Here is a 111,486-nt window from a genome sequence, read left to right as displayed (position 1 = left end):
AAGGGATGTGGGGAGAGCTTAGACAGGAGATGAGGTCTGCAGCGCACGAATACGTAATTGAGAAGTACGATCAAATCCTCGAAAGGCTGATACAGGTAAGAGACAGACTTGAGGCTGCTGGAGTAGACGTAAGTGAACTGGATGCGAAAATAAGCGAAATTGAGGAAGCTGTGGACGAGCTAGAGAGCTACGTGGGTACACCAGAGTTTGCGGAGAAGGTGAGGGAAGTAAACCAGCTCTTCAGGGAGGCCTTTGAAATCGTAAAGGAGCTGGCGAGGGAGGCAAGACCGGAGTACCACACCGGATTCGTCTACGCACACGTAAATGGCTCCTTTGAGCTGAGCGGCAACTTCAGCATGGTGCAGATCAAGGGCGAAGGAAACGTCACGATTCCGGAAGAGGTTATAGTTACAAAGGTTGACACTCCCGGAGTTAAGATGATAGTGGCAAAGGGCAACTTCACTGCGAGCGGCCAGGGAGAGTTCAGAATCCTTGCTCATGGCAGCGGTGAGCTTGTGCTGAATGGAGAGGGATACTACAGGGTTAAGCAGACACCAACAGGGCCGGTGACTGACGAAATTGAATTCGAGGGCAGTGAAACTGTCACATTCGGGTGATGAGCCATGAGGTCAAGAATTGCATTTGTTGCACTGCTCCTCGCGGCTTTACTCTTTGCAGGCTGCCAGGGAAAGCAAGTGGAACATCAACCCGCACCTCAAACAACCCCTCAAGTTACTCCAACAGAGCAGCAAACGGAACAAATAATAGAAGACGTCAACATAACAAAGGACCTACAGGAGCTTGAGCAGCTTCTCCAGGAGCTTGAGAGCTTGGACAATGTTGAGTTTAATGTTTGATTTTTATTTTTAATATAGTTTTTAATTCAGCATCTTTTAAAAAAGTGCTATGCGCCGACCGGGATTTGAACCCGGGGCAGGGGCTCGGCAAGCCCCTGTGTTACCAGGCTACACCATCGGCGCTTGATAGCCTTTTCGTCCCTTGTTTAATAAGCCTTTCGTTGTTGCTTTTTTGTGTAGTATCCCTAAATTATTTCACTACTAAACACCCACTTCATGTGAGAAAACTAACGAACAAAAAGATCAGGTGGATAATCAGACAGCTTGACAAGGGAGCTCCAGTAAAGGAAATAGCCGCTGTGATGAGAGTTACACCAAGAAGAATCTACCAGCTTAAAAAACAATATGAGGAAACTGGCCAGATTCCAGAACTGAAACAACCGGGAAGAAAGCCCAAGGAAATAGACGAGGAAACAGAAAAAATAATCCTGCAAGCTTACAAAAAATACAGACTCAGCCCAGTACCTCTTGAAAAGCTGATAGAAAGGGATTACGGCATCCACATCTCCCATAATACAATCTACAAAGTTTTACTCAAACACGGTTTGGTGGAGGAGAACATGAGCAAGAAGAAACGAAGGAAATGGGTTAGATACGAAAGAACCCACTCAATGTCTTTATGGCAGGGAGACTGGAAGAGGCTTGGAGAGAAATGGATTATAGCCTTCATGGATGATGCTTCCCGCTTTATTACTTGTTACGGAGTCTTCGATTCAGCTACGACTGAGAACACGATTAGAGTCCTGAAAGTGGGATTCAGGGAGTATGGCATTCCGGATGAGATCCTCACAGATCACGGAACTCAGTTTGTTGCAGCTAAAAGCAGAGAGAAGGCCAAGCATAGATTCAGGGAGTTTTTGGCCGAGAATGGAGTAAGGCATGTTCTTGCCAGAATAAACCATCCACAAACGAATGGAAAGATAGAGAGGTTCTTTGGTTTGATGGAGCAGAAGATCCATCTGTTTGATTCTTTGGATGAGTTCATTTATTGGTACAATTACGTTAAGCCTCACATGAGCCTGAATTTCGACGAATTGGAGACTCCCTATCAGGCCTTTTTGAGGAAGCTACCTGCTGAAAGGGTGTTTGAGTACGGGAGGTGGTTGTTTGAGGAGTGAAATTAATTCGGGATATCACATCTCGAACACGAAACCGATACGCTCAAAAATGAATGGGTGGTAGGATAATAAGACTAAAGACTAAGGGATGGGTAGTATGGAGGGCAAAAGCGACCTGAAAGAGAAATTGAAGGCAAATTTAAGAGAAATGTTTCAATTCGAGAATGCTGATCTGGACTTTGGCATCTACAGGATAATGAACTACAGGCGGGAGGAGATTGAAAGGTTCATCGAGAAGGATTTAATTGAGGAAATTGAAAATCAGCTGAAATTGGCTGAAGAGCTGGAGAAGGAGGTTTACAATCATCTGATAACGTTCTTCTCAAGGTACTATGACAAAGGCGACTTCATAAGCAAAAGGAGATACGGAAGGAATGAAAAGTACGTCGTTCCCTACAACGGTGAGGAGGTTTTGCTTTACTGGGCAAACAAGGATCAATATTACGTAAAAACCACCGAATGCTTCGGGAGGTACACGTTTAGGGTTAAGGAGTTGACCGTTAACTTTAGAGTTGTGGAGGCAGAGGAGGAGAAGGGCAACATAAAGTCACCGGAGAGGAAGTTTTTCGTTTTAAGTGAAAAAATAGCGGACTTCGACGAGGAGAGGAGGGAGCTGAACATATACTTTGAATACAGAGGTCTTACTGAGGAGGAAGAGAAAAGGTTCAAGCGAATAACGCAGGATAGAATCAACGAGGAAACGGTTAGGATTTTGCAGAGAAAGATTCCGGAAAAAAGTTTGGCAAGACTAATCTTCGAAAAAGACCCGAACTCCCAGAAGGGCAGGAGTTACATTGAAAGGCATCTCTACAATTACACCAGAAGAAACACGACAGACTATTTCATTCACAGGGATTTGAGGGGATTTCTGGAGCGTGAATTGGACTTTTACATTAAAAACGAGTTTTTGCAGCTGGAGGACCTGCAGGTTTTGGAGGAGAGCAAATATTTTGAGAGGCTGAGACTTTACCTTGCTGGAATGAGGGTTTTCAGAAGAATCGCTCTGAAGATAATCGATTTTCTGGCGCAGATTGAAAACTTTCAGAAGAGGCTCTGGGAAAAGAAGAAGTTCGTTGTTGATACGCATTACGTAATCACACTGGACAGGATTAAGGAGTATGCTGGAGAAGAGTTCCTAGAAAGCATTCTTGACGAGATTTTGAGCAACGAAAGGCAGAGAGAGGAGTGGAGGGAGCTTTTCGGCATCGAAGTTAAGGGAAAAGGCGACCTCCTTTCCGGCCACACTCTGGAGGGAAAGGAGTGGAAAAAGCTGCCGATTGACACGAGACATTTCAGCGAGAGCTTTAAGTGGAAATTGGTGGACGCTTTAACCAGGGAAAATGATTTGGATGAGATTTTGGATGGTGTTTTGATAAAAAGCGAGAACTTTCACGCCTTAAATCTGCTGCTGAGCAAGTACTACGAAAAGGTTCAGACGATCTACATCGACCCTCCCTTCAACAAAGAGCAGGAAGCTGACTTTCTCTATAAGGTTGGTTACAAGGATGCAACGTGGATAACGATGCTTGAAAACAGAATCAGGCTTGGGAGGGAGTTGCTGAACGAAAGGGGTAGTATTTTCGTCAGGTGTGATTACAACGGCAACGCCTACTTAAAGCTTTTGTTGAATGAGATATTCGGCAAGGACAACTACAGAAACGAAATCATAGTGAACAGAAAGAGGCAGAGCATAGGCACACCCAACAAGTTTGAAGTTGAGAGCGAGTATCTGCTCTTTTATTCAAAATCGGACAATTATTTGAGAAGGGACCTGTACAGGAAGAGAAGTCTCGTGGACTTCAAATGGACGGGCTTTTTAAACCAGGGGGAGAGGAATCCGCCGGAAAGGACGTTCTTCGGGAAAGTTCTGTATCCACCGAAGGGGCAGCATTTTTCATTGGTGCAGGAGAAGGTGGACAAACTCCTGAAAGAACACTTTTTGAGACTGAAGTGCAAAAAATGCGGGGCCGTTTATTACTGGGACGAAGAGGAGTCGAAAGAAAAGTTCAGAAATAAGATTTTGGCAAGTAAAACTGAGGCGTTCAAGTACTTTGACATAAAACCAGAGACAGCCGTTTTCGGTGTCACAAAAATTGACAGGTGCTTAAACTGCGGCGGAGATGACTGGAAGGTTGAGTATCTAACCTCCGATGAGGTTAAGATAACCGACAACTGGAAGGACATCCCATCCTATTCCGACGGCTTCAAGTTCTCCACTGAAAACTCCGAAATTCTACTGAAGCGCGTCATAGAATCGACATCCAACGAGGGTGATCTGGTTCTGGACTTCTTTCTCGGCTCGGGAACGACAACGGCGGTTGCCCAGAAACTCAGAAGAAAGTGGATTGGCGTTGAGATGGGAGAACACTTTTGGTCAGTGGTTTTGCCGAGAATGAAAAAGGTTCTGTTCTACGACAAGTCCGGCATAAGCAAGGAGAAGGACGTCAGGGAAAAATACAACGAAAAAACGGCGGGAGGGTTTTTCAAATACCACACGCTGGAGCAGTACGAGGATGCGCTGGAAAACGTTGAGTTTGGGGAGGTGCAGAGAGTACTGTACGATTTCACAGATTATTTTGTCAGATACATGCTCGAATGGGAAACCAAGCACAGCAAGACGTTCCTCGACATTGATGAGCTGGTAGACCCCTTTAGCTACAGGCTGAGAATCATGGAGAACTACCGGCAAAAGGTGGTTAATGCCGACTTGGTTGAGACCTTCAATTATTTACTTGGCTTGAATGTGGCCAAGTACAGGTTTTTGGAAGAGAACGGAAGAAAATACGTTTTTGTTTTTGGAGAAAAAGATGGAAAAAGGATTTCTATTGTTTGGAGAAGCGTTGTGGGCATAGATTGGAAGAAAGACAGAGAGGTTATCGAGAGCAACGTAAATGGGTTTGAACCCGACGAGATTTACATTAATGGGGATGCAGCGGTAAAGGGCTTCAGGCCAATAGAGTCGTTGTTTAAATCGTTGATGTTTACACCACAAAATTGATATAATAGATGGTAGCATGTTGCCCGGGTTGGCAATGAGCTTGTCAATGGACAGCTTCTCAGTTTGGATGAGGAAAAATTTGAAATCTGCATACGAGGGATTGGTCACTCAGGATATCGATTTTGTATTTCTCAGCAAGAAAAAGAAAGTGTTCTTTTTCGTAGAAGAAAAAAATAGCCTGAATGCTAAACTTCGCCTTCCACAGAGGGTGATATTTATGTTGTTCAACGAGTTTTTGATAAACGATCTAAGTGAATGGAAGTTTTTGGGCACTGACGTGCTTTATGTTCTGGAGGATGGAACAGTATATTTTCTAAATGACAAAAATGAAAAGGTGAGAGTAAACATTGAGGATTACATAGTTTATAAACTAGAGAATTATAAAATTTTTAAAGATTTTCAAATAGAGGAATATATGTTGAAAATGCTATGGGACTGCAGAAAAAATTAAACTACAAAAAAACAGAAAGTGAAAGGTCCTTTTATCGTGGGTCTAACTTGAAACAAGTCATGGGAGAGGATATAGTGTCTAAATTTGATTATATAGGGCCAATCCGCTGGATATTTCTTAACTATTGCACAGGATATTTTATTTTCGTAGAAGAATTAACTAACAATTCGGAAATACGGTCGGATAGGCTTGAGTTTATTGATACAATGAACAAAATTTTTTCAGAGGCAGAGCAATATTTTAATTCGGCTCCAAAGGAGAGGCCGAAAAATCCCAAATCCTTAGCAGAGTACAAATATTTGGGTTATTATCGTTTGTCATTTTCTAACACGAATCCCGATAACTCCGCAATTATCAGGTTGAATGATGTGGAAGTGGAAAAAAGTGAATTACCCCCATTATTGAACCTGGATACTGATGAAATACTTGATTACGCGGTCTGACGCCTCGACTCTCCTTGTCTGTTTTCACAATTTTTGGGGAAAAATTTAAGAGAAAGCTCAAGCTCCTGAGATATAGTACTGGAGGGTATGAAATGAGGCTTGAGCAGTATTTGATTCTGAACAAATACTTTCTCAACCTTTTCGGTATTAATCATTTCAACGAGCTGAGAGAGAAGCTGAAAGACGCGCTGGAGGGCTACGATGCTTCCGGTAGAAGCTATTTTGCTGACCTCCTAATCCGATTAAGGCCGGATTGGGAAAGGGACTTAATAAAATACGATGAGGCAATAAGGGAGTATGTTGAGAGATTAAGGCGAAATAGAAGACAGCAGAGCTTCAACCTCAAATACTTCCAGTATCTAGCTGTTTTGTTCACAGAAATCTTTCTGGATGCGTATTACAACGACAGAAGTCGATTTCTAAGCGACCTCAACACGTTTCTGGATAACTACAGCAAAAAAAGCAAAAAGAAAGTAGCCCCTTTCACAGAAGAGGACCTCAGGAAGCTTGCCTTCTGGATGGCGACGGGAAGCGGAAAGACCCTTGTAATGCACATAAACTACTGGCAAATGTTAAAATATTCGAAGAACCGCTGGGACAACGTAATTCTGATAACACCCAACGAAGGACTGTCCAGGCAGCATTACGAGGAATTGAGGCTGAGCGGCATTCCATGCAAGCTGTACGATGGGAATGTTGACAACCTGAAAACGAAAGACGGAGAGATTCTGGTAATAGACATCCACAAGCTGACTGAAGAGAAGAGGGGGAGAGGTGTGACTGTTGACGTTTCTTATTTTGACGGTAAAAACCTGGTGTTTATCGACGAGGGACATAAGGGGCAGAAGTCGGAGGAGCAGAAGTGGAAAAAGCTGAGGGAGGAGATAGGAAAGAACGGGTTTATATTTGAGTACTCCGCAACTTTCGGGCAGGTTGTGGGTAAGAACAGGGATTTGCTTGAGGAATACGCGAAGGCAATCATTTTCGATTACTCCTACAAGTACTTCTACGCAGACGGATACGGAAAGGACTTCTACGTTTACAACATAAGAGAAGACGCCTACACAGAAACGCAGAGAGATTTGCTACTTACTGCAGCATTGCTGTCTTTTTACGAGCAACTGGAAGTTTTTGAAAGATACAGGGATGAGCTGAGAGCTTACAGCATAGAGAAACCCCTGTGGGTTTTTGTTGGTAGCAGGGTCGCTGGAAAGGGAATAAATTCAGATGTAGTTAGGGTAATTCAGTATCTGGAAAGAATAGCAAGGGATGAAAGGTATCTGAAAGAGAACGCTGCGAAAATCCTGAAAGGCGAGTCTGGACTTTTGGACACCAACGGGAACGATATTTTTGAGGGAAAGTTCGAGTTCATAAGAAATCTCGACGTCGATTCTCTTGTGGAAAACGTTTATCGGAAAGTATTTGGCGGTAAGGGGAGGCTGGAGGTTTACGAAATAAATAATGCCGATGGGGAGTTGGGGCTCAAGATTTCCACGGCTGAAAGCTATTTCGGCGTCGTTAATGTTGGTGATGTAGGCACACTGAAAAAGTTGATTTCAGAGATGGATGTCAAAGAGGACCATTTCAGCCATTCCTTGTTTTTCGAAGTTAACGAAAACAATTCTTCGATAAATATACTAATTGGTTCGAAAAAATTTGTGGAGGGCTGGAACTCATGGAGAGTTTCTAACATGGTTTTAATCAACATGGGGAAGGGGGAGGGGCCTCAGATCATCCAGCTCTTTGGAAGGGGTGTAAGGCTGAAGGGGAAGAACTTCTCTTTGAAAAGGGAGGAAAATCCGGACTACAAACTCAAGGTTCTGCAGACGCTTTTCATTTTTGGGCTAAACGCCGACTACATTAACGCATTCCTGAGGGCGATATCAAATGAGGAAGTGGATTACGAGGAGTTAGCAATTAGGCTCAACCGTCCCGAAAAACGGGAAGATGGAATTTACACAACAAAGGATGGTTTTGATTATCCCGTGAAGCTCAGATTTGAGGAAGATATTCTGGAGACGATTAAGATTGATTTGAGGCCTAAAATTACTGTAGCGCACGGATTGAAGGTTGGAGCTGCTGAAACGGTAACGGACAATCCAGTAGAGGTTCCTGAAGAGTATTTCGAGCTAATCGATTGGCAATACGTGCGCTCGGAAATCATAAACTTCAAAATCACAAGAGGATTCTACAACCTCATTGTGGATGCTGACACATTAAGGCGAATAGCCAAATCAAACAAGTACCGGTTGTTTTTGAGCGAGATGGATGGGATAGGCATTGAGAATAACAACGGAAAACTAAAGATAAAGTCGTTTGATGGGCTGAGAAAGTTCCAAGAAATTGTTTTGGCAGTCTTAAAGGATTACGTTCAGAAATTTTACGTAAGTATGGCTGAATCCGTGGGGAGTGGTAACTGATAAATATTTTTAAAGTCTCGCCTAAATCCGCTATGCGACGCAGGAGGCTCAGGAAGAAGGAGGCAAAGAAGGTTAGTGCTGAGGTGGAGGAAAACGCCGGGGCCAGGGTTGAGGGCGAGATGGACGAAGTTGACTTTGGCAGCATAAAGGTAATCTTGGTTGATAACGAACCTCTGGTCATCAACTACGACGGAAGATACTACCTCTCCGTTTACGGGGCCATAAAGCTCAAGCCGGAAAAGTACAGGGTGACAGTTGATGAGGGGGCGCTGAAGTTCGTGATGAACGGTGCGGACGTTATGAAGCCGGGCATCGTTTATGCGGACGAGAGGATAAAGGAAGGTGACTTTGTATTTGTGACAGTCGAGGGCAAGGACAGTCCGATTGCCGTTGGGGTGGCGCTCTGCAATGGAGAGGAGATGGTAAGGGGGAAAGGTAAGGCTGTGAAGAACATACACCACATTAAGGACAAAATCTGGAAGCAGTTCTTTGGATAAAGTTAAAATTGTCAGAGGTTACTCAAATCATGGCTCTCGGATTCGTTCTAATAAAGGTCTCTCCCGGAAAGGAGAGGAAAGTTTATGACGCACTTGCAGCACTTGATGAGGTTGAGGAGCTTTATCCCCTTTTCGGGGAGTACGATTTGATTGCCAAAGTTGTTGTGAGGAGCTTTGAGGAGCTCAGCGATGTCGTTGTGAACAAGATAAGGTCCATTGACGGTGTGATTGAAACGAAAACCCTCACAGGGGCGAGGTTCTGATGCTGAGGGGGCTCAGAATAATTGCAGAGAACAAGATTGGGGTGCTGAGGGATCTGACGACAATCATAGCAGAGGAAGGGGGGAACATAACCTTCGCTCAGACCTTCTTAATCAAGCATGGAGAGCACGAGGGAAAAGCTCTGATTTACTTCGAGATTGAGGGTGGGGATTTCGAGAAAATTCTTGAAAGGGTTAAGACCTTCGACTACATAATTGAAATCGAGGAGGAGGAGTCCTTTGAGAGGGTTTTCGGGAAGAGAGTTATAATTCTTGGTGGAGGAGCACTGGTTTCGCAGGTCGCAATAGGAGCTATAAGCGAGGCAGACAGGCACAATTTGAGGGGAGAGAGGATTAGCGTTGACACAATGCCCGTTGTTGGTGAAGAAGAGATTGCGGAGGCAGTTAAGGCGGTTTCAAGGCTCCACAGGGCAGAGGTTCTCGTTCTTGCAGGAGGTATAATGGGTGGAAAGATAACGGAGGAGGTCAAAAAGCTGAGAAAGAGCGGCATTAGGGTCATTTCGCTCAGCATGTTCGGCAGTGTGCCAGATGTTGCTGATGTGGTCATAAGCGACCCCGTTATGGCGGGAACGCTGGCTGTGATGCACATAAGCGAGAAGGCGAAGTTTGACCTTGACAGGGTGAAGGGCAGGAGGATTTAGTTCGGAAAAAGTTTATCTGATGACCAATTCTTTTGACTTCGTGAAGGGTAAAGTTGTAGCAGCCCTGCTCGCACTGAATCTTCTCGCTCTGCTGCTCTCCCTTGGAGTGGGGAGCGGGGGCTATACATACCTCTTTCAGGTTATTACGGGAAATGCCGATGAGACTGCAACAAAAATCGTTCTCAGCTACAGACTGCCGAGGTATCTGATGGCGGTGATAGCCGGAGCGTCTCTCTCTGCATCCGGCTGTGCCATGCAGGCTCTGTTCAGAAATCCACTTGCCGAGCCCTACGTTCTTGGGGTGGCGAGCGGGGCGAGTGTTGGCGCTGCCCTTTCGGTTGCTCTTGGCATTGAGACTATTTACTCAAGAATCGGAATGGCCTTTTTCTCCGCTCTTATTACCGCATACGTCGTTTATCTAATTGGCTCATCCTCAAAATTTCGGGATCAGACGTACGCAATTCTTCTTGCCGGGGTTGCCATAGCAAGCTTCTTCTCCGGTTTAACTTCCGTTCTAATTTACTTCTCCGCTCAAAGCATGCACAAAGTGATTTTCTGGCTCATGGGAAGCTTCTCGAACCCCTTCGTTGAAGAGGTGCTTTTCGCCCTGCCCATTACCATTGCCGGGCTGCTCTACCTCCTGATTACCTCATGGAACCTTAACGCCCTTTTGCTCGGCGATGAGCACGCTGCAGCGGTGGGGATAAACGTCGAAAGCTTCAGGAAGTCCCTGATAGCTGTCGTTGCTCTTCTTACTTCAACAACCGTTGCGATCAGCGGTGTCATAGGCTTTGTTGGCATAATCGTTCCCCACACAATGAGGATACTGGTGGGAGAGGAGCACCAGAAGCTTCTCCCCTCCACAATATTCCTCTCCACGGCTTTCATGCCGCTCATCGACGTCGTTGCCAGAATTTCAACGAGCGGTGAGCTGCCTGTGGGGGCGATAACGGCCATGCTCGGAGGGCCGTTTTTCCTCTACCTGCTGATGAGGAGGTCGGTATGAGGCTCGTGGTGAAGGGAGTCAGCGTAAAGCTGGGGAGCAGAGAGGTGCTGAAGGACGTAACCTTTGAGGTGGGGGAGGGAGAGCTTCTCGCCCTGCTCGGCCCCAACGGGAGCGGCAAGACCACGATGCTGAGAACGATATTCGGAATGCTCAAGCCCCTTAAGGGAGTGGTTTTGCTTGACGGCAGGGAAGTTGGCAGTGCTGAGGAAGCTGCCAGAAAGCTCGGCTTTCTTCCGCAGGACACACCGATGACGAATTTAAAGGTCATTGATGTCGTGATGCTCGGCAGAACTCCCTATCTGAGCGGGTTAAAGAGGCCTAAAGAGGAGGATTACAGAGCAGCGATGGAAGCTCTGAAGGAGGTTGGGATGGAGAAAATGGCCGACAGGCTTTTCTCGGAGCTCAGCGGTGGAGAGAGGCAGAAGGTTATGCTTGCGAGGGTTTTTGCCCAGCAGCCCGAAATAATGCTGCTCGACGAGCCAACAGCCCATTTAGACATAGCGGCGCAGATTGAGATAATGGAGATTGTAAGGAGCAAGGTGGAGCAGGGAAAGGCTGCAATAGTTGCAATACACGACATAAACCTCGCATCCTCCTTTGCAACCAAAATTCTGATGGTAAAGGACGGTGTTGTTGTCTACGCGGGAAGGCCGGAGGATGTCATTACGGAGGAGAGCATAAGGGATGTTTTTGGGGCTGACGTTGTTGTCAGAAAATACGGAAGGGGGGTTTACATCGCCCCGAAGCTGAAGGTTCCGAACGGTTTGAGGAGGGTTCACGTCATATGCGGAGGGGGGAGTGGTGGAGCAATCATGCACATGCTCAGGGAGGTAGGATACAAGGTTTCCGCGGGGGTTGTGAACATCCTTGATTCCGACTGGGAGAACGCGGTTGAGCTGGGAGAGGTTGTTGACGAAGCCCCATTTTCACCGATAAGCGACTCTTCGCATCAGAAAAACATAGAGATGATTGAGAAGAGCGATGCGGTTGTGCTGGCGAACCTGAGCGTTGGAAAGGGGAACTACAGGAATCTTCTTGCAGCATTGCATGCAGCAAACCTCGGCAAGCTCGTTGTGGTTGACAGAACTCCCTTTAAAGAACGAAATTTTGCCGGAAAGGAGGCGGAGGAGCTTTATATTAAAATTCTGGAAAAAGCGGTGGTTGTGAAAAGGGAAGAGGAGGTTCTGGATGCCGTACGAAAATTACTGGGTTGACGAAAGAACTCTGGTGGTTTCGGGAGACTTCTTCGGCGTCAGCACGGGGTTGCTGGGAGGGTGGAAGAGAGTGAGACATGCGTTCAACCACACTGTAAGCGAGGAATTCCACTCGATGGAGCCTGCAGAGTACCTCAGAAAGGTTGCGAGGGGATACGGGCTCAAATCCTACTTTGGCCTGCTCACCTCCGTTCCCATCGAGAAGCTCAGCGTGAAAGGCTGCGGAGAGGTGACGGTGTTCGCCACTGCGGGAGTCATGAATCCAAATGAGAGGGTAGGGACGATAAACATAATAGCGGTTTTCGAGTGCAGGATGAGCAGGGCTGCGATGCTCAACGCCATTATAACTGCAACTGAGGCAAAAACGAAGGCTTTGCTGGAAGAGGGGCACAACTTCACGGGCACGAACACCGACGCGGTTGTGGTGCTATGCACTCAGAAGGGGGGGTATCACAGGTACTGCGGTCCTGCGAGTGAAGTTGGGCAGAAGCTCTGGAGATGTGCTGGGGAGGCGGTGAAGGACAGCCTGGCGAGGTGGTAAGCTCCGTGGTAGCAAATCAAATATGCTTTATTTTGTATCAAGTTATCTGGAAAACTTTATAAATTGAAATCCGAATTTTTGGAGCATGAGGAAATTTGCATTGATTTCACTCACGTTAATAATGCTTACTGCAGCAGCGAGTGCCACCACGTTTCACGGGGACGTGCAGAGGACAGGGAATTTCACGGCGAGTGGGGAGATTATCCCACACCTCGCCTGGAAAACTCAGCTGACCGGGCTTGTGGGAGCGTCACCTGTTTACTACAACGGTCACATTTACGTCACAAACTGGTTCGGCTGGGGTGACTGGCAGCCCGGACTTTACTCTCTCAACGCCACAACCGGCAGCGTGGAGTGGAGAAACGCGACAATCTCCGGCGCATCCAGCGTAGCTGTCTTCGGAAACCTGCTGGTTGTGGGTGACATTACCGGAATGCTGTATTATGTAGATGCGGCAAGTGGCGATATTGTCAAGGCGGTAAAGCTTGAAAGCTCCCCCTTGTGGTGGGGCATTGCATCATCACCGCTCGTTTACAACGGGTCGGTTTACGTTACAACGTTCTCCAACGGAACGCTCTGGAAGATCGATTCTGACGGCAATGTGGTGTGGCGTTACACCACAGGAGGGGAGATTGGTCCCTACACCTCGCCATCAGCATTTAAAGGTCTGGTGTTCTTCGCAGGCAATGAAAGCGGGAACGGCCTTCTGGTTGCCGTGAATGAGAGCGGAGTGGAGCAGTGGAAGTTTCCGGTTGATGGCAAAATCACCAACTCTCCCTCAACAGATGGACAGAGAGTTTACGTTGCCACAGAAACCAAACTTTATGCCGTGAATCTCGACGGAACCGAAGCCTGGAGTGTAGCCTTTAGCGGAACGATGTCAACGGCGGCCGTTGCTTACGGGAATGTTTACATCGGATCAGATGGTAAGCTCTACTGCTTTAACGCCAGCGACGGCACGAAGAAATGGGAGACTGCTGTTAACGGAAAGATTGACTCGTCGCCTGCTGTCGCGGGCGGTGTTGTTTACTTCGCCACAAACACACCTGAGGGAACGCTTTATGCTGTTGATGCGCTCAGCGGTGAAGTGCTGTGGTATTACCGCTTATCTCCCCCTTCGGGGAGCTACTACAACATCATGTCGTCACCGTTCATAGCTGAAAATAAGCTTTTCATCGGGGCCGACAGCGGATACGTTTACTGCTTCGAGACATCTGGAAGCTTCGAGTTTAACGTTACGCTGATTCCCGGAAAGTTCGAGGTTCTCGTCAACGGAAACAGCTATGAAGTTAACAGAACAACGGCTCTCGGAGCGCTTTATGAGTCTGAAAATCATACGGTGAATGGAGCAAAGGTCTGGTTTGAGGTAAGTCTTGATGACAGCTGGTATTCCCAGTACGGTTTCTTCATAAAAACCATCATGGGCCTCGGAACCGATCAAATTGACGGTAACTGGATTTACTGGAGTGTATGGAACGAAACCGGGCAAATATCTGTTGGAGCTGACCGATACAACCTAAACCAGAAGGAAACTGTATATTACTGCTACGGAGACGGAAGCAGCCTCAACAGCTGCCTAATTCTGCTGAAAATTAATGCTGATGTAAAACCAGCAGGTATCTCATCTCTTGAGCTTTCAAACGGGAACAGGGGAGGGAACATAACGGCGTGGGTGAATGTAACCTCTGCCTCTACTGACTGGTATGTCGTCGTTGTGAGCGGTGTGGGTGAGCAGGGGGAGGCGATAGCTGGCATCTCAACCTTCCGCCTCAATGCGGGAGAGGAGCTGAGAGTTCCGGTGCTCATCCACATCCCGCAGCTTGCTGATCAGGGGACTTACAGCCTCTATGCAGGAGTTTACAGGTTCAGCGAGTATCCTGCCAACCTGATTCACCTCTATGGCCCGGCAAGCTGTGAGGTGAGCTGATGCGCCTGCTGGCGGCTTTATTTATTCTTCTCATCCTGACCCCCGCCTCCGCTCTCACTCTCGACGTGAGCGGGGGGTGTGTGGATAAACCGGTTGAAGTTGTAACTGACAAGGAAGCAACAATTGTTTTCAGAATGAATTCAGGCACACCAGTTTTCGCTGAAGTTTCACCATCAAATCCCGCTTACTTCAAGCCGAGAGTTCCTGGAGAGCTTGTTGTAATCGCCATGGCAGGAGATGAGCAGGTCACCAAAACTCTGCAGGTTACAACCTGCAGCAGTGGCAGCAGTGGTGGAGGAGGCACTACTTCTAAGCAGTACCTTCCCTACGGGACGTTCGAAGTTCTTGGCAAAGAAGTTGAGTGGAGAACCGCTTACGGAGCGCTGAAAAAGGCATCGGAAATAATGGGATTCTCCATAACTCCCGAACTTACCGACTGGGGAATCTTCGTAAAATGCGTGAGGGATTTGTGCAAGGGGGATATAGGGGAGACTTCAGGCTGGATGTACTGGGTCAACTACCCTAACGAGCCGTTGCCGGGAGTTGCGGCTACAGAGAAAAGAGTCTATCCCGGAGATAGGATAGTCTGGTACTTCTCCAGAAGCATGAGCGACACCCCTGACTCCTCACCCTTCAAGATATACATAGACATAGGGGACAGCTATGAAATTACCGTCAGCATAATCTGGCCGTCAAAGATTCCACCGGTGGCCGACTTTACGTTCTCCCCAGCAAACCCCGTTGCGGGAGAGGAGGTTGTGTTCAATGCCTCCAAGTCGGTTGACGATGGCCAGATAACGGATTACATCTGGAACTTCGGGGACGGAAAAAGCGGAAGGGGGGTTTCCGTAACTCACATTTACTCCGAGCCGGGAACGTATGAAGTCTCCCTCACAGTCTTCGACAACGATGCCCTCTCTGACACCATCACAAAGGCCGTAAACGTCAGCGAGCCGGGAATTCACCTGAACCTCACGGGGCAGGTTATCACCATTCAGCCCGGTAAGACGAAGGTAATTCCTTCCGAACAGCTAATGACAAACCTGTCAATAACCGGCCTGACTTTCGAATCGGAAAAACCTGTGCAGGTGGTTATTGCAGAGTCCCACATCCCTCCGGGTGTGGTTTACGGAACGTTTTACAGGTGGTTTGAGATTACGGCAAACGACTCTTTGAAGGCGACTATTGATTTCAGAGTTCCCAAAGACGTTGCCGAGGGTAGGGAAGTGGTTCTCATGAAGTACAACGGAAGCTGGTTCGAGCTGCCGACGGAGAAAACCGGGAAGGATGAGAATTACCTCTACTACTCCGCCGAAACGGAATCCCTCAGCGTTATTGCGATAACCATCAAGTGGGACAGCTTCCCCCTCAATGTAACTGATGCGAGAATCCAGAAGGCCCTGGACTGGCTCAGGACGATTCAAAACGATGATGGTGGGTTTGCGAATCCGGGTGAGAACAGCAGCATTTCTGCGACCGCGTGGGCAATCATGGCCATAGTTGCTGCAGGTCAGGACCCCCATGAGTGGGTTAAAAACGGAAAAAGCCCCATCGACTTTGTGAGGGAAAGGCTGAAAGATGAGATGGGCACGATGGGGGCTGAGGACTACGCGAGAACCATACTGGCCCTTGTTTACGCAAACGAGAATCCGAGGAACTTTGCAGGCGTTGACCTCGTGGGAAAGCTGAAGTCCTACATGAAGGAAAACGGGCAGATAGGGGACTTCACCTACAAGACCATCTGGGGAATCATCGCCCTGGCATCGGTTGGTGAGAACACAACAGCATCTGCAGAGTGGCTGAAAGCTCAGCAGGATGTCGATGGGGGATTCGCCTGGAGTGCGGGGGAGGAGAGCGACTTCGACGACACTGCAGCAGCGATTGAGGCTCTGATAGCTGCAGAGGAGCCAAGAGATTCGGATGTGATCAAAAAAGCCCTTGATTACCTCAAGACCGGACAGAACGACGATGGTGGGATGAGGTACTTCGGGAGTTCAGCAAGCAACGCTGCCAGTGATGCTTGGACGATACAGGCCCTCGTTGCCGCGGGAGTCAATCCGATGGAGTGGGCAAAGAACAACACGAGTGTGGTGGAGCATCTGCTTAGCCTTCAGACGGAGGACGGCTACTTCAAGTACACAAAGTATCAGACCTCCAATCCCGGTTTCATGACAGTTTCAGCCATCATTGCATTGCTGGGAAAGCCGCACCCGATTAAGGTGAACGCATCTGTTGCTACCGCTCCTGCAATCACCGCTACTACCACCACTACTGCAACGGCATCTACTACAACCACCACCACAACTGCTACCACCACAACTACGGCAGCTGCTGAGAGAAAATCCACTCCCGGCTTTTCATCAGCTGCAGCAATTGCGGCATTAGCTTTAACTGCAGCCCTTTTAAGGAGAAAAACATGAGGAAGCACACAATCTTACTTTTACTTTTAATCGCCGCCATTCTTCCTCTCTGCTCATCCAAACCGGCGGAGGAGCATACATCTTTCAACCTAACGGAAATTCTCAACGCCACACCGGTGGATGATACAGGCTACACCATTAACGAGGGAAATCCGCAGAGAATAGTGTCTCTCGCTCCAAGCAACACGGAAATTCTCTTCGCTATTGGTGCGGGTGATAGGGTTGTGGGAGTGACGGACTACTGCAATTACCCGCCCGAGGTGGTGGAAAAAAAGAAGAAGGGAGAGCTTGTGAGCATTGGCGGATACACGACGATAAATATAGAGAAGGTGGTTTCCCTCAAACCCGACCTTGTCGTTGCCACATACGGCAACGGAATCGAGAACATAGAAACGCTGAGAAGGATGGGCTTGACGGTGATAGCCTTTGACCCGAAAAGCGTTGAGGATGTGATGAAGGACATTATTCTGATTGGAGTAGCTACTGGAGAGAAGGAGAACGCCACGAAGCTTGTTCAAGAAATGCTTGAGAGGATTGAGAAGGTTAGAGAGAGTATGAAGGACAAGCCGAAGTCAGGGTTGCCCACATCCTTTGGTATGACCCGATATGGGTTAGCGGGAAGAACACGTTCATCGATGAGGTGATAAGGCTTGCTGGAGGTGAGAACGTCTTTAACTTTGATGGCTGGAGAACAGTGAGTGTTGAGGACTTGATTGCAGCCAATCCAGACGTGATTATTGTCAGCAGCGGCTCGGGGATGGGTGGAGGAAAAGACGTCGTTTACGAGTGGGTTGTAAGCGATGACAGGTTGAGCGGAATTAAGGCCGTGAAGGAAGGGAGGGTTTACGTCGTCGATGCGGACATAATAAACCGACCTTCATACAGGCTTGCAGAGGCGATTGAGGTTGTTGCTGACCTCATTCACAAGTAATTTTTGATAAAGTTCAATTATATCCGGAACCTCTCCATCGGAAAGAACTCCGTTATGTTTATCAAAACCTTCCCGCGGTGTATAATGTTGTAGTTTCTTGAAATCACTCTCCTATCGGCAATTCCAAGCTCCTTGGCGAGAGCTAAATCAGCCTCCTCAACCCTGCTCCACCTAATCTCTCTCCTCGCCTCTATGTTGTGCTTTCTCATGATCTTTCCGATAGGGATGTCTGCTCTCATCAAATCCTCCCTGAAGCTGTTTTCGAGCCTTTTGAGGGGTGTGAAGGAGATGGCCTTGGCGTATATCTCCCCATTTGCCCTGAGGTAAACAACCCTGTAGTTCACCTCATCCCCCTCATCTATTTCGAGGAGCTCTGCAAGCTCTCTGTCAGCTCTGATAATCTTTTGCTCCAGCGTCTCAACCTCCACCTTTTTCTGCGTTACAGCCTCAATAATCGCCGTTATCGAGCCATCCGTTGTCATCAGAATGCGGTGAATTGCGTTCATAACTTGTCAATCTCCTTGACAGGCCTCCCATCCTTTGTCTCGGGAGCGATATAGTCCAGAAATCTCGAAAAGGGAATGTTGTTCAGCCTGAAGGTAACCTTAATGGGTGACAGCACTGCATTCTCATCGCAGAAGTTGATTCTGGAAACCGTCGCCGTCTGCTTGTTCAGGTAAATCGTGACCTCCTTCCCGTTCCTACCTTTAAGTATTTCGCTCCTCGCGGTGTCGAGGATTCTCTGCTTTCTGAGCAGTTCTCTGAACCTATCAAGGCTGTAAGCTCTGCCGTAAACCTCCCCCTCCTCGCTGATCTCTATCTCCGCATCTGGGAAAATGTTTCTGATGGCTTTCAGAACTTTGTCCTCGCTTTCCGTGGGATGAATCTTGGTTCTGATTTCAATCTCAACGTTCTTTGCTAGCTTGAGCAGAATCTGCCTGATTTTCTCGACGAAATCCTCGTAGCTGCCCGTATTCTCCACTGTGAAGTCTGCCATCTCCATCGCTTCTTTCAGCCCCCAACTCTCCTCTCTCCTGTCCCTTTCCTTCAGTTCCTCAATGCTCGAAACGTCGTCGCTTCTCTTCCTCATCTTAACTCTTTCAAACCTAACTTCCAGCGGACACTCGATGGCGATGAGGACGAAATCATCACCAAAAGCCTTTTTGAACCTCTCTACTTCAGCCACTCCCCTTATTCCGTCAACAACAACCACGCCATGCTCTTTCAGAAGCTCCCGGATTTTCGGTATGCATCTCTTGGCTATCGCGTCCATCCCCTCTTTCTCTCTCAGCTCCCTCGCCACTTTCCCCAGATTCTCGTCTGTGAGCTCGAGCCCCCTTCTTGCAGCTTCTTCTCTGACAACATCGCCCATAACGACAACAGGAAGTCCAAGCTCCCTCGCAACTTCTGCAGCGGTGCTCTTACCACTCAGGGGGTAGCCCACAAAGGCAATTACCTTCATCTCCAACACCACACTCGCAGTGGATTAAGGCGTAGAAGGCTGCGGCAAGTCTATAATCCTTCTCCTCAGCCCTAACCTCCACTACTCTTTCCTCAACCTCGTCAACTTCTCGCCCCAAATAGTTGTCGTAAATCCACCTTTCTTCACCGCTGATCAAAACCGCATACCTCGCCCCCCTGATTTTTGAGTAGCTTTTCAGGAAGGTTTTGACAGGCTCTAAGGCTGTGGGGGCAGCGAAGTCGAGGCAGAGCAGTATCTTCCCATCTTTAACTCCTAAGTGGGACGCCCTAACGTAGTAACTTCTGCCATTGAGCTCTATCGCTATACCCTCATCCCTAACAAACTCAACGTTCATGCCTTCCCTTTTACCTTCTTCAGGATGACTTTAGAAAATATTGGTTTCTCCTTTATCAGCCCCTCTGGCCTGTAAAGCAGTACGAAGTACATCAGCAGACCGAAGAGTATGTACTCCAGCCAAACAGCCTCGAAGGGCAGCATCAGGGCGCTCTTTATCTCGTACTTGTACATGGTCAGCAATATCTTCACAAGAACGAAGGTGAAGGTTCCGACCACAACACCTCTGTTGTTACCCGCCCCACCAAGCAGAACCATCAGGAAGGGGTAGAATGTCCACTCCACCCTAGAAAAGCTCGTTGCAATGACGTTGACAGAGTAAAGGGAGAAAAGAGCGCCTGCAATTGCCGCAATCGATGAGCCGATTGCAGCGGTTTTGATTCTCAGAGTCATCACGCTCTTGCCCATAGCCTCGACGACGCTCTCGTTCTCCCTCATCGCCCTCAGAAGTCTGCCGTAGGGGGAGTTCAACAGCCTCTCAACAAAAATGTACACCAAAAGTGCAAAAAGGAGGGCTATCACGGCAAAAGCGTGTGATCTGTACTGTCCGGGCAGAAAGGCGAGGACGTCGGGAACCGAAACGCCGTAATAGCCTCCGATTATCCCCGTGTGGTAGTAGAAAACCATGAAAGCAACCTCACTTATTGCAAGCAGCGTGATGGCCAGATAGTCTTCAGAGAGCTTCGCGCTCGGCAGTATGAAGAGAGCTCCCGTAACGGCTCCTATTATCATCGCAAGAACAACGGACAGCAGAATAAGCCCGATTCCGAAGGCCGGGTTGTTGGCTATAATCTCATTGACAGTGGAAGCCAGCCTGCCCGTAGCTTCTTTGAGCTCCCCACCCTGAATGTTAAAGGCCAGCATCAGGAGTCTGTTGACTAGTCCTCCAACCGTAAAGGCTCCCATCAGCACGGCTAAAGCTCTTCCAAAGTTGGGGATTCCGGCGAATCCGTACTCTATGTTCAGGCTTAGGCTGACGATTGTGTATAGACCAAACCATAGTGCTAGGTTGAGTATTATCTGCTCCATAGCAACCTCCTCCACTTCACACCTGTAAGGCCCTTGGGGGCGAGGATAAGTGTTGCGACTAGCACCAGCAACGAAACAACTCTGCCGTAGAGCAAAACTCCTGTTCCGAACACAGAGGAAAGTGCGTAAGTAACACTTGTCTCCGAAAATCCTATTATGTAGCCTCCGAGCAATGCTCCGTAGATTGTTGAAAGCCCCCCGACAATGCTCGAAGCAAATATGGAGACAATGATGATTGCACCCGTGCTCGGAACTATTTCGTACTTGAATGGCAGCAGACACCCCGCCATCGCAGCCAAAGCGCCTGAAAGAAACCACGAGAAGAGCCTCGTGTACTCCACATTGACACCCATCACCTCAGCCAGAGCGGGGTTCTCCATCGAGGCCCTCAGGGCAACTCCGAACTTTGTTTTGTAAAGCAGCGTTACGAGTGATGCGAGAACAATAATTATAACCAGGGAAGAAACGAAGAGTGAGGCGGAGAAGGAAAACATCTTGAAGTCTGTCGGGATAAAGGTGAACTTCGAGGCGGATTTTCTGGTTATGGTTGCGAGAGTTTCAGAGTATGAGCCAATAATGCCAAGGAGAATCAAGTCAAAGGCCAGCGTTGCAATCATCAAAATCACTACGGAGGCGCCGCGCCTGATGAGCGGGCGCAGGATGAGGATGTAGGTTGCAATGCCAAGCAAACCGCCAAGTGCAAAAGCAACGGGCAAAGAAGCGTAGGGGTGGATGCCAAAAAGCCTCAGCATGGTCAGGGCCACGTATGAGCCAAATATTGCGAAGCTCCCCTGCGCGAAGTTGGGAACTGCCGTAGTTATGTAGGTAATGGTGAGCCCTATGCTCAGCAATACGAGAAGGTTGGAGTATATGAGAGACCCTTCGATAATATTTTTGACGATCTCGAAAGATGAAATAGTATCCATAGACTCCGAGCTTTAGTAAAGTTTTAAAATTTTAACGTTGTATAAACGCTATGCGAAGGGGGAACAAAATAGTTTTGGCGGCCGTATTAATGGCTGTAGTGCTTGCGCTCTGTGCACAACCAGCAGAGCAGAAGCCGGGGGAGGGTCAGAAAACAGCAATAAAAATAGGCGTGATGATTGACCTCTCCGGCCCGCTGACAACCTACGGAAACAGCATCAAGAACACGCTGGAAATTGCGAAGGAAGATATAAACGCGTATCTTGAGGAGAAGGGTTTGCCCTACACTGTGGAGTTCTACGTCGAGGACACCAAGGTTGACCCAAAGATAGCTCTTGAAAAGATTCAGAGCCTGCATTCTAAAGGGATTAACCTTGTTATAGGGCCAATGGGTAGCGGAGAAGTGAGCAATATAAAGGGGTATGTACAGTCAAACAAAATAATAATAATCTCACCGTCTTCCACATTGCTGCCCAGCCTCCTCGGAATTACCAAGCCCGAAGATAAGAAGTACATCTTCAGATTTGTTGGTACTGACGACCTGCAGACTGACGCAATAACGGCTGAACTCAAGGACCTTGGCATTAAGGCAGTAATCATAACCTACACCGGAAACGACTGGGGTAAGGGGCTTTATGAGACTATTAAACCCAAGCTCGATGCAGCAGGAATTGAAATCGTTGGCGAACCGGTAGAATATCCGTCACCACCACCGGCGGACTTCTCCCCGTACATCGCGACGCTCGAAAGCAAGCTGAACGACGCTCTCCAGAAGTATGACGCTTCAGAAGTTGCCGTTGTAGCTTTCAGCTACGAAGAGGCGGCGACAATGCTCGCTCAGACCAAGGATGACAGCCCACTGCTGAACGTCCTGTGGCTGGGCTGCGATGGTACTGCGCTGAGCGATAAAATGCTCGAAGTCTGCGACAAGGCGAGCAAAGTCAGAATGCTGAGCACGCTCTTCGAATCAAAAGGAGAAGCCTATGAGCAGCTGGCGAAGAAGTACAAGGAGAGAGGGTTCGGAGATTCGCCCTACCAGTACGCTCTAAACGCCTACGATGCGGCATGGGTGCTGGTTCTCAGCTACATTGAGGTCGTTAAGGAGAAGGGCAGCTACGATCCAGATGCTATGAACGCCAAGATTCCCGAAGTGACGGAGAAGTACAGCAAGGGAGAGTACGGAGTAAAGCCGGTCTCGGGTTACATAAAGCTCAACGAGTGGAATGACAGAGCAAGCGGTGACTACGCAATCTACGAAGTAACTCAGGACTGCAAGTGGCAGACTGCCGGCATTTGGAAGTTCACGGAAAACAAGATAGAGTGGCTATGAAGATTTTACAAACTCAAAATCTTTCCAAATTTTTTGACGGTCTCAAGGCTTTGAACAGAGTCAATATTGGTGTGGAAAAGGGCAGTATAACGCTCGTCATCGGCCCAAACGGCAGCGGAAAGACGACCTTCATCAACACCGTTTCTGGTTTCTACAGAGCGGATGAGGGCAAGGTTTTCTTTGAGGGAAAGGACATAACCAACAAGCCTCCCCACGAAATCAGCAGACTGGGCATAGTCAGGACCTTTCAGATCCCCCAGCCGCTGAAAAAGATGACCGTGCTCGAAAACTTGCTGATAGCTCCTGAAGGATACGGAGAGCGCATCTTTCACTCAGTGAGCGGCAGATGGCTGAAAGAGGAGGAGGAAATAGTTGAGAAAGCCTTCAGGATTTTAGAATTCCTGAAGCTCGACCACCTGTGGGACAGTGAAGCTCAAAACCTGAGTGGCGGGCAGCTGAAGCTGCTGGAAGTGGCGAGGGCGATGATGAAGGATGCAAAGCTGCTTATAATGGACGAGCCAATAGCAGGAGTAAATCCAGTTCTGTCTCACAGCATGCTTGAGAGGTTCGTTGAGCTTAAAAAGATGGGTGTCAGCTTTCTCATCGTCGAGCACAGGCTGGACATAGTGCTTAAATACACAGACCACATATACGTTATGGCCAACGGCAGTGTGATTGCAGAGGGCAAGGAGGAGGACATCCTGAACAATCCGAAAGTGGTGGAGGTGTATCTCGGTGCTCAGGACAGTGAAATTGAATGCGGGGTATAAGGAACTCCACATCCTCTTCGATGTGGATGCGGACATAAAGAAGAACTCAATTACAGCGGTAGTTGGCCCTAACGGCTCAGGAAAGTCAACGCTGCTCAAATCAATTTTCGGCCTCGCCACCGTTCACTCGGGACAGGTTTTCCTAAACGGGGGAGAGATAACCTCACTGCCCCCCCACACAAGAACAAAGCTGGGAATCGCCTATCTCCCTCAGACGGACAACGTCTTCGCCAACCTCACTGTTGAAGAGAACCTGAAGATTGCCGCCTACACAGTTGACAAGGAAGAGGTGAAGGACAGGATTGATGCAGCTCTCGATGCCTTCCCTGAGCTAAGGGCCTTCATGAAAAGGAAAGCTGGAACGCTGAGCGGTGGAGAGAGGCAGATGCTGGCAATGGCCACAGCTCTGGTGAGAAAGGCCAACGTTCTCATGCTGGATGAGCCAACAGCTCAGCTATCGCCAAAGTTTGCGGAGATAATCTTCGACAGAATTCTGAAGCTGAGGGATGACCTGAAGCTCACAATCCTGCTGGTCGAGCAGAATGTGCAGAGAGCTTTAGAAATCAGCGATAATGCTTATCTGCTTGTCAGCGGTAGGGTTGCTTTCAACGGAACTGCGAACGAGCTTCTGGAGCACGAGAAGTTTGAGAAGCTCTGCATGGGTATTGTTGATTGAAGTTTTTTGTAGATTTTACCTAATCAGAATTATTGCTACCTTCGATTTTGGTTTGATGATTTTATCAAAGATCCTCTGCTTAAGCGTGCCTTGAGATAATTGGCGAGGCTTTAAATAATCGGTTTGACTCCTCAGCCCTTCGGATTGCCACCAAGCTTCCCATTTTTATCCAGCTCAACGTAAACACCCTTTCTTTTGACGTGATCTATCAGCCTTGCATAGGTGCCATTAACACTTAGAGTTTCCGAATCGCCAACCATTATCAGCTTCCTTCTCGCCCTCGTCAGTGAAACGTTCAGCCTTCTCAGGTCATCAAGGAAGCCAATCTCTCTCTTCCTGTTGCTTCTGACGAATGAAATGATTATAACCTCCTTCTCCCTCCCTTGAAATCCGTCAACGCTGCTGACCTCCACGTCAACCTTCTCCCTCAGCAGGTCAACCTGGTCATCGTAGGGGGTTATAACTCCAATCTGCTCCTTTTTTAAGCCCATTTTCAGCAACTCGGTAACGATTTCTGTCACAATTTCTGCCTCAAGCCTGTTGTACCTAGACGTTGAATCCGCAAGCTTTCCCTCCCACCTGTTCTTGCATTTTGAGGTGTCTATGAACACCAGGGGCTCATCTCCAAGTATCTCTCTCAGCTTCTCAGCCTCTCTCTTCGCTATCTGGCTTAAGGCTATCGCTGTGCAGCTCTCATGCGCCACTATCCTTCCGCCGTAGAACTCCCTGCTTGGAAACTCCATCAGTTTCTCATTCATCCTGTACTGAACGTTTAGAAGCTGGGATTTTTCAGGGTAGAGCTCAATTAGCTTCTCGAAGAGAGTCTCTGAAAGCTTCTCTGCCTTCATTACCGTTGGCGGGAGCTGTCGGTGGTCTCCAGCAAGGATGAACTTCCTCGCCCTGTTTATTGGTATTAGAACGCTTGGAATCGTTGCCTGACTTGCTTCGTCAATTACTGCAGTATCAAAGCTTTCTTCGAGCAAAAAGGCGGAGGAGTTTGTCGAAATCACAACATCGCTCTCCTCAATGATCTCCTTAACGATTCTCTCCTCCTCTTCCTTCATCTCCGTGTAAAGCTGGTCAAGAGCCTTTCTCGCCTCAATCCACTCTGCCATCGACCTTATTTTTTTAGCTGCAACACCTCTCGCCCCTCTGTTGCTTCTGGCAAGCCTTAAAATCTCCTCATCGCTCAGACCACGCCTCAATTGGGGGGATGGCTTGGTCAGCCTTTCCATTCTTCTTTCAATCTCCTCAATCTTCCCCTTAATTTCCTCAATCCTCTTGTAATCGGGGTGGTTGAGGACGAGGGAGGCAAGGGTGTGCTCCTTAAGCCTTTTCTCAACCCTCGAAGGGTGGCCGAGCCTGACGATTTTCATGTCTGAGAGAAGCTCAACGAGGTTGTCAACGGCGGTGTTGCTTTCAGCTGTAACGAGAACTCTCTCACCCCTCTTAACGAGCTGCCTTACCACCTCAACAACTGTTCTCGTCTTTCCTGTTCCAAAGGGGCCGTGAATGAGGAAGAAGTCGTCAGTTGAGACGGCACAGCCAACAGCTTTGAGCTGCGCTCTGTTTAAGGAAGAGTCGAAAGGCTTGAAGTCTTCACATTCTGTTTTGGAGGGCTCTTCAAGGCCAAGGGCAAATTTCAGCGCCCTCTTTCCATTTTCCGTCAGATTCTCAAGGTTTTCAATCCACCTCTTGAAGGTGAGGTCGCTGGCATACAAATCAATTCTTACATCCCTCAGCGCCCACTCCGGAACGGATTCGAGAGAGACGGTAAGGTATCTGCTCCCCTTCTCTACCACAACTCCTCTCAAATCGCTTTTCAGCGGGTCACCTCTGCTGATTAGCACTTCATCTCCAACAGAAATCTCGGTCTCTATTGCTTTCCTCCTCCCGTACCTTACAAGCTTGAAGCCAAGCTCTTCTCCAACCACCTTACCTCTCAGCCCCAGAACAGCCCTCCCCTTCCTTTCTCTCTTCTCTCCGCTCAACCGCCTTATCTCATCCATCATTGCGGAAATCTGAGCATCTCTCTCAACCTCTGTTAGCCTGATCAACCCCTCTATGAACTCTTTCACAGCCTTAGTTGGGGGAAGGTTAATAAGTGAGATTGTGAATAAAATATCATGAACAACTGGTGGGTTTACCCCTGCTTTGAGATTGATGTCGTTGCGAGCGGCTTTGATTTGCCAGTGGCCATTGCTTTTCCTTCTGAGCAGAGAAAGGGGAAGAATGACGTTGTTGAGCTATACGGAAAGGTGAAGTAACGAATAAACGGAAATGGGCGGGCATCTGATGGGCAAAGGCGATGAGGGAGATATCCGAGGATTGAAGCTCATTTCGAGGTAAGACTTAAGTAATACTCCGTCTTACTCAAATTATGCCAAAGGTCAAAACCTCCTCAAAGGGGCAGATAGTCATACCGAAGAGATAAGGGATGCACTGGGGATAAAGCCCGGAACGGTCATGAACGTTCACTTGGAGGGCAAGAAGATAATCCTCGAACCTTCTCCCGAACCACCGGACATTTTCGTCGATCTCGGAGAGAGGTCTGAGCAGATATTGAAAGAGTCCAGAAAAATCGACGAGGAAAGAATGAGAAAACTCCTGAGGGATCTTGGTGTCGAAGGCGGTGATTGACACCGGCGTATTTGTTGACTACATTGACAGGAAGTCTCCGCTCCACGATGTAGCAAGAAATGTAATCAACTCTATTGGGCAGCTTGAGGTTCTTCTACCCTACGTCACCATAGCAGAGATCTGCTACGTCACTGCGAGAGTGCTGAGGGAAGCAGGTATCGAAGAGTGGCTTGAAAAGTCCGTGGAGTTCGTTGAGTGGCTACAAAGGCACCCCGCAGTGGAAGTTGTCTGCTCAACCGAGCTCGACGTTGAGGCAGCTAAAGTTAAACTTCGATACGGCCTCGCCCTTGCGGACTGCTACGTCCTCGCCCTGTCCAAGCTGAAAAACTGCAAAGCAGTTTTCAGAAAGAGAGAGAAGGAGATGCCCGACAAAGTGGAGAAGGATTTTGACGTTATATTTCTCGAAGACTACGTCGGAGGTGATAGGTAGGGTGAGGGAGAAGGACGACACCTACTCCAAGAGATGGGGTAAGTGGGGAGATAGAGGATAAAATGGCTACTCCTCAGACGGAAGGTACTTTTCAATTGTTTCCAGAAGCTTCTTCCTTGTGAAGGGCTTTTCAAGAATTTCTAAAGCGCCAGCATCGAGCAGCTCCTGCCCCCTCCGTCTGGCATAGGCTGTAATGCCGATAATCTTTGCATCTGGGTCGAATTTTTTAATTTCCTTCGCTGCCTCAACTCCATCCATTACAGGCATGGCAATATCCATAAGGACAATGTCGGGCTTGAACATCTTGTAAAGCCTTACAGCTTCCTCGCCGTTTGTGGCAGTGAGCAGATTGTATCTGTCCGAGATCATCAGCTGAACTGCCTCGAGAATGGCCGCATCGTCCTCCACAATCAGCACTCTCGGCTTTTGCTTCATTTACCTAATTTTATCCTCAACATTTAAAAATTTTACTATCTCTTTAGAAATTCCACTACGTAGAGGTTGAACTCCTCTGGATTCTCTATCTTTGCCAGATGCGCCGCATTCCTTACCTCTTTAATTTCAGCTTTGGGAATCAGCGATGTAGTATCCCTAAATTATTTCACTACTAAACACCCACTTCATGTGAGAAAACTAACGAACAAAAAGATCAGGTGGATAATCAGACAGCTTGACAAGGGAGCTCCAGTAAAGGAAATAGCCGCTGTGATGAGAGTTACACCAAGAAGAATCTACCAGCTTAAAAAACAATATGAGGAAACTGGCCAGATTCCAGAACTCAAACAAGCAGGAAGAAAGCCCAAACCAATTGACGAAAAGACAGAGCAAATAATCCTGCAGGCCTACAAAAAATACAGACTCAGCCCAGTACCATTGGAAAGGCTGATAGAAAGGGATTACGGCATCCACATCTCCCATAATACAATCTACAAAGTTTTACTCAAACACGGTTTGGTGGAGGAGAACATGAGCAAGAAGAAACGAAGGAAATGGGTTAGATACGAAAGAACCCACTCAATGTCTTTATGGCAGGGAGACTGGAAGAGGCTTGGAGAGAAATGGATTATAGCCTTCATGGATGATGCTTCCCGCTTTATTACTTGTTACGGAGTCTTCGATTCAGCTACGACTGAGAACACGATTAGAGTCCTGAAAGTGGGATTCAGGGAGTATGGCATTCCGGATGAGATCCTCACAGATCACGGAACTCAGTTTGTTGCAGCTAAAAGCAGAGAGAAGGCCAAGCATAGATTCAGGGAGTTTTTGGCCGAGAATGGAGTAAGGCATGTTCTTGCCAGAATAAACCATCCACAAACGAATGGAAAGATAGAGAGGTTCTTTGGTTTGATGGAGCAGAAGATCCATCTGTTTGATTCTTTGGATGAGTTCATTTATTGGTACAATTACGTTAAGCCTCACATGAGCCTGAATTTCGACGAATTGGAGACTCCCTATCAGGCCTTTTTGAGGAAGCTACCTGCTGAAAGGGTGTTTGAGTACGGGAGGTGGTTGTTTGAGGAGTGAAATTAATTCGGGATATCACAGTTGTTGCTTTTTTGGATTATGGGTTTAAAAACCTCAGACGCAGACAAATTGGATTGCGATTTTTTAGGAAGTAAAGTTTTTTAATTGTAGATTTGTACAATTTTTTCGATGAGGGTGGAGGACGAAAGAATCAAGCTTCTCTTTAAAGAAAAAGCGCTTGAGATTTTGATGACAATCTATTATGAAAGCCTTGGCGGTAATGACGTTTACATCCAATACATTGCCAGCAAGGTAAACAGCCCTCACAGCTACGTTTGGCTGATTATAAAAAAATTTGAAGAGGCAAAAATGGTCGAATGCGAACTTGAGGGTCGAACAAAAATTATAAGGTTGACTGATAAAGGGCAGAAGATTGCCCAGCAAATCAAGAGCATTATCGATATTATGGAAAATGATACATGATTTTAAATGCATTTAAAAAAGAATAAGAAATTAAAAATATTAACTTTTCTGCATTTTTTTTAATGGAAATCTTTTTTATTAATTGAAAATGCTAAGGATAAAAATGGAGGGTCTGTGATGATGAGCCTTACCCGAAGGAATTTTATGAAGCTTGTTGCGGCCATGGGTGCCTCAGCTTTTCTGAGCGCGTATAAAGGGGACATAGTGAGAGCAGTTGAGGCAAAGAAGGATTACTGGCACATTTGCTGGCTGAACGGGGCAGCGTGCACGGGATGCACGGTATCCTTTGCTCAAGCGTCGAATCCGGATTTGGTGCAGATTCTAACTGAGATTATCGTTGGGACGTCTGGATTGCCGATAGCTCTTCCCGACTACATGGAAACGATACATCCAGCCTCAGGAACACTCGCTGAAAAGCTTAAGGAGAGGTGGAAAGCTGGAGAGAAGGGCAAGAGGATTCTTGTTGTTGAAGGGGCTGTCCAGAAACCCGGTTACTGTGTGGTAGCAGGAAAGGACTTCAGGGAGCACGTTAGGGAGGCCGCAGAGGTTGCTGATGCCATAGTTGCTGTCGGCCAGTGTGCAACCTTTGGAGGCATACCTGCGGCAAATCCAAATCCTACCGGGGCGATGGGACTTTCAGAGTTCCTGAGAGAGGAAGGTATTGCAAAGCCCGTTATCAATCTTCCTCTCTGTCCCGTTAATGGGGAGCATGTCGTCATCATTCTTTCAGCTGTAATAATGGGGGCTAAGATTGACCTTGACGAGCATGGCAGGCCAAAGGCCCTTTTTGGCACAAACATGCATGACGAGCTCTGCCCCTACAGACCTCTGTATGACAGAGGAGTCTTCATTGAGGAGCCCGGAAACGGAGATGGATGCAGATTCAAGATTGGATGCAAGGGGCCTGTTGCCTTTACAGACTGCCCCTCGAGAAGGTGGAACGGCAAGACCAGCTACTGCGTCGAAGCAGGGGCCCCATGCATTGCATGCTCAGAGCCGGGATGGCCGGACAAGTTCTCACCCTTCTACGCTGAGCTCCCGTCAATCCCCAGCTTCCTCGGGTTGAATCCAACAACGCTTGGGGCTGGCATCTTTGGTGCAACCGCAGTGGGAATTGGCGTTCATGCGGTGAGAAGAAAACTGAGAGGTGAGAAGGATGAGCAGGATAGTTATTGACCCCGTAACGAGAATAGAGGGTCATCTCAGAGTTGAGCTCTCTCCAGAAAAGCTAAAAACCTCCACGGGAGAGTGGGATGTTGTTAAGGAGGCTTACTGCAGCGGAACCCTATTCAGGGGATGGGAGACGATTTTGAGAGGGAGAGACCCAAGAGATGCCTGGATTATAACTCAGAGAATTTGCGGTGTTTGTCCCGCTCCGCATGCGGAAGCATCCATTCAGGCGATAGAGGCGGCATTTAACGTCACACCCACACCGGTGGCTGTTCTAATAAGAAACGTTCTTCACGGAGCTTACTACATTTACGACCACATAATCCACTCTTACATTCTTCTCGGCCCCGAACTCGGGGTTGTTTGCAAGTATCCACCCATGGTGCCTCCGGCACTTGGAAAGGAAGGTGTCTCGAAGCTGGGAATCGGCTCAAGCTACGTTGGTGCTCTTGAGATACAGAGGAAGGCCAACGAAATTGTCGCAATCTGGGGAGGAAAGTTCCCCCACCACCAGAGCGAGTATCCGGGAGGTATGGCGGTCAGGCCGACTGAGGACAGAATTGCCTCCTCTCTTGCCAGAATGTTCGAAATATGGAGGTGGGTTGCTGAAACGATGGTCAAGGATTTCTACAACCTCCTTGAGGCCAACGAGAAGGTTGGTGAGGCGGTAAGCTCACTCCTCGACATCAACTTCAGGGGGCTTCAGGATGTTGGGGCGTCAACAGGAAACTTCCTCAGCTACGGCCTCTTCCCCGATCATGAGAACTACGATGACTGGCTTTCAGTGCTTGATTCACCTTCAAAGAGGAGCAGCGCTCTGATACACGCTGGAGCGTGGGATGGAAGCTCAAAGCCCCTTGACATCTCAAAAATAGCTGAATATGTCAGGTATTCGTGGTACGACAATGAGAGCGGGCTTAATCCGAAAGATGAGGACGCACCTAAACCTGATAAAAACAAATCTGAAGCATACTCGTGGTTGAAGGCTCCCAGATACGACGGAAAGGTTTATGAAGTGGGACCGCTTGCCAGAATGCTCAACACTTACGGCACAAGATGGAAGATACCCATCCGCAATCCTGTGACTGGAGAAGACCACGGCTACTTTGAGTATGAGGTGCTAAATCCAAAGGGGTCTGTTATTGACAGGCTCGCTGCGAGAGTCGCTCTTACAATCTTAACTTCGCAGAAAGTCTTTGAGTGGTTGCTTGAGCTGAAATCCTACACCAACCAGAAGGTTACCAACTACAGGAATGTGCCGAAGGAGGGCGAGGGTTTTGGCCTCTGGGATGCGCCAAGAGGAGGTTTGCTGCACTACATTAAAGTTAAAGACCACAAAATAGCCAACTACCAGTGTGTTGTGCCAAGCACGTGGAATCTAAGCCCAAGAGACGATTTCGGGCAGCCCGGGCCAGTTGAAACAGCATTAGAGGGTACTTGGCTGCCAAATCTGAGTGTACCTGAAATCTGCAACGCCATCTACCCCGAAAAGGACGTTGACCTCTCCGCCTTGGGTTTGGGAGCGATGAGCTGGGGAGATGCCTTAGCTGCAGCCCTAACACCCCTCGGCCTTGCAGAGCTGAACATTGAAAGGCTGAACGGCCAGATTTACAACACCTCTCTCACCCTGATGGTCGTCAGAAGCTTCGACCCGTGCATTGCCTGCGCTGTCCACGTGGTGAGGTAGTATGGAGTGCAAGAAATGCGGAAGTGTGGCCGTTGAAAGGCACTCGAAGTTTGTGAGGAGCTGCCACTGGGGAATAGTGGTTACTGGGATAATCACCGCCCTCTCAGGAATGCAGCTCTCAAAACTTTTTGGGTTTACCCTTTTCGATGATGCTTACGCACTTCACATAAGGATGAGCTTCGTCTTCGCTGGGCTGTGGACTCTGTTCATGTACTTCAGCATCGCAGAGGAGTGGAAGTGGATCAAACCTTCAAGGATACCCTACAGCATCAAGTTCGTATTGGAGGAGGCTGTTGCGTGGATAAAGGGTGGACATGTTGGCGACCCAAGAGCCTACGACCCAAGAAGGAGGGAATATGTTGAGAAAATAATCCCAAGTCAGGTGCTCGTCTTCTGGACGTATGTACTTCTTACGGCAATCATAGGGATTACGGGGCTGGCAATGCTCTATCCTGAATACTTCGGCCCGGTGTATTCTGCTGCCGAGAAGATGGGATTACTTTTCGGGACTGACAACAGCTACGCATTCATAAGAGGTCTTCACAGGCTGACGATGTTTCTCTATGCAACAGTGATGATAATGCACGCCTACGCAGCAACGATATTCGGAACGCTGTCATCAATGATAAGCGGCTACAGGAGGGAAAAAGTTGTCTCGGATTCTGGTCGTGGGAGTAGGGAACCCGCTGATGGGTGATGATGGCCTCGGCATCAGAGTTGTGGAGGAGCTCAAGCGAAGAAGGCTGCCAAAAAACGTCACCGTGATGGATGGTGGAACGGGAAGCTTTGATCTCGTGAATTACTTCTTTTTTTACGACGTCGTTGTGATAGTTGATGCGGTCAATTTCGGCGGAAAGCCGGGGAGAGTTTACAGGTTACCGGTCGAGAGAGTGCTGAAAAGGAAAATTGCGTCAATCCACGACCTCGACATTTTCTACGCCATATCGGCGATGAGTGCGATTCAGGCAATGCCCAGAGTGATTCTCATCGGTGCAGAGGTGAAAAACCTTGCAGAGTTTTCTGAGATGTCCTCTGAAGCTGAGGAGGCCGTAAAAAAAGTGGTAAAAAGAATTGTTAAACTGGTCACTCCCTCATCAGGTAGAAGAGCGAGGATCCGAAGAACGCGAGTCCAACGACTAAAGCCAGCTCCCACATAAAAGTTAGTTAACATATTAATTTATTAACTTTTTTCAACTAAAAATTGCACAATTTTTCATGCATCTATTAACTTTTACAATTTTTCATGTATGTAATTATTTATAAAATGATTTAAAGCTGGAATTCAAATGAATTTGGATGAAAATTGGCGTTTACGTGTGTCACTGCGGTGAGAACATCTCTTCAAACGTCGATATTGATGAGCTGGTGGAGTTTGCGAAGAGCAGTGAGGGGGTTAGCGTTGTCAGGGATCACCTCTTCATGTGCTCCGAAATTGCGCAGGAGATGATTAGGGACGATATAAAGTCGGGAAAGGTTGATAGGGTGGTTATTGCCGCCTGTTCCCCAAAAAATCACGAGAAGTTTTTCAGAGCAACTCTTGAGAAGGCCGGGATATCAAAATACATGCTTGAGATTGCCAACATCAGAGAGCAGTGCAGCTGGGTGCATGAGAAGAATGCGACCGAAAAAGCCAAGAGTTTGCTGGCATCGTCGATAGCCAAGGCGAGAAAGCTCCAGCCTCTTGAGGAGCTGTGTCTGGATGTTAACGATAGTGCTCTGGTTATTGGCGGGGGTGTGGCGGGCATAACTGCGGCCATTGAGCTCTCAAAAATGGGGTTTAAGGTTTATCTGGTTGAGAAGGAGCCATCCATAGGCGGAAAGATGATGAAGTTTGATCGGATTTTCCCGATGAACGACTGCTCTTCCTGTGTCCTTTATCCTCTTATTTCAGAGGTTTCATCGAGCCCCTTAGTCGAGCTGATTACTTATGCGGAAGTTGAGGAGGTTAAAGGCTCTGTGGGGAATTTTCAGGTGAAAATCAGGAAGAAGCAGACTTATGTTGACTGGGACAAGTGCATAGGCTGTGGGGCGTGTGTTGAGGCCTGCCCTCCAAGAGCGGTTACTGAGGATGAGTTCAATGAGGGCTTAACGAAGAGAAGGGCAATGTACATCGCTTCTCCCTACGCAATACCGAGGAAGGCCGTTCACGACCCAAAAAGCTGTGTGAACTGCGGGAAGAAGACGCTTGGCACGAGAAGATTTTTGAGAGGAGGGAAGGAGTACCTCGCCCCATGTGAGAAAGCCTGCCCTACGGGGGCGATAAACAGGTCGTTAGAGTGGAATCCGGAGGGCGAGATTGTTGAGGTTAACGTTGGTGCAATAGTTGTTGCCGTTGGCTACGAGGTTATGAAAAAGCAGAACTTCAAGGAGTACCTCCCTCCCTCTCCCAACGTGATTACAGCGTTGCAGTTTGAGAGAATTCTTTCCCCCACGGGCCCCACAGCTGGGAAGGTTCTCAGGCCATCCGACATGAAGAAGCCTGAAACTGTGTCGTTCATTTCATGCGTGGGAAGCAGGGACGTGAGGTACCACACCTACTGCTCCAAAGTTTGCTGCATGTACATGCTCAAGCAGGCTAGGCTAATTAAAGAAAGAAACCCGGAAATTGACGTTTACATACACATGATTGACGTCAGGGCTCCGGGGAAGGACTTGGAGGAGTACTACACCCAGTCGAGGCAGATGGGGATTAAGATTATCAGGGGCAAGGTGGGGGGAATTGAGGAGCTTCCAGATGGCAGGCTTAGAGTTCTCGGATTTGATGCTGACATCGGCACTCCTGTGGAAGTTGAGGCGGATTTGGTTGTCCTCGCAACTGCTATAGAGCTGAGTGAGGATGCAAGGAAGCTGGCAAAGAATCTTGGAATCTCCGTTGACACCTCAGGATTCCTGAAGGAAGACCACCCCAAGCTGAGGTCGGTTGAGAGCTGGCTTGACGGGATTTTTATCGCCGGATGCTGTCAGGGGCCAAAGGACATTTCCGAGACTGTTTCTCAGGCAAAGGCGGCTGCCGCGGGAGCAGCGGCAATTCTCGGAAGGGACTTCATACAGCTTGAGCCCTTTTTGGCTACTGTTGATGAAAAACTCTGCACGGGGTGCGGTATATGCGCGAGCGCCTGTCCTTACGAGGCCATATCCGTTAACGGGAGGGCTGAGGTTGACACGAGAAGGTGCAAGGGGTGCGGAATCTGCAGCTCCGTCTGCCCTGCCAACGCTGTTGATTTAGCTGGATTCACAAGAGAGCAAATTCTCTCCCAGCTGGAGGCGATATTATGAGAGTTGTGAGGCTGCCAAGGCATGATGACGTTGTGGAGGAGGTTTCAAAGTTTGGTGGGGAAGGAATTGGGAGATGCATCCAGTGCGGAGCGTGCATGTCGGTCTGCCCTGTTGCAATTGCTGGTTTCAACTTCCCCAACAAGAAGCTCTTCAAGGTTATAACTCTCGGCCTGAGGGAGGACATTCTCTTCGACCCCTCCCCGTGGGCCTGTGTTGCGTGCGGGAGGTGCATAGAAATCTGCACGAGAGATGTAAACCCATTTCACGTTTACTTTGCCTTCAGAAGAATTCAGACGAGGGAATTCTCTATTCCCTCAAGGGCTGAGGAGCTTTTGAGGAGGGTTTATACTACTGGCTTTGCCGTGCAGATTAACAACGAACTGAGAGCTGAATTCGACCTTCCCGAAATTGGCAGTGTGGATGAAGTTGAAAAGATCATTGAATGCACTGAGATGTCCCAGCTGGGCTTAATTCGGTGAGGTGTTTATGAAGTACGCTCTGTTTCCCGGCTGCAAAATTGCCTTCGAAAGGCCTGACCTTGAGCTTGCGATGAGGGAGGTGCTCACAGCTCTCGATGTACCCTTTGAATACCTAAGTGACTTCTCCTGCTGTCCAACATGGGCGTCAGTTCCGTCCTTCGACATCGAGGCGTGGTTGGCTATTTCAGCAAGAAACATTTCCCTCGCTGAGGAGAAAGGACTGGACATTGTTGTTGGGTGTGGAGATTGCTACAGCGTCCTGAACCATGCCAGAGACATGCTGAAAAGGGAGGAGTGGCGTGAGAGAGTGAACAGAATTCTCGCCAAGGTTGGCAGAGTTTACAGGGGGACGACCAAGATTTACCACATAATACACCTTCTGGAGGAGCGCAAAATTAAGAAGAACCTGAAGCACAGGCTGAATGGCTTTGTTGCAGGCGTTCAGCCCGGCTGCCATCTGCTGTGGCCAGCTAAGATTTTTGATGCCAAAGAGGAGAATCCATTTTTCCCTGAAAGGCTGAAGAAGCTGGTGGAAGCAATGGGTGCTGAAACACCTCACTACAGCAGGCTTGAGTACTGCTGCGGGAACCACATTGATATTGTGGATTATGAGAAATTCCTTGATTTTGTTCAGCTGAAGCTTCAGTCTCTGAAGGAGGAAATAGATCCTGACTTTATCGTTACCGCCTGCTCTACATGTTTCATCCAGCTTGATGAGGGGCAGAAGAGGCTCAAGAGGCTGGGGAGGATTGACTACGAAATCCCCGTCTTCCACTTCCCCCAGCTTCTCGCCATCTGCTTGGGCAGCAATCCGGAAAAGGTGGCGAGAATCAGCTCCGTTGACAGAAGCAAGATTATTTCGGAAATTCTGGAGGGGAGAGAATGAAAATTATCGGTTTTGCCTGTCAGTGGTGCGCCTATCAGGCCGCTGATTTGGCGGGTAGCTTGAAAATGAAGTATCCTGAAAGCATCAGACTTCTGAGAGTTCCGTGTTCTGGGAGGGTTAATGCTGAGTTCATCCTGAAAGCTTTGCTCAGCGGTGCAGACGGTGTTTTCGTTGCCGGCTGCCCCATCTCCGAGTGCCACTATAGGAGCGGAAACAGGATTGCGAAGACGAAGGTAGCTCTCCTGAAAAGGCTCCTTCCGGAGTTTGGTCTTGAATCCGGGAGAGTTGAGTTTCTGCAGGTTTCCAGCGCTGATGCGAGGAAGTTTGTGGAGTTTGCAAAGGAGTTTGATGAGAGAATCCGCAAGCTCGGACCAAATCCGCTGAGGAGGGATGAAAGATGATAGACGTGGCTTTTTACATTGCTCACGGCTGTTCGGGATGCACGATGTCCATGCTTGATCTAGGCGAGAGGATGAACGATTTCAGAATGAGGGTTGCGTGGGCAGCTCCAACCCTCGGAGATGGTAAGTATGACAGAATCCCCGAAGTGGATTATGCTTTCATTGAAGGGGGCATCGGGCTCAGCGAGCATGTTGAGATTGTGAGGGAGCTGAGGGAGAAGAGCGAAACCCTTGTTGCCTTCGGTATATGTGCGAGCTGTGGGGGGATAATGGGCCTTGCCAATCTACATTCGAAGGAGGAAATTCTGGAGGATGTTTTCGGCTCCGCCAAGTCATCGGTTGGTGATCTTAGAATTCCAGAAATGCTGGAGTTCGTTAAGCCTCTTGACAGCGTGGTTGAGGTGGACTGCTACATCGGCGGCTGCCCGCCAACTCCTGAGCAGATATACAACGCCTTCAAGGCCATTTTTGAGGGAGAGAGGGGATGGATAACCAGCGGGAAATCAGTGTGTGAGTTCTGCAGCAGAAATCTGTCGGAAAAGTTCGGAGAAGTCAGTAGATTTTTGAGAGTTCCCGATAAGGAGTGCTTCCTTAAGCAGGGAATTCTCTGCTTCGGCCCAGCCACTCAGGGGGACTGCATGGCGAGCTGTCCCAACTCCAACTCCCCTTGCAGGGGGTGTGGTGGAATGCTCCCAAGCGTTGACGACCACGGTAGCGCTCTTGTGGATATGCTATCCTCGCTGACCGATGAGAAGGGAATTGAAGCTCTCAGCATGACCTACACCAATCTGAGCAAGCTCCTCTACCTCTACACGCTCCCCTCCTCAACTTTGCGGGGGAAGGTCAGGAGGTACCACTTGAGAGGTGTGAAGAGATGAAAATCGAAATAAATCCCGTTTCACGAATTGAGGGGCATGCTAAGGTAACAATCTTTTTGGATTCCAGCGGAAAGGTTGAAAATGCCTTCTTTCAGGCTACGGAGTTCAGGGGATACGAGAAAATACTTTCAGGCTTGCCAATGGAGGAGGTGCCGAGAGTTGTATCGACAATATGCGGAATATGCAGGGCAATCCACTTCACCGCAGCCCTGAAAGCTGCTGATCAGGTTTTTGGTGTTGAGGCGAGCGATGCGGCAAAGATTGTGAGAGAGATGCTCCTCTGCGCGCACTTCATAGAAGACCACACGCTCTCTCTGCTCGCCCTTGCCCTTCCTGATTTTCTCTCTCCCGAAGAGAGGAACATTTTTGGTGTAATTAGAAACCTCGGTGAGCTCGGGAGGGAGCTTCTGAGGAAGAGGGGGTATGCGGTTAGAATTCTGCAGATACTGGGGGGCAGAAACATCCATCCCGTCACAGCCCTACCCGGGGGGTGGGCGAAAGCTCCGACAGATGAGGAGCTCGGTCTGATAGAGAGGTACTCAAGGGAGCTGCTCGACCTCGGTTACAGGATGGTCGAGGTGCTTGAAGCTGCGCTGGACATGGGTGATGGTTTGGAGCTAAGGGCCGCAACGCTTGGGACGGAGAAGAAAGGCTTAGTGAACCTCTACGATGGTGAGCAGGTGGTGAAGGATGAGGAGGGAAAGGAAGTTCTCAGGTTCAGCGGGAAGGAGTATGCTGATATCATCACTGAAAAAAGCCTCAGCTGGAGCTACAGCAAGCTGACCGAAATCAAACCTCTCGGCGAGAAACTTTACGTCGTTGGGCCACTGGCAAGGCTAAAAACGGCCGAGCTAACGCCCAAGGCATCTGAAATTGTTAAGACTTACGGCGTTAGCAACAATCTTCTCTACAACCACTTTGCGAGGGCTGTGGAGATAATATACGCCGCTGAGAGGCTGCTTGAACTATCGCAGAGCTACAGGGGTGGTAGGATTCAGAACGAGCCGCAGAAGGTTGCTGGAGAAGGAGTTGGGATAGTCGAGGCTCCAAGAGGAACGCTCATTCACCACTACTGGACTGATGAGAAGGGGATCGTTAGGGGCTCAAACCTCATTGTGGCTACAACTCACAATGTGAGGGCGATAAACCACGTTGTGGGGAAGGTTGCTGAGAGAGCATCAGACACAAGGAATCTGGCGGAGAAGGTTGAGGTGGCCATAAGGGCCTTTGACCCCTGCATGGCCTGCGCCACTCATGCTGTTAACGGCGTCATTCCCATTGAAATCCAGATTTTCAGGGATGGGGAGCTGGAGGAAGTTTACAGAAACTATGAGGAAAGTTGTTGTGGGAGTGGGCAATCCACACATTCCTGAGGACTCTTTTGGAGTAAAAGTTGCAGAGATGGCGAAAAAAGCTGGATTTGACGCTTTAGCAGCCTTCCCTCTCGATTTGCCAGAAATGCTGGAGGGATACGATTTTGCAATAGTCGTTGACGTTTTGCTTGGCAAAAAAACTGGAGAAATTCACCTTCTCAGTGTTGAGGACCTTAAGGCAAGGAAGGTCTTTACCTCCCACTCAATTGGTGTTATGGAGGCCATAATGCTCGGATTTGAGTATGCCGAGATGCCCGAAATTCTGATTGTTGCGGTGGAGGTTGGCGAAAAAGATGATGGGGCTTTGGAAAAGGCCCTGTCAGTAGTGATGGACGTCATTGCGTACGAGATGTGCCGGAGGTAGCCCAGATGTTGCACGTCCCCTCCACACTCACCATGCACGCTCCAACGGGGTTTCTCGGGTTGCAGGCTTTCATGAACAGCGGGCAGTCCTTTGGTGTGGCGATGCCCTTCAGCACGTCCCCGCACCTGCATAACCTCTTGCTTTTGTCTTCCACAGGCTGAAAATCGGCGAAGGCATCTTCAAAAACCTTCCTCGCATCGAACTGCTCGAATCTTTTTGCCAATGCTCCACCACTCCCCTTCACCACTCCAAGCCCCCTCCAGCTCCAGTCTTCCTTCCTGAAAACCCTGTCCATGGCCTCCAAAGCCCTGACGTTTCCCTCCTCCTTTACCGCTCTGCTGTACTCGTTGATAACCTCCCTTCTGCCATCACTCATCGCCTCAAGGAGAAGATAGATGGCAAGCATAACATCTTCAGGCTCGAATCCTGCAATCACCTGCGGTATTCCGTATTTCTTCAGAATCTCCCTGTACGGTTTCACGCCGATTATCGTTGAGACGTGTCCGGGGTTTATGAAGGCATCAACGGTCGTGTTTTCGCAGAGCGCATGCACTGCAGGGATGAAGAAGCGGTGGGCTGAGAAGACGTAGAAGTTCTCCTTCTCATCAAGAAGGGCTATAGCTGTTGAGGGCATGGTCGTTTCAAAGCCGATGGCGAAGTGAACAACTGGCCTATCCGAGCTTTCTGCAAGCTTTAAGGAGTCAAAGATGCTGTAAACGATTCTTATGTCATACCCCTCTGCCCTTAAAGTGAATAGGCTCTTCCCCTGAAAGGGGACTCTCGCCATATCCCCGAAGGTGGCGAGGGTGATGTTTTCCTTCTCCAGCAGGTGCATTACCATCTGTATGTCCTCGTCGGGAGTTATGCAAACTGGACAGCCGGGACCGCTCAGCAGGGAGATGTTTTCCGGGAGGAGGGAGCGGAGATTGTACTTTGTGATGGTATCTTCATGAGTTCCGCAGAGGTGCATTATTTTGACCGACTCAAACTCCTTTGAGAGCTCCCTTATTTTCTCAGAAAGCCTGATTACCGGTTTCATCTGCAACTCTCTCCAGCAACTCCCAAGTCTTTTTTGCCTCCTCCTCATCGACCTTCTGAATGGCCATCCCGACGTGGACGAGAACGTAATCTCCAATCTGCGGATTTTCGAGGAGGTCTATCCTCACCTCCTTCTTCAACCCCTTGAAGTCCACGATGGCGATGGGGTAGTCAATTCTCTCAATTCTGCCCGGAATCGCTATGCACATTCAGAATCCCCCTCAAAAAGTCAATCCACTCCTCAAATCCTTTACCGGTTTTGAGGTCCATCTCGATGATTTTAGCTCTCGGGTTGATAAGCTTCGCATCCGCCTTCATTTTCTCAACATCTGCCCCAACAGCCTCCGCCAGAGCTACCTTGTTGATTACAATCAAATCTGCAACTCTGAAAATCTCTGGATGCTTTTCAACCACGTCATCCCCCTCCGTTACGCTGACCATCACCACCCTGTAGTTCTCTCCCAGATCAAAGTCCACTGGGCAGATTAAATTGCCGACGTTCTCTATTAGGAGCAAATCACAATCGGAGAACTTCTTCAGGCGGTGGTAAATCATGTGCGCATCGAGGTGACACTCCTTTCCCGTGCTTATCGCCTCTGCCTTAATTCCGAATCTTCTCACCCTTTCATAGTCAGCCTTGGAGACAACATCTCCCAGCATGGCGCCAATTTTGACCTCATTGCCGATCCTCTCGATTGTTCTCTCAATGAGAAGGGTCTTGCCGGAACCAATTGCCCCCATTATGTTCACAGCCACAGTCCCGCTCTCTCTGAGCGCTTCTCTGTTCTTCTCTGCCAGCCTCTTGTTTTCGGCAAGCAAATCCTGATTAAGTTCATACTCGTGCAAGCCTACACCTCCACAACTACGCTTTCAAGAATGAAGTCCTTACCTCCTTTAACCTGAGCAAAACCCCCACACTCGCAGAGCATCTCATCTTTGCTCAGCTCCCTTCCGCAGAGCAGACACCTAATGTCTGCCCTCTCCACACTTATCTCCAGCTTTGCTCCTTCAGCAATCGTTCCCTTTGACGCTACGCTAAAGCAGAATTGAAGCTGCTCCGGGTTGATGAGTAGAAGCTCACCCACACGAACCCTAACTGATGTGACGGTTTTTGCTTGCTTTTCCTCGGCAAATCTAAGGACATTTCTGATTATCGCCTCTGCAAAGCTCATTTCATGCACAAAAGGAGTTTTCGCAATATTTTTAAAAGCTTTTCTTAAGCTCATGATGAATGTTCAAGATTACGGTCAGGGGAGTTGTTCAGGGAGTGGGCTTCAGACCCTTTGTGCACAGAATCGCCAGCAGAATGGGCTTGAGAGGCTACGTCAGGAACACCGGAGATGGTTCGGTGGAGATTGTGGTTGACAGGAATCCTGAGGAATTTTTGAATATTCTGCTAAAAGAGAGGCCACCGCTGGTGGTTATAGAGGATTTCAGCGTCGCCAAAACGAATGGAGAGATTCCCGAAACCTTCAGAATCGTGGAGAGCGGCGGTAAAAGCCTGCTCTCACTCCCTCCCCCTGACGTTGCCGTTTGCGATAAATGCCTTGAAGAGGTGCTTGACTCGAAAAACAGAAGGTACCTTTATCCTTTCACCTCCTGCACCGATTGCGGGCCGAGGTTCACGATAAGCAAATCTCTCCCCTTCGACAGGGAGAACACAAGTCTTGCCGATTTCCCCCTCTGTCCTGACTGCAGGAAGGAATATGGGGATATTAAGGACAGAAGGTATTTCGCCCAAACAATTGCATGCCCTCGGTGCGGCCCGCAGTACAGATTTGTCTGGAAAGGCGGAGAGGGTGGTATTGGCGATGCGGCAAACGCTCTCGATTCGGGGAAGATTATAGCGATTAAGGGGATTGGGGGCTACCACATAGCCTGCCTTACTGAAGATGATGTGGTTTTAAGGCTTAGAAAGCTGCTGAACCGCCCACAGCAGCCCTTTGCTGTGATGGTGAGAGACTTGAGTAGTGCTGAGAGGGTTGCGGAGCTAAGCAATGAGGAGAGGGCCGAGCTGCTCAGCCCGGCGAGGCCAATTGTTGTTGTGAGAAAAAAGCTCCCCTTCGAGGCAGTAGCTCCAGAGCTCGATACCATTGGCATTATGCTCCCCTACACTCCCCTCCACCACCTTCTTTTCCAAGAGCTGAAGGCGGATTATCTGGTGATGACCTCTGCCAACCTCCCGGGAGAGCCTATGTATATCGATGAGAGCATCATGGAAAAAATGGAGCTTGATGGCTTTCTCGTTCACAACCTCGAAATTGCCAACAGGGTGGATGATTCCGTTGTAAAGTATGTGGGTGGGAGAAGGCTATTGATTAGGAGGTCGAGGGGCTTTGTTCCCCAGCCAATAAAAATTGACATTGGCTTTAATGCAATTGCTGTCGGAGCGGAGCTTTACAATTCCATAGCCCTTCTCAAGGAAGGTAAGGCGGTCGTTTCGCAGTACATCGGAAACACCGCAAACTTCAGAACCTACAATGAGTTTTTTAAGAGGGCGGTGAAATTCTTTGCCAGATACATGAACCTTGAAAAAATTGATTACATTATTTCCGACATGCATCCTCTCTTCAACACAACAAATTTTGCCGAAAAGCTCTCGAAGGAGCTTTCATGCAGGCATATTAAGGTTCAGCACCACTTCGCCCATGCTCTGAGTGTGATGGCGGAGAAAGGACTTGAGAGGGCGGTGGCGATAACGGTTGATGGGGTTGGATACGGAATGGACGGAAAGGTTTGGGGTGGTGAGGTTCTCCTTATCGACCTTGAAAAGGGAAGATTCGAAAGAAGGGGCAGGCTTGAAACCTTTGGGCTCATTGGTGGTGACGCAGCAACATACAGACCTCTGAGAATCGCTGTTTCTCTGCTAAAGCGCCATGAGCTGCTTGAGCACTACTGCAAATATGAAGACGTGGAAAGGCTGATTAAGGCCCTTCCACTGGCCGTTAAGACCACCTCAGTGGGTAGATTCCTTGATGCGGTGTCTGCAATGCTTGAAGTTTGCCTTGAAAGAACCTACGAGGGTGAACCTGCGATGAAGCTTGAGGCTGCTGCAGAGCCCCACGAAGTGGAAGTTAAGCCGGAAATTGAGAGAAGAAGGGAAACATGCGTCTACAACTCGCCTTTTGATACAGAGGGGAGGCAGGGGGAGATTAAGGTTTTGATGCTGAGGGACTTTTTTACACGCTGCATGGAGAGGTATCTGGAAGGTGAGGGGAGAGGAAAAATAGCCTACGAGGCCATTGCCTACGTTGCACGGGGTCTGGGAGAGATTGCGCTTGATGCTGCAAGGAACTGCAAGATTCTAATTTCAGGGGGAGTGGGCTACAACAGGTATTTCCTGAGGGAGGTGGAGAGGGTTTGCGGAGAGATTGTTGTGCCCTCCCTTTATCCTCTTGGTGATAATGGAATAAGTCTTGGGCAGATTTACGCCTTGAAAGCTCTGGAGGGGTAAAATGTCGGTAATCAGGAAGGAGGATGGAGCTGGAGGAAAGTACATGGTAGAGCTCCTCAAAAAGCACGTTTTTCCAAAAATTGCTTCCAGAGCAGGAGAGATAGCCTTGGAGGATATGGAAGACTCTTCGGACTTTTGCGACGATTTTGCTTTTACAACAGACTCCTATGTTGTCTCCCCACCGATTTTCAGGGGCGGGAGCATAGGGAGCCTTTCTGTCTGCGGCACGAGCAATGATCTGGCTGTGATGGGCGCAAAGCCCGAATTCATGTCTCTCGCACTCGTAATTCAGGATGGCTTCCCTCTCGGCGATTTCAGGAGGATTATGGATGATATCAGAGATTCTGTGGAGCTTGTGAACTTGAGCATAATAACCGGCGATACGAAGGTTGTGGAGTCGAACGTTGGCATAATCGTCAACACTGCCGGGATAGGAAGGAGGAGCGAGGAGCTTGAGAGAAATCTGGAAGTCCTGAGGGAGCTGAGAGATTACCCCTACAGGTGGGTAAGGGATAAAGGTCTGAAAGAGGGGGATGCGATAATAGTCAGCGGGAGCATTGCGGAGCACGCTGCGGTTATAATGGCAGAGAGGATGGGCTTTGAGGTTGAGTTCAAGTCAGACGTTTACCCCGTGTGGCTCTTCGTCAGGGAAGCGCTGAGGAGAGGAGGAGTTACGGCGATGAAGGACCCCACGAGAGGGGGAATTGCTGCAGCGCTCAACGAGATGGCAGAGAAGAGCGGAGTGGGGATAAAGATTTTTGAGGAAAGGATTCCGCTGAAGGATGAGGTCAGGGGGCTCTGCGAGCTTCTCGGCCTCGACCCCCTGACAATGGCCAACGAGGGGAAGGTTGTCTTTGGAGTCCACCCCGAGATGGCTGATGAAGTGTTAAAGGCTTTACACAAGGCAGGGCAGAAGGAGGCTGAGATAATTGGCTACGCAACCAAGGAATTCGCGGAGGTTGTTTTAGAGACGGCTGTGGGAACAACGAGAGTTGTACCCCAGCCAATCTCAGACCCCATTCCGAGGGTTTGTTAGGTCTACGCGAATTGATGCCAAAAAACCCGTAAATTGGTTTGAAGGGTTTCGAAAATTAGTAAGAAATCACCTGTATAGCTATAGCCTCCTCGTCTTTCTTTCTGAACAGCTCACACGAAAATGACGCGGCTGTAACCGAGCCCTTCAGTGAGCAGTACCCTGAATGATTTGGAAAGGAATGGTCTCTCAACCAGAATCTGCACAACCTGCACTCCATAAGGTAATTACAGTTCTGAAAGTATTTAAATTTTTCTTAATATATATCTCCATTATCATGAAATCCATCATTACAATTATCACTTAGCTCCGGAAACAATCTTTATTACATCGTTGTTCTTCAACTCGTAGTCATCAGCAACCCTCATCTTGGTTCTTGCGTCGAGGGCGTAGATAAAGTGCTTTCCAATGTCTGTGTGGATTTTGAAGGCAAGCTCCTTGGCCGTCGTGCCCCTTTTAACCAGCATCGCATCAGGCAGGACGTTTCCCTTGGAGTCGGTGAACTTGTTCTCATCCTCAACGGGATAAACAACAATGTAGTCTAGGAGGTCGAAGACAACTCTGTTTATAGCCTCCTGCACGCCCGTACTGCCAAACTCTCTAAGGAACTCCCTTATTTTCTCAAGGGCTTTCATCTGCTTTTCATTCAGCTCCTTTACTATTTCAAAGTCCGAATCGCCGGGCAGATACTTTATGTAGCCGTTCTTTGCTGCAGTCCTTAAAATAAGCTCGTAGGCTGCAGAGGTTGGGACAACGATCTCATCGAGCTTCATCAACTCTTCGAGCAAGTTCTTTGGAGCTTTGTCAGCTTTATTGGCAGCAATAACCATCTGCATCCTCCTTTTTCTTAGTTCAACGGCAAAGTCTCTCAGCTGTTCGTCGCTGAGCGTTGATACATCACCAAAACTCCTCATCGCCTCTCTGACCATCCACTCCTCAAAACCAAGCCCGGCAAGCTGCTCCGTCAGGAACTTTGCAGCATCCCTCTTCTCCGCCTTCATCCTCCTGATAATCTTGTCCCAGTTCCTCTTGAGTATGCCGAAAAGCCACATATCTATCTCGCGGTAGAGAAACTTCACGTCCTCGACGGGATTTCTCTCTCCAACGCCAATCTCGTTCCCTTCCTCGTCTGTTGACCCGGAAGCGTCAACCACGTGGATGACTGCCTCGCTCTGCCTGAGGTTGTCGAGAAACTCGTTGCCCAACCCTCTGCCTTTGTGGGCGTCGGGCACAAGCCCTGCAACGTCAATCAGCTTGACGGGAATAAACCTCCAGCCATCAACGCACTCATTGCACTTTACCCCCAGCTCCTGACAGACGCACTTAACCCTCACATGTCCAATACCAACGTTGGGCTTTATGGTGGTGAAGGGGTAGTTGGCTATCTCTGCATCAGCAAGGGTAGCAGCTTTGAAGAACGTTGACTTTCCGGCGTTTGGTTTCCCCGCAATTCCGATTTCAATCACGCAAACCCCTCCTCGTGTATTCTCCCCTCTCCCTCGTTCCTATGATGCTTTTGAGGAGTGAGGGGTTGCTTTTTAAAAAGTTGGCGTACTCCTTGCTTATCTCTCCCCGCTTTTCAAAATACTCTATTATTTCAATTGCCTCCTCAATCGTCTTGCAAACCTCAAGGTGGTCTAAAACGGTGGGCAAATCGCTGCCCTCAATCTCGTGAAAAAGATTAGGAAACATCTTCTTGAACTTTTCCTTTTTCCACTCCATCCTTCTCTTCCTCTTCCGATATCTCGGCTTTAACAGTCTCTGCTTCCTCTGGCTGTTCCGAATCCGCCTTGGAGTCTTCAACTTCCACTGCTTCTTGCTCCTCACCTTTGCCTCTCTCCGACTCAGCTTCCTCTGATTCCTGTACTTCTTCGCTCTCCTCCACCTCTTCAGCTTCCTCCTCTCGGCCCGGAATCTCGACCTTCTCTTTTATCCATACACCCTCTCTGCCGACTATACCACCCTCAACGCTGCATCCATCCTCCATGTAAACCTTATCTGCCCTTATGTAGCCAAAAACCTCCGATGAGTTTACGAGGTAAACCACTCTGCCCTCAATTGCCCCATGAACCCTGCAGTTGCTAACAATGATATCTCTGCCCCTCAGGCTGCCGAAAATCTCACTTCCCTCAGCATTAATGTCTCTCGCCTTAACATTTCCGAGAACCCTGCTGCCGACAATCTCAGCATCCTTTCTCGTGGAAATTCTGTCGATGCTCACTTGAGAGTTCTCCGGGATTATCAGAGGGGCGTCGAACTCCTCCACCTCCTCCAGAAGCTTTTCGGCCTCTTCAAGCCTCCCCAAGCGGAGAAGAACCATGAGGTAGAGGAAGATGAAGAAGAGAACTGGCGTTGGGTCCTGAATGGTAATCAAGCCTTTCGCCTCAAATCCATTTTTGATTCTGACGTTTCTCCCAATTTCAAGGTCTCCGTAAACGGTAAGCTTCCCTCCGATTGACGCGAACTCTCCAATGTAGGCATCCTGTTTTGAAGTGACATTTCCAGTAACGCTGCACCAAGCATCGAGCCTTATCTCCTCTCCTAACAGGTCTCCCTCAATTGTGGTCCTCTCCCCGACAATTATCTTCTTTGCGATGACTCCGTAGCTGAGCTTTGAGTTGGGGCCTATGATTACGTCCCCACTCGCCACTATGTTCCTCTCTTCAAATCTCGTGTTGGGAGGGATTGTGAGTTTCTCCAGCATCCACTGGTTTGTTGCTTTAATCCCTTTTAAAGGTTTGCATGCTTTGTTTTGAGAGTAATCACAATGGGGATGAGGACTGCCCGCCTTCCAGCTCGCCAACCAGCTTTTTCACCCTCTCCTCAATCTCCGCAAGAACCCTCCTGTAAGTTCCCTCATCCTTTCCTGCGGGATTTTCAATGTGCCATCTCGTCACAGGTTTGTCTGTGGGCAGAACAACGCAGCTGCTCTCCTCACATACTGTCACAATCAAATCGAAGTCGTCTAAATTGACTTCATCCACAGTCCTCGGCTTCTCCTTCGCCTTCAACCCCCTTTCCGCCAGCAAGCGCTTTACAGTCTCATCAACCCTCTCTGCTTTCTCCACACCAGCACTCTCCGCCTTCCAGCTTTTTGCCATGGCGTTGAAGAGAGCCTCGGCCATTACGCTTCTGGCAGTATTGTGGATGCAGACGAAGAGGACTTTCATATAATCCAGACCCTCCTTCCCTCCTTTATAAATATCTGCCTTGCCGCAATCTTTGCCAGCAAATCCCCAATTCTCTCAATGTGCCTTACCGTGAGAACAGCATTCACATCACAGCTCTCCTCAAGCTGCTCAATTGCCTCCACGTAAATCTCATCCACCGCATTGTCCAGTTCAGTCATCCTTTCCTTCAAGCCCTCTGTTTTCGTGTAGCCCTCCTTTACAGCATCAAACATTTTCTTAAGATATTTTTCGGCCTTAAAAACGATTTCTGGCAGCTTTGATTCGTAGAGAGAGATTTCCTGAGCTATGTCTGCGATTCTTTCGTAAGAGGACGAGATTCTCATGATGCTGATTGCGAACCTCAAATCTCTTGCAACAGGCTGGAAAAGGGCAATGAAAGTGGTGCAGGCGTAGTTTATGTCCGTATCGAGGACATCGGTCTGCTGCTCGATTCTGGATATTTCCCTGACAACACTCTTATCCCCTCTCATCGCTCTGAAGGAAAGCTCAACTGCCTTCTCAGCCAGAGCGTGCATTTCCATAATTTCGTCCATTATTGCCTTTTCCTTTTCCTCAATCCTCTTCATCCAACCCTCCCCGTAAGATACTTTTCAGTTAATTCCTTCTCAGGTTTCTCAAAAACCTTAGCTGTTTTACCATACTCAACAAGCTCCCCCATCCAGAAGAAGGCGACATAATCGCTTATCCTCGCAGCCTGCTGGATGTTGTGTGTTACAACCACAACCGTGTAGTTCTTCTTCAGCTCAACCATAAGCTCCTCTATTTTTGCCGCTGCTATTGGGTCGAGGGCTGAGGTCGGCTCGTCAAACAGAATGACCTCAGGATTCGTTGCGATTGCTCTCGCTATGCAGAGCCTCTGCTGCTGCCCTCCCGAAAGCCCCAGAGCGCTGTCGCTCAGCCTGTCTTTAACTTCATCCCACAAAGCTGCTTTTTTCAGACTTTCCTCCACGATCTCCTTCAACCTCTCTTTATCCTTTATACCGTGGACTCTCGGTCCGTAGGCAACGTTGTCAAATATGCTCTTCGGAAAGGGATTCGGATGCTGGAAGACCATGCCTATTCTCCTTCTCAACTCCACCGCATCGACGCCATCATCGTAGATGTTCTTGCCATCGAAAATCACCTCTCCTTCAATCCTGACACCATCAACCAGCTCGATGAGCCTGTTCAGAGACCTCAGAAGTGTTGACTTGCCGCATCCGCTTGGGCCTATTATGGCGGTAACCTTGTTCCTGTAGATTTCAAGGTTCACGTTCCTTATTCCAACCTTGTTTCCGTAATAAACGGAAAAGTTTCTGATGTCGAAAGCCACCTCCATTTATCTCAACCTCCTTGCGAATTTGTTTCTCAGATAAACGGCGAAGGCGTTCATCGAGAGCATTATTGCCAGCAAAACGACGATGGCTGCAGGAGCAAGACCATGCAGAAATTCCTCCTTCGGCATGTCGGTCCACATGAAGATTAGCATTGGCAGGGCTGAGTAGGTGCTGAAGATGTCCTTTGGGGCTGTGAAGGTTGCTGTTGCGACGCCGATCATTATGAGAGGTGCGGTCTCTCCTATGGCTCTCGAAAGCGCCAGTATCACTCCAGTCATTATCCCCGGAAGAGAGCTTGGGAGAACAACGCTTTTGACGGTCTGCCACTTCGTCGCTCCCACAGCCAAGGAAGCTTCCCTAAGAGAGAATGGAACGGCTCTCAGCGATTCTTGCGCTGCAACGATTACAATGGGCAGAACAAGCAGCGTCAGAGTCAGAGATCCCACAAGAACGATTCCGGGCTTTAAGCCGAGAGTTGAGACGAAAAGGCCGAGGCCGAGAAGACCGTAGACGATTGATGGCACTGCAGCGAGGTTTGAAATGTTAATCTCAATCAGCTTTGTCAGCCAGTTCTTTCTGGCATACTCCTCAAGGTATATTGCCGCTCCCACACCAAGAGGCAAAACCATCACACCAACGAGAGCTATTGCCATGATTGAGCCCACAAGGGATGGAAATATCCCTGCTTTTTCAGGAAATCTCGATGGGGGGGAGGTTAAGAACTGCAAATCGAGCCATGCCGCCGCTTCGACGAAGGTGTAAGCAAGCAGTGCGGCAAGAACAACAACTCCGAATACCGTTGCAGCCAATGCGAGAAGCATGAAAAGCCCTTCTTTGATTTCATCGGCCTTCATCTGTACACCTCCCTGAATCTCATCTTTATTGCATAGCTTACAGTGTTGAGGAGCATGGTCATCAGGAACAGCGTGAAGCCAATGGCGAAGAGGCTCTGATATGCAACGCTCTGTCCGCTGACGTCGCTTATCCCTATCTCGACCATTGCGGCGGTCATGGTTTCAATTGATCCGAGCCAGTCGACTGGATTCAGAATGTTAACGAGCCTTGGAGTTCTTCCCGCTGCTATGGTTACAGCCATCGTCTCGCCTATAGCTCTCGAAATTCCGAGGATGAAGCTGGCAACGATACCCGACAGTGCAGCGGGAATCACTATGCTTGCTATCACCTTAGCCTTCCTCGCTCCCAGCGCGTAGCCAGCCTCTCTCAAGGACTGGGGAACTGCCCTCAAAGCATCCTCGCTTATACTTGCCACTATCGGGATTATCATGATTCCCACGACAATGGAAGCGCTAAGAGCGTTGTAGGCGGAGATGTCGGGGAAGAGGGCTTTGAGAAAGGGGGTTATGTAGGCGAAGGCGAAGTATCCGTAAACGACCGTTGGAATGCCTGCGAGAATCTCAAGCAATGGCTTCAGCACAGCCCTTCTCCTCTCCCCCGCATACTCCGAAAGATAGACTGCCGCCAGCAACCCGGATGGAATTGCGATGGCTGCAGCACCAACGGTAACCATAACCGTTCCTGCTACAAGCGGTAAAACGCCAAAGGAGTACGGCCTGATTGTTGGAGTCCACTTTGTGCCGAGAAAGAACTCAAGGGGTGAAATGTGGGAGAAAAACCTGATGGTGTCGCCTACGAGCGTCAAAACTATACCGAAGGTTACCGCAACGGTGATGAGGGCTGAAAAAAGAAGTAAAACGTAAACGATTTTGTCTGAAGCTTTCGCCATCTACACCCCCCTACTCCAGGCCCAGATCCTTCAGGGCTTCGCTAAGCTTCTTCAGGTTCTCCTCCTTCTGATCCTTGCTTACAGGAACGTAGCCAATCTCCTCAACGATTCCGCTGTCCAGATTTTCGAGGTAGAACTTAACGAACTCCCTCACAGCCGGCTTCTTGAGCGACTCCTTGTTGACGTATATGAACAGCGGTCTGGCAAGCGGATATTCACCGCTCTGCCCGGTTTCGATGCTTGGCTCAACGCACTCCCCCTGCTCGCTCTTTATCTTTGCAGCCTTAACCTTGTCTTTGTTTTCGAGGTAGTATGCAAGGCCGAGGTAGCCCATCGCATCCTTGTCCCTCGCAACTGCCTGAATTATGGTGTTATCCTCTTCCGTGCCGTGGTAGTCCTGCCTGTGCGCCCCAGATTCGCCGATTACGTGCTCCGTGAAGAAATCGAAGGTTCCGCTCGCTGAGGTTGGGCCGTAGAGGTGCATCTCTTCATCCGGCCACTCCGGATTCACCTGACTCCATCTCGTGATGCTCTCAGTTGCATCTGGGCCCCAGATTTTTCTCAAGTCGTCAAAGCTCAGGCACTCAGCCCAGTCGTTTTCTGGATTTACTATCACAGTTAGGGCATCGTAGCCAACGAGAAACTCCAAAGGTTCAACACCATTTTTTCTTGCCTCATCAAGCTCCGATTGCTTTATCGGCCTGCTTGCATCGTTTATGTCAGTCAGGCCCGGAATGAAGAAGTTCCTGAATCCTCCACCGGTGCCTGTTGACTGAACAGAAACAACAACTTCCGGGTATAGTTTGTTAAATTCCTCGGCCATAGCTGCAGTAATTGGGTACACTGTGCTGCTTCCTGCAACCTTTACCTCTCCTGAAATCTCCTTTCCCTGACCCTCATTCGACTGGCACCCGGCGAGAAGCAGTGCCACCAGCGTCAGGAGAACCATTAGCACCTTTTTCATGCAACTGCGTATTATCTGAGAGATATACATCTTGTCGCATTAAAATATACATCATATAGTTAGTAAATGTTGTATATACCATCCCTTAGGGAAAACGCATAAATATTTAGATTTTCACGATGGTATGTGAAGGTTGAGGCGAGGAAGGTATACCGCACCGGAAGGAGCAGCTACATAATCACTCTGCCCAAGAACTGGGTGGAGGAGTTTGGAATAAAGGAGGGAGACACGTTATTTCTTGAGATAAAGGAGAATTCAATATGCATAAAACCAAAAATTGAGGAGAAGAGCTTAAGAGCGAATATTGAGGATGCTGAAGCAAAATTCAATCACCTTGTAAGGCTGGTGATATCTTACTACCTCGCTGGCTACTCTTCCATGGCTGTTAGAGTTTACAGCGATGAACAGAGGAGAGCTGTTGCCTTTGCAGTTGATTTGCTTGTTGGAGCAGAAATTATGGAAGATACTGGAAATAAGCTGCTAATTGAAGTTTTTCTTGACGTGGAGCGTTTTGAAATAGATGCCATTCTTGAAAAGCTTTTCAACATTACGCTGAGTATGCTCAAAGATTTGAAGGATGTTGTAGCCAATCTTGACAGGGCAGTGTGCAGCACCATACTTACGAGGGAAAATGAGGTGGATAAGCTTCACTTTCTCGTATTGAGACTCCTTAACCATGCAGGAGAAGGGGGAATCATGCACGCAGTTGATGCAATGAACTACAGAAGCGTGGTTAGAAATCTGGAGAGAGTGTCCGACCACATAAGTCAGATGAGTGAAGCAACATTGAACCTTGAAAGGGGCTATGGAGAATTGAGCGAAATGATTGAGACCTTGGAAAATATATTTAGAAGGGCCATGGTTTGCTTCTTTAAAAATGACAGAAAAATTGCTGAAGAGGTTCTTGAGGATGTAGAGGATTTTACTAACAGAATTCTTAAATACTACGAAAAAATTGCTGAGCTGGAGGTCGTGCAGTTGATGAACCTGAAAACCATTCTTGACAGTGTTTCGAGGGTTGCGGGATATTCTGCTGATATTGCGGAAGTTGTGATAAATAAGAGCGTTTACTGAGTTTAGAAATTTCAAAACGTAAATTTTTCACTGATAAAAATATTTAAGAAGCTTGCTGAAGCTCCTGCTCAATCAGAGCGGCGAACTGCTCGAAGTTCAATGCACCAGCGACCTTCTTTCCGTTAACAAATGTGCCATTTGGAGTACCAATAAAGAACGTTGGTGTGCCAGTAACACCATAACTAATTCCATCCTTATAGTCTTTGTCCACCTCTTCTCTGTACTTGCCCGACTCAATGCAGGCCTTGAACTCGTCAACGTTCAGTCCGAGCTGCTCTGCGTAGTCGTAAATCTTTGAGTTGTTGGAAATCCACTCCCGCTGATTCTCAAAAAGCAGGTCGTGGAACTCCCAGTACTTGCCCTGCTCTCCCGCACAGTTTGCTGCCTCTGCTGCAAAGTAGGAAATTTCTCCAAACCCAGGGAAGTCTCTGAAGACTATCTTCACCTTGTCACCGTATTTCTCTAGAATCTTAGGCTCAGTCTCTATAGCAAAATCTGCGCAATGACCACAAGCATAGTTGGAGAACTCCACAATAACTACTTTGGCATCCTCAGCTCCTTTGAAGGGGTCATCATCTATACTGACGTTGATTCTTACCTCTTCTTCGCTCAGCTTGGTCAAGTCAACATAGTTGGTAAAGAGCAGAGAGCCGTTGGCAGTCAGGAACATATCGTAGCTTTCCAGAGTGCCGTTATCATTGTAGAATTCGACTTTTACCCTGTAAACCTCACCGTAGGGAGAATAATCCGAAATTCTCACGCTGACATCGGGATTGTTCTGATGAATGAGATTGTTCAGCTTCTTCGATACACTCTCAAGGGTCTTCTGGTCCAGAGATTCAGGTGGGTTTGCGGGGCAGACTTCTTCACCCGAAGGCTGCAAAGCGGTGAAAGCGTAAACGGCAATTGCTCCAATGATCAGACCTATAACGACTCCTACAGCCAAATCTCTCATGAGCATCAAACAACATGGGGGTATAAATAGTTAAGCATAAAAGATAGCAGTTTATGATGGTAACAAAAATTAAATCAAAAATTATTTTCTGAGCTCACGTAGAGCCAGTATCCCCCATTCTCCCCTGAAACAAGCATAACCCTACCATCATCGCTGAGCTTTATCAGACCATCATCTTCGGGCATTTCAACGCTGAAAACCTCATGGAAGTCCTTAAGTGAGTAGCAATGAAGAACGCCATTTTTGGATGTGACAACAAAATGATCATTGGCGAACTGCGGAAATCCGGGGAGAGTCTCGACCTGTTTTATGTCCCATGTGATTACGTGCGTGTCCTCCAAGGGCTCGTATCGGAAGATGTACCTTTCGGTGGGCAACAATGTCCAGCGAAGCAAAGTTGTAAGGCTGAAGGTGTATCCTTCCTTCTCACCCACCAAATTCCCGCTGAGGTCGTAAACTCTCAAGAAGTCTTCTTCGTTGACCAGAACTCTGTCTTTGTACGCCACCACGTTGCTCGTGTTAAAGCTGAGAACCTCATTTCCCTCCTTGAAAACGTGAGTGCCGTCTCCACTTGAAATTACCACAACTCCACTATCCGAAACGCTGTTCAGGAAGTAATAATCACCGCCGAGCGTCATCTTCACACCGTCACAGTATAGCTCCTGCTTTCCCGCATCAATGGTGATGAGATAGCAGAGGTGGTTACCGCTTGGGGAGCGGAGAATGTTGTCAGAAACAGAACCTGCCCATCCGTGCCTTTCTTCCCCAACCTCGCCATTCCACGAGTATTTTCTAATGCCCACAAAATCCTCGTAGCTGCCAAGAACGTATGCCACACCATCCTTCAGTGCAACTCCACTAACCACGGGCTTCACGGCATCCTGGCCCTGAATGTCAAAGACGACACTTTCTCCGTCGGGCTTGACGAGATAAATCTTCGCATTGTTCCAATCCACCGCAGCAGCAAGCTCGCCGTCAGGGCTTAAGTCCATAAATGGCTCTCCAGACGTGTCAACATGCCATATGACTTTCATTTTCCACTTCTCCTCAGCTGCCCCGTTGCTTCCGCTGCAGCCACCTAAAAAAATTGCCAGCAGGAGTAGTACGGCAAAACGTCTCATTATGGTTAAGTGCATAACATCTTAAACTTATCCCCCAAGAACTTCTCAATCCAGCCCTTCGCAAATGATATCGACCCTGTTAACTTTTTGAAGGCCTTAGCAATCGTTTCTTTAAGTTCATCTACATTCAGAGGAGATGTTTCTGAAACTGCTCTTTTAACACTCTTCCAGACGTTTTCAATCGGATTCAAATCGGGAGAGTAAGGAGGAAGATAAACCAGCGAAATGCTAAGCTTCTCAGCTTCCTCTTTCACCTTTTTAGCATGATGCGTTTTGAAATTGTCGAGAACGATTACAATCCTTTTCTTGGGATTTTCCTCTCTGATTTTCCTGAGAAAAGATATGAAGTCTTCTGACCTGTTACTCTTAAGAAACTCTATTACGCTTTTCCCGTTCAAGCTATAGAATCCTGAAACCTTAGCTTTGACGTAAGTAGCGACTCTTTTAACAGGCCTTCCAAAACTCCACAGCTTTGCTGTATTTGCATTCGCTTCGACTGCCATCTCATCGATGAATCCTATTACGTCTGATTGGCGAATTTCGGCTTCATCCATGTTTTTTTAAAGAATCTTCAGCATTTTCAGGCTTTCTGTAATCCTTTTGATAGGGCTTGGCGTATTTCATGCCGAATGATTTCAGAATTCTCCTGACCTGCCACGAAGAGTAAGAAACTCCAAATTTCGCTTCAATTAGCTCCTGAACTTCTTTCGTTGTCCACGAGTCTCTTTCCTTGAGCATTTCTTTGAGTTCTTCCTTCTGATCTTTTGTAAGTTTTGAAGGTCTACCACCTCCAAATTCGGGAATTAAGCCTTCATAACCTCTGGTATTCCATCTCTTGAGCCATGTGTAGCCAGTAGCCTTTGTAATTCCTACCAGTTCGGCAGCTTCCTCAACGCTCATTCCTCTGTAAAGGTATCTTATGAAGTAGAGTCTTTGAAGGACTCTTGTATCTTTTTCGAGCTTTTTGATCCTTTTATCGAGTTCTTCTGCTGGTAGGTGCTTTACAACTTCGTAAACTCGCTTTCTGCCCATGCAACTGGTCTATTATCTATAGTATAAATAGTTTTGCTCAGGACAATAAATTCCCCTTCTGGCTTTTGTGAAAATTTTAAAAGGACACATATAAAGCTTGAGTTTTCATAATATTTTATTAAAATGTTGCATTTAACTAATATCTACGATTAATTGTCGCAAAAAATCCATAACATTTAAACCCTACGAATTCATACAATTTGAAAACCTTAAAATAAGTCAACAAAAATGAACTATTATGCTCGTTTCGGAAATGCATGGTGAAGTTGAGGCCGTGAAAGTTGGAACGGAGGTGCAGGGGAGGGTCCTGCACTGGGTTTACCTTTACTACTACCGCAACCTCCTCTTTGATGCAGGTTGCCCCAACACCGCTCAGGAGGTCTTCGAGCACTTTAAGGGGAGGGAAATTAAGGCGGTTCTGATTACCCACTACCACGAGGACCACATAGGTGCTGTAAACCTCTTTAAGGAAATAACAGACGTTTACGTCCCTGAAGAGTCCCTTGAAATTCTGAGAAATCCCCCAGATATACCTAAATACCGAAAAATAGGCTGGGGGCAACCTGAGAAGATTGAGGGGGTTAAGGTTGCAAAGGAGGTCATGAAGTTCGACGATGTTGAGGTGAGGATGATAAAAACCCCCGGCCACAGCTTCGATCACGTGAGCTACCTCGTTGACGACAAGCTCTTCTGCGGTGATCTTGTAATCAACACGGCCCAGATGGTCTGCATGCGGGAAGAAAACTTGCTAAAGACTATAGAGTCCATAGAAAAGGTGCTGAAATACGACTTCAACTATGCCTACACGGGAGTGGGAGTTGCGAGCAGGGATGAGGTGGTTGAGTACCTCAACTACCTGAAGGGGCTGAAGGAGAAGGCAGAGATGCTCTACGCTGAGGGGAAAACCATTGACGAAATTGTGGCAGCGTGCTTCCCCAACCCCTCGCAAAAGGCCATTCTGATGGAGTTCGTCAGCGAGAAGGAGTGGGCGAGAGAGAATATGGTAAAATCACTTCTCGGACTGCCGAGGGAATAAAAAATAAGGTTAATCCTCAATTTTCTCAAACTGGTCCTTTGATGCACCGCAAACAGGGCAGACCCAGTCGTCAGGCAGGTCTTCCCACTTGGTTCCAGCGGGAATGTCGTTGTCTGGGTCGCCCTCAGCCTCATCGTAAACGTAACCGCAAACCTGACATTCATACTTCGCCATTTTATCAACCTCCGTATGCCAGATCCACTCCATCCTCGGTGAGGTAGAGCTTCCCATCCTTCTCCACAACAAAACCCTCTGCTATGAGGTAGTCGAGGTTGAACTTGAACTCGAAGTCCGAAACGTCTCCAAGCTCCTTCTTGAGCTCCTCTCTCGTAATTCCCCTGTTGCCAATTTTCTCTGCCATTTTCTTCCTCAGAGGGTTTGAGGCAGCCTTAAACAACCTCTCGTGCTGCTCCCTATCCCTTTCCCTTTCAGCCACAAAAACACCTCCAGCAATCGAATTTTTCTTTTTTCTAATATTAAGCTTTCCCTCGATTTCCTAACCTTCAAAACCCAAAAAAGGAAGCAAGGGACGTCTGTCTCGAAACAAGTGCTCTCCACTCTTTGTTCTCAACTCTCCGCGATGCTGCTGTCAGGGCATCATCAAAGCTCTCGAAAACTTCCGGCTTGCTCTTAAGAGCTTTCCTTACTCCCTCTTCCACAACCCAAACGCCGAGAGGTGCGTAATATGAGGGCTTAATCTCTCTGATGACGAGAACTGAAGCCTGCCCCCTCTTTTCCCTCAAATACTCAAGCACGGGCAGGCGAGCAGCGTAGTATCCACCGCTCAAATTGGAGTAATCCCTTTTGGGCCTTATGTCCTCGCTGTCAACCCCAATCCAGTCCTCTTCGGGCTCCAGAAGGACTTTCTCTGCCATATTTCAACAAGCTGGAAGAAGTAATTTTCAGGAGACAGGATAACCTCGAAGTGGTTGCCGAAATGCTCGTAGTTGAAGAGGAGAGTTTTGTCAATGGGTTTGTAAGCGGCAATTTCCCTCTTGATAGCTTCCCCAACAATGCTGTGCACTGCGGTTATGCTCCACCTTGTGGGGACAAGCTTTCTGCTCTTCCTTTCCCCAAGAATCCCTGCAGAAAAAATTTTCTGGAGGTAGTAGGTTGAGAAGCCGTGGTTGTAGAGGTAGCTAAGAGCTTCGTAGGCCTTCATGTCATCGTAGTAAACTTTCTCAACTTTGTCGGGGATTTTCGGGTTTTCTGCAAGCTTTATGGATTCGGCAATGGCAGAGTAGCCCATAGGCTGCATAACGTCATCGAACTCAGCCTTTCTGCTTATTTTCCTGATTTCCGCCTCAACATCGACAGGCTTAATTGCTGCAGTCATCTCCTGCATCTCGGTAAGCTCTTTCTTCTCCTCTCTCACGTCCTCAACTCTGAATCTCCTTGAGACTCTCAGCATTGACGTTCTCAGCCTGATTACCTCCTCTATGCTCTTCCAAAGCCATGGGGAGTCTGCATAAACCGGATCGGCATTAATGGAGACGAGGGGGCCAGCGTAGACCTTCGGATACCCAACTCTCCCAACGAAAATTGAGGGCGGTGAGGGGTCGAGAATTCTGCTGTCAATTTTAATCTCCTTCAAGAACCTATACTTCTCCAGCAGCGGGCATTTGCTCCTCCCGCAGAGGAGCTTCCCCTTGCATTCAGCGCACCTCACAGAAACCATTCAGCGTCAGGTTTTAAGTATGCTCTTCCAAAATAAGTTCATGATTGAGGTGGAAATGCTCGACGTGGGAGGTAAAAAGCTGCTCGGATTGAAGGTTGACCTGCCGAACGCACCTCTGCTGCTTTTAATCCACGAAAGGCTCGTTGTTGGCTGCGGTTATATAAGCGTGGAGGCGATGGAGAAGGTTGGCAATGCGGCATGCGTTGTGAGGGGAGTGAGGGGCTTTCAGGATGTGTCCTCTGCTGAGATTGCAGAGCTTACTTCAAAGGCCGAAGAACTTGGTGTAAGAAGGGGGATGAAGGTGGAAGAGGCTTTGGAGATGCTTTAGGTTTTTGGACGGGCAAAGATTCTGACGAAAAGCAGGCTGATTTCAAAAAAGACAACCATCGGCACAGCCACCATCAACTGCGTGAAAACATCAGGGGGTGTGGTGATTGCACCAATTACGAAAAAGGCAACGTAGATGTGCCTCCTGTAGTAGGAGAGGGTCTCGTACTTCACAATGTCGTTTTTCACGAGGAAAAAGAGAATGAGCGGCAGCTCAAAAACAATTCCAAAGAGAACAAGCATCAGGGCAACGAAGTTGACAAATTCGGAAAGGCTGTAGAGCGGTATCGCTCCCTGGGAGACCGCCATGAGGTAGAGAAATTTAATAAAGAACTTCATCATGTTGTAGCCGTAGAAAATGCCGAGGGCGAAGAGAAAAATTGCTGCCATACCGTATTTAAAGGCTGAGGTTTTTCTGAAGCTGAAGGTAATAACGCCCCTTTCCCTTAAAGCTGTCAGGACAAGGTGGAAAATGTAGGGGAGGGCAGCGGCAATTCCGACTGCGAGGGAGATTTTGAGGTACAGGAGCAGCCCCTCCAAGGGTGTGAGCAGAACAGGAGAGGTTGAGAGCTGCATTGCTATCCTTACAAGACTTTTGGAGGCGGCGAAGGCAATACTTCTGTTCGCCTCGGACGGGTGGTAGGCGTAGTTTTCCAAATCCGAGGCTATCTTTTTCAGCTCTTCGGCAATTGCGAGGATTTTATCTCTGTTCTCAATTACAGCCTCCCCGGGAAAGAGGTCGCCAATAATCTTCCCAACGACTATGTTCGCGCCGAAGGTGAAAAACAGGGAGCTGACAACAATTACAATTAAAGCGATTTTGAGAAACTCTCTCCTGAGCTTTGCCACAACTGCCAGCCAGTCCTTAGCTTCCACGATACTTCAAGTGGTTGGGGATATTTAAAATTAGGGCTCACAGTAGCTGGTGTAAACGTAGTCCAGAATTCCCCTGAGCGAGTTTTCTATGAAGAAGTCCTCTCTTTTCTGGATATCCTCATCAAGCAGATGGTAGCGGGCAAACCTTCTGTCCTTCTCCAGAAGCTCCTCTTTAGCCTCCCTGATTATTGCATCCTCCTCCTCAAAGTCCCTCCTGCAGCCAATGTCGTAAACGGTATCAACCCAGAATCTGAGCTGCTTGCCTGCCTTCTCAATAATCTCTAAGCTATCTCTCTTGAATCCGAAGTGCCCGAAACAAACTCTCAAGCTTCCCAAGTCCCTCAATCTTTCAAGGGTGGAGTGGGCAACCTCAAAAATGAACCTCTTGGGCGTGGCAGGGCGGAGGTAGTAGTCGTTTTTCAGTGGCATGTGCACGCCCGCAGCCTCACCGATGAACAGAAACTCCTTGAAAACGTAGCACTGGTGGTGAGGAGCGTGGCCCGGAGCATCGATGACCTCAATGCTCTCCCCCGCAAACTCGATTTCTCCATCCCATATTGATTCGGCACTGATGGGCTTTGGGGGTCCGTAAACCTCTGCGATGTCGCCTAAAGCGACCTTTGAAGCTTCCCAAAGTCTCTCCGTGTTAACGAGGTGTCTCTTCCCTTTTTCGTGAACCACAACCTTTGCCTCTGGGAACTTCTTCAGAACGTCGTGCACACCTCCTGCGTGGTCGAGATGGATGTGAGTTAGCAGAATGTAGGGAACCGCTTTTATTCCCAGATACTTCAGCGACTCGAGGAGCTTTGGAATTGTTGAGGAGGGCCCAACATCAATCAAAACAGCCTCATCACCGTTTTTTATTACCCATGAGCTTATAAACTTCCTGAAACCTTCCCTCTTTTGAGGGAGGTCTATTAGGTAGAGGTTCTCCGCAATTTCCAGTATGTTCATGATGTTAAATTGTCGTCAGCTTTAAAACCTTTTCAGGTGAGAATTTTTAAACATAAACAACATTATCTATAACTTCTTCACGATAGCGAGAAAAAGTTAATATTCTTTCAGAGTTTTTGAAGTTCAATGAAGTTCAGGATAAAGACCTTGCCCCTCAGAACCGAAAGGATTGCTGTTGTTCTGAGTCAGGATGACGCGGCTGAACTCGGTCTCCTTCCGGGAGACAGAGTGAAGGTTAGCTATGACGGCAAATCATTCGTAGCGGAGGTTGAGATCTCTCAGGAGTTCATTAGCAGTGGGGAAGCTGGAGTTTGCACCTTCACCGCCGAGACGTGCAGCCTTTCCGAGGAGTGCGTGGTTGAGATTGTTCCCTTCGCCAGGCCGAAGTCGGTCGAATACATAAGAAAGAAGCTTAACGGAGCTAAATACGAAAGAGAGGAGATTAAGGACATAATTGGCAGCATCTCATCTGACGTACTCTCGGACATTGAAATCTCTGCATTCATACTTGCAAACGAGATTGTAGGGATGCAGAACGACGAGATTCAGTGGATGATCGAGGCGATGGTCGAAGTCGGAGAAAGGGTAGTTTTCGAAAGGGGAACGGTTGTGGACATGCACAGCATTGGAGGGTTGCCCGGAAACAGGTTTTCGCTGATTGCCGTCCCCACGGTTGCTGCGGCGGGGCTCTTAATTCCGAAGACAGCAAGCAGAGCCATAACCACTGCAAGCGGAACGGCAGACACTATGGAGGTTCTCGCAAACGTCAATCTGAGCGTTGACGAGATAAAGGAGATTACCGAGGAAGTTGGAGGGGTTATAGCATGGAACGCCCCCACGGGAATTGCCCCGGCTGATGAGAAAATAATAAGGGTCGAATACCAGCTGGAGCTAAGCCCAAAACCGCATCTAATGGCCAGTGTGCTGTCCAAAAAGCTGGGAAGCGGTGCAAGATTCGTCGCCATCGACATTCCGGTTGGAAAGAAGGCCAAGGTCGAGAACGTTGACGTCGGAAGAGGCTTCGCAAATGCTATGATGGAAATTGGGAGGAACTTGAACCTCAAGGTTGCAACGGCTCTGACAGATGGCTCTCAACCCCTTGGAAGGGCTATTGGCCCCGCGCTGGAGGCGAGAGAGGTTCTCGAAGTTATGGAGAGGAAGGTTGAAGGGGACTTGCTTGAGAAGTCCCTTGGCATAGCGGGAATACTCTTCGAGATGACCGGTATAGCCACAAACGGCTATCAGCATGCCAGGAAGATATTCGAGAGCGGAAAAACGCTTGAGAAGTTCAGGGAGATTGTTGCGGCTCAGGGAGGAGATGAGAGCGTTAAGGCCGAGGACGTGGCGGTGGGGGATAAGACCTACACTCTCCACGCTGCGAAGGAGGGTTACGTTAGGGAAATAGACATAGCAGCCCTTAACGAAATAGCAAGGACAGCAGGAGCCCCCAAGGACAAGGGAGCGGGAGTTTATGTCCACAAGAAGAGGGGTGAGGTTGTAAAGGTCGGAGACCCGCTTCTCACCATCTATGCTGAGAAGGAGTGGAAGCTCGACAACGCAATAGAGGTTGCGAACACCAAGCAGGCCTTCGAGATTTCAGGGGTTATTATAGAGAGGTACACGATGGGAAGGTGGTGGTCATGATTTTCAAGGCGGTTAGAGTTCCATTCAAGTCGGGAAGGTTTGCCGTGATTCTTAACGAAGAGGATGCAAGCGAGCTTGGCGTCAGAGAGGGGGATAGAGTCAGGGTGAGGTACGGCAAGGCGGGGGTTGTCGCCACAGTACAGATAACGAGGGAAATCGTTGAGAAGGGCTTTGTCGGATTAACAGACCTCGCTTCAATGGAGCTTGGAATATCGGACGGTGCTGAGGTTGATGTGTTTCCATCTCCGAAACCAAAAAGCGTTGAGCTGATAAAGAAGAAGACGAGGGGCGAGAAGCTGAGCCAGGATGAAATCAGGAGGATAGTTGAGGACATAACCAACAACGCTCTGAGCGAGGTTGAGCTCACAGCCTTTGTCATTTCTTCGATGCTTCGCGGGATGGATTTTGACGAAATAGAGTGGTTAACGAGGTCGATGATTGAAACCGGAGAGAGGATTGAGTTTGACAGGGGAACGGTTGTGGACAAGCACAGCATTGGCGGTGTGCCGGGCAACAAGATATCCCTGCTCATCGTTCCGACTGTTGCTGCGGCGGGGCTCTTAATTCCGAAGACAGCAAGCAGAGCGATAACGTCAGCCAGCGGAACGGCAGACACTATGGAGGTTCTCGCAAACGTCAATCTGAGCGTTGACGAGATAAAGGAGATTACGGAGAGAGTGGGGGGAGTCATTGCCTGGGGAGGGGCGACGAACATAGCTCCGGCAGATGATAAAATAATAAGGGTCGAACATCCCCTCTCCATCGATCCCAGACCGCAGCTTCTTGCCAGCGTTATGGCCAAGAAGGGCTCGGTTGGAGCGAAGCATGTCGTAATCGACATTCCCGTTGGGGAGGGGGCAAAGATTGAGAAGGTGGAGGTCGGCAGGTCTCTGGCAAACGACTTCATTGAGCTCGGCAGAAGGCTCGGGCTTAACGTCATGGCGGCAATAACCTACGGAGGTCAGCCCGTGGGAAGGGCTATTGGCCCCGCGCTGGAAGCAAGGGAAGCGCTTAAGACGATGGAGGACAGACGAGGTCCTTCGAGTCTGGTTGAGAAGTCCCTTGGCATAGCGGGAATACTCTTCGAGATGACCGGCATAGCCACAAACGGCTATCAGCATGCCAGGAAGATATTCGAGAGCGGAAAAACGCTTGAGAAGTTCAGGGAGATTGTTGCGGCTCAGGGAGGAGATGAGAGCGTTAAGGCCGAGGACGTGGCGGTGGGAGATAAGACCTACACACTCACCTCTCAGGTGGAAGGGGCGGTGGTTTCGGTAAACAATAAAAGCATCGTGAAAATAGCGAGAACAGCAGGCGCTCCCAAGGACAAGGGAGCGGGAGTTTATGTCCACAAGAAGAGGGGTGAGGTTGTAAAGGTCGGAGACCCGCTTCTCACCATCTACGCCGAGAAGGAGTGGAAGCTCGACAACGCAATAGAGGTTGCGAACACCGAGAGGCCAATTGTGGTTTCGGGAATGGTGCTGGAAGTTTACGGAAGAAGAGGTGTGTAAAATGAAGGACGGATTGGAAGATGTGATTGCCTGCAAAACCACGATTTCGAGGATTGCCCTTGAAAACGGGAGGGCAATTCTTGAGTACAGGGGTTACGACATCCGTGACCTTGCGAGAAAGGCAAGCTACGAGGAGGTGGCTTACCTTCTGCTTTACGGAGAGCTGCCGAAGAAATACGAGCTTCAGGACTTCAAAATAGAGCTTGCTGAGAGGAGGGAGCTACCACCTCAAATCATAGGTCTCCTCACTCATCTGCCGCCATACACGCACCCCATGGTCGTGCTCAGAACTGCAACAAGCTACCTCGGCAGCCTTGACAAGAAGATAGCTGTAAGGACGAGGGAGGAAACTTTCAACAAGGCAAAGGACTTGATTGCCAAGTTTCCCACAATAGTGGCTTACTATCACAGAATCAGGACGGGAAGGAACATAATTCCGCCAGCTCTTGAATTCAGCCATGCTGCAAACTTTCTGTACATGCTTCACGGGGAGGAACCAACCAAAACTGCTGAGAGAGCGCTGGACATGGATTTAATTCTTCACGCGGAGCACGAGCTAAATGCCTCAACCTTTGCGGCGAGGATTGCAGCGTCAACTCTTGCAGACATCTACGCCTGCGTTGTTGCCGCAACTGGAACGCTGATGGGGCCGCTGCATGGAGGAGCGGCGCAGGAGGTCATGAGGATGCTTAGGGAGGTTGCATCTCCAAGAAGGGCTGAGGAGTACGTGAAAAGAAAAATAGAGGCTGGAGAGAGGATAATGGGATTCGGGCACAGGGTTTACAGAGGAGTTATGGACCCAAGGGCGGAGTTGCTGAGGTATCTGGCTAAAAGACTTGCTGCTGAAGGCTCAACGAAGTGGTTCGAAATCAGCGAGGCCATCGCCAAGGCTGCTTACAAGTACAAGAAGCTCCTTCCAAACGTTGACTTCTACTCCGCAAGCGTTTACGCCAACCTCGGCATTCCCGACGACCTCTTCGTCAACATCTTCGCTATGGGCAGGATTTCAGGCTGGACTGCCCACATCATAGAGCAGTACGAGAACAACAGGCTTATAAGGCCAAGAGCGGAGTATGTGGGGGAGAAGGAGAAGAAGTTCATCCCTCTGTCGAAAAGGTGACGAAACCTTTATTTGACATGCTGAGGTGGTGGGGAACATGGCAAGAAAACCAGCGAGAATGTGGCGAAGGCTTGAAAGGCCATACACAAGAACCGAGTACATCGATGGTGCTCCGGGAACAAGAGTCAGAATGTTCGACATGGGTAACAAGAGCGCTGACTTCCCGGTTATGCTCACACTCGTTGCCAAGGAGGCAGTGCAAATCAGGGAGAATGCACTGGAAGCTGCGAGAGTCGTTGCCAACAAGTACGTTTCGAGGAGGGCAGGAGCGAGCAACTACAAGCTCAAGCTCCGAATCTTCCCGCACCACATCCTGAGGGAGCACAAGATGGCTGTGGGTGCTGGAGCGGACAGAATTTCACAGGGTATGAGGGCAGCTTTTGGCAAGCCAGTAGGCAGGGCTGCAAGAGTAAAGCCGGGAACGAAGATTATGAGCGTGTGGGTTAAGCCAGAGCACTTCGAGATTGCAAAGGAAGCTTTGAGAAGGGCGGCAATGAAGATGCCCACTCCCACGAAAATTGTGGTTGAGAAGGGTCACGAACTGCTGAAGGGCAAGATTTGAGTAAAGTTTTTTTGATTCAAATCAACTTTTTCTGATGCCTTCATTGATGGTAGGTGGAACCACCAGCAGCGCAGGCAAGAGTTTGCTCGCTGCTGCTTTTTGCAGAATTCTGGCCAGAAGGGGCTATGACGTTGCCCCCTTTAAAGCTCAGAACATGAGCCTGAACTCCTTTGTCACTTCAAAGGGAAAGGAGATTGCCATCGCTCAGGCCTATCAGGCCTTTGCTGCGGGCATTGAGCCTGATGAAAGAATGAATCCCGTTCTTCTCAAGCCGAAGGGAAACTTCGTGTCTCAGCTTGTTGTAATGGGGGAGGCTGTGGGTGACGTTGATTCAAGGAAATATTACGGGGTGAAGGTTGAGTGGCTGAAGAGGGTTGTTGAAGAAGCTTATCTCAGCTTGGCCGAGGAGTATGACTTTGTTGTTATTGAGGGTGCCGGTGGGATGGCGGAGATCAATCTCTATGAAAGGGATTTGCCCAACATTCACATAGCGAGGTTTGCGAGGCCTGACATTTTGATTGTGGGCGATATAGACAGGGGCGGGGTTTTTGCTTCCCTCTACGGCACCTACGCACTCCTGCCAGATGATGTAAAGCCGCTCGTTAAAGGGTTTGTGATAAACAGGCTCAGAGGGAGGGAGGATGTGCTTGAGAGCGGTATAAGGGAGCTTGAGAGGCTGACTGGAATAAGGGTGCTGGGAGTTCTTCCCTACCTTGATTACAACTTTCCGTCGGAGGACTCGCTGAACATCGAGGAGTGGGGGGCAGAAGGGACTGTTGGGATAGTAAGGCTGCCAAGAGTTTCGAACTTCACGGACTTTGAGCCCCTCAGGGAGCATGCGAGGTTTCTCAGCCTCAACTCCTCGCTCAACGGTTGTGAGGTTGTGATTATTCCCGGCAGCAAGGACACCATTGCTGATTTGAAGGCTCTGAAATCCTCAAAGCTGGGAGAGGAGATTGTGAGGAAGGCTGGAGAGATTCCGGTCATCGGGATATGCGGGGGATATCAGATAATGTGCAGAGAGCTCGTCGACATGGGCGTGGAGCATGGCAGAATCAGGGCTAAGGGGCTCGGGCTTCTCGATGCGGTTACGGAGTTCAGGGAGTACAGGAAGAGGACGGTTCAGGTAGAGAAGAGAGTTAACGGCAACGCAGTGATTCTGGACAGGATAAGGGGCGAGAAGGTTTGGGGCTACGAGATTCACAAGGGCATCACGAGGGCGAGCAATCCCATTTTTGAGGATGACGGCTGTGCCAGCGAGGATGGCATGTGCTGGGGAACTTACCTCCACGGTCTCTTCTGGAATGAAAACGTTCTGAGGGCTCTGGGAGGTTATCTGGGCATAAAATTCAGGCAAAAGGAGGATTGGGCTGATTTGATTGCGGATGAGGTGGAAGGGAGGCTGGATTTGGGGGTTTTAGGGCTTTAAAACAACTACTTCAGGTTCCCAATTTTTGCAGCAAGCCTCGCCAGAACCTCCTTCCTCTTCGCCTGAACGAACTTTATTGAGCCAACCACCAGATGTCCTCCACCATCGACGCCAGCAACTATCTCCTCCCTAAGCTCTTTAACAATCCTCGGAATGTCCAGCTCCACTCCCTCGCTCCTGATAACAGCAAAGTCGGGGCCGTAGCCTATGGTTACGATCCTCTCATACTTCTGCTTAAGCCTGTCGTGCACCTCTCCAGTCAGCTTTCCCGGCGGGGGGAAGGTGAACTTCTTGGCGTAGTTCTCAACGTCCAGAGCGGCAAGGGCTATTCCGTTGGGTAGAATCTGCACCTTAACGCCCTCCATCGCCGTCTTCACCTGCTCCTCAATCGCCTCCTTGGCGTATTCAGAGAGCATTCTGACAAGCTTAACATGCCTGTCCTGCCTTCCAAAACCGAGAATCTCGTGCATTATCTGGCTTGCAGTCCTGAATCTCAGGTAAAAGCCCTCGTACTCCACAGCAAGAGCTATGTCGGCAAGCTCCTCTCTGCTTTTCCCTGAAAGCTCAATGTACCTCTCGACCTCCCCCTCAGCTCTATCTCCAACAACGGAAATGGCTGCGAGGTGCTTCATGTCCAAGTCAGATATCATCCTCGCAATCTCAACGCAGAGCACTCCGGAGGTGTAGTTGCTGTCCCCACCGACCTTGTAGGGGTTAACGTGGTAGAGAAGGTAGCTGTCCACCTCTTCATCGGGAAAGTGGTGGTCGATTGTGATTACATCCGCACCAAAAAGCAGAAACTGCCTTATCGCAGGGACATCCTCAAGGCCAGAGCCGTTATCAACCAAAACAACCAGAGGTATCTTATCTCCGTGCCTCTCTGCATCCTCTAAACTTTCATCTAAATCCCTCACAACATCCTCAAGCTCGTAGAAAGGAGCCCTTGAAACTCTCCTCTTAACGAGGTAGTACTTTGCTTCGCTGTCCGAGTGCACTCTCTCAACCAAATCGGTCAGGGCTTTCTCAAGGGCAACTCCGCCACACGTCCCGTCAGCATCCCAGTGGTGCCTGATAATTACGGGCCTTGACTCGTAGATGGCCTTCTTCAGCTCCTTTGCCACCTTCAGCATGTCCTCTTTAAGAGCCTCAAGAACCTCGCTCTCGATGAGGAATCCCCTGAAATCAGGCTCGCATGCCCTCTCTATCTCAGCCTCAACCCTCTTCCTCACCTCGTAGGCTTCCTCTCCGAGAAGTTTCTCCATCTCAAGAATCTCAATCTGGAGCTTGTTCTCCCTCCTCTTTACTATTCCAATGACTCTAACAACATCATCAACTCTTACCTCTGGATAGGCCCTCTCCCCTCCCTCAAAGGCCGCAGCCTGAACGCTCGCCCTGCCATCGAGGAGCGTGAAAATCGTCGGCCCTCCCGTGACCTTGATGTGCGTAACCAGCCCCCTTACCTCAACCATCTTCCCTATGTAGTTCTCAAGCTCCGCTATCTCAACTCTCCCAACTTCCTTCGAGATTTCAACAACCTTGTAGCCATCCATTTTAACTGGTTTCAGGTCAATCTCCCCGCTCAGCCCGATTCCGCTCACCTGCACTAAAATCTCTTCATCCTCCGAAAACCTGTTGTTTCCGAGGTTCCTTCTGTGAATGAGACCCCTCAGCCTTTTGTTCAGGTTTACGAAAACGCCTATGTCTGTTACTGCTGAAACTGTCCCAACATAAACTCTGTTTATTCTCACATCCTCAATGCCGCAGCTGTTCCTCAGCCTGTAAGCGTGGGGCTGCCTTCTGCACCTGCTGCAGAGGTCGTGGTTGCCAACAACCTTCTCCCCGCAAATCTTGCACCTTCCAGCTTTCCCCGTTCCATTGCACTCCCTGCAGACATCCATTATTTTTACCTTCCCCGTTCCCCTGCAAACTCCACAAACACCACTCATGAACATCTTTATCTGCTCGTCGGAAAGCTCGGCCGTTATCTTCGGGTCAAAGCTCTTTGCCTTCCCTGTTCCACCGCAGATCTCGCATTCCTTCTCGATTTCGATATATCCCTTGCCCCCGCAGGCGTTGCAAATCATTGGTTTCAGAAGTGCAGCTTTGTTAATAACACTATCCTGATTGAAACTGCAATGGTTGTGAAGATTACTGCAATTACTGTGAGTCTTACAAAAGCCTTTATCGCCCTTTCAATGTCAGCAGCACTTGGCTCTATGCCCGGAAGAGAGTAGTATCCTGGCTTCTCAAGCTTAACGCCAAGCAAGTAGGACATCGCCGCTATTGCGCAGCCATTCAGCTTCACATTTCTCTTCAAGCCGTAGGAAAATGCCCCTCTCTTCAAAAGCTCGAAGAAGAGCAGGGAAAGCCTTGCGGGAATGTAGTTCAGGATATCATCAAGCCTTGCGGCAAACTTCCCGAAAGCCTCGTATCTGCCTTTCCTGTATCCCACCATCGCATCGCAGGTGTTAACAGCCCTGTAAACCACCGCTCCCGCAACTCCGAAAATTGAGAAGTAGAAGAGGGGAGCAACAACTCCATCAACATAGTTCTCCGCAACGGATTCAATTACTGCAGAGCAAAGCTGCTCCTCGCTCAGCTCTTCCGTATTTCTGCTCACAATCATCTGCACGGCTTTCCTGTCCACTCCGCTCTCTACACACACTCTGGCGTGGTTCACCATGCTTTTCACCGATATGGAGGAAAAAAGAAGGTAAACGGCCCAGAGAAAGTTCAGGGGGTAAGGGAAGGGAAGCAAGGAGAGAATCAGGGCGAAGGTTATGACAATTAAACAGCAAAAGGCTCCATAAAAAATCTCTACCAACATCTTTCTGAATTTGGCCCTCTCAAGGAGAGAGATCAGCTTTCCGTACCACACCACCGGATGTAGCAACGCCGGAGGCTCTCCAACTGCCGCATCAAGCATTAAAGTGGTGAGCAGAACCACGACCTCAATACCCATCAATTTCAGAGGTGTGGGCGTGTATAAAACTTTTGCAAACAAAAACTTGTTATATTGTAATTGCAATATTGTAAGTATGGAGAAAACAGACCTCCTTATGATGACGTTCGCAATCGTGAATCTTGCCGACTACATGACAACGGTGAAGGGCATCGAAATGGGATTTCATGAGCTTAACGAGTTCGTATCATCCCTAAATCCCGCTTCATTCCTTCTTCTCAAAATCGCTATTGTTGCCACAGCCTTTGCCCTCCTCCTCTATACTCGAAGGCTAAGCTTTTCGCTCGGCAGGGGAATTTATATAGGCCTTGTTGCAGGCCTTGCAATCTCCACAGCCGTGCTTGGGATATGCTCGGTGCACAACCTGCTTTTGTTGACCGGCTTCCCCGAAGTGGAATTCTTGGTAAAAGTGATGACCGGTGTCCTGGCATTAATTTAACAAAATTGTAAAAGGGGATTACTCTATCTGGTCAACGTATTCAATTATCTCAGCCTTTATGTTGCCCTTCCCGCCTGTGGGCTCCGCAACGGTCCTTCCGCAGATTATGCACTTGACGATGGTGGAGGGGTGGTCGAAAATTACCTGCTCGTGCTCGCAGTCAGGGCACTTGACCTTGACAAACCTGCTGTGCACACCACCACCCCCTTTACCTCTCAATTAGTTCAAACCTCTTCGCTCTCCACGTCGGGCGGTGGTGAGCTTTCTTGCACTCAGTGCAGCGAAATCTGATGTTCACCCTCTTCGTCGGCTTATCCCCACCGGGAACCTTGCTGAACTTACCGAGGTTACCAACTTTTCCCCTCCTCTTCTTCTGCCTGTTGATCCAGTTCAGTGAGCTTGCCTTCCCCTTGCTAACTCTCTCGACTTCGTGGAGAGTGTGTTTTCCGCAATATCGGCAGAACGTCTTAACCTTCTTGGGATACTTCATCCTCTTTCACCTCTATTCTCTCAGCGATACCACCCTTGATTAGAGCATCAGCGTTCAACTGAGGGAGTGTAACCACATCTTCCCTCCTCAATTTATATGTTTTTCCGTCAGCCCCCTGTATCTCAACATCCTTTTTAATCCTTACAAGAACTCTGTCGGAAATTTTCCTTTTTCCTCCTTCGAGAATGCTCCTTTTGAACTCCTTTATTATGTCAATCAGCTTTTTGAAAAATACCCTTTCATCGCTGCACATGTTCTCGACATCGCTGCTGAACTGCTGCCCGCAAACCTCAGCCCAAGCAGCGCTGATTATCTTTCCGGTTCTCAGCTCGAAAATTTTCCTCTGCAGCCTTTTCAGCGTTCTGATCTCATCCTCGTACCTGAAAAAGTCGCTCTCTCCTGCGGAGCTCTTCATCTCTTCCAGCTCTGCTATCCTTTCTCTCAGCTTTTCGTAGAAATCATCATCAATTTTTGATAGCTGAGACCTGTTCTTTTCGATGAGGAGCAGAAGCTCATCCAGGTTCATCGCACCACCTACACCTCAGGAAGTTTAAGGTTGTTCATAATCTTTAAATCTTCGGTAGCCAAGAACATACATGGAATTTCGAAAAGAGGTTGAGGTTGCGAAGATTCTTGTTGGTGGCAAGGTTGAAGAGAACGTTGTTGAAATACGCTACGACCCTCTGACGCTGCAGACGTCGAGAATTCTGAAAAAGACAATTCCGATGCAGAGTGGGGATTTTCAGGAGGAGATTGATAGCACGAGGTCCTGGTGCCCTTTCTGCCCAGAAAGGATTGAGCAGATGGTGTCTCGAGACCCCGAGATAATGGAAGGTGAGCTATGGAAGAGGGGGGAGGCTGTGCTTTTCTCCAACCTCACGCCGTATTCGAAATACTCCCTCGTTTTGAGGCTGACTGAGGAGCACTACGTTCCCGTTTCGGAGTTCAAGTCGCAGCACTTCTTCGACGCCTTCAAGCTGATTCAGGAATACGTGAAGAAAGTTCCCGAAGGGAAGTATTACGTAACCATCGGAATGAACTATCTTAAGCCCTCCGGAAGCAGCATAATGCACCCCCACATTCAGGTAATGATAAGTGAGGTGTCAACCGACTACTTCGCTAGACTCGACTGGAGCGCTCTTGAGTTCAAAGAGAGCAACGGCGTTGACTACTGGAAAAAGCTTGCGGAGGTTGAAAAGGGAGGAGAGAGATACATCGGCAGCACCGATAAAACCGAGTGGGTCGCTGCCTTCGCTCCGAAGGGGTTCTTCCACTTCACAGGCATACCCGAAGAGAGGGAGTTTATGCAGATGAGCGATGAGCAGCTGAAGGGCATCGCTGAAGGAATAGCGAAAATTTTGAGGTACTACGGAAGGAAAAATCTCAATGCGTTCAACTTCTCGATGTTTTGTGCTGACAGAATCGGCGATCACTTCAGGACTAACATCAACATCGTTGCCAGAACACCTTTCGCAAAGTACTACTGGTGCGACGTGTTCTATCCGAAAATGTTCCACGACGAGAGCGTTGTCTTCTTTGTTCCCGAGGAGTACGCGAAGGAAATTAGAGAAATCTGGAGCGAGCTATGATAGTGAGGTCGTACCTTTACGAGAAGCTTAACGGAGATGTAAGGTGCAAAACCTGCTGGCATCGCTGCATTATCAAGGAAGGAAAAACAGGAATCTGCAGGGTCAGGAAGAACGAAGGAGGGGAGCTGCTGGTTTTAAACTACGGAATGGCATCCTCGATAGCTCTCGACCCAATCGAGAAAAAGCCACTCAACAACTTCAAGCCCGGCAGCAAGGTTTTGTCATTCGGCAGTGTGAGCTGCAACTTCCGCTGCCTGCACTGCCAGAACTTTGAGATTGCCTTCGCCGATCTTGACTACTCCTACCTTAGAGAAATCGACCCGGATACGGTTTTGAGGATGTGCATTGACAGAAGGGCGGATGGGGTTGCTTGGACATACAACGAGCCGGCAATCTGGCATGAGTTTGCTCTGGACAGCTCAAAGCTCGTAAAGGAGTCTGGATACTATGTGGTTTACGTCACCAACGGCTACATGACGCCAGAAGCGGTTGACCAGTTTGAAGGTGTGCTTGATGCAGCCAATGTTGACGTCAAGGCCTTTAGCGAAGACTTTTACAAAAAAATATGCAAGGCTAAGCTTGAGCACGTGCTTGAGACGGTCGAGTACCTTCACCGAAAGGGTGTTTTTGTCGAGCTGACCTACCTCATCATTCCCGGCGAAAACGACAGCAGAGAGGAGCTGAGAGACTTCTGCAGGTGGGTGGCAGATTTATCTCCAAAAATCCCTGTCCACTTCTCCCGCTTCCATCCAGATTACAAGATGCTCGACAAACCGCCAACGCCCGTTGAAAAGATTGAGGAGGCTGTAGAGATAGCCAAGAAGGAAGGAATTGAGTACGTTTACGCGGGAAACGTCTGGGGGCATAGGTACGAGAACACCTACTGCCCCAACTGCGGGGAATTGCTGATTGAAAGGGAGGGATTCTACGTTTACAACATCAATCTGGTGAGGGACAACCCGCCCAAGTGTCCTAACTGCGGCTATGCTCAGAACATAATCCTCTGAACGTTTTTCTCAACTTTTTCGTAGTCGTAGGTGCACTCAACAACGTTTCCTGCAAGCTCCCCCTTCAGATTTTTTGGATTGAAGGGCATTCTGCCGCCATAAACTATGAGGGTGTCGCAAACAATGCTTTCACCATCAATCTCAACTCTCTCCACCCTCTTACCACCGTAAACTTCTGCGGGGCTTTTGGATTTCAATAGCTCAACCTCGTAGTTTTTAGAGATTAAATGCTCCTCCAGCGCCTTGAAAATCCCCTCCTCTCTCCTTACGAGGATTAGAACCTTATTTCCGATTCTCTTCCCCATCGCCAGCAGTCTGATTGCGGTCTCAAGGGTGAAGATTCCCGCCACTCTCTTACCATAAACCTCCGATGCTGCAGGGGTCAAGTCAACGGCTCCTGTGCAGATGAAGTAGCCCTCAGCCTTGCCAGTTTCTACTCCTCTCGGAGAAATTACCTTTAAAGGATAGGTGGAAACAACGCAGCCCTTTGTAACCTCAACGTCGCTTTCCTCAATCACCTCTATGAATTTCCCGTAGTAATCTCTCAGCTCCTCTATCCTCGCAAATTCTGCCAGCTCCCCTCCCTTTCCCCTCATGTCGTAAACCTTAGCCACGACTCCCTTTTCTCTGAGCCTCTCTGCCATCAAAATACCCGCGTAACCACCACCAACAACCACTACCATACAATATCACTTCCCTCAATCTCCTTCCTCGCCTTTCCAGTCTTCTCCTCTATTAGCTGCATGATCTCGGCATGGCACTTGCAGCAGTCCATTCCCGCCCACGTGAGGTGCCTTACAGTATCAAAGCACTCTCCCTCCTCTACCGCCCTCAAAATCTCAGCTTTGCTGACCATGTTGCAAAGGCAGACTATCTCTCCGAAATCCTCATTTTCCTCTATAGCCTTCCTCACTTCATCCTCATCCAGCTCGGCCAGCCTAATCCACTCCGGCCTTTTAATCTCCTCCTTTCTCCTAAGCTCAAACCTTGATGACAGCATTTCAATTACCATCTCGGCGATGGCCGGAGCAGCAGTCAGTCCGGGGCTCTGAATGCCTGCAACGTTGATGAATCCCTCAACGGGCTGGTTGATTACGAAGTCAGTCCCTGCAATCGACCTCAGACCAGCGTAGAAGGCTACGACACCTTCAGGCTTCCTCGTGAAGAGGGGGGAGAACTTCTCGATTATGCCCTCAATCTCCTCCTTCTTTACGGAGGTGTCCTCCTTGCTTTCCACGTCAATCAAATTGGGCCCCCAGAGCGGCTTTCCGTCGAAGCCTATGAGCGCTCCTCCCCCCTTCGTCCTCTTATTGGGCTTGAGGGGGATTGCGACGGTGAGGTGGTTTGAGAAGCCCCTCTCGGCAAAAACTATGTGCGTTCCCTTTCCCGGTGTGATGGTCATCTCGTAGCCAACCATTTTCGCAATCTCGTCAGCGTAAAGGCCCGCACAGTTTATGACGCATCTCGCCTCAAAATCGCCCTTGGTTGTTTTAACAATGAATCCCTCTCCTTTCCTCTCAATACCAACAACTTCACAGTCGTAGTGAACCTCAACGCCGTTTGCCTTCGCAAACCTTATTGCTGATGCTGTCATCTCGACAGGATTGACAACTCCAGCAGTCGGGAGGAAGAGTCCGCCCCAGATGTCCTCCCTCAAATTGGGAACCATTTCAAGAACCTTTTTCTTGCCCAGCCTTTTCGAAACCACTCCGTTTAGCCTGAAGTAAAGCTGGATGAGGGGAATTGCAAGGAAGGTTATGATGTTGGTAGCAACGAGAATTAGCCCTACCCTCTTGAAGGTGAAGCCGAGCTCCTCAGCCTCCGCATCCATCATTGCGTTGCCCTTAAGGCAGAGCTTGCTTTTTAATGAGCCGAAGGGGAGCTGGAGGGGATGAATTATCCCAGAGCAGCCCTTCGTCTGGTCGAGGCCGGGGCCGGACTTCCTCTCAACAACCACAACGTCGAGGTGGTACTTTGAAAGCTCCTTTGCGATGAAGCTTCCCGTTACACCAGCGCCAACAATGAGCACGTCCTTCACGGAGGGTGTTGAGCGGAGATATTAATAAATTTTTACATTTTCGAAAAGTTTAAAAATACACGATGCCAGAACACAGCATGCCCACTGCCATGCAGGCTCTGGCGATTTTGAGGGATGCGGGACAGTTTCAATGGTCCCAAACAGGCTTTTCTACGCCATCGTGCTTTCGGCAGCATGCGTGGCTGTTGAAATCATTCTCAATACAGCTGGTGTCCTAACCTGGGAGTATCCATGTTGGAATGCCAATGCCTGTGCTAATCTTCCTCATCGGCTACCTGCCCTTCTTCCTCGCCGCATACTGGATTTACGACATGGAATCGGTGAGAAAGCAGGCTATTACGGCTGGAGCAATCCTATCCTTCGATGCTGCGATGCTTGCAATCTTCGGCGGCATTCTGGGCTGGATATAACTCAAGGGTCATAAACCCTCACCACCAAGCCTTAACATGAAAGTAAAGGAGGTCATATTCGCAGGCAGGTCAAACGTTGGAAAGTCAACCTTATTCTCAGCCCTCTTCAAATTCGAGGTCAGGAAGGGAAAAAAGCCCGGAACGACCATCAGACCGAACTCCTTTCAGGTTGGAAGTGTAATTTTCACCGATTTGCCCGGATTCGGCTACGTGAGCGGCTACAGCAGAAACTTCAGCGAGAGGGTGAAGGATTTCGTTGTTGAGTACATCGAAACCAATGCAAGGAGAATAGTTGCGTCAGTCGAGGTTATCGACGCAAGCTCCTTTCTCGAAATTGCTGAGAGGTGGGAAAAAAGAGGATACATCCCCGTTGAGATAGAGATGTTCGAGTTTCTGAATGATGTCACACCGAGAGTCTTTCTTGCAGCCAATAAAATGGATAAGGTTGATGATATCACCAATCTCAACAAAATTGCCGAGATGCTGGGGATGCAACCGCCGTGGGAAAAATGGAGGCACGTTATTTATCCAGTCTGCGCTAAAAAGGGGGAAGTTTCAGCCCTGAAAAGGGACTTGAAGCAGTATCTTTTATCTCTCAACCTCAGAGATGCTGCCAAAGCCTTTCGATAGTGATATAGGGGAGAAGAGCAGAGTTGCTGCGGCAAGAATCAGCATCATGCTCTGAAAGCTGAGAAATCCTGCCATAAATCCGGCCAAGGTTGTTCCAGCGAAAATTCCTGCGTTGAGGACTGTGTTCGCCACGCCCATCGCATACCCCCTGTTCTCGTAGTCGGAGGCTGCGGCAAAGACTGCAGTGTTCACAATGCCGTTTCCTGCGCCGCAGAGCAGAGAGGCGAGAAACAGGAAGGGAAAATCGGGCTTAAATGCGGAAAAAAGCCCCAAGCCTGTGACTACCATCCCCAAAAGGGCGGTAACATTTCTTCCAGCCCTGTCTGCCAGTATCCCTGCGGGAACTCTAATGATGGCTGAGAAGAGGAAAAGCACAGCAACAAGCAATCCTGCCTGCTGCTGGGATATGTTAAGCTCTGGAGCGTAGAATGGAATGGCGAAGAGTGCAAGAGAAGAGCCGGTCGCCATTCCCACAAACATCACCGCAAACAGCGGGGCAAGCTTTCTCGGAAAGATGAACTGCTTTCCAATCTCCCCGCCCTTGCTCCTTTCCCTCACCCCAACAACAGGAACAAGTGCTGCAGCAGAAAAGACCAGAGCGAGCAGGAAGACTGCCTTAACACCAAAGAAATCCGAAACAAAACCCCCTGCAAGCGGGCCGGCAAAGAATCCGAGCATCAATGCGGTTTGCAGCTTCCCCATGGCCTCTCCCCTTCTGCTCTCCTCTGAGATGTCAGCAACCAATGCATTGATGGAGGGGATGTAGAGGGCACTCCCCAAGCCATGTAGAGTCCTCGAAAAAACGAGAAGTTCTGCAGTGCTGGATTGCAGATAGAGCAGAGATGCAAGAAGGCTTGTAACTGCCCCTGCAACAAGAAAACGCCTCCTCCCGTAAACCTCGCTCAGCATACCGAAGGGTGTCATGGCTATTGCGGGAAATAAAGCGAAGACTCCAGCAGCAAAAGCTGAGAGAAAGACGGAAGCTCCAAGTGAGGAGGCGTAGGAGGGGATGATTGGAATGACGCAGCTAAGCGAGGCGTAGGCAAAGAATCCCGAAAGTATGAGCCTGAGCATTGCCCCTAATCTTCGCTGGAGTATTAAAGCTTTAAACCTGAGTCGTTAATTGTAGAAAATTATAAATATTTTGCAACTCAATATTATTGATGGCCTCCATTCTTGCAGTTGATGTTGGGACCACCTCCATTAAAGCCGGGATTGTTAGCACCGAAAATTTTGAGGCTGAGAGTACTCAATCAACAAGGGCTGTTGTGGAGTATCCGAAAAAGCACTGGGCTGAGAAGGATCCGGAAAAGCTGTGGAACAGTATTGTTGAAGTTTGCAAGCCTCTGGCTGAGAAAGCAAATCCCGACGCCATTGTGTTTGGCGCCCACATGGCGGGGGTTGTGCCTGTTGATGGAGAGGGCAACGCGCTGAGGAACATCATAACGTGGCTCGATGAAAGGGCTGCGGGACTGCCTGAGGACGTGTGGAAGGGTTTGATTAAAATTCAGGGCTACTCATTAACCAAGCTAATCAAATTTCTGCGTTTGACGGGGGGAGCACCGTCGAGGACGGGTAAAGACCCGATTTCAAAGATAGTCTGGATCAGGGAGAATGAGCCGGATGTTTTCGGCAAGACCTTCAAGATGCTCGACGTTAGAGGATATTTGGTTGCGAGAGCCACCGGAAATTTTGTTACGAGTCCCGACGAAGCACACCTAACATGGCTTGCAGACACCCGCGGAGGGAAGGCGAGGTGGTCTGAGAGCATCCTTAAAGATTATGCCTTGTCAGCCTCGCTCTTCCCTGAGATAAAGAACTGCACAGAAATTGCCGGCTATCTTCGCCCTGAGGTGAGGAAGGAATTTGGATTAGAGGGGGATGTGCCGGTAATGGTTGGCTCTGGAGACGTTGCAGCTGCAGCCGTTGGCTCTGGAGCGGTGAAGGACTACGAGTGCCACATTTACGTCGGAACGAGTGACTGGGTTGCTGCCCACATTCCACAAAGAAAAACTGACATCTTCCACTTTATAGGGAGCCTGCTGAGCGCCATTCCTGAGAAGTACTTGCTGATTGCCGAACAGGAAGTTGCTGCAGGCGCTCTGGAGTGGGCGATGAGGCTTGTGGGCATTCAAGGAGAATACGAGCTGGTGAAGGAGCTTGTGGAGAAGGCTCCTGCAGGAAAGCTGATATTCATGCCGTGGTTCTACGGCGAGAGGGCTCCAATCGACGACCCCTACGTTAGGGGAGGGCTGGTAAACGTGGGCCTCGACAGCGGGAGGGAAGAGGTTCTGAGGGCGATGATGGAGGGGGTTGCATTGAACATCAAGTGGGTCTTTGGCTATGTGGAAAAGATGACCGCTCCGCAGCAGATGGTGAGCATTGTCGGGGGAGGGGCGCTTTTTGACATCTGGTGTCAGATTATATCGAATGCCGTTAGAAGGCCGCTGAGGAGGATAAAGCATCCTGAGGAAACTGGGTTGAGAGGTTTGGCTACAATGGCGGCGGTTGGGCTGGGGGAGGAGAGCTTTGAAAGTGCAGCAGCGAAGTTCGAGGTTGACAGAGTTTTCAAGCCCGACGATGAGGAGGCAAAGGTTTACGACAGGCTTTTCGAATACTACAAGGAGCTTTACAGCAAGCTGAAAAAAGTTTACAGAAAGCTGAACTCAGCGGAATATTAGCTCGTTGATGAATTGCTTGAACACGCTCTCAACAATCTCAGGCGGCATGGAGTGGATTAGCTCTGAAATAAGCTCTGAATCTTCTGGCAGTCCATCCTCACCGAATTTGAGCTTTGAAACGTCAAAGGACGACATTTCTGGATAGCTGCACTCGCACTCTGGCAGCACCTCCCTCATGTCCTCAAGAAACTCGTCAACAACCTCCGCATGGCCCGGAATTACCGAGAAGTGCAGACTCCTCGGAAAGCCCAGTTTCTTGGAGCCGGGCTGCGACTGCACATACCACCCTTTCTCAGCCATGAGAGTGCTCACTTTGAAGAGGTTGTGCCTCTCAGAGGTAAATGCTAAAACCGCCCCCTCTGGACTGCCAAGCAGCTCCAGCCCAAGCTCTGTAAGCCCATCTATCAGCCTTTTCTTTGCGTAGAGCGTTTTCTTTGCAAGTTTCAGGTAGCCGTCAAAACCGAGGTAGCTCATAACCGCCCACGCTGCTGCGAGCGTTCCCGCAGAGCGGGTTGAGAGCACAGCGGTGTTTACGAGAGGATAGCCCGGCCATGAGGCCATAACAAAAATCTGCCCCTCTCTGAGCTTAGCATTCCTGTAGAGAATCACAGAAGCCCCTCTCGGCGACAATCCGTACTTGTGGAAGTCCGCTGAAATTGAGTGCACTCCCTCAACGCTGAAATCGAAATCCGGGATTTTCTCTCCAAGCTCCCTGAAGAAGGGGAGATGAAAGCCTCCAAGGCATGCATCGACGTGCAGCCAGAGTTTCCCGTCAACCGCAATGTCAGAGAGGGCTTTAATGTCATCAACAACGCCAAAGGGGTAGTTTGGGGCTGAGCCGACAATCATGGCCGTCTTATCACCAACAAGCTCCTTCACAGTCTCCACATCAGCTCTCAGCTCATCATCGAGCTTCGCCCTCAAGCACCTCATTCCAAGATACTCGGCACTCTTCCAGAAGGCAGGATGGGCCGTTGCGGGCAGAACGATTTCGGGGACGACATTTCCCCCTTCCTCCTTCCTGAACTTCTCTCTTGCCGCCTTTAGGGCAAGCATTATGCTCTCAGTCCCACCGTAGGTGAAGTTTCCCACAACCTCCTCGTCCCCATTCAGCAATGATGAAGCCATTCGCACAACTTCCCTCTCCATCCTCAGAAGGCTCGGAAAGCAGGTAAAGTCGAGCATAGTCTTATCCATGTACATTAAATAGGCCTTCCTCGCAAGCTCAACAACATCCTTAAGCCCGGCGTAGTAGATGTGTCCCCACATTCTCCTGCTGTGCGGCTCAAAATCGTTCTTAGCGTAGTCTTCAAGCCTCTTCAGCACTCCCTCAGCATCGCTCCCATTGGGAAAGCTCATGATTTTAGTTGTGTGGATTCTATAAATTTTTACCTCAAAGCTTTTATTGTGACCTCCCTTATTTAATACAATGTCCACCGAGCTTGAATCCATTGCCTACGCACTAATCGCCTTCGGAGCCTACTGGGGCTTGGTTGAGTGGCTGAGAAGAAGAGGAACTCTTGAGAGATACAACATAACCGCTTACGGGCCAGTTTTGATGATAAGAACGAAAAAGGGGCTTGAACTCCTTGAGAAGCTTTCAAGACCGAAGAGATTCTGGAGGCTCTTTGCCGACCTCGGTCTGCCTGCGGTCTTCGCTGGAATGGTTTTCATGTTCTCTCTCATTCTGATAGCGGATTACATAATGCTCATAAGTCCTCCCCAGCCGTCTGAGCTGACAAGTCCGAGGGCTGCGCTGCTTTTGCCTGGCGTTAATCCCTTCATTCCCATTGTGTGGGGCACGATAGGGCTTGTTGTAACTCTAATCGTCCACGAGTTCAGCCATGCCATCCTCTGCAGAGTCGAGGGTGTGACGGTAAAATCGCTTGGCGTGATTCTCGCCCTCATCCCGATAGGCGGGTTTGCCGAGCCGGAGGAGAAGGAAATTATGGATAAGGAAAGGACAAAGAGTTCTGCAAGAATCAGGATTTTCTCAGCTGGAGTTGTTAGCAACTTTGCTGTTGCCTTCATAGCCTTCGCACTCTTCTTCTCCCTTCTCCCTACAGTTCAGCCCGCCCTTGTTGCGGTGAACGACAGCGGAGTGGTTGAGGGGAGGATTGTTGAGGTTAATGGAGTGAAGGTTAGCAGCGTTGATGACGTGAAGGCGGTATTGCAGAATGCGGAGATTGCGGAGATAAAGATTGTGAATGGCGATGAAATCAGGATTCTGAGCGTTCCGGCTGTGATGGGCGTGAAGGTGATAGGCCTCTACACCGAAAATGGCGAGAAGTTCCCCGCGGAGCTTGCGGGGATAAAAGCAGGGATGCTGATAGTCAGAATAGACGAGACGCGAATTACAGGCTACGAGGACTTTCAGAGGAAGATGCAGGAAACGAAGCCGGGGCAGAGAGTCAGCGTTGAGGTTTACGACAACGGAACCTTCAGAACCTTCAACGTGACGCTTGCTGGAAAAGGGGAGAAGGGATTTCTGGGCGTTTACGTCAGCACCTTTGACTCCATTGATGGAATAAACGTCTTCCACTCAAAGGCGATGCTCGACGAGCTGAAATCCGTTCCCGAGCTGATAAAGTCCGTCGGAGGGTGGCTTTACCTCATCGCAATGCCCTTCAGGTTTCAGGGCTTCACAGAAGCACTTGAGCCCCTCTTCGTCGCGCCTCAGTGGGTTTTCTGGGTTCTGAACACACTCTACTGGGTCGGGTGGATTAACTTCTACGTTGGCCTTTTCAACTGCCTTCCAGCCGTGCCTCTCGATGGCGGGAGAGTTTTCCACGAGGTCTTTGCGAAGCTGCTGGCGAGGAGGTATGGTGAGAGGGCTGAAGAGATGTCGATGAAGGTCGTCAAGTTTTTCGCCTTCATCGTCTTCTTCTCAATCCTGATGTCAATAGCAATTCCGAACATTAGGGGTCTCTTATGAAGTGCAAAAAGTGCGGAAGAAAGGCTGTAGCGAATCTTAAAGCCTACGGCATAGCTCTCTGCGAAAAGTGCTACCCAGAATTTTACAGAAATCTCGTTAAAAGGAGCATAAAGAGGTTCAGGATTCTCAGGCCAGAGGAGAGGGTGCTGATAGCGATTTCGGGGGGAAAGGACAGCTCTGCACTGGCTGCAGTTTTGAAGGAACTCGACTACGATGCTGAGCTGCTCTACATCGACCTTGGAATTGGCAACTACTCTGAAGAGTCGGAGAGGGTTGTGAGGGAGCTTTCATCCAGTCTTGACCTCAGCCTTAACGTGGTGAGGCTGAGGGACTACGGCTTCACCGTTGATGATGTTGCGAGGAAAATGAGGAGAAAAACCTGTTCAGCCTGCGGAACTGCAAAGAGATACATCATGAACAGGTTTGCGAGGGAGAATAGTTTTGATGTTGTTGCCACAGGCCACACGGCTGAGGACATAGCTTCATTCTACATCAAAAACGTTGCCGGCGGGACGAGAGTGTGGGCGGAGAAGCTGATGCCGAGAAACGAGCCCTTTGATGAGAAAATTGTTACAAGGGCAAAGCCTCTCTTCGAGGTAAGCGAGAAAGAAAACATGCTATACGTTCTGGTTAATGACATCCCCCACACTCTTATGGAGTGTCCCCACGCTCCAAATCCGGAGTGGAAGGAAATTGTTTACGACATCGAGAGGAGAAAGCCGGGCTTCGTTAAGAACTTCGTCAGGGGATTAGTAAGGCCAGCGGAGGAGTTTGAGGAAACTAAGTACTGCAAAATCTGCGGAGAGGTTTCGAGCGGAGACGTGTGTGCTTTCTGCAGGCTGAGGGAGAGGCTGAGCTGACTACTTTTTGCAAATCTCGATGAAGTTTCTGTAAAGCTCCACACCAAACTGGGAATGGTAAACCTCAGGATGCCACTGCACGCCATAGAGTGGCTTCTTCTCGTGCCTCATCGCCTCAATCTTGCAGATGTCCGATTCGGCAAGCCTCTTGAATCCCTCAGGCAGCTTTTTTACCTCGTCCATGTGGCTTGCCCACACCGTAATTTCTCTCGGAATCCCCTCAAAAAGCTCGTCGTCCTCAACAATCCTGACCTTAACCTCCGAATAACCTCCCATCGAGCCCTTTCCAACCTCACCGCCAAAAACCTTGGCCATGAGCTGGTGACCGAGGCAGATTCCAATCATTGGAACGTCAAGCTCTTTGAGATAAAGCTCGCAGTTCCCCGTTCTGTCGAGGGATGGCCCACCACCAATCACAAGCCCGTCCACATCCTTAAGCTGCTCAACGGGTGTGGTGTTCTCCACAAGCTTCGTTTCCACTCCCAAGTCCCTGAGAGTTCTGTGGATGAGGTGGTTGTACTGGCCGTAGTTGTATATCACGTAGATTTTCATGCCCTTAAGTTGGTGAAGGAAAAATTAACTTTGTGCCCACTGGCACTGATTGTTGATGCAGCCGCATCTCATTCCGTACTTCGCAGCATCGAAGCACTCCCTCCACTCGCAGGTCGTGACGATCTGCTCTCCAACTCCAGCACAAACCTGCCCTGAGCATCCCGCCGCTTTGCAATCAGCATCGCTCTTGCACTCAGCGTAGGTTGACCATCCACAAAACTCCTCCTCAAGGGATTTGATTTCCTTGGTTTCGCCGTTAAAGTCTGTGAAGGTGACCTTAAAGTCCTTCTCTCTGACGTCGTATATCTCCACCGTGCTCATGCAGTTGCACTTGCATATTTCCCCGTCATTGTCCTTCTCGACGATTCTGTATTCGTTTTCGGATTTCTCCACGAGAATCTCATCGCTGCAGCAGTTTCTCATTATGTGGACTGTGAGGTTGCTACCAACAAACTCGTAGCCTTCAACACCGTATTCAGCGACCTTCTCAGCTCCACAGCCCTTGATGGTGTAGTTCAGCTTCTCCACACTTCCGGCATTCTGCTCTCCGCTCTGCAGGCAGAGCGGAAGGATGGCGGCAAGTATCAGAAGAAGGATGTAGCGTTTCATGGTTAAAACTTGTTGGTGAATTAAATAAAGGTAATTTTTTGAGGATAAAAAATAAATATAACCATTTTTAACTTAGCTGGAATTGCAATTTAATAAGACTCCAGTCCAAGATTAAAATTTATTTAGCCAAACCCTAAGTTGATGTGATGAAAACAAGTTTTAGGAGGAGTTATCATGGAAATACCACTCAGTTCGGGTAATGTGAACACTCCAGATGTAAGAAGTTCAGGAATTCTATATTAATATTTACCCCATCGTTAACTATCCAGAAACGATAAAGGTATCAGCAATTCCATATTATGAGGAATTTTTACCAGGTAAATGGAAAAAAAGGATCGGAGATTTAATTTATTTATATGGTTATGGCATAGAAAACGAATTTGATGAAATAGATAATAGTAATGCTTTGTTTGGAAAAATATTTCGAAAGTATCTTCTTGATATATTGTCAGAGAATATAGCTACACCATGGCAATTAAAAGAGTTGGGATCAACTTTGAGATTAGTTAAGGAAATTACTGAAAACTATGAGTTCTCCAATATAATAAAGCTACAATACGAGTTAATAATTAATGTTCATCATTGGCAAAATACAAATTTTGGAATTATTGTTGATCTAAAAATAAATATCCTTGATCGAGAAAATAACCAGCGAATCTCATATACGAAGATTAAAGATAAGTACGGGGAAAGTGTCAAAAAGAAAATATGGGTGTCTGTTCAAGCATTCCATAGACATCTTACACCTGAAGGTAAAAAATATGCAACAGCTATGCGGGATAAGTTTAACCTTCTCACAGGGCTTTTAAAAGAAGCCTTCGGTTCTTCAGAAGATGAAAAGACTTTTAGCACTCCTGATGGAGAAATTAAGATTGTTTTTAAGCCTCTTGAAATAGTAGAGGTGTCAAACAATGATGGAATATAAAATAGTTGAAAATGGTTTGACATACCGTATAGGGAATGGCGCATCTGTACCAATATCAAACACTGGTGAGTTGATTAAAGGATTAAGGAATTATGGGCCTTATGAAGTCCCCTCCTTAAAGTATAATCAAATTGCATTAATCCATAACAATCAGTTTTCAAGTTTAATAAACCAATTGAAATCACAAATAAGTTCTAAAATTGATGAGGTGTGGCATATTCATAATATAAACATTTCTGAGTTTATCTACGATTCCCCACACTTTGACTCTATCAAATCTCAAGTAGATAATGCTATAGATACGGGTGTGGACGGAATTATGCTCGTTCTTCCAGAATATAATACCCCATTATATTATAAGCTTAAATCGTATTTAATAAATAGTATCCCATCACAATTTATGAGATATGATATATTATCTAACAGAAATTTGACATTCTATGTTGACAATCTGTTGGTACAATTTGTTTCAAAACTTGGTGGAAAACCTTGGATTTTAAATGTAGATCCTGAAAAAGGTTCAGACATTATAATAGGAACTGGCGCAACACGTATTGATAATGTAAATCTATTTTGTTTTGCTATGGTCTTCAAGAAAGATGGGACAATGCTGTGGAATGAAATTTCACCAATAGTTACGAGTAGTGAATATCTAACATATTTAAAAAGTACAATTAAGAAAGTGGTATATGGTTTCAAAAAAAGTAATCCGGATTGGGATGTCGAAAAGTTAACTTTACATGTAAGTGGAAAAAGGCCCAAAATGAAAGATGGAGAGACAAAGATTTTAAAAGAAACGGTTGAAGAGTTAAAAAAACAAGAAATGGTATCAAGAGACGTAAAATATGCTATACTTCACTTAAATGAAACTCATCCATTTTGGGTAATGGGAGACCCTAACAATAGATTTCATCCGTATGAAGGGACAAAAGTAAAATTAAGTTCTAAAAGATACTTATTAACACTTTTACAGCCTTATCTTAAACGAAATGGATTAGAAATGGTAACCCCTATAAAACCATTAAGTGTTGAGATCGTTAGCGATAATTGGACTTCTGAAGAATACTACCACAATGTTCATGAGATTTTGGATGAAATATATTATCTGTCTAAAATGAATTGGAGAGGATTTAGAAGTAGAAATCTACCCGTTACGGTTAATTATCCAAAATTGGTCGCAGGAATCATAGCAAATGTAAATCGTTATGGAGGATATCCAATAAACCCAGAAGGGAATCGCTCATTACAAACGAATCCGTGGTTCCTATGATGGATAAAATATATATTGATAAAATAAATGAAATAGAAAAAAGGATGAATTATGTTGTTGATAATTGGGAGTTTGACCCACAAATTTCTAATCAGGAGATTAGATTTGTTCTTTGCGCATACATTCATGGCTTCTACAAAAACAAGAAGGTAAAGAAATTAGCGGAATCCTATTCTCAGAAAATTAAGGAAAGAAGAAGATTGGACTCTGAAACTATTTTAACAGCCCTAGTGTCAGCTTTAATTGTTGGCGAGGATTTGTTAATATATTGGAATAAATTGAAAAATAGAATTGAAAAAAGCCCTATTACTGAAAAGTCAAATCTAATAATTCAACTTTTGCCAATATTGAATTTCAATATACTCAAAAAAATTGGTGAATTGGAATATTTTAAATCATTGTTAGAGTACTTAAGGACTCAAGGTGAAGAGTTAATTTATTATTGGGCATGTAAGCAAATTTTTTTAGAGAAAATAAATGTAAATATAGATACATCCAAAATTAAAAATTTAAAGGAATATTTGTTATGGGAATTAATTACTTCAGAGGAGTACGAAAATCAAAAAGAAAGTCTAAGAGAAAAGTTTATCCCTGAAATATTGAATTATAAATTTGAAAGATTTGATCTGGTTGTATTTTTGATGTATCTATTTCTAAAAAAGAACAGGATATATATTTTCACAGAAAGCGAGCTAAACAGAATAATAAAAAAAGAAGTTATGCTTAGAATAAATAAGAAAGTCTGGTTTCCTGTACTGTCTTCTCTTTTATTTTTGTTAATCAAATTATGGTCTATTGAAAGCATAAAAATTACATACGAAACACATGGGCAGATTTTAATGATAATAGTTGGAACTTCTTTTTTATATTTTGAAGAAAGATTGCCACCAATTGAACTTCCTGTAAAAAGAATTAAAATAACTTTGGGGCAAATTGGAGAATTTATGATAGTGGTTCCAATCTTAAAGGCCTTAGGACTAGTTTCATTAATAACCAGAATGATACCTTAATTTGAAAACCGGAAGATAATTCTGCTAACTAATCTTTTCTTCTATTATTCAAATTAAATATAAAATTAATAATACCAAAATCTAAATGCGGTTATCCAAACAGACTTAAGTTTTGTATATATATCCCCCGCAACGCAAAACTACTCTCCCACCTTCCTCAAGGCGCTGAGATCTGTTGAAAAAGATAAAAGAACCTCAAAAATTTTCAAAAGCTTCAGAAGCCCGTGGTTCTTTCTCGACAGCGAAAATGAGTATCGAAGGCTGTTTGAAAGGACAGGCTTTGACGTCAGATTCTGCAAAATTCTGAGAGTTGAAACTCACCATTCAGGGGATGAAATTTTCAAAGTTTTCCTTTCAGGTGCTGCAGCAGCCTACCTGAACCAACAATGCTATTCAAAACCCTTGAGTGAGGAATACCGCCAGAATTTCCTCAAAATAGTTAAGGAAGAGCTCTCAAGGGAATCCAGACTAATCTTCAACAGGCTTTATCTCATAGCTTTCAAGCCCTCATCGCCCTGATTACAGCCTCAACGCTCGCCTCAACTTTCACCGGCTCTCCGCAAACCCTCACAACAGTCTCCGGGTCTTTGAGTAAATTGCCCGTCACAACACACACGATGGTTTCATCCGGGTCGAGCATACCATTGGCTGCGAGCTTTCTCAGCCCCGCAACGCTTGCCGCTGAGGCTGGCTCAACCCCTATGCCCTCCTTCGCAGCTAAGAACTTCTGCGCCTCGATGATTTCTGAATCGCTAACAACCTCTGCCAGCCCGTTTGTGCTGTAGATGGCCCTTAAAGCCTTTTTCGCGCTGACTGGATTCCCTATTCTTATGGCCGTCGCTATGGTTTCCGGATTCTCCATAGGTGTTATGTCCTCTTTTCCCTCTTTAAAAGCCCTGTAAATCGGCGCCGCTCCCTCAGCCTGAATCCCCGTCATTTTGGGCATTGAATCTGTCAAACCAACCTCTCTGAGCTCCTTAAATCCCTTGTAGATTGCTGATATGTTCCCGGCATTCCCCACAGGCAGAACAACTCTGTCGGGCACACCAATTTCATCTGCAATCTCGTAGGCGATGGTCTTCTGCCCCTCAGGCCTGAAGGGGTTGATGGAGTTCAGGAGGTAGATTGGCTCCCTGCTGCAAACTTCCCTCACAATTCTGAGCGCGTCATCGAAGTTCCCGTCGATTCCTATAACCTTCGCCCCGTGCATTAAAGCTTGAGCAACCTTTCCCAGCGCCACCTTGCCTGCAGGAAGCAGGACGTAGGCCTTTAGCCCCGCCTTTGCCGCATACATCGCCATTGAGGCTGAGGTGTTGCCTGTTGATGCACACGCAACAGCTTTTCTCCCAAGCTCAAGGGCTTTGGTCACTCCTACAGTCATCCCCCTGTCCTTGAAGGAGCCTGAGGGGTTCAGACCTTCGTGCTTAACATAAACTCTCCTCACACCAACCTCCTTCTCAAGCCTCTCGGCCCTGTAAAGAGGAGTTCCACCCTCCTTCAGCGTGACAGGGTCAATTTTAACGGGGAGGAGAGAGCGGTACTTCCAGACCGTGATGTTGCTTCCATCAAGCCTGAAGTCAATTTCAACCTCATCAAGGTCTATTTCAACCTCCAGAAGCCCTCCACACTCGCAGGTGTAGTTTTCATCGCCCCATTCCTTCCCGCATTCAATGCACTTCAGACGGTACATGCTGCCAGTAAATCACGCACTTTATAAATCTTCAAAACAATTCCCGTCATGCTTGAAGATGTTAAAGTTGTTGAGGTTGCTGCCTTCTACCCCGGCCCCTTTTGCTGCCAGCTTCTGAGGAATTTGGGGGCAGAAGTGATTAAGGTCGAGCCCCCCGGCGGTGAGCCGGGGAGGATGCTTGACGCAGTTTTTGCGGCGATGAATTACGGCAAGAAGTTCCTTTTCCTTGACCTCAAGTCGGAGGATGGTTTGAGAGAGTTCATGAAGCTTGCAGAGGATGCCGATGTGGTGGTTGAGGGGTTCAGGCCGGGAGTGGCGAAGAAGCTTGGAATTGATTACGAGAGCGTTAAGAAGGTGAACGAATCCATTATCTACTGCTCCATTTCAGCCTTTGGACAGGAAAACAGGCTTTCCCATTTGCCGGCACACGATTTAAACTGCCTCGGTCTTGGGGGCATTCTGGAGATTTCGGCAATGGGCAGGGAGATGAGGGACCCCAACTTGCAGCTCGCAGATTTCTCATCAGCCGTTTATGCTGCCATAGCAATTCTTGCTGCCCTTCACGAGAGGGAGAGGACGGGGAGGGGTAGATACATAGACATCAGCATGTTCCACTCAGCCCTCTTTTCCGCCCCAATCCACACTTCCTCCATACTAAACGGGCTGGGAATTTTACCAGCATTCTCAAGCAATCCCGCATACGGCATCTACAGGACGAGAGACGGATACATAACTCTCGGCATCATTGCTGAAGAGCACTTCTGGAGGCGACTCTGCTCAGCTTTGAATCTTGGATTCAATTTTTCCCTCGTTGAGAGCTTTTCAAGATACGAGGAGGTCAGGAAGGCGATTGAGGAAAAGCTCGGCCGGATGACTACTGAGGAGGCTGTCAAAGTTCTGCAAGACGCCGACGTTCCCGCCTTTGAGGTCTTGAGCCTGAGGGATGTTGATAAAATTGAGGATAGGGTTAGAGAGAAGCTTGTGGATGAGGTGGAGTGGAACGGAAGGAGGATAAGGCTGATCAAGCCTCCTTTCAGGTGGTGAGATGGACGTAATTGTCGGAGGGGGAAAGTACGGAGTCGAGGCTGCGAGGTTTCTGGAGAAGAGGTCAAGGGACTACGTCATAATCGACAGAAATCCGGAGTGCCTTGCGATGAGGGAGCTTGATTTGGTCAGGGTAGATAGTATTGAGGAAGTTAAAGAGGGAAGGTACTTTCTGAAGGGGGGCATCGAAATCCTGCCATCCCTTCTCAAATTTAAGCCTGAGTACATCTTCCCCACCGCTCCTCTCCACGTCGCTGCCGAGGCTTTGAGGCTGAAATTTGACCTCAAACCGTGGAATGAGGTGCTGGACTGCATAATCGGCAATCTGCCTGCAAGAGTCGTTGTCTCAGCAGGCAGAGGAAGCGTGGTTGTGAGCTACAACAGGGATGCCGATTGCTTGGAAAAGTGCTCCGCTCCCGACATCTGCCCCGTAACCAAGATAAAAAAGCCCTGCCCGATGCACGACCTCGTTAAGTTTGCCTATCCGGATGCTTTCGTATTAATCAGCAGGCAGCTTGAGCCGGGTTTGGGGGCTATTTCGGGTGAGGAACTCGCCAAGCTAATGAAGCAGGCTGAAAAAAGGGAAAAAATTGTTGTCGCCACCGCCTGCAGGTGTCATGGTGTGATTACAGCCCTCAAACGAGCTTGAACTTCTCCGCAGTCTCTCTGTAGTGCTTGGGGAAGCGTGGAGTGAACATCAGGAAGGGTGAGGGCGGGTAGCTGATATTTGCCCCCCTGCCTGCATTCTCAAGCCCCTCCAAGATTTTGCCTGTCCAAGCATAGGGCATGGCAAAAATCATCTCCGTCTCCTGAATCGCGGCAAAAACTCTGTCTCCAGCTCCGGGAACTGCAATCGCCACCTCTCCCCTTAAAGCCGGGAAAAGAGCTTCAGCACACGATGCAGTTTTTGCCGTCAGATTTGCCTTCACAGCCCCTCCGAAGTAGGTTGCTGCCTGTATCAGCCTCCCAATCTGGGCAGGAGTTCCAAAAATCATCACAGCCTCAGGCTCCTCCGCCATTTTCGTCATGTCCCCAAAAACGAAGCTCTTATACTTCCCCAATGGAAGCTTCTGCTCCGCAACCTCGCAGCTCTCATCCTTCAGCCACTGCGCGCCAACCAGAATATCCTTCAGGCTCCCTTCATACTCCGCCACGCCGTAAAGGAGCATCGCAGGAGGGCACCCAAAGTCCTCAGCCTCAAGCACAACCGTTCTGCCGATGTAGCGGGCAAAGGCAATGGCCTGACAGACTGCCATCTTTATTCCGTATTTTGACGGCCTAAAGGCCCTTTCAGGCTCGTACTTCTCCTGGAAGAATTTTACACCAACTGGTGGTGTGCGGAGTTTCAGCATCTCAACAATTCTCTTTCCCTCATCGTTCCACTTCATGTTTCGCCTTAGTTTCATGATTTAATATGTTTTTCAGTCATTTGACTGCAAGTGGCAAACTTTATATATCCAGAACAAAACACAGCACACATGAAGAGGTTGCTGATTGCTCTCCTTGTAGTTTCCGTTCTGGCTGGCTGTGTGCAGATGAGCGCCGAAGAGATAGCGAAGAAGATGCAGGAAAAGGAGGAGAAAATTCAGGATTTGAGGGCAGAGGTTTATGTGGTGTCTGAGGGCCCGATGGGTAAGATGGAGATGAACTACACCTACATCTTCAAGAAGCCCTATAAATTATACATGGAGGATGAGAACTCCATTGCTGTGTCCAACGGCAGCGTTATGTGGAGCTACGACAAGAAGAACAACAAGGTGGTGGTTTTTGAGATGAACATGACTAAGGAATCCACACCGCTCAAGTTCGACTACACTACACTGATAAAGGAAATGCTCGAATACTACGATGTTGAGCTTCTCGGAGAGGAGAAGGTTTCAGGCAGGGACTGTTTCGTTCTGAATTTAAAGCCGAAGAATGATAGGGAGAACGCCACCAAAATGTGGGTTGACAAGGAGTTCTGGTTCCCCATAAGGGTGGAAACGAGCTTCGGAGGTATCAAAATGTACATCGAATACAGGAATCTGAGCTTCAACACAGGCGTTGACGACAGCTTCTTTGAGTTCAAGCCTCCAGAGGGTGCTGAAGTTGAAAAATTTGACTTCAAGCTCCCGAAGACGTATGAAAGCGTTGAGGAGGCTCAGAAGGAAGCGAGCTTCAAAATCCTTGTCCCATCCTACACCGCAGGATACGAGCTAAAGTCTGTCAGCGTAACGAATGACTCAGCATTTCTTACTTACTCAGACGGAGAAAAGGCTTTAACGATTTTGGAATCAACCGAGAAGTCAGAGGTTCCCAAGGATTTTGAGGAAGTGGAGATTAACGGTGAAAAGGCCTATTACGGCGAGATATTTGGGGCATCAGTCCTTTACATCGAGAAAAATGGAGTTCAGGTGTCCATTAGCGGTGAGCTGCCGAAAGATGAACTTATAAAGATTGCAGAGTCGCTCAGCTAATTTTTATTTTTAAAGCCCCCTCAGCCACTCAGGCTTAAGGACTTCCGGATGGGCTATGGCGTAGTCGATGGCCTTGAGCAGCTTTTCTCTGTCTTCAGGCAGCGTTCCCTTCAGTGGCAAATAGTTGGAGGCGTGGTTGCAGCGGAAGATTGTCCTGGCCTCAATTCTCTCAACCATCCAGCGCAGTTCGAGAAGGTTTTCCAGAGGGTTTGGTAGAAGAAACTCCCCTCTTTTGATTTTCACGTATAAAGGCGTGTTCGGAACGGGGATGTACGTTAGTACTCCGGTATATTTGGGAGAAATGCGGTTTAGCAGCCTTGCTGTGTTTCTGGCGTTTTTGTAGCTCCTCTCCTTTCCCCCAATGCCCGTTAAAACCGTAACGGAAAGCTCAAAGCCGCACTCGTGGGCTTTCATGCAGGCTTCCGCTATTTCATTAGAACTGACACCTTTCCTTATTCTTTCGAGTATTTCATCATCACCGCTCTCTATTCCGACGTAGAGCAGCTTAATCCCAGCATTTCTGATTTCTTTCAATTCTTCTTTGCTTTTTTCGAGGATGTCCTGCGGTGTGGCGTAGCAGCTTATCCTTTCAAGGTTGAAGAGCTTGTTTGCGTAATCGGCAATTTCGAGGAGGTAATCCGTATCAGCGGCAAGAGCGTTACCGTCAGCCAGGAAAACTCTCCTCACGTCTCCGTAAATTTCCTTTGCCAGTCGAAAATCCTCTTTAACCTCCTCAATGTCCCTAACCCTGAACTTCTTCATCTTGTACATTCCGCAGAAGGTGCACCTGTTCCATGAGCAGCCAATTGTGGCCTGAACTATGAGGCTGAAAGCCTCACTTGGCGGTCTGAACACCGGCTCTTCGTATCTCATCGCTTCAACTCTGAAGGTCTGCTATTAACTGTTTTCAGAAAGTTTTTGTGATATCCCGAATTAATTTCACTCCTCAAACAACCACCTCCCGTACTCAAACACCCTTTCAGCAGGTAGCTTCCTCAAAAAGGCCTGATAGGGAGTCTCCAATTCGTCGAAATTCAGGCTCATGTGAGGCTTAACGTAATTGTACCAATAAATGAACTCATCCAAAGAATCAAACAGATGGATCTTCTGCTCCATCAAACCAAAGAACCTCTCTATCTTTCCATTCGTTTGTGGATGGTTTATTCTGGCAAGAACATGCCTTACTCCATTCTCGGCCAAAAACTCCCTGAATCTATGCTTGGCCTTCTCTCTGCTTTTAGCTGCAACAAACTGAGTTCCGTGATCTGTGAGGATCTCATCCGGAATGCCATACTCCCTGAATCCCACTTTCAGGACTCTAATCGTGTTCTCAGTCGTAGCTGAATCGAAGACTCCGTAACAAGTAATAAAGCGGGAAGCATCATCCATGAAGGCTATAATCCATTTCTCTCCAAGCCTCTTCCAGTCTCCCTGCCATAAAGACATTGAGTGGGTTCTTTCGTACCTAACCCATTTCCTTCGTTTCTTCTTGCTCATGTTCTCCTCCACCAAACCGTGTTTGAGTAAAACTTTGTAGATTGTATTATGGGAGATGTGGATGCCGTAATCCCTTTCTATCAGCTTTTCAAGAGGTACTGGGCTGAGTCTGTATTTGTTGTAAGCTTGCAGGATGATTTGCTCTGTTTTCTCGTCAATTGGTTTGGGCTTTCTTCCTGCTTGTTTTAGTTCTGGAATCTGGCCAGTTTCCTCATATTGTTTTTTAAGCTGGTAGATTCTTCTTGGTGTAACTCTCATCACAGCGGCTATTTCCTTTACTGGAGCTCCCTTGTCAAGCTGTCTGATTATCCACCTGATCTTTTTGTTCGTTAGTTTTCTCACATGAAGTGGGTGTTTAGTAGTGAAATAATTTAGGGATACTACAGTTTTCAGAAAGTTTTTAAATACTTAATATAATCGGTTGCAGATGTCCGATTTGCTTCCACTGATTTCGGTTTACGGCTACGTGGCAGCCCTTCTGCTTATATCGGAAAAGACGTTGAAAAATGAAGTGGTGAGCAGAAAATTTCTCCACATAATGGTTGGCAACATAGCCTTCATCCTCCCCTTCTTTGAGTCGAGGTTCGTCATGGCCTTTCTCGCTGCCTTTCCCTTCGTCGTTCTCACCTTCTTGATGAGCCCCCACTCACCCGTAAAGCTGTCGAGCAGGACGAGCGTCGCAGGCCACGGATTGGGGCTGGTTTACTACTCGATTGCATGGACCGTTCTCGCCTACGCTTTCTTTGACCGTCCTGATGTCATAGCTGTTGGGATAATGGCAATGTCGTATGGCGACGGTCTCGCATCTCTGATTGGGGGTAGGTATGGTAAGAGAAAGTTCAGGATTTTGGGAGACGAGAAAAGCCTGGAGGGCAGCGTTGCTATGTTTCTGGGATGCGTTGCCTCCTTCTCGGTGGTTTCACTCTACTATCACGGCTCTGCAGGTCCACTGCTGCTTCCTCTGGCAGCTTTCGCAACGGTTGTGGAGGCTGTAACTCCCAAGGGGCTGGACAACCTGAGCGTTTCAATTTTAACCGCAATACTATACTTCTGGATGGCATGAGGTTCATAGTTATCGACGGGATGGATGGTGCCGGGAAAGACACACACGCGGAGTTCGTTAGGCGCAGGTACGCCGAAAGGGGGAGCGTTATTGTGAGAACGCATCCGTCCGACTCTCTGTTCGGCAGAGTTGCGAAGGCCAGCCTCCTCAGAAGGGGAAAATTCTTCCACCTCATGGCGGCGATTTTCTACTTCTTCGACGTGATTTACTCCCTGCTCAGATACTACGGAAGGGCTGAAACCGTGATTTTCGTCAGGTATCTCGGAGGAGTGCTTTACTTGCCGGAAAGGTACGCAAGGGTGCTTTACAGGTTTTTCCGCTCCGTTCTTCCGACCTCTCCCTACATGTTCTACCTCGAAGCTGAGCCGGAAGTCTGCATGGAGAGGGTGGCAAGAAGAAGCGAGAGCGAGATGTTCGAGAACATCGAGGACTTCAGGAGGGTCAGGGAGAGGGCGTTCAGAATACTGAAAGGCTGGAAGTTCATCAACACAAACAGACCGATAGAGGAGACGAGAAGGGAGATTGAAAGAATTCTCAGCGAGCTCGACAGACGATTTCCCTGAAGTGCTCTGGAACGAACTCCTCAGCCTCAACTCCGGCGGCGGTGCTGAACTGGTAGACCATTATGTAGCCCGCGAGGTGGAAAGGGGCCTCCTTGAGCTCAACATCTCTGTCCATGCTCGCCATGCACGGATAGGCGCACTGGTGCTGGTGTATCTCCTTCCAGAAATCCTCTTTGCTCTCTATTATGTAACCCGTCATCCTCTTTGCAACAAAGTATGCGGAACCGCACGGGTCGCTTTTTATGACCTCTACCTTCTTAATGGCATCCCCGCCCCTCTCAACTCTGAACTCTGGTCTGCCAATTTTAAATTCATCAATGAATCTGGAAATCCAGCCTGAGTTGCCGGTAAGGGAGCAGAAGGGCTTGGGAGAGGCAAACTCGATGCCGAGCTCGCCGCATTTCTCAGCAAGCTGCTTCCTCAATCCGGGAAGGCACCAGTTCTGGTTGCAAGCGGGGACGATTAAGGCTTTAAACTCACCAATTTCAGGCAATGATACCAGAATGTCCGGATGCACGTTTATCGCAACCGCAATATCGCACTCGAACGGCTCCAGGTAGCTTTCCGGCTCCTCCACGTAGAGGCCTATTTCCTGAGGCTCTGCAAGCTCCTTGGCGTAAACGATGCTGGATGAGAAATCGTATCTCTTGCAGTAGTCGCATCCGTTTATCCCGCAGGCCCCAAAAGTCGGGCAGAGGTAAGGGTAGGCGAGATTGCTTACAAATCTCTTCCCGAATTCGCCGCTGTAAATTATTCCCAGCTCCACGAAGGACTTTTTGATTTACGCTAATATCTGTTTTGCTTAACGAAAAAAAATTTTAAAATGGCGGTTGTAAGGGCTGCATGAGAGTTATTGTTGAGAGGGTTGAGAGCTACAAAGATGCCCGCAAGTTTGTTGAGAGGGTTTTTGAGGTCTTCAATCCAAAATTCAGGTACATCAAGCCAAATTTTCTCAAGCATGACAGTCCAGAGAATGGCTGTATCACGCATCCTGAGCTTGTGAAAGCTGTGGTGGGGGTTGCGAGAGAGCATGGAGTTGAGCCGGTCGTGATAGAGGGGGGATTTTACAAAAACTCCGCCTCAAAGTGCTTCGTGGATTTTGGGCTGAAAGATTTGGTTGAGTGCAGAAATCTAAACCGGGAGGAGTTTGTTGAGGTAGATATTGGCGGAGAGGTTCTTGAGAGGGTCAAGGTTGCCGAAACGGCGCTGGATGCGAAGAAGGAAGGATACATTTCAATTCCGAAGATGAAGGTTCATCATCTCACCAAGGTCACGCTTGGGATAAAGAACAACATGGGATTTCTGAAGAAACCCGCTGTTTACATGCATCCGAAAATCCACAGAAAGCTCGTTGACTTGCTTGGATTCATGCAGCCATCTTTAACCATCGTCGATGGCATTATTGGCGGGACGAACTCGGAAATGAGGCCAAAGCCCGTCAAACACGGAGTTCTTGTTGCGGGCGACAACGTAGTTGCTGTTGACTTGATCGCAGCAAGGCTCATGGGCTTCAACTTGAATGAGGTGGAGCACATAAGAAATGCGATGGAGAGGTTTGGTGTGAGAGAGGAGGACATAGAGGTTTTGAGCAATCCGGGGATAGAGAGGCTTGTGAGAAGTGACTACAGGCTCTCACTGGGCAGCAAGTTCTTGGGAAGGCTCGGAATTTAAAGGAAAATTGAGTTTGGCAAATCAATTCGGCGAACTCCAAAAAATTTATTACATATCCGGAGACGTAAGGCCATGGAGTTCAGAATAGGTGAGGCTCTTATCGGAGAGGGTTTTGAAGTGGCTCACGTTGATTTGATAATTGGCACGAAGGACAGCCCCGCCGGAATTGCCTTCGCCAACGCTCTTGCCAACCTTTCTGCAGGCCACACACCGCTTCTCGCGGTTCTCAGACCAAACCTGATAACCAAGCCGCCTGCTGTGATAGTCCCAAAGGTAACGGTCAAGGACATGCATCAGGCTGAGCTTATTTTCGGTCCGGCTCAAGCTGCAGTGGCGAAGGCTGTTGCGGATGCGGTTGAGGAGGGAATAATCCCAAGGGAGAGGGCGGACGAGTACGTTGTTGTTGCAAGCGTTTTCATCCACCCAAACGCCAAAAACAAGCACAAGATTTACTACTACAACTATGGCGCCACAAAGCTCGCAATAAAGAGGGCGATGCAGAACTTCCCGGATGTTGATACCGTGCTTTACGAGAAGGACCGCAGTTTCCACCCGTTTGTTGGAAGAAAGCTCACGAAGCTCTGGGACCCGCCATATCTGCAGATTGCCATCGACATTCCAGATCTGGGTGAGGTGCTGAAGGTTCTTGAGCAGATTCCTGACAGCGACCACATCGTTTTCGAGGTTGGAACGCCTTTGGCAAAGAGATACGGCTGTGAGGTAATCCTGAAGCTCAGAGAGGTGAAGCCCGATGCGTTTTACATCCTCGACCTGAAGACGCTCGATGTTGGCAATCTCGAAGCGAGAATGGCTGCAGACGCTACCGCAAACGCGGTTGTGATTTCGGGACTCGCGCCCACAAGCACAATCGTTAAGGGGATAAGGGAAGCGGAGAAAACAGGAATTTTGAGCTACGTGGACATGATGAACGTCGATGATCCGATTAAAAGGCTTGAAGAGATTCAGAAGGCTGGAGTTTTACCAAACGTCGTTGAGCTTCACAGAGCGATAGACAGCGAGGACAAAGAGCCTCCGTGGATGCTTGCCGGAAAGATAAAGGAGAAGTTCAGCGTCCTCGTCGCCGTTGCAGGTGGGATAAGGCCAGAAAACGTTGAGGAGGTAATTGCCGCTGGAGCGGACATCATAGTTGTCGGCAGAGCTGTAACGAAGGCCAGAGACGTTGAGGGAGCTGTAAGGAAATTCATGAGCCACATGAAGCCCGACACAGACCAGTTCCGCATTATGACGGACTTTTGAGGTGAGAAAAATGGGGGTTGTGATAATAAACTTCAAGGCGTATAAGGAGGGATTTGGAAAAAGGGCGCTTGAGCTGGCGAAGATTGCCGAAAACGTGGCGTCGAGATGCGATGAGTATGTTGGCATAGCCGTCTCCTTCCTCGACCTCCCCGTAATCGCAAGGGAGGTCAGCATCGACGTTTACGCGCAGCATGTTGATGCCGTTGGCTTCGGGAGCCACACAGGCAGAATAAACGCCGATATGATCGCGGAATACGGGGCAAAGGGAAGCTTGGTCAATCATTCTGAGAGAAGGCTGAAGCTCGCCGATATTGAGTTCAACGTGAGCAGGCTGAGGGAGCTTGGTCTCACTTCGGTTGTCTGCACGAACAACGTCCCAACAACAGCCGCGGCGGCAGCGTTGAATCCGGACTTTGTCGCGGTGGAGCCACCTGAGCTGATAGGTAGCGGAATTCCGGTAAGCAAGGCCGAACCCGAGGTTGTGGAGAACTCAGTTAAGGCTGCAAAGGAAGTCAACAAGAGCGTTAGAGTTCTTTGTGGGGCGGGCATAACCACCCATGAGGACTACGTAAAAGCATTGGAGCTCGGAGCAGAGGGTGTGCTACTCGCGAGTGGGGTTGTTAAGGCCGAAGACCAGAAGAGGGCACTTGAGGAGCTCGTAGGGCTTCTTTAGAAGTCCCTGTAAAATTCCTTTTTAGCCTTTTTGAAGTTTCCTCTGTTCCTCCTTCTCGGAGGCTCGTTCAAAAGCTCCTCAAGCTCCTCATCCGTAACAGGCTTTATGTCCTCGAAGTAGTCCTTAAACTTTTTCGCCCGCTTCATATCCGAATCTGATGGTATTTTGCCTTTCAAGTATATAATCTTTCCGAGAGACTAATCCGAGAGCTTCAGCACAAGCCCTGTCCTCCTCGCCCTCAGCATGCTGATTTCCGCAACAACAAGCAGTAAGGCGAGGTAAACAAGCGTTTCGGCAAAGGCAATGAGCAGAGGGTCTGGAAAAATGCTCTGAAATCCGTAGAAGGACCTGAAAAACTCGAGATAGTGCGTTATTGGAATCATAAGGCCTATAGCCCTGAAAGGTTCCGGCAGAATTGTTACTGGATAGTAAATGCCGCAGAAAATCATCACTATAGCGCTGAGGGTCCAGGCGAATATCTCAGCCCTCCTGCCAAAAACCAAAATCAGTATGCAGTTGAAAATTCCGATGAGCATTGCGCTGAGCAGTATTCCCAGAACAAACGCTGCCATTGCCGTTGCAGGGAGGGTGAGCGTGAAACCGAAGAGCCATGCGCTCAGCAGAATAAGAAGTGCGAGAGAAATAACACCTCTCAGCGAGCCGAAAAGCCACGCTCCAGTCACCATCCGGTAGAAGGGTGCAGGAGTGACTATGGTGTACTTCAGGCTCATGCTCCACATGTCGAGGAGCATCACGTATGTCACGTCGATTTGGGCTATCTGGACAACGCTTAGCGTAATGACACCGATCAGTATGAAGCTACCGCCTCCCTATCCAGGTAGAGGAACTCCCCTAACAGCCCGACCGAGATCAGGCTTACCAGCGGCCAGAAGAGCATCTCGAATATCGCGTAAAATTCGTTTTTCGTCAGAGCGTAGTTCCTGTAGGCAAAGGCAAAAATTTCGCTAAGACCCCTCTGCAAGCTCGATAAAGACGTCTTCAAGAGTTATCTCCTCCATCTTTGCCGATTCGACAAACACACCCTGCTCCGCCAGCCTTACCACGATTGAGGGAAGTGCTTTTTCCGCATCTTCAACGAAGGCAATAAGCGTGTTTCCATCCATCCTGTAAGGATAAGGGATGTGCAGTTTTTTGGCATTACCTTTCAGCTTTAAAATCACCCTTTCGCTCATTTTCGTGTATTTCTTAAGCTCTTCAGAAGTTCCTTCGGCAACAATTTTTCCTTCCTTGATGAAGGCTATTCTGTCGCAAAGCATCTCGGCCTCCCTCATGTTGTGGGTGGTTAAAACAATGGTTACGTCCTTCTCCTCCTTTATCCTCAAAATCATCTGGCGTATCTTTTTTGCCATATCTGGATCCAGATTTGCCGTTGGCTCGTCGAGAAAAACAACCTCAGGATCGTTCAGAAAGGCTCTTGCCAGATTGGCCTTCTGCTTGTTTCCGGTTGAGAGGTCATCGAACCTCTTGTTTCTGTGCTCCTCAAGCTCGAATTCCGAGATTACCCTATCGACTACTCTTCTATCGGTAATTCCGTAGCACATTGCGTAGAAGCGGAGGCACTCGTAGACTTTCATCCCCCACGGCATTCTGACTCCGCTTGAGATGTTAATTCTCTCCCTCACCTTCCTGGTGTTCTTGAAGGCGTCCATTCCGAGAATCCTCACCTCGCCCTTTGTCGGAATCAGGATCGTGGACAGAATGGAAATCAGGGTCGTTTTTCCTGCCCCGTTGGGACCGAGCAATCCGAAAATAACTCCGTCCTCAATGTCGAGGTCGATTCCCCTCAATGCCACAATACCCCTCTCCATGAAAGTCCTGTAAACCATCCAGACGTCTCTGCACTCTACTGCCCTCACCAAGGCAGATTGGACTTCAGGCTTTTTATGACTTCGGTGCGGAATGCCAAAAGAAAGCTTGAGGTTCGCTAAAAAAGAGAGAAAGTTAGAGGATTATTTCTATACCCAGCTTCTCGGCAAGCTCCTTGTAGCGGTTTCTTATCGTTACCTCCGTAACTCCCGCTACCTCGGCAACTTCCCTCTGCGTTCTTCTTTCTCCAAGCAGTATTGATGCAACGTAAAGTGCAGCCGCTGCAACTCCTGTCGGACCCCTTCCGCTTGTAAGCTCCCTCTCCTCCGCCTTCTTGATGATTTCAATGGCCTTCTTCTGAACCTCTCCGCTCAGTCCAAGGGCAGCGCAGAAGCGCGGAATGTAGTCTGCAGGGCTTGTGGGCATCAGCTTCAGCCCAAGCTCCCTCGTGATAAACCTGTAGGTTCTGCCAATCTCCTTTCTGTCCACTCTTGAGTATGTGGCTATTTCGTCCAGCGTTCTCGGTACTCCAGCCTGCCTGCAGGCTGCGTAGAGAGCAGCGGCAACCACACCCTCAATGCTCCTGCCCCTTATGAGGTTCTTCTCTACGGCCTTCCTGTAGATTACAGCAGCAGTCTCCCTAACGCTCTTCGGCAGGCCAAGGGCTGAGGCCATCCTGTCAAGCTCGCTGAGGGCAAAGGCGAGGTTTCTCTCCGTAGCGTTGCTGATTCTGATTCTTCTCTGCCATTTCCTCAGTCTGAAAAGCTGAGCCCTGTTTCTCACGGAAATTGCCTTGCCGTAGTAGTCCTTGTTGCTCCAGTCGATTATTGTTGACAGGCCCTTATCGTGGATTGTGTAGGTTACAGGCGCACCAACTCTGCTCCTCTTGTCTCTCTGCTCACTGTCAAAAGCCCTCCACTCAGGCCCTGCGTCGATGTACGTGTCCTCGATTACCAGACCGCAATCCTGACAGATGAACTCTCCTCTGCGGTAATCGCGAATGAGGCGGGGACTTCCACACTCAGGACAGACTTCAACGTCCTCTTCCCTTTCTATTTCCTTTCTTTCTACTTCCTTCTCTACTTCCTTTTCCCTTACCTTTTCTACCTCCGCCATACTCCTTCACCACATATAATTCTTCAAATATTATCTTATCCAGATTTTTCGGCTTAACTAAAGCGTAGGGGGAAGATACTGGCCCGATAACGTCAGCAACAAATCCAATGTGCTCCATCCTCCTTGTAACAACCTTATCCCCTATTTTGGGGATGTACGCAGGATTTAGAGTCACCACAAGCATTCCAGTTTTTGACATATGCTTTACTCTACCAAGTGTCCGCAACCTGCTCATGCAGTATATAAGGTTTTCGGCAGAGTATTTAAACTTTTCGGTAGCCACGTGAGGAAGCTGACGAACAAGGACATACTCAAGGTTCTGAGAGAGATTGCTGAGTATGGCATTCTGACGAGATTCTTACCGAACACGAACCCAATTCGTTGCTGCGAAAAGCAGAGAGAAGGTTAAGCACATTCTTGCGAGAGTAAAGGTTGAGAGAGGGACTGGAAAGTTTGGCTCAGTTGAAGCAGTTGTTGGATGGCATAATGAGATTAAGCCTCATAGAAGTTTGGAGTGGGATGAACTCTGCAATGCGTTCTGGTACAAGCTTCCTCCAGATTGAAGAGAAAATAATTGGGATGCACAGCCACACAAAATAACCGAAAACTTTATATACCATAAACCTAACATAAAGTTAGTAACCGACATTAAGAGTGAAGGGGTTAGTGCCCCGAGGTGGTGAGATGGACATAGAGGCGGAGACGATAATGGACGTTCTCGGAAACGAGAGCAGGAGGAGGATACTGCAGTTGCTATCAAGAAAACCCTGCTACGTCAGCGAGATTTCGTACTATCTCGGCATGGCTCCGAAGGCCGTGCTTGAGCACCTCGACAAGCTCGTTAAGGCGGGAATAGTGTCGAGCTTCGAGGAGGGAAGGAAGAGGTACTACTACATTCCAAGAAGTCTCCGCCTCGAGGTTGTCATTTCCCCCCACAAGTTCGGGGCTGAGATCAGGGACAGTGAAAATTACGACCTGCCATCCCTGATGAAGGAGATTCGGAACGAGTTCAACATGATAGAGAGGCTGAAGGCCGAATCCATTTCGGAGATTTACAGAGCCCTAAAAGTGGCTGAAGACCTCCAGAGGAGGTTTTCAAGAGTCCAGAGCACCCTATCAATGAGATTCAACCAGTTCGTTGAGAGGATGCTCAACGAGATTGAGAGGGTCGTCAGCGACGACCTGGAAAGGCTCGTCATGCTCGGCCTCGCAAAGGGTCTTAGGACGGCAGCGGAAATTGCCGAGACCTTCAGGCTCCCTTACAGGGAGGTTGAAAGAGCCCTAAACTCCCTTCACGAAAAGGGGTTGGTTGAGAAAGAGGAAAAGAATGGTGAAGTTGTTTGGATGATAAAGTAAGGAGGTGGTAGAAGATGAGTGATAAAAAAGGTGAGGAAATAACCCTTAGAGTTGCTGAAGCTTTCTATCGCGATGTTGGAAGGGGTGTTGCCAGAATCGATCCAGCAGTGATGGAAAAGTACGGACTGCAGAGCGGTGACATAATAGAGATTATAGGAAAGAGCACCGTTCCAGCAATAGTCTGGCCGAGCTATCCGGAGGATAGGGGAACCGGAATAATAAGGATTGATGGCAGCATTAGAAGCAACGCAGGCGTTGGTATTGATGACAAAGTCAGAATAAGGAAGGTTACAGCAAAGCCAGCAGAGAAAGTTACACTCGCTCCAACAGAGCCGGTAAGGCTGATGGGTGGCGAGGCGTATCTGCTGAGGCTGCTTGAAGGCAGACCGGTCATCAAAGGTCAGAAAATCAGGGTTGAGGTTTTCGGTCACACTCTGACGTTCGTAATAACCGCCACCAGGCCCTCAGGAGTCGTCGTTGTCACGAGAAACACTGCGATCGAGCTTAAGGAGAAGCCGGCCGAGGAGGTAAAGAGGGCTGTTCCTGACGTAACTTATGAGGACATAGGCGGTCTGAAGAGGGAGCTTAGGCTGGTCAGAGAGATGATAGAGCTTCCATTGAAGCATCCCGAGCTCTTCCAGAGGCTCGGAATCGAGCCGCCCAAGGGTGTGCTGCTCTACGGTCCGCCGGGAACTGGAAAAACGCTGATTGCCAAGGCTGTGGCGAATGAGGTGGACGCGCACTTCATACCCATCAGCGGGCCGGAAATCATGAGCAAGTACTATGGAGAGAGCGAGCAGAGGCTGAGGGAGATTTTCGAGGAGGCTAAGGAGAACGCTCCGTCGATAATCTTCATAGACGAAATCGACTCAATTGCTCCTAAGAGAGAAGAGGTCACCGGAGAAGTTGAGAGAAGGGTCGTCGCCCAGCTGCTGGCGCTGATGGACGGGCTTGAGGCAAGAGGAGACGTCATAGTCATTGCCGCTACAAACAGGCCTGACGCGATCGATCCTGCACTGAGAAGGCCGGGAAGGTTCGACAGGGAGATTGAGATCGGAGTTCCGGACAAGGAGGGCAGGAAGGAGATTCTCGAGATTCACACCAGAAAGATGCCCCTCGCCGAGGATGTTGACCTTGAAGAGCTTGCCGAGCTGACAAACGGATTTGTTGGAGCGGATCTGGAAGCACTGTGCAAGGAAGCAGCGATGCACGCCTTGAGGAGAGTTCTGCCGGAGATAGACATCGAGGCCGAGGAAATTCCCGCAGAGGTCATTGAGAATCTCAAAGTCACGAGGGAGGACTTCATGGAGGCTCTGAAGAACATCGAGCCGTCTGCGATGAGAGAGGTGCTGGTGGAGGTGCCCAACGTCAAGTGGGAGGACATCGGTGGACTTGAGCATGCTAAGCAGGAGCTGATGGAGGCAGTTGAATGGCCATTGAAGTATCCGGAGGTGTTCAGGGCAGCAAACATCAAGCCGCCGAGGGGAATACTGCTGTTCGGCCCACCCGGAACGGGTAAGACCTTGCTGGCTAAGGCTGTGGCAAACGAGAGCAATGCGAACTTCATCAGCGTGAAGGGGCCTGAGCTGCTGAGCAAGTGGGTTGGTGAGAGCGAGAAGCACGTCAGGGAGATGTTCAGGAAGGCAAGGCAGGTAGCTCCGTGTGTCATATTCTTCGACGAGATCGACAGCCTTGCCCCCAGAAGAGGCGGAATTGGCGATTCACACGTCACTGAGAGAGTTGTGAGCCAGCTCCTGACGGAGCTCGACGGACTGGAGGAGCTCAAAGATGTGGTGGTCATAGCCGCCACCAACAGGCCGGACATGATTGATCCAGCGCTGCTCAGACCCGGAAGGCTTGAAAGGCACATCTACATACCTCCACCCGACAAGAAGGCGAGAGTGGAGATATTCAAGATACACCTCAGAGGAAAACCGCTTGCGGATGACGTGAACATCGAAGAGCTTGCGGAGAAGACGGAGGGATACAGCGGAGCGGACATCGAGGCAGTGTGCAGGGAGGCAGGAATGCTCGCAATCAGGGAGCTCATCAAGCCGGGTATGACGAGAGAGGAGGCTAAAGAGGCGGCGAAGAAGCTCAAGATTACGAAGAAGCACTTTGAGGAAGCGCTGAAAAAGGTCAGGCCGAGCCTAACCAAGGAGGACGTTGAGAAGTATGAGAAGTTGATTGAAGATTTCCACAGGATGTACGCTTAAAGGAGGTGAGGTTGTATGGTTTGGAGGAGAAGGAGAAGGGACTGGGATGAGGAATGGGACATCTTCGATGAGTTCTTCAGATTCGGCATAGACGACATATTCGAGAGGATGATGAGGGACATCGAGGAAATCTTCAGAAAGGCTGAGTCGGGAGAGATAAAACCGATAGTCAGGGGATTCTCAATCAGGATTGGGCCTGACGGGAAGCCTGAAATAAGGGAGTTCGGAACCAAGCCCACGATCAAGGAGACTGGAATTGAAGAGAGGAGACCGCTGGTTGACGTCATAGAGACTGACAACGAGATTCAGGTTATTGCCGAGATGCCAGGAGTGAACAAGGACGACATTGAGCTCAACGCTACCGAGACAACTCTAGAAATCAGGGCAGAGGGAGAGAACAGGAAGTACTATGAGACCGTTGAACTGCCCGCTGAGGTCGATCCGGACTCAGCGAAGGCGAGATACAACAACGGTGTGCTTGAAGTAATCCTGAAGAAGAAGACGCCTAAGACGAGCGGAAAGAAAATCAAGATCGAGTGACTTTCCCTATTTTTTATTTATAAACCGGAACACTCAGAACGACAGAAGAGTTTATAACCGCTTTAGCATAGCGTTTTTATGCAACTGACAATAAAGTGGCTACATCTTTCTGTTGACGGAGAAACCTGTCCAAGGTGCTCTGAAACAGGAAAAGAGCTTTTAAAGGCGGTTAATACTTTGAAAGAGTTTTTATCTCCGCTTGGCTTTGAAGTTGTTTTCGAAGAAGTCGAATTAACTCCTGAGGACTTCTCTCGTGACCCCTTCAAGTCGAATGAGGTCTGGATAAATGGCAGGCTACTGGAAGACTGGATTGGAGCAAAAGTAACGCAAACTCCCTGTTGTGATGTCTGCGGAGATCAGGAATGCAGGGCTTTGGAAGTTGACCAACAGCTGCAAGAAGTCGTAAAGGCGGATCTGGTTGTAAAGGCCGCTCTGATGGCGGTTGCGGAGCTAAAAACAAGTTGCTGCTCAGAAACTTCATGCTGTGATTGAGATGTCACATTTAATTGAGCACAGAAAGTTTATAAACACATTGGCCAAGCAGAGATAAGCTCCGGTGGTGTAGCCCGGCCAATCATACGGGACTCTCGATCCCGTGACCCGGGTTCAAATCCCGGCCGGAGCACTGCTTTTTATTTGTCGTAGTTTCGTCAGGGTGAAGTTGTGTTTCATCTAAAAACTCCTGCCACAAACTTCCGATTGCTTTGATTAATGCCGACTACAAAGATTTTGCACTATCTAAATCTTTAAGCTACAAAGTTAGCTCTTGAAAACCCATTCATCTTCGTTTTGAACGGCAAAATTCTTAAGGCATTTGCCAACTCTTTTCGTGGAAAGGCAGTTTGTGAGAGGGTTTATTGACGGAGCCCTTTCGGTGCTCGGAGTTGTGCTCGGGGCTTCAGGGGGACAGCTGGATGTTATAATTTCCGCCGGGATTGGAGGAGGGGTGGCTAACGGCATTTCAAATGTGTTTGGTGCGCTCACGGCTGAAAGAGTTGAGGAGGAGAAGGAATTCCGCGAGCTTGAAAAATCTATGCTGGTTGAGCTGAGGGATACCAGGCTGTACAAAGAAGTTAGAAAGAGAGTTATTATGAGCGGAATGATTGACGGGCTATCCACTATTCTGGGTAGTGTTGTGCCGGTCTTGCCATTCGTCATTGCCTTCTTCGTGGGTTTTTCCGTTCAGTCAGCCATTATCTGGTCGGTCTCTCTGACGGCACTCTCTTTGGCTTTGATCGGCATAATATACGGCAGAATTTCAAGAGAGCATCTTTTAATTTCGTCCGCAAAAATGGTTGTTATGGGTTTGGTAGTGGCTCTGTTCTCAATAGCCATTGAGAGAGGCGTCCATTTTCTTATGAAGTAACCTCAGAGCTTGTGCGGAGAGAGTGGGAAAAAAGACAAAAATTACCGCTTAACCCTCCCCATCAGACTCCTCGCAATCACAATCCTCTGGGCCTCGCTCGTTCCCTCGTAAATCGTCCCGACTCTTGCATCTCTGTAGTAGCGCTCGATGTCGTACTCCTTGCTGTAGCCGTAGCCGCCAAAAACCTGCAGAGCCTCATAGGTAACCTTTACAGCAGCCTCGCTGGCGAAGAGCTTCGCTGCTGAGCTTATGGCGGGTACGGGCTTACCCTGGTCAATAAGCCACGCAGCCTTGTAAACCAGCAGCCTTGCAGCTTCGATATCCTTCCACATGTCGGCGAGCTTGAACTGAATCGCCTGATGCTCTATCAAAGCTTTCCCGAACGCCTTTCTCTGCTTCGCGTACTCCAAGGCTCTCTCGTAAGCTCCAACAGCCATTCCCAAGTGGAGAGCTGCAATCTTAACCCTGCTCTCGTTGAAGAACTCCATCAGCTGGTAGAATCCCCTGTTCTCCTCCCCGAGGAGGTTTTCAGCGGGAACTCTTACATTTTTCAGCGTTATCTCAGCCGTATCGTGGCAGTTCAGCCCCATCTTCTCTATTCTCCTCGCCTCGTACCCCTCCCATGCTGGCTCAACGATAAAGGCTGAAATCCCTCTGTGGGGAGGCTCGACTTCAGCGGTCTTTGCGAGGACGATGGTGTGCCCAGCAACGCTTCCATTGGTGATGAAGGTCTTGGAGCCGTTTATCACCCACTCCTCTCCCTCCTTAACGGCCTTTGTTCTCATGGCAGCGACATCAGTACCGCAGTCGGGCTCTGTGATGGCTATTGCCGAAGGAGCTTTACCCTGAACGACGGGTGGGATGTATTTCTCCTTCTGCTCCTCACTTCCATATCTCAGAACCATTGGAACTCCGAGAATTGCCAGATCAACTGCAGTCCCAATGCTGCTGTCAGCTCTTGTAAGCTCTTCGCTGATGATAGCCTCTCCGAGGTAATCCAGCCCCGCTCCACCGTACTCCTCAGGAACGCTCGCCCCTACATAGCCAAGCTTCGCAGCCTTTCTGAAAATCTCCATCGGATACTCCCTCTTCTCGTCATACTCCTTGCCGTAGGGCATTATCTCCTTCTCTGCAAACTCCCTCACTGCATTCTGGAGCATTCTGTGGTCCTCATCAAGCTCGAAGTTCATCTTCACCCCTCTAACCTGAACATCGGCACAACCCTTCTCTTCTTGTCTGGATAGAAGGGCTCAGTGGGGAACTCCTTGCCGTAAACGGAAACTCTTGCGCCGATTAAATCCTGCCCGAACTTCTCTATCTCCTCGTTGGGCAAGTCAATCCTCCCAACAATCCACGGCCCCTCATCGAGCTCGACCATGGCAACTGTGTAGGGAGCTTCATTTGTGTAGCCTGAGGGGGCCACGTAGGTTGTTGTGAAGGTCCTTATAACACCCTTACCGCTCAGCTCAACAGCCTCAAGATTCCTGCTTCCGCAGTTATCGCATGTAGCCTTCGGCGGGCAGGTGTAGCTCCCGCAGTCACCGCACTTCTGGCCTATGACTTTCCCCTCCAGCAGGGCGTTGAAGAAGTCCACGAACCTCATCCCTTCACCTCCTGTGAACGCTCAAAATTATGTTCACCAGCGTTCCGAAGTCCCCGCCAAGCGTGTCGGTCATTCCCGTCTCCGCATCCTTCACCGGATTCTCCTTGAACTCTCCCCTTAGCTGCTTAACCACCGAGTAAACCTGCGAAACTCCCGTCGCACCCACAGGATGCCCCTTGCCAATCAGCCCGCCGTCTGGATTGACTGGCAGGTCACCATCAATACTCGTTACACCCTCCTTCACCGCATAGCATCCCTGCCCGTACTCGAAGAATCCCATGGCCTCTAAGGCGATAATTTCGGCGATGGTGAAGCAGTCATGAACCTCCACAAAGTCGATGTCCTTGGGAGTCATATTTGCCTCCTTAAAGGCCATCTCTGAAGCTTTCCTTCTCGGTATCGCTCTGATGATATCCTCCTTCTGCCTGAAAAGCCCTCCCGCTGACGATTGCCCTGTTCCCCTTACGTAAACGGGCGTGTCAACGAGCTCCTCTGCCAAGTCGGCAGCTGCAATGATTGCAGCGCTTCCACCGTCGGTCATCGGGCAGCAGTCCAGCAGCGTTAGGGGCGAGCTTATCATCCTTGAGTTCAGAACATCCTCAACCTTCAAATCACCAAGCTTCCCGTAGAACTGCGCCTTGGGGTTTATCGCCCCATACCTGTGGTTCTTTACGGAGACCATCGCCATCATCTCTCTGAGCTCCTCAAGCGGTATCTCATACTTCTTGGAGTAAAGCCTCGCTGCGAGGGCGAAAACTCCGGGGAACGTCAGCCCTGCGGTAATCTCGTAAACGCCATCTACCGCAGTCGCTAAAGCCCTCGTTCCTATTTCCGTTCCAGCGGTGTAGAGCCTCTCGCTCCCTCCAACCGCAACAATGTCGTAGTAGCCTGCAGCAACGGCCCTCACAGCTTCCCTGAAAGCAACGCTGGATGAAGCGCACGCCCCCTCGTATCTTATAGCTGGTATACCCCTCAGCCCTATCTCGTCCGCCATGAAGCCCGAAAGATTGCCTGAGCCGTCCGTCATCTCACCAACAAAGTTACCGTAGTATAAGGCCTGAATGTCCTTCAGCTCGATGTTGGACTCCTCAAAGGCCTCATAAAAGGCCTCTGCAAACAAATCGACGAGAGATTTATCGGGATGCTTCCCGAACTTCGTCATTCCAACTCCCAAAACCGCCACATCTCTCAAACTAACACCTCCTAAATTTCCTCAAAATCTCCTCCACCTTCCTTCAGAATCATGAGGTAAAGCAGGTAG

126 protein-coding genes, 2 tRNA genes and 1 pseudogene (2 of these 129 only partly in view) are annotated in these 111,486 nt (G+C 48.7%); 72 read left to right on the top strand and 57 right to left on the bottom strand.

Going from position 1 to position 111,486, the window contains the following annotated elements; genetic code table 11:
- Positions 1-617: the 3' portion of a hypothetical protein gene (locus AF_RS07120; protein ID WP_148183457.1), read on the top strand. Its footprint begins 433 nt before the window's first position; the window shows 617 of its 1,050 coding nt (coding positions 434-1,050); its start codon lies off the left edge, out of view; it ends in the stop codon at positions 615-617.
- A 6-nt stretch (positions 618-623) separates the two neighbouring features.
- On the top strand, positions 624-857 hold the full coding sequence (locus tag AF_RS07115) for a hypothetical protein (RefSeq protein WP_048064387.1): 234 nt from the start codon (positions 624-626) through the stop codon (positions 855-857).
- Positions 858-907: 50 nt separating this feature from the next.
- Here the strand turns inward: AF_RS07115 and AF_RS07110 are convergent.
- A tRNA-Gly gene (locus AF_RS07110) sits at positions 908-980 on the bottom strand.
- 95 nt (positions 981-1,075) lie between these two features.
- Between AF_RS07110 and AF_RS07105 the strand changes: the two genes are divergently transcribed.
- The 15 genes from AF_RS07105 to AF_RS13725 all read left to right on the top strand — a co-directional run bounded on the left by AF_RS07105 (position 1,076) and on the right by AF_RS13725 (position 17,745).
- The gene (locus AF_RS07105) at positions 1,076-1,975 is read left to right on the top strand and encodes an IS481-like element ISA0963-3 family transposase (protein ID WP_048064386.1); all 900 of its coding nucleotides are present in this window, start codon (positions 1,076-1,078) and stop codon (positions 1,973-1,975) included.
- Between the two features lie 97 nt (positions 1,976-2,072).
- On the top strand, positions 2,073-4,973 hold the full coding sequence (locus tag AF_RS07100; RefSeq protein ID WP_048064385.1) for a site-specific DNA-methyltransferase: 2,901 nt from the start codon (positions 2,073-2,075) through the stop codon (positions 4,971-4,973).
- Between the two features lie 28 nt (positions 4,974-5,001).
- Positions 5,002-5,424 (top strand): hypothetical protein, encoded by a 423-nt coding sequence (locus AF_RS07095; RefSeq protein WP_156029526.1) that lies wholly within the window; start codon positions 5,002-5,004, stop codon positions 5,422-5,424.
- Positions 5,403-5,867: a hypothetical protein gene (locus tag AF_RS07090; RefSeq protein ID WP_010878904.1), complete on the top strand. Its 465-nt coding sequence runs from the start codon at positions 5,403-5,405 to the stop codon at positions 5,865-5,867. Before AF_RS07095 ends, AF_RS07090 begins: the two co-directional genes overlap by 22 nt.
- A gap of 92 nt (positions 5,868-5,959) precedes the next feature.
- The gene (locus AF_RS07085) at positions 5,960-8,287 is read left to right on the top strand and encodes a DEAD/DEAH box helicase family protein (protein ID WP_010878903.1); all 2,328 of its coding nucleotides are present in this window, start codon (positions 5,960-5,962) and stop codon (positions 8,285-8,287) included.
- A 32-nt stretch (positions 8,288-8,319) separates the two neighbouring features.
- Positions 8,320-8,784 (top strand): PUA domain-containing protein, encoded by a 465-nt coding sequence (locus tag AF_RS07080; protein ID WP_010878902.1) that lies wholly within the window; start codon positions 8,320-8,322, stop codon positions 8,782-8,784.
- 29 nt (positions 8,785-8,813) lie between these two features.
- On the top strand, positions 8,814-9,047 hold the full coding sequence (locus AF_RS07075) for an Lrp/AsnC ligand binding domain-containing protein (RefSeq protein WP_010878901.1): 234 nt from the start codon (positions 8,814-8,816) through the stop codon (positions 9,045-9,047).
- Positions 9,047-9,706, top strand: coding sequence for a DUF5612 domain-containing protein (locus AF_RS07070; RefSeq protein WP_010878900.1), 660 nt, complete (start codon positions 9,047-9,049; stop codon positions 9,704-9,706). Before AF_RS07075 ends, AF_RS07070 begins: the two co-directional genes overlap by 1 nt.
- Positions 9,707-9,746: 40 nt before the next feature.
- Positions 9,747-10,712: a FecCD family ABC transporter permease gene (locus AF_RS07065; RefSeq protein ID WP_244372740.1), complete on the top strand. Its 966-nt coding sequence runs from the start codon at positions 9,747-9,749 to the stop codon at positions 10,710-10,712.
- On the top strand, positions 10,709-11,926 hold the full coding sequence (locus AF_RS07060) for an ABC transporter ATP-binding protein (protein ID WP_010878898.1): 1,218 nt from the start codon (positions 10,709-10,711) through the stop codon (positions 11,924-11,926). The genes AF_RS07065 and AF_RS07060 overlap by 4 nt, the downstream gene beginning before the upstream one ends.
- Positions 11,901-12,467 carry an adenosylcobinamide amidohydrolase gene (locus tag AF_RS07055; protein ID WP_010878897.1) on the top strand — a complete coding sequence of 189 codons (567 nt, stop codon included), beginning with the start codon at positions 11,901-11,903 and terminating at the stop codon, positions 12,465-12,467. The genes AF_RS07060 and AF_RS07055 overlap by 26 nt, the downstream gene beginning before the upstream one ends.
- Before the next feature lie 85 nt (positions 12,468-12,552).
- Complete coding sequence (locus AF_RS07050) at positions 12,553-14,394, top strand: PQQ-binding-like beta-propeller repeat protein (protein WP_010878896.1); 1,842 nt, start codon at positions 12,553-12,555, stop codon at positions 14,392-14,394.
- Positions 14,394-16,814, top strand: a complete 2,421-nt coding sequence (locus AF_RS07045) for a PKD domain-containing protein (protein WP_010878895.1) — start codon at positions 14,394-14,396, stop codon at positions 16,812-16,814. Before AF_RS07050 ends, AF_RS07045 begins: the two co-directional genes overlap by 1 nt.
- Positions 16,811-17,458, top strand: a complete 648-nt coding sequence (locus AF_RS07040) for an ABC transporter substrate-binding protein (protein ID WP_257640110.1) — start codon at positions 16,811-16,813, stop codon at positions 17,456-17,458. Before AF_RS07045 ends, AF_RS07040 begins: the two co-directional genes overlap by 4 nt.
- Positions 17,455-17,745: an ABC transporter substrate-binding protein gene (locus AF_RS13725; protein ID WP_257640109.1), complete on the top strand. Its 291-nt coding sequence runs from the start codon at positions 17,455-17,457 to the stop codon at positions 17,743-17,745. Before AF_RS07040 ends, AF_RS13725 begins: the two co-directional genes overlap by 4 nt.
- A 17-nt stretch (positions 17,746-17,762) precedes the next feature.
- Here the strand turns inward: AF_RS13725 and AF_RS07035 are convergent, their stop codons facing one another.
- From AF_RS07035 to AF_RS12890, 5 genes are read right to left on the bottom strand one after another with little or no spacing between them, the layout of a single operon-like run.
- Positions 17,763-18,251 (bottom strand): chorismate pyruvate-lyase family protein, encoded by a 489-nt coding sequence (locus tag AF_RS07035; protein ID WP_010878893.1) that lies wholly within the window; start codon positions 18,249-18,251, stop codon positions 17,763-17,765.
- A complete protein-coding gene (locus AF_RS07030; protein ID WP_010878892.1) occupies positions 18,248-19,207 on the bottom strand; it encodes an AAA family ATPase in 960 nt (319 codons plus the stop codon). Before AF_RS07030 ends, AF_RS07035 begins: the two co-directional genes overlap by 4 nt.
- Positions 19,167-19,562 carry a hypothetical protein gene (locus AF_RS07025; RefSeq protein ID WP_010878891.1) on the bottom strand — a complete coding sequence of 132 codons (396 nt, stop codon included), beginning with the start codon at positions 19,560-19,562 and terminating at the stop codon, positions 19,167-19,169. The genes AF_RS07030 and AF_RS07025 overlap by 41 nt, the downstream gene beginning before the upstream one ends.
- Complete coding sequence (locus AF_RS07020; protein ID WP_048064384.1) at positions 19,559-20,590, bottom strand: branched-chain amino acid ABC transporter permease; 1,032 nt, start codon at positions 20,588-20,590, stop codon at positions 19,559-19,561. The genes AF_RS07025 and AF_RS07020 overlap by 4 nt, the downstream gene beginning before the upstream one ends.
- A complete protein-coding gene (locus tag AF_RS12890) occupies positions 20,578-21,516 on the bottom strand; it encodes a branched-chain amino acid ABC transporter permease (RefSeq protein ID WP_010878889.1) in 939 nt (312 codons plus the stop codon). Before AF_RS12890 ends, AF_RS07020 begins: the two co-directional genes overlap by 13 nt.
- Positions 21,517-21,566: 50 nt before the next feature.
- Between AF_RS12890 and AF_RS07010 the strand changes: the two genes are divergently transcribed.
- From AF_RS07010 to AF_RS07000, 3 genes are read left to right on the top strand one after another with little or no spacing between them, the layout of a single operon-like run.
- A complete protein-coding gene (locus AF_RS07010; protein ID WP_010878888.1) occupies positions 21,567-22,844 on the top strand; it encodes an ABC transporter substrate-binding protein in 1,278 nt (425 codons plus the stop codon).
- A complete protein-coding gene (locus tag AF_RS07005) occupies positions 22,841-23,614 on the top strand; it encodes an ABC transporter ATP-binding protein (RefSeq protein ID WP_048064383.1) in 774 nt (257 codons plus the stop codon). Before AF_RS07010 ends, AF_RS07005 begins: the two co-directional genes overlap by 4 nt.
- The gene (locus AF_RS07000; protein WP_010878886.1) at positions 23,580-24,290 is read left to right on the top strand and encodes a branched-chain amino acid ABC transporter ATP-binding protein; all 711 of its coding nucleotides are present in this window, start codon (positions 23,580-23,582) and stop codon (positions 24,288-24,290) included. The genes AF_RS07005 and AF_RS07000 overlap by 35 nt, the downstream gene beginning before the upstream one ends.
- 131 nt (positions 24,291-24,421) lie before the next feature.
- Here AF_RS07000 and AF_RS06995 read toward each other — a convergent pair whose 3' ends face one another.
- Entirely contained in the window at positions 24,422-26,368 is a 1,947-nt protein-coding gene (locus AF_RS06995) for an IGHMBP2 family helicase (RefSeq protein ID WP_010878885.1), read from the bottom strand.
- 48 nt (positions 26,369-26,416) lie between these two features.
- Here AF_RS06995 and AF_RS13125 point away from each other — a divergent pair, with 48 nt between their 5' ends.
- The 3 genes from AF_RS13125 (at position 26,417) to AF_RS06990 (ending at position 27,360) form a co-directional block, all read left to right on the top strand.
- Positions 26,417-26,557: a hypothetical protein gene (locus AF_RS13125; protein ID WP_010878884.1), complete on the top strand. Its 141-nt coding sequence runs from the start codon at positions 26,417-26,419 to the stop codon at positions 26,555-26,557.
- 163 nt (positions 26,558-26,720) lie between these two features.
- A complete protein-coding gene (locus AF_RS13120) occupies positions 26,721-26,930 on the top strand; it encodes a hypothetical protein (RefSeq protein WP_372429227.1) in 210 nt (69 codons plus the stop codon).
- A complete protein-coding gene (locus tag AF_RS06990; RefSeq protein ID WP_010878882.1) occupies positions 26,911-27,360 on the top strand; it encodes a type II toxin-antitoxin system VapC family toxin in 450 nt (149 codons plus the stop codon). Before AF_RS13120 ends, AF_RS06990 begins: the two co-directional genes overlap by 20 nt.
- A gap of 66 nt (positions 27,361-27,426) precedes the next feature.
- Here AF_RS06990 and AF_RS06985 read toward each other — a convergent pair whose 3' ends face one another.
- On the bottom strand, positions 27,427-27,795 hold the full coding sequence (locus AF_RS06985) for a response regulator (protein WP_010878881.1): 369 nt from the start codon (positions 27,793-27,795) through the stop codon (positions 27,427-27,429).
- A 189-nt stretch (positions 27,796-27,984) separates the two neighbouring features.
- Between AF_RS06985 and AF_RS06980 the strand changes: the two genes are divergently transcribed.
- From AF_RS06980 to AF_RS06920, 13 genes are all read left to right on the top strand, one after another.
- Complete coding sequence (locus AF_RS06980) at positions 27,985-28,884, top strand: IS481-like element ISA0963-3 family transposase (RefSeq protein ID WP_010878880.1); 900 nt, start codon at positions 27,985-27,987, stop codon at positions 28,882-28,884.
- A gap of 129 nt (positions 28,885-29,013) precedes the next feature.
- A complete protein-coding gene (locus tag AF_RS06975) occupies positions 29,014-29,307 on the top strand; it encodes a hypothetical protein (RefSeq protein ID WP_231487457.1) in 294 nt (97 codons plus the stop codon).
- A gap of 117 nt (positions 29,308-29,424) precedes the next feature.
- The gene (locus tag AF_RS06970) at positions 29,425-30,483 is read left to right on the top strand and encodes a hydrogenase small subunit (RefSeq protein WP_331279782.1); all 1,059 of its coding nucleotides are present in this window, start codon (positions 29,425-29,427) and stop codon (positions 30,481-30,483) included.
- Positions 30,464-32,164: a nickel-dependent hydrogenase large subunit gene (locus AF_RS06965; protein ID WP_048064380.1), complete on the top strand. Its 1,701-nt coding sequence runs from the start codon at positions 30,464-30,466 to the stop codon at positions 32,162-32,164. Before AF_RS06970 ends, AF_RS06965 begins: the two co-directional genes overlap by 20 nt.
- Before the next feature lies 1 nt (position 32,165).
- Positions 32,166-32,861: a cytochrome b/b6 domain-containing protein gene (locus tag AF_RS06960; RefSeq protein WP_010878876.1), complete on the top strand. Its 696-nt coding sequence runs from the start codon at positions 32,166-32,168 to the stop codon at positions 32,859-32,861.
- Complete coding sequence (locus tag AF_RS06955; RefSeq protein ID WP_158296886.1) at positions 32,854-33,321, top strand: hydrogenase maturation protease; 468 nt, start codon at positions 32,854-32,856, stop codon at positions 33,319-33,321. Before AF_RS06960 ends, AF_RS06955 begins: the two co-directional genes overlap by 8 nt.
- Positions 33,322-33,460: 139 nt before the next feature.
- Positions 33,461-35,440, top strand: a complete 1,980-nt coding sequence (locus AF_RS06950) for a CoB--CoM heterodisulfide reductase iron-sulfur subunit A family protein (protein ID WP_010878874.1) — start codon at positions 33,461-33,463, stop codon at positions 35,438-35,440.
- On the top strand, positions 35,437-35,919 hold the full coding sequence (locus tag AF_RS06945; protein ID WP_010878873.1) for a 4Fe-4S dicluster domain-containing protein: 483 nt from the start codon (positions 35,437-35,439) through the stop codon (positions 35,917-35,919). The genes AF_RS06950 and AF_RS06945 overlap by 4 nt, the downstream gene beginning before the upstream one ends.
- 7 nt (positions 35,920-35,926) lie before the next feature.
- Positions 35,927-36,805 carry a CoB--CoM heterodisulfide reductase iron-sulfur subunit B family protein gene (locus AF_RS06940; RefSeq protein WP_048064378.1) on the top strand — a complete coding sequence of 293 codons (879 nt, stop codon included), beginning with the start codon at positions 35,927-35,929 and terminating at the stop codon, positions 36,803-36,805.
- On the top strand, positions 36,802-37,206 hold the full coding sequence (locus AF_RS06935) for a hydrogenase iron-sulfur subunit (protein ID WP_010878871.1): 405 nt from the start codon (positions 36,802-36,804) through the stop codon (positions 37,204-37,206). Before AF_RS06940 ends, AF_RS06935 begins: the two co-directional genes overlap by 4 nt.
- Complete coding sequence (locus AF_RS06930) at positions 37,203-38,084, top strand: methylviologen-reducing hydrogenase subunit gamma (protein ID WP_010878870.1); 882 nt, start codon at positions 37,203-37,205, stop codon at positions 38,082-38,084. Before AF_RS06935 ends, AF_RS06930 begins: the two co-directional genes overlap by 4 nt.
- A complete protein-coding gene (locus tag AF_RS06925) occupies positions 38,081-39,457 on the top strand; it encodes a Ni/Fe hydrogenase subunit alpha (RefSeq protein WP_010878869.1) in 1,377 nt (458 codons plus the stop codon). Before AF_RS06930 ends, AF_RS06925 begins: the two co-directional genes overlap by 4 nt.
- Positions 39,414-39,821, top strand: coding sequence for a hydrogenase maturation protease (locus tag AF_RS06920; RefSeq protein WP_048064377.1), 408 nt, complete (start codon positions 39,414-39,416; stop codon positions 39,819-39,821). The genes AF_RS06925 and AF_RS06920 overlap by 44 nt, the downstream gene beginning before the upstream one ends.
- On the opposite strand, the gene hypD is transcribed toward AF_RS06920, so the two are convergent.
- Genes hypD through hypA form a run of 4 tightly spaced genes read right to left on the bottom strand, consistent with a single transcriptional unit; the run spans position 39,793 to position 42,031 of the window.
- Complete coding sequence (hypD, locus tag AF_RS06915) at positions 39,793-40,860, bottom strand: hydrogenase formation protein HypD (protein ID WP_052270484.1); 1,068 nt, start codon at positions 40,858-40,860, stop codon at positions 39,793-39,795. The genes AF_RS06920 and hypD overlap by 29 nt on opposite strands.
- A complete protein-coding gene (locus AF_RS06910) occupies positions 40,835-41,068 on the bottom strand; it encodes a HypC/HybG/HupF family hydrogenase formation chaperone (protein ID WP_010878866.1) in 234 nt (77 codons plus the stop codon). The genes hypD and AF_RS06910 overlap by 26 nt, the downstream gene beginning before the upstream one ends.
- A complete protein-coding gene (gene hypB, locus AF_RS06905; RefSeq protein WP_010878865.1) occupies positions 41,040-41,705 on the bottom strand; it encodes a hydrogenase nickel incorporation protein HypB in 666 nt (221 codons plus the stop codon). The genes AF_RS06910 and hypB overlap by 29 nt, the downstream gene beginning before the upstream one ends.
- Before the next feature lie 2 nt (positions 41,706-41,707).
- Positions 41,708-42,031: a hydrogenase maturation nickel metallochaperone HypA gene (hypA, locus tag AF_RS06900; RefSeq protein ID WP_048064376.1), complete on the bottom strand. Its 324-nt coding sequence runs from the start codon at positions 42,029-42,031 to the stop codon at positions 41,708-41,710.
- A 59-nt stretch (positions 42,032-42,090) separates the two neighbouring features.
- Between hypA and hypF the strand changes: the two genes are divergently transcribed.
- Together hypF and hypE are read left to right on the top strand one after the other, a co-directional pair.
- Positions 42,091-44,313, top strand: coding sequence for a carbamoyltransferase HypF (gene hypF, locus AF_RS06895; RefSeq protein ID WP_010878863.1), 2,223 nt, complete (start codon positions 42,091-42,093; stop codon positions 44,311-44,313).
- A gap of 1 nt (position 44,314) precedes the next feature.
- Positions 44,315-45,349, top strand: coding sequence for a hydrogenase expression/formation protein HypE (hypE, locus tag AF_RS06890; protein ID WP_010878862.1), 1,035 nt, complete (start codon positions 44,315-44,317; stop codon positions 45,347-45,349).
- A 55-nt stretch (positions 45,350-45,404) separates the two neighbouring features.
- Here hypE and AF_RS13115 read toward each other — a convergent pair whose 3' ends face one another.
- From AF_RS13115 to AF_RS06845, 10 genes are all read right to left on the bottom strand, one after another.
- The gene (locus AF_RS13115) at positions 45,405-45,566 is read right to left on the bottom strand and encodes a hypothetical protein (RefSeq protein ID WP_156029525.1); all 162 of its coding nucleotides are present in this window, start codon (positions 45,564-45,566) and stop codon (positions 45,405-45,407) included.
- 79 nt (positions 45,567-45,645) lie between these two features.
- Entirely contained in the window at positions 45,646-46,812 is a 1,167-nt protein-coding gene (locus tag AF_RS06885) for a redox-regulated ATPase YchF (RefSeq protein WP_010878861.1), read from the bottom strand.
- Positions 46,805-47,068: a DUF2095 family protein gene (locus AF_RS06880; RefSeq protein ID WP_010878860.1), complete on the bottom strand. Its 264-nt coding sequence runs from the start codon at positions 47,066-47,068 to the stop codon at positions 46,805-46,807. Before AF_RS06880 ends, AF_RS06885 begins: the two co-directional genes overlap by 8 nt.
- Positions 47,028-48,050, bottom strand: a complete 1,023-nt coding sequence (locus AF_RS06875) for an acyltransferase (protein ID WP_010878859.1) — start codon at positions 48,048-48,050, stop codon at positions 47,028-47,030. The genes AF_RS06880 and AF_RS06875 overlap by 41 nt, the downstream gene beginning before the upstream one ends.
- A gap of 58 nt (positions 48,051-48,108) precedes the next feature.
- Positions 48,109-48,516 (bottom strand): low molecular weight phosphatase family protein, encoded by a 408-nt coding sequence (locus tag AF_RS06870; RefSeq protein ID WP_010878858.1) that lies wholly within the window; start codon positions 48,514-48,516, stop codon positions 48,109-48,111.
- Complete coding sequence (gene phoU / locus AF_RS06865; protein ID WP_010878857.1) at positions 48,513-49,103, bottom strand: phosphate signaling complex protein PhoU; 591 nt, start codon at positions 49,101-49,103, stop codon at positions 48,513-48,515. The genes AF_RS06870 and phoU overlap by 4 nt, the downstream gene beginning before the upstream one ends.
- A complete protein-coding gene (pstB, locus tag AF_RS06860) occupies positions 49,100-49,855 on the bottom strand; it encodes a phosphate ABC transporter ATP-binding protein PstB (protein WP_010878856.1) in 756 nt (251 codons plus the stop codon). The genes phoU and pstB overlap by 4 nt, the downstream gene beginning before the upstream one ends.
- Positions 49,856-50,707 carry a phosphate ABC transporter permease PstA gene (gene pstA, locus AF_RS06855; protein WP_010878855.1) on the bottom strand — a complete coding sequence of 284 codons (852 nt, stop codon included), beginning with the start codon at positions 50,705-50,707 and terminating at the stop codon, positions 49,856-49,858. It lies immediately after the preceding gene.
- Positions 50,704-51,597 carry a phosphate ABC transporter permease subunit PstC gene (gene pstC, locus AF_RS06850; RefSeq protein WP_010878854.1) on the bottom strand — a complete coding sequence of 298 codons (894 nt, stop codon included), beginning with the start codon at positions 51,595-51,597 and terminating at the stop codon, positions 50,704-50,706. The genes pstA and pstC overlap by 4 nt, the downstream gene beginning before the upstream one ends.
- Before the next feature lie 10 nt (positions 51,598-51,607).
- Positions 51,608-52,561, bottom strand: coding sequence for a PstS family phosphate ABC transporter substrate-binding protein (locus AF_RS06845; protein WP_048064375.1), 954 nt, complete (start codon positions 52,559-52,561; stop codon positions 51,608-51,610).
- A gap of 126 nt (positions 52,562-52,687) precedes the next feature.
- Between AF_RS06845 and AF_RS06840 the strand changes: the two genes are divergently transcribed.
- A complete protein-coding gene (locus tag AF_RS06840; protein ID WP_010878852.1) occupies positions 52,688-53,635 on the top strand; it encodes a phosphate uptake regulator PhoU in 948 nt (315 codons plus the stop codon).
- A 43-nt stretch (positions 53,636-53,678) separates the two neighbouring features.
- Here AF_RS06840 and AF_RS06835 read toward each other — a convergent pair whose 3' ends face one another.
- The 3 genes from AF_RS06835 to AF_RS12695 all read right to left on the bottom strand — a co-directional run bounded on the left by AF_RS06835 (position 53,679) and on the right by AF_RS12695 (position 56,743).
- Positions 53,679-54,590, bottom strand: coding sequence for a DsbA family protein (locus AF_RS06835; RefSeq protein ID WP_148183452.1), 912 nt, complete (start codon positions 54,588-54,590; stop codon positions 53,679-53,681).
- Between the two features lie 74 nt (positions 54,591-54,664).
- Positions 54,665-55,624, bottom strand: a complete 960-nt coding sequence (locus tag AF_RS06830; protein ID WP_244372736.1) for a hypothetical protein — start codon at positions 55,622-55,624, stop codon at positions 54,665-54,667.
- Positions 55,625-55,716: 92 nt separating this feature from the next.
- Positions 55,717-56,743, bottom strand: a protein-coding gene (locus AF_RS12695) for an IS630-like element ISA1083-2 family transposase (RefSeq protein WP_076611374.1) whose coding sequence is annotated in 2 segments (ribosomal slippage) — positions 55,717-56,271 and positions 56,273-56,743 — 1,026 coding nt in all. Because the reading frame shifts where the segments join, the coding sequence is not laid out codon by codon here.
- Between the two features lie 238 nt (positions 56,744-56,981).
- On the opposite strand from AF_RS12695, the gene AF_RS06815 reads away from it, so the two are divergent.
- On the top strand, positions 56,982-57,779 hold the full coding sequence (locus AF_RS06815; protein WP_010878847.1) for an MBL fold metallo-hydrolase: 798 nt from the start codon (positions 56,982-56,984) through the stop codon (positions 57,777-57,779).
- Positions 57,780-57,788: 9 nt separating this feature from the next.
- Here the strand turns inward: AF_RS06815 and rd are convergent, their stop codons facing one another.
- From rd to AF_RS06800, 4 genes are all read right to left on the bottom strand, one after another.
- Positions 57,789-57,953 (bottom strand): rubredoxin, encoded by a 165-nt coding sequence (gene rd, locus AF_RS06810; protein WP_048064374.1) that lies wholly within the window; start codon positions 57,951-57,953, stop codon positions 57,789-57,791.
- Positions 57,954-57,957: 4 nt separating this feature from the next.
- The gene (locus tag AF_RS06805) at positions 57,958-58,215 is read right to left on the bottom strand and encodes a hypothetical protein (protein ID WP_010878845.1); all 258 of its coding nucleotides are present in this window, start codon (positions 58,213-58,215) and stop codon (positions 57,958-57,960) included.
- 67 nt (positions 58,216-58,282) lie between these two features.
- Complete coding sequence (locus tag AF_RS13495) at positions 58,283-58,654, bottom strand: hypothetical protein (protein WP_244372734.1); 372 nt, start codon at positions 58,652-58,654, stop codon at positions 58,283-58,285.
- Complete coding sequence (locus AF_RS06800; protein ID WP_244372732.1) at positions 58,591-59,457, bottom strand: Nre family DNA repair protein; 867 nt, start codon at positions 59,455-59,457, stop codon at positions 58,591-58,593. The genes AF_RS13495 and AF_RS06800 overlap by 64 nt, the downstream gene beginning before the upstream one ends.
- Positions 59,458-59,497: 40 nt before the next feature.
- Between AF_RS06800 and AF_RS06795 the strand changes: the two genes are divergently transcribed.
- The gene (locus AF_RS06795) at positions 59,498-59,785 is read left to right on the top strand and encodes a YunC family protein (RefSeq protein ID WP_048064373.1); all 288 of its coding nucleotides are present in this window, start codon (positions 59,498-59,500) and stop codon (positions 59,783-59,785) included.
- On the opposite strand, the gene AF_RS06790 is transcribed toward AF_RS06795, so the two are convergent.
- Positions 59,782-60,660, bottom strand: coding sequence for a twin-arginine translocase subunit TatC (locus AF_RS06790; protein WP_010878841.1), 879 nt, complete (start codon positions 60,658-60,660; stop codon positions 59,782-59,784). The two genes, AF_RS06795 and AF_RS06790, sit on opposite strands and share 4 nt — an antisense overlap.
- Positions 60,661-60,690: 30 nt before the next feature.
- Entirely contained in the window at positions 60,691-61,614 is a 924-nt protein-coding gene (locus tag AF_RS06785; RefSeq protein ID WP_010878840.1) for an MBL fold metallo-hydrolase, read from the bottom strand.
- Positions 61,615-61,740: 126 nt separating this feature from the next.
- On the opposite strand from AF_RS06785, the gene AF_RS06780 reads away from it, so the two are divergent.
- Genes AF_RS06780 through cobQ form a run of 5 tightly spaced genes read left to right on the top strand, consistent with a single transcriptional unit; the run spans position 61,741 to position 67,880 of the window.
- A complete protein-coding gene (locus tag AF_RS06780; protein WP_010878839.1) occupies positions 61,741-63,258 on the top strand; it encodes an AMP phosphorylase in 1,518 nt (505 codons plus the stop codon).
- Positions 63,255-64,769 carry an AMP phosphorylase gene (locus AF_RS06775; protein ID WP_010878838.1) on the top strand — a complete coding sequence of 505 codons (1,515 nt, stop codon included), beginning with the start codon at positions 63,255-63,257 and terminating at the stop codon, positions 64,767-64,769. Before AF_RS06780 ends, AF_RS06775 begins: the two co-directional genes overlap by 4 nt.
- Before the next feature lies 1 nt (position 64,770).
- On the top strand, positions 64,771-65,889 hold the full coding sequence (locus tag AF_RS06770; RefSeq protein ID WP_010878837.1) for a citrate/2-methylcitrate synthase: 1,119 nt from the start codon (positions 64,771-64,773) through the stop codon (positions 65,887-65,889).
- A gap of 37 nt (positions 65,890-65,926) precedes the next feature.
- Positions 65,927-66,451, top strand: a complete 525-nt coding sequence (rplJ, locus tag AF_RS06765; RefSeq protein ID WP_010878836.1) for a 50S ribosomal protein L16 — start codon at positions 65,927-65,929, stop codon at positions 66,449-66,451.
- A gap of 34 nt (positions 66,452-66,485) precedes the next feature.
- Complete coding sequence (gene cobQ / locus AF_RS06760; RefSeq protein ID WP_010878835.1) at positions 66,486-67,880, top strand: cobyric acid synthase CobQ; 1,395 nt, start codon at positions 66,486-66,488, stop codon at positions 67,878-67,880.
- 5 nt (positions 67,881-67,885) lie between these two features.
- On the opposite strand, the gene AF_RS06755 is transcribed toward cobQ, so the two are convergent.
- Together AF_RS06755 and cbiB are read right to left on the bottom strand one after the other, a co-directional pair.
- Positions 67,886-69,964: a DHH family phosphoesterase gene (locus tag AF_RS06755; RefSeq protein ID WP_010878834.1), complete on the bottom strand. Its 2,079-nt coding sequence runs from the start codon at positions 69,962-69,964 to the stop codon at positions 67,886-67,888.
- A gap of 5 nt (positions 69,965-69,969) precedes the next feature.
- A complete protein-coding gene (cbiB, locus tag AF_RS06750) occupies positions 69,970-70,842 on the bottom strand; it encodes an adenosylcobinamide-phosphate synthase CbiB (RefSeq protein WP_010878833.1) in 873 nt (290 codons plus the stop codon).
- Between the two features lie 76 nt (positions 70,843-70,918).
- On the opposite strand from cbiB, the gene AF_RS06745 reads away from it, so the two are divergent.
- A complete protein-coding gene (locus tag AF_RS06745; RefSeq protein WP_048064372.1) occupies positions 70,919-71,281 on the top strand; it encodes a DUF5658 family protein in 363 nt (120 codons plus the stop codon).
- An 18-nt stretch (positions 71,282-71,299) separates the two neighbouring features.
- On the opposite strand, the gene AF_RS06740 is transcribed toward AF_RS06745, so the two are convergent.
- From AF_RS06740 to AF_RS06730, 3 genes are read right to left on the bottom strand one after another with little or no spacing between them, the layout of a single operon-like run.
- Complete coding sequence (locus AF_RS06740; protein ID WP_010878831.1) at positions 71,300-71,476, bottom strand: 30S ribosomal protein S27e; 177 nt, start codon at positions 71,474-71,476, stop codon at positions 71,300-71,302.
- 13 nt (positions 71,477-71,489) lie between these two features.
- On the bottom strand, positions 71,490-71,771 hold the full coding sequence (locus AF_RS06735) for a 50S ribosomal protein L44e (protein ID WP_010878830.1): 282 nt from the start codon (positions 71,769-71,771) through the stop codon (positions 71,490-71,492).
- Complete coding sequence (locus AF_RS06730; protein ID WP_010878829.1) at positions 71,749-72,297, bottom strand: hypothetical protein; 549 nt, start codon at positions 72,295-72,297, stop codon at positions 71,749-71,751. The genes AF_RS06735 and AF_RS06730 overlap by 23 nt, the downstream gene beginning before the upstream one ends.
- Positions 72,298-72,367: 70 nt before the next feature.
- Between AF_RS06730 and AF_RS06725 the strand changes: the two genes are divergently transcribed.
- Together AF_RS06725 and amrS are read left to right on the top strand one after the other, a co-directional pair.
- Positions 72,368-73,360 carry a hypothetical protein gene (locus AF_RS06725; protein ID WP_010878828.1) on the top strand — a complete coding sequence of 331 codons (993 nt, stop codon included), beginning with the start codon at positions 72,368-72,370 and terminating at the stop codon, positions 73,358-73,360.
- Positions 73,357-74,367 carry an AmmeMemoRadiSam system radical SAM enzyme gene (gene amrS / locus AF_RS06720; RefSeq protein ID WP_010878827.1) on the top strand — a complete coding sequence of 337 codons (1,011 nt, stop codon included), beginning with the start codon at positions 73,357-73,359 and terminating at the stop codon, positions 74,365-74,367. Before AF_RS06725 ends, amrS begins: the two co-directional genes overlap by 4 nt.
- Here the strand turns inward: amrS and AF_RS06715 are convergent.
- On the bottom strand, positions 74,349-75,050 hold the full coding sequence (locus AF_RS06715; RefSeq protein ID WP_010878826.1) for an NAD(P)/FAD-dependent oxidoreductase: 702 nt from the start codon (positions 75,048-75,050) through the stop codon (positions 74,349-74,351). The genes amrS and AF_RS06715 overlap by 19 nt on opposite strands.
- A complete protein-coding gene (locus tag AF_RS06710) occupies positions 75,044-76,405 on the bottom strand; it encodes an NAD(P)/FAD-dependent oxidoreductase (protein WP_010878825.1) in 1,362 nt (453 codons plus the stop codon). Before AF_RS06710 ends, AF_RS06715 begins: the two co-directional genes overlap by 7 nt.
- A 239-nt stretch (positions 76,406-76,644) precedes the next feature.
- Between AF_RS06710 and AF_RS13110 the strand changes: the two genes are divergently transcribed.
- Together AF_RS13110 and engB are read left to right on the top strand one after the other, a co-directional pair.
- A complete protein-coding gene (locus AF_RS13110; protein ID WP_010878824.1) occupies positions 76,645-76,815 on the top strand; it encodes a hypothetical protein in 171 nt (56 codons plus the stop codon).
- 36 nt (positions 76,816-76,851) lie between these two features.
- A complete protein-coding gene (gene engB / locus AF_RS06700) occupies positions 76,852-77,445 on the top strand; it encodes a GTP-binding protein EngB (protein ID WP_010878823.1) in 594 nt (197 codons plus the stop codon).
- Here the strand turns inward: engB and AF_RS06695 are convergent.
- On the bottom strand, positions 77,404-78,519 hold the full coding sequence (locus AF_RS06695; RefSeq protein ID WP_010878822.1) for an MFS transporter: 1,116 nt from the start codon (positions 78,517-78,519) through the stop codon (positions 77,404-77,406). The genes engB and AF_RS06695 overlap by 42 nt on opposite strands.
- A gap of 89 nt (positions 78,520-78,608) precedes the next feature.
- Between AF_RS06695 and AF_RS06690 the strand changes: the two genes are divergently transcribed.
- A complete protein-coding gene (locus AF_RS06690; RefSeq protein WP_010878821.1) occupies positions 78,609-80,126 on the top strand; it encodes a xylulokinase in 1,518 nt (505 codons plus the stop codon).
- On the opposite strand, the gene AF_RS06685 is transcribed toward AF_RS06690, so the two are convergent.
- Positions 80,112-81,485, bottom strand: coding sequence for a pyridoxal phosphate-dependent decarboxylase family protein (locus AF_RS06685; RefSeq protein ID WP_143274415.1), 1,374 nt, complete (start codon positions 81,483-81,485; stop codon positions 80,112-80,114). The genes AF_RS06690 and AF_RS06685 overlap by 15 nt on opposite strands.
- Before the next feature lie 70 nt (positions 81,486-81,555).
- Here AF_RS06685 and AF_RS06680 point away from each other — a divergent pair, with 70 nt between their 5' ends.
- Together AF_RS06680 and AF_RS06675 are read left to right on the top strand one after the other, a co-directional pair.
- Positions 81,556-83,061: a site-2 protease family protein gene (locus AF_RS06680; protein WP_010878819.1), complete on the top strand. Its 1,506-nt coding sequence runs from the start codon at positions 81,556-81,558 to the stop codon at positions 83,059-83,061.
- Positions 83,058-83,921, top strand: coding sequence for an ATP-binding protein (locus AF_RS06675; protein ID WP_010878818.1), 864 nt, complete (start codon positions 83,058-83,060; stop codon positions 83,919-83,921). The genes AF_RS06680 and AF_RS06675 overlap by 4 nt, the downstream gene beginning before the upstream one ends.
- On the opposite strand, the gene AF_RS06670 is transcribed toward AF_RS06675, so the two are convergent.
- Positions 83,922-84,473, bottom strand: a complete 552-nt coding sequence (locus tag AF_RS06670; protein WP_010878817.1) for a GMP synthase subunit A — start codon at positions 84,471-84,473, stop codon at positions 83,922-83,924.
- A gap of 24 nt (positions 84,474-84,497) precedes the next feature.
- Entirely contained in the window at positions 84,498-85,082 is a 585-nt protein-coding gene (locus AF_RS13295; protein ID WP_010878816.1) for an eight-cysteine-cluster domain-containing protein, read from the bottom strand.
- A 406-nt stretch (positions 85,083-85,488) separates the two neighbouring features.
- On the opposite strand from AF_RS13295, the gene AF_RS06660 reads away from it, so the two are divergent.
- The 3 genes from AF_RS06660 to AF_RS06650 are packed head-to-tail and all read left to right on the top strand — an operon-like array spanning position 85,489 to position 88,287.
- Positions 85,489-86,007 carry a hypothetical protein gene (locus AF_RS06660; protein WP_048064370.1) on the top strand — a complete coding sequence of 173 codons (519 nt, stop codon included), beginning with the start codon at positions 85,489-85,491 and terminating at the stop codon, positions 86,005-86,007.
- The gene (locus AF_RS06655) at positions 85,994-87,277 is read left to right on the top strand and encodes a Piwi domain-containing protein (protein WP_010878815.1); all 1,284 of its coding nucleotides are present in this window, start codon (positions 85,994-85,996) and stop codon (positions 87,275-87,277) included. The genes AF_RS06660 and AF_RS06655 overlap by 14 nt, the downstream gene beginning before the upstream one ends.
- Positions 87,274-88,287, top strand: coding sequence for a hypothetical protein (locus tag AF_RS06650; protein ID WP_048064368.1), 1,014 nt, complete (start codon positions 87,274-87,276; stop codon positions 88,285-88,287). The genes AF_RS06655 and AF_RS06650 overlap by 4 nt, the downstream gene beginning before the upstream one ends.
- A 499-nt stretch (positions 88,288-88,786) precedes the next feature.
- Here the strand turns inward: AF_RS06650 and thrC are convergent, their stop codons facing one another.
- A complete protein-coding gene (gene thrC, locus AF_RS06645; RefSeq protein ID WP_010878813.1) occupies positions 88,787-89,977 on the bottom strand; it encodes a threonine synthase in 1,191 nt (396 codons plus the stop codon).
- Between the two features lie 48 nt (positions 89,978-90,025).
- Between thrC and AF_RS06640 the strand changes: the two genes are divergently transcribed.
- Entirely contained in the window at positions 90,026-91,021 is a 996-nt protein-coding gene (locus AF_RS06640) for a CaiB/BaiF CoA transferase family protein (RefSeq protein WP_010878812.1), read from the top strand.
- Between the two features lies 1 nt (position 91,022).
- Complete coding sequence (locus tag AF_RS06635) at positions 91,023-91,670, top strand: hypothetical protein (RefSeq protein WP_010878811.1); 648 nt, start codon at positions 91,023-91,025, stop codon at positions 91,668-91,670.
- Here the strand turns inward: AF_RS06635 and AF_RS06630 are convergent.
- Positions 91,657-92,409, bottom strand: a complete 753-nt coding sequence (locus AF_RS06630; protein ID WP_048064367.1) for a DUF169 domain-containing protein — start codon at positions 92,407-92,409, stop codon at positions 91,657-91,659. The genes AF_RS06635 and AF_RS06630 overlap by 14 nt on opposite strands.
- Positions 92,410-92,499: 90 nt before the next feature.
- Between AF_RS06630 and AF_RS06625 the strand changes: the two genes are divergently transcribed.
- On the top strand, positions 92,500-93,477 hold the full coding sequence (locus AF_RS06625; RefSeq protein WP_048064366.1) for a DUF4367 domain-containing protein: 978 nt from the start codon (positions 92,500-92,502) through the stop codon (positions 93,475-93,477).
- Positions 93,478-93,486: 9 nt separating this feature from the next.
- Here the strand turns inward: AF_RS06625 and AF_RS06620 are convergent, their stop codons facing one another.
- Complete coding sequence (locus tag AF_RS06620; protein ID WP_010878808.1) at positions 93,487-94,350, bottom strand: B12-binding domain-containing radical SAM protein; 864 nt, start codon at positions 94,348-94,350, stop codon at positions 93,487-93,489.
- 66 nt (positions 94,351-94,416) lie between these two features.
- The gene (locus AF_RS06615) at positions 94,417-95,316 is read right to left on the bottom strand and encodes an IS481-like element ISA0963-3 family transposase (RefSeq protein WP_010878807.1); all 900 of its coding nucleotides are present in this window, start codon (positions 95,314-95,316) and stop codon (positions 94,417-94,419) included.
- Positions 95,317-95,401: 85 nt separating this feature from the next.
- Between AF_RS06615 and AF_RS06610 the strand changes: the two genes are divergently transcribed.
- On the top strand, positions 95,402-96,037 hold the full coding sequence (locus AF_RS06610; protein WP_010878806.1) for a diacylglycerol/polyprenol kinase family protein: 636 nt from the start codon (positions 95,402-95,404) through the stop codon (positions 96,035-96,037).
- Complete coding sequence (locus AF_RS06605) at positions 96,034-96,600, top strand: hypothetical protein (protein ID WP_052270483.1); 567 nt, start codon at positions 96,034-96,036, stop codon at positions 96,598-96,600. The genes AF_RS06610 and AF_RS06605 overlap by 4 nt, the downstream gene beginning before the upstream one ends.
- Here the strand turns inward: AF_RS06605 and AF_RS06600 are convergent.
- Complete coding sequence (locus AF_RS06600; RefSeq protein WP_010878804.1) at positions 96,572-97,366, bottom strand: DUF166 domain-containing protein; 795 nt, start codon at positions 97,364-97,366, stop codon at positions 96,572-96,574. The genes AF_RS06605 and AF_RS06600 overlap by 29 nt on opposite strands.
- 77 nt (positions 97,367-97,443) lie before the next feature.
- On the opposite strand from AF_RS06600, the gene AF_RS06595 reads away from it, so the two are divergent.
- The 3 genes from AF_RS06595 (at position 97,444) to tpiA (ending at position 100,201) form a co-directional block, all read left to right on the top strand.
- Entirely contained in the window at positions 97,444-98,271 is an 828-nt protein-coding gene (locus tag AF_RS06595; RefSeq protein WP_010878803.1) for a DUF362 domain-containing protein, read from the top strand.
- 72 nt (positions 98,272-98,343) lie between these two features.
- Entirely contained in the window at positions 98,344-99,528 is a 1,185-nt protein-coding gene (locus tag AF_RS06590; RefSeq protein ID WP_010878802.1) for a bifunctional 5,6,7,8-tetrahydromethanopterin hydro-lyase/3-hexulose-6-phosphate synthase, read from the top strand.
- Positions 99,529-99,538: 10 nt separating this feature from the next.
- Positions 99,539-100,201 (top strand): triose-phosphate isomerase, encoded by a 663-nt coding sequence (gene tpiA, locus AF_RS06585; RefSeq protein WP_048064694.1) that lies wholly within the window; start codon positions 99,539-99,541, stop codon positions 100,199-100,201.
- Here the strand turns inward: tpiA and AF_RS13210 are convergent.
- The 6 genes from AF_RS13210 to AF_RS12690 form a co-directional block, all read right to left on the bottom strand.
- Entirely contained in the window at positions 100,198-100,347 is a 150-nt protein-coding gene (locus AF_RS13210; RefSeq protein ID WP_010878800.1) for a hypothetical protein, read from the bottom strand. The genes tpiA and AF_RS13210 overlap by 4 nt on opposite strands.
- Positions 100,348-100,398: 51 nt before the next feature.
- Positions 100,399-100,956, bottom strand: a complete 558-nt coding sequence (locus AF_RS06580) for an ABC transporter permease (RefSeq protein WP_143274414.1) — start codon at positions 100,954-100,956, stop codon at positions 100,399-100,401.
- A gap of 53 nt (positions 100,957-101,009) precedes the next feature.
- Positions 101,010-101,204: a hypothetical protein gene (locus tag AF_RS13105; protein ID WP_010878798.1), complete on the bottom strand. Its 195-nt coding sequence runs from the start codon at positions 101,202-101,204 to the stop codon at positions 101,010-101,012.
- On the bottom strand, positions 101,167-102,078 hold the full coding sequence (locus tag AF_RS06575; RefSeq protein ID WP_010878797.1) for an ABC transporter ATP-binding protein: 912 nt from the start codon (positions 102,076-102,078) through the stop codon (positions 101,167-101,169). Before AF_RS06575 ends, AF_RS13105 begins: the two co-directional genes overlap by 38 nt.
- Before the next feature lie 85 nt (positions 102,079-102,163).
- Positions 102,164-103,144: a transcription initiation factor IIB gene (locus AF_RS06570; protein ID WP_010878796.1), complete on the bottom strand. Its 981-nt coding sequence runs from the start codon at positions 103,142-103,144 to the stop codon at positions 102,164-102,166.
- Positions 103,062-103,379: an H/ACA ribonucleoprotein complex subunit GAR1 gene (locus AF_RS12690; RefSeq protein ID WP_010878795.1), complete on the bottom strand. Its 318-nt coding sequence runs from the start codon at positions 103,377-103,379 to the stop codon at positions 103,062-103,064. The genes AF_RS06570 and AF_RS12690 overlap by 83 nt, the downstream gene beginning before the upstream one ends.
- A gap of 60 nt (positions 103,380-103,439) precedes the next feature.
- Here AF_RS12690 and AF_RS12880 point away from each other — a divergent pair.
- The 7 genes and pseudogenes from AF_RS12880 to AF_RS06540 all read left to right on the top strand — a co-directional run.
- A pseudogene (locus tag AF_RS12880) lies at positions 103,440-103,707 on the top strand (IS481 family transposase); the annotation flags it as partial.
- Positions 103,708-103,828: 121 nt separating this feature from the next.
- The gene (locus AF_RS06565) at positions 103,829-104,500 is read left to right on the top strand and encodes an ArsR/SmtB family transcription factor (RefSeq protein WP_052270482.1); all 672 of its coding nucleotides are present in this window, start codon (positions 103,829-103,831) and stop codon (positions 104,498-104,500) included.
- Between the two features lie 14 nt (positions 104,501-104,514).
- Positions 104,515-106,716 (top strand): CDC48 family AAA ATPase, encoded by a 2,202-nt coding sequence (locus AF_RS06560; RefSeq protein ID WP_010878793.1) that lies wholly within the window; start codon positions 104,515-104,517, stop codon positions 106,714-106,716.
- Between the two features lie 15 nt (positions 106,717-106,731).
- Positions 106,732-107,256 (top strand): archaeal heat shock protein Hsp20, encoded by a 525-nt coding sequence (gene hsp20, locus AF_RS06555; protein ID WP_010878792.1) that lies wholly within the window; start codon positions 106,732-106,734, stop codon positions 107,254-107,256.
- A 78-nt stretch (positions 107,257-107,334) separates the two neighbouring features.
- Positions 107,335-107,748 carry a DUF2703 domain-containing protein gene (locus tag AF_RS06550; protein WP_010878791.1) on the top strand — a complete coding sequence of 138 codons (414 nt, stop codon included), beginning with the start codon at positions 107,335-107,337 and terminating at the stop codon, positions 107,746-107,748.
- A gap of 58 nt (positions 107,749-107,806) precedes the next feature.
- Positions 107,807-107,881 (top strand) — tRNA-Glu (locus AF_RS06545).
- 204 nt (positions 107,882-108,085) lie between these two features.
- A complete protein-coding gene (locus AF_RS06540) occupies positions 108,086-108,622 on the top strand; it encodes a TIGR00267 family protein (RefSeq protein ID WP_010878790.1) in 537 nt (178 codons plus the stop codon).
- Between the two features lie 41 nt (positions 108,623-108,663).
- Here the strand turns inward: AF_RS06540 and AF_RS06535 are convergent, their stop codons facing one another.
- The 4 genes in view from AF_RS06535 to AF_RS06520 are tightly spaced (at most 20 nt apart) and all read right to left on the bottom strand, a layout consistent with a single transcriptional unit that may run on beyond the window.
- Positions 108,664-109,812, bottom strand: a complete 1,149-nt coding sequence (locus AF_RS06535; RefSeq protein WP_048064691.1) for an acyl-CoA dehydrogenase family protein — start codon at positions 109,810-109,812, stop codon at positions 108,664-108,666.
- 2 nt (positions 109,813-109,814) lie between these two features.
- Positions 109,815-110,225, bottom strand: a complete 411-nt coding sequence (locus AF_RS06530; RefSeq protein ID WP_010878788.1) for a Zn-ribbon domain-containing OB-fold protein — start codon at positions 110,223-110,225, stop codon at positions 109,815-109,817.
- A gap of 4 nt (positions 110,226-110,229) precedes the next feature.
- Positions 110,230-111,408 carry a thiolase C-terminal domain-containing protein gene (locus AF_RS06525; protein WP_010878787.1) on the bottom strand — a complete coding sequence of 393 codons (1,179 nt, stop codon included), beginning with the start codon at positions 111,406-111,408 and terminating at the stop codon, positions 110,230-110,232.
- A 20-nt stretch (positions 111,409-111,428) separates the two neighbouring features.
- Positions 111,429-111,486 carry the 3' portion of an ATP:cob(I)alamin adenosyltransferase gene (locus AF_RS06520; RefSeq protein ID WP_010878786.1) on the bottom strand. The gene runs 431 nt beyond the window's last position, so only the last 58 of its 489 coding nucleotides appear in the window; the start codon falls outside the window, past its right edge; it ends in the stop codon at positions 111,429-111,431.

This window comes from Archaeoglobus fulgidus DSM 4304, assembly GCF_000008665.1.
Taxonomy (GTDB): Archaea; Halobacteriota; Archaeoglobi; order Archaeoglobales; family Archaeoglobaceae; genus Archaeoglobus; species Archaeoglobus fulgidus.
The sequence above is the reverse complement of the archived record's forward strand: the minus strand, read 5'-3'. Positions and strand labels throughout refer to the sequence as shown.

Coding starts and splice junctions, on each gene's coding strand:
- AF_RS06680 (WP_010878819.1), top strand. CDS start 81,556: ATGTCCACCGAGCTTGAATCCATTGCCTACGCACTAATCGCCTTCGGA.
- pstC (WP_010878854.1), bottom strand. CDS start 51,597: ATGGCGAAAGCTTCAGACAAAATCGTTTACGTTTTACTTCTTTTTTCA.
- engB (WP_010878823.1), top strand. CDS start 76,852: ATGAAAGTAAAGGAGGTCATATTCGCAGGCAGGTCAAACGTTGGAAAG.
- AF_RS06625 (WP_048064366.1), top strand. CDS start 92,500: ATGAAGAGGTTGCTGATTGCTCTCCTTGTAGTTTCCGTTCTGGCTGGC.
- AF_RS13495 (WP_244372734.1), bottom strand. CDS start 58,654: ATGGCAGAGAAAGTCCTTCTGGAGCCCGAAGAGGACTGGATTGGGGTT.
- hypE (WP_010878862.1), top strand. CDS start 44,315: ATGTCGGTAATCAGGAAGGAGGATGGAGCTGGAGGAAAGTACATGGTA.
- rplJ (WP_010878836.1), top strand. CDS start 65,927: ATGGCAAGAAAACCAGCGAGAATGTGGCGAAGGCTTGAAAGGCCATAC.
- AF_RS07025 (WP_010878891.1), bottom strand. CDS start 19,562: ATGAACGTTGAGTTTGTTAGGGATGAGGGTATAGCGATAGAGCTCAAT.
- AF_RS07035 (WP_010878893.1), bottom strand. CDS start 18,251: ATGAACGCAATTCACCGCATTCTGATGACAACGGATGGCTCGATAACG.
- AF_RS12690 (WP_010878795.1), bottom strand. CDS start 103,379: ATGAGCAGGTTGCGGACACTTGGTAGAGTAAAGCATATGTCAAAAACT.
- AF_RS07115 (WP_048064387.1), top strand. CDS start 624: ATGAGGTCAAGAATTGCATTTGTTGCACTGCTCCTCGCGGCTTTACTC.
- AF_RS06745 (WP_048064372.1), top strand. CDS start 70,919: ATGGAGAAAACAGACCTCCTTATGATGACGTTCGCAATCGTGAATCTT.
- AF_RS06795 (WP_048064373.1), top strand. CDS start 59,498: ATGATTGAGGTGGAAATGCTCGACGTGGGAGGTAAAAAGCTGCTCGGA.
- AF_RS07055 (WP_010878897.1), top strand. CDS start 11,901: ATGCCGTACGAAAATTACTGGGTTGACGAAAGAACTCTGGTGGTTTCG.
- AF_RS06675 (WP_010878818.1), top strand. CDS start 83,058: ATGAAGTGCAAAAAGTGCGGAAGAAAGGCTGTAGCGAATCTTAAAGCC.
- pstB (WP_010878856.1), bottom strand. CDS start 49,855: ATGGAGGTGGCTTTCGACATCAGAAACTTTTCCGTTTATTACGGAAAC.
- AF_RS07075 (WP_010878901.1), top strand. CDS start 8,814: ATGGCTCTCGGATTCGTTCTAATAAAGGTCTCTCCCGGAAAGGAGAGG.
- AF_RS06975 (WP_231487457.1), top strand. CDS start 29,014: ATGAGGGTGGAGGACGAAAGAATCAAGCTTCTCTTTAAAGAAAAAGCG.
- AF_RS06570 (WP_010878796.1), bottom strand. CDS start 103,144: ATGGCGGAGGTAGAAAAGGTAAGGGAAAAGGAAGTAGAGAAGGAAGTA.
- AF_RS06950 (WP_010878874.1), top strand. CDS start 33,461: ATGAAAATTGGCGTTTACGTGTGTCACTGCGGTGAGAACATCTCTTCA.
- amrS (WP_010878827.1), top strand. CDS start 73,357: ATGATAGTGAGGTCGTACCTTTACGAGAAGCTTAACGGAGATGTAAGG.
- AF_RS06610 (WP_010878806.1), top strand. CDS start 95,402: ATGTCCGATTTGCTTCCACTGATTTCGGTTTACGGCTACGTGGCAGCC.
- AF_RS06620 (WP_010878808.1), bottom strand. CDS start 94,350: ATGAGATACGAAGAGCCGGTGTTCAGACCGCCAAGTGAGGCTTTCAGC.
- AF_RS06960 (WP_010878876.1), top strand. CDS start 32,166: ATGGAGTGCAAGAAATGCGGAAGTGTGGCCGTTGAAAGGCACTCGAAG.
- AF_RS07005 (WP_048064383.1), top strand. CDS start 22,841: ATGAAGATTTTACAAACTCAAAATCTTTCCAAATTTTTTGACGGTCTC.
- AF_RS07100 (WP_048064385.1), top strand. CDS start 2,073: ATGGAGGGCAAAAGCGACCTGAAAGAGAAATTGAAGGCAAATTTAAGA.
- AF_RS06910 (WP_010878866.1), bottom strand. CDS start 41,068: ATGTGCATAGCGATTCCGGGCAGAATTGAGAGAATTGACTACCCCATC.
- AF_RS06715 (WP_010878826.1), bottom strand. CDS start 75,050: ATGGTAGTGGTTGTTGGTGGTGGTTACGCGGGTATTTTGATGGCAGAG.
- pstA (WP_010878855.1), bottom strand. CDS start 50,707: ATGAAGGCCGATGAAATCAAAGAAGGGCTTTTCATGCTTCTCGCATTG.
- AF_RS06815 (WP_010878847.1), top strand. CDS start 56,982: ATGCTCGTTTCGGAAATGCATGGTGAAGTTGAGGCCGTGAAAGTTGGA.
- AF_RS06595 (WP_010878803.1), top strand. CDS start 97,444: ATGAGAGTTATTGTTGAGAGGGTTGAGAGCTACAAAGATGCCCGCAAG.
- hypD (WP_052270484.1), bottom strand. CDS start 40,860: ATGAAACCGGTAATCAGGCTTTCTGAGAAAATAAGGGAGCTCTCAAAG.
- AF_RS13295 (WP_010878816.1), bottom strand. CDS start 85,082: ATGAAACGCTACATCCTTCTTCTGATACTTGCCGCCATCCTTCCGCTC.
- hypA (WP_048064376.1), bottom strand. CDS start 42,031: ATGAGCTTTGCAGAGGCGATAATCAGAAATGTCCTTAGATTTGCCGAG.
- AF_RS06640 (WP_010878812.1), top strand. CDS start 90,026: ATGCTTGAAGATGTTAAAGTTGTTGAGGTTGCTGCCTTCTACCCCGGC.
- AF_RS06775 (WP_010878838.1), top strand. CDS start 63,255: ATGATTTTCAAGGCGGTTAGAGTTCCATTCAAGTCGGGAAGGTTTGCC.
- AF_RS06875 (WP_010878859.1), bottom strand. CDS start 48,050: ATGCTGGAGAAACTCACAATCCCTCCCAACACGAGATTTGAAGAGAGG.
- AF_RS06695 (WP_010878822.1), bottom strand. CDS start 78,519: ATGCTCAGGCTCATACTTTCGGGATTCTTTGCCTACGCCTCGCTTAGC.
- AF_RS13110 (WP_010878824.1), top strand. CDS start 76,645: ATGCCAATGCCTGTGCTAATCTTCCTCATCGGCTACCTGCCCTTCTTC.
- AF_RS06835 (WP_148183452.1), bottom strand. CDS start 54,590: ATGAGAGATTTGGCTGTAGGAGTCGTTATAGGTCTGATCATTGGAGCA.
- AF_RS12890 (WP_010878889.1), bottom strand. CDS start 21,516: ATGGATACTATTTCATCTTTCGAGATCGTCAAAAATATTATCGAAGGG.
- AF_RS07070 (WP_010878900.1), top strand. CDS start 9,047: ATGCTGAGGGGGCTCAGAATAATTGCAGAGAACAAGATTGGGGTGCTG.
- AF_RS06935 (WP_010878871.1), top strand. CDS start 36,802: ATGAAAATTATCGGTTTTGCCTGTCAGTGGTGCGCCTATCAGGCCGCT.
- AF_RS06590 (WP_010878802.1), top strand. CDS start 98,344: ATGGAGTTCAGAATAGGTGAGGCTCTTATCGGAGAGGGTTTTGAAGTG.
- AF_RS06560 (WP_010878793.1), top strand. CDS start 104,515: ATGAGTGATAAAAAAGGTGAGGAAATAACCCTTAGAGTTGCTGAAGCT.
- AF_RS06650 (WP_048064368.1), top strand. CDS start 87,274: ATGATGGATAAAATATATATTGATAAAATAAATGAAATAGAAAAAAGG.
- AF_RS06940 (WP_048064378.1), top strand. CDS start 35,927: ATGAAGTACGCTCTGTTTCCCGGCTGCAAAATTGCCTTCGAAAGGCCT.
- tpiA (WP_048064694.1), top strand. CDS start 99,539: ATGGGGGTTGTGATAATAAACTTCAAGGCGTATAAGGAGGGATTTGGA.
- AF_RS06535 (WP_048064691.1), bottom strand. CDS start 109,812: ATGAACTTCGAGCTTGATGAGGACCACAGAATGCTCCAGAATGCAGTG.
- AF_RS06780 (WP_010878839.1), top strand. CDS start 61,741: ATGAAGTTCAGGATAAAGACCTTGCCCCTCAGAACCGAAAGGATTGCT.
- AF_RS06925 (WP_010878869.1), top strand. CDS start 38,081: ATGAAAATCGAAATAAATCCCGTTTCACGAATTGAGGGGCATGCTAAG.
- AF_RS06670 (WP_010878817.1), bottom strand. CDS start 84,473: ATGAAAATCTACGTGATATACAACTACGGCCAGTACAACCACCTCATC.
- AF_RS06725 (WP_010878828.1), top strand. CDS start 72,368: ATGGAATTTCGAAAAGAGGTTGAGGTTGCGAAGATTCTTGTTGGTGGC.
- thrC (WP_010878813.1), bottom strand. CDS start 89,977: ATGTACCGTCTGAAGTGCATTGAATGCGGGAAGGAATGGGGCGATGAA.
- rd (WP_048064374.1), bottom strand. CDS start 57,953: ATGGCGAAGTATGAATGTCAGGTTTGCGGTTACGTTTACGATGAGGCT.
- AF_RS06955 (WP_158296886.1), top strand. CDS start 32,854: ATGGGTGATGATGGCCTCGGCATCAGAGTTGTGGAGGAGCTCAAGCGA.
- AF_RS06920 (WP_048064377.1), top strand. CDS start 39,414: ATGAGGAAAGTTGTTGTGGGAGTGGGCAATCCACACATTCCTGAGGAC.
- AF_RS07020 (WP_048064384.1), bottom strand. CDS start 20,590: ATGGAGCAGATAATACTCAACCTAGCACTATGGTTTGGTCTATACACA.
- AF_RS06880 (WP_010878860.1), bottom strand. CDS start 47,068: ATGGAGTGGAAAAAGGAAAAGTTCAAGAAGATGTTTCCTAATCTTTTT.
- AF_RS07010 (WP_010878888.1), top strand. CDS start 21,567: ATGCGAAGGGGGAACAAAATAGTTTTGGCGGCCGTATTAATGGCTGTA.
- AF_RS07090 (WP_010878904.1), top strand. CDS start 5,403: ATGGGACTGCAGAAAAAATTAAACTACAAAAAAACAGAAAGTGAAAGG.
- AF_RS06690 (WP_010878821.1), top strand. CDS start 78,609: ATGGCCTCCATTCTTGCAGTTGATGTTGGGACCACCTCCATTAAAGCC.
- AF_RS07045 (WP_010878895.1), top strand. CDS start 14,394: ATGCGCCTGCTGGCGGCTTTATTTATTCTTCTCATCCTGACCCCCGCC.
- AF_RS13115 (WP_156029525.1), bottom strand. CDS start 45,566: ATGGAGTGCAGGTTGTGCAGATTCTGGTTGAGAGACCATTCCTTTCCA.
- AF_RS07040 (WP_257640110.1), top strand. CDS start 16,811: ATGAGGAAGCACACAATCTTACTTTTACTTTTAATCGCCGCCATTCTT.
- AF_RS06845 (WP_048064375.1), bottom strand. CDS start 52,561: ATGAAAAAGGTGCTAATGGTTCTCCTGACGCTGGTGGCACTGCTTCTC.
- AF_RS06800 (WP_244372732.1), bottom strand. CDS start 59,457: ATGGTTTCTGTGAGGTGCGCTGAATGCAAGGGGAAGCTCCTCTGCGGG.
- phoU (WP_010878857.1), bottom strand. CDS start 49,103: ATGAAGAGGATTGAGGAAAAGGAAAAGGCAATAATGGACGAAATTATG.
- AF_RS06630 (WP_048064367.1), bottom strand. CDS start 92,409: ATGAAGTGGAACGATGAGGGAAAGAGAATTGTTGAGATGCTGAAACTC.
- AF_RS06605 (WP_052270483.1), top strand. CDS start 96,034: ATGAGGTTCATAGTTATCGACGGGATGGATGGTGCCGGGAAAGACACA.
- AF_RS06685 (WP_143274415.1), bottom strand. CDS start 81,485: ATGAGCTTTCCCAATGGGAGCGATGCTGAGGGAGTGCTGAAGAGGCTT.
- AF_RS06870 (WP_010878858.1), bottom strand. CDS start 48,516: ATGAAAGTCCTCTTCGTCTGCATCCACAATACTGCCAGAAGCGTAATG.
- AF_RS06550 (WP_010878791.1), top strand. CDS start 107,335: ATGCAACTGACAATAAAGTGGCTACATCTTTCTGTTGACGGAGAAACC.
- cobQ (WP_010878835.1), top strand. CDS start 66,486: ATGCCTTCATTGATGGTAGGTGGAACCACCAGCAGCGCAGGCAAGAGT.
- AF_RS06530 (WP_010878788.1), bottom strand. CDS start 110,225: ATGAGGTTCGTGGACTTCTTCAACGCCCTGCTGGAGGGGAAAGTCATA.
- AF_RS06730 (WP_010878829.1), bottom strand. CDS start 72,297: ATGAACCTGGATGAGCTTCTGCTCCTCATCGAAAAGAACAGGTCTCAG.
- AF_RS13210 (WP_010878800.1), bottom strand. CDS start 100,347: ATGAAGCGGGCGAAAAAGTTTAAGGACTACTTCGAGGACATAAAGCCT.
- AF_RS06755 (WP_010878834.1), bottom strand. CDS start 69,964: ATGATTTGCAACGCCTGCGGGGGCAAGGGATATATCGAAATCGAGAAG.
- AF_RS13125 (WP_010878884.1), top strand. CDS start 26,417: ATGAACAACTGGTGGGTTTACCCCTGCTTTGAGATTGATGTCGTTGCG.
- AF_RS07030 (WP_010878892.1), bottom strand. CDS start 19,207: ATGAAGGTAATTGCCTTTGTGGGCTACCCCCTGAGTGGTAAGAGCACC.
- AF_RS06945 (WP_010878873.1), top strand. CDS start 35,437: ATGAGAGTTGTGAGGCTGCCAAGGCATGATGACGTTGTGGAGGAGGTT.
- AF_RS06565 (WP_052270482.1), top strand. CDS start 103,829: ATGGACATAGAGGCGGAGACGATAATGGACGTTCTCGGAAACGAGAGC.
- AF_RS06930 (WP_010878870.1), top strand. CDS start 37,203: ATGATAGACGTGGCTTTTTACATTGCTCACGGCTGTTCGGGATGCACG.
- AF_RS06970 (WP_331279782.1), top strand. CDS start 29,425: ATGATGAGCCTTACCCGAAGGAATTTTATGAAGCTTGTTGCGGCCATG.
- AF_RS07060 (WP_010878898.1), top strand. CDS start 10,709: ATGAGGCTCGTGGTGAAGGGAGTCAGCGTAAAGCTGGGGAGCAGAGAG.
- AF_RS06635 (WP_010878811.1), top strand. CDS start 91,023: ATGGACGTAATTGTCGGAGGGGGAAAGTACGGAGTCGAGGCTGCGAGG.
- AF_RS06735 (WP_010878830.1), bottom strand. CDS start 71,771: ATGAAGTATCCCAAGAAGGTTAAGACGTTCTGCCGATATTGCGGAAAA.
- AF_RS06655 (WP_010878815.1), top strand. CDS start 85,994: ATGATGGAATATAAAATAGTTGAAAATGGTTTGACATACCGTATAGGG.
- AF_RS07085 (WP_010878903.1), top strand. CDS start 5,960: ATGAGGCTTGAGCAGTATTTGATTCTGAACAAATACTTTCTCAACCTT.
- AF_RS06785 (WP_010878840.1), bottom strand. CDS start 61,614: ATGAACATACTGGAAATTGCGGAGAACCTCTACCTAATAGACCTCCCT.
- hsp20 (WP_010878792.1), top strand. CDS start 106,732: ATGGTTTGGAGGAGAAGGAGAAGGGACTGGGATGAGGAATGGGACATC.
- AF_RS06965 (WP_048064380.1), top strand. CDS start 30,464: ATGAGCAGGATAGTTATTGACCCCGTAACGAGAATAGAGGGTCATCTC.
- AF_RS07080 (WP_010878902.1), top strand. CDS start 8,320: ATGCGACGCAGGAGGCTCAGGAAGAAGGAGGCAAAGAAGGTTAGTGCT.
- cbiB (WP_010878833.1), bottom strand. CDS start 70,842: ATGGGTATTGAGGTCGTGGTTCTGCTCACCACTTTAATGCTTGATGCG.
- AF_RS06985 (WP_010878881.1), bottom strand. CDS start 27,795: ATGAAGCAAAAGCCGAGAGTGCTGATTGTGGAGGACGATGCGGCCATT.
- AF_RS07050 (WP_010878896.1), top strand. CDS start 12,553: ATGAGGAAATTTGCATTGATTTCACTCACGTTAATAATGCTTACTGCA.
- AF_RS06830 (WP_244372736.1), bottom strand. CDS start 55,624: ATGAAAGTCATATGGCATGTTGACACGTCTGGAGAGCCATTTATGGAC.
- AF_RS06770 (WP_010878837.1), top strand. CDS start 64,771: ATGAAGGACGGATTGGAAGATGTGATTGCCTGCAAAACCACGATTTCG.
- hypF (WP_010878863.1), top strand. CDS start 42,091: ATGTTCAAGATTACGGTCAGGGGAGTTGTTCAGGGAGTGGGCTTCAGA.